Consider the following 113,828-nt stretch of genomic DNA (forward strand, 5'->3'; position numbering starts at 1 on the left):
GCGCGGCGGAAATGCACGGGGGATCGGGATGGGCGGCCTGGCTGGAGCTGAAACGACGAATGCGCTGATCGAAGCGCCTGCCGTTCTCGAGCAATCCGCAGCGCGGCGCCACTGAAATCTTTAGATGCGTACCGCTGCGTTCCACATATCTGGTTCGCTAATTGGCCCGTATCATTCGTGTTCCGTTGGTCTATTGATCGTATCTCCGATCAACGCTGCAATCTCTCCCCCCGGTGCATCGGTTACCGCCGTCGTGCTCGATCCGCTTTCCATCGTCGACAATGAATGTCGGGTTGACCATGCAAGTCCCTTGCAGACGATGCATCGGACCACCGCCCCCCCGATTCCTCCCATCGCCTTTCAGCCAAATACCTCAGAATCCGTACGAAATGAACGCTTTATTCGGCATGTCCACGTAAAATTTGTAAATCCTCATCTCGGCACTTAAAACGATGAACGCCGCCATTCAGGTAGCCCGGGCCGTTTGCCCGCACGATTGTCCGGACACGTGTGCGATGCGTGTGACTGTCGAAAGCGGCAAGGCGATCAAGGTCACGGGCGATCCCGACCATCCGCCGACACAAGGCGTGTTGTGCACGAAAGTCAGCCGATACGCCGATCGCGTTCATCACCCCGACCGCCTCACCGTCCCGCTCAAGCGCATCGGCGCGAAAGGGGAAGGGCATTTCGCACCGATCAGCTGGAACGAGGCATTCGATGAGATCGGCCTTCGTCTCGGCGAAATCGCGGCGCGCGCACCGGAAGCGATCGTGCCGTACAGCTATGCGGGGACGATGGGGCTTGTGCAGGGGGAGGGCATCGCCCAGCGGTTCTTCCACAAGCTCGGCGCCTCGCGGCTCGAGCGCACGATTTGTGCAGCGGCCGGCGCAGCGGGGTTGCGTTACACCTATGGCGGTAGTCTCGGCATGCACCTCGAGCATTTCGAGGAAAGCGAACTGATTCTGATTTGGGGAGCAAACCCGATCGTGTCGAGCCTGCATTTCTGGACGCGCGCGCAGGAAGCGAAGCGCCGAGGCGCGCGTCTTGTCGCCATCGATCCGTACCGTTCGCTGACAGCGGAGAAGTGTCACCAGCACATCGCGTTGAAACCAGGCACCGACGGCGCATTCGCACTCGGCATGATGCATGTGCTGATTACCGAAGACCTGCTCGATCACGACTACATCGCCAGCCATACGCTCGGCTTCGACGCGCTCAAGGAACGGGCGATGTCCTATCCGCCGGCACGCGTTGCGCAGATCTGCGGTATCGACGTGTCGGAACTGATCGACCTTGCGCGTCGCTACGGTGCTACCCGCAAGGCATCGATCCGCCTCAACTACGGCATGCAGCGCGTCCGCGGCGGCGGCAACGCCGTCCGCGCGATCGCAAGCCTGCCGGCGTTGACGGGCGCATGGCGGGATCGGGCCGGCGGGCTGCTGCTCTCGTCGTCGGAATTCGCGCCGGTCAACCAGGCCGCGCTGCTGCGTCCGGATTTGATGCCGGGTTGGCCCCACACGCTGCCGCGCATCATCAACATGAACGCGATCGGCGACGCGCTTTTGCATCCGGGCGACGCAACCTTCGGGCCGAAGGTCGAAGCGGTGATCGTGTACAACTCGAACCCGGTGGCGGTCGCGCCGGACGCCTCGAAGGTCGCGGCGGGGTTCGCGCGTGACGATCTGTTCACGGTCGTTCTTGAGCATTTCAAGACAGATACCGTCGACTTCGCCGACATTGTGCTGCCGGCAACCACGCAGTTCGAGCATCTGGACATCCACAAGTCGTACGGCCACACCTACGTGATGGCGAATTTGCCGTCGATTCCCCCAGTGGGAGAGGCACGGCCGAATACGGAGATCTTCCGCGGCATCGCGCGCAGCATGGGGCTCGACGAACCCGCGCTTTATCACAGCGACGAAGAGGTCGCGCGCGCGGCGCTCCGCTGGGACGATCCGGTGCTCGACAGCGACTGGGACACGCTGAAGCGCGCGGGCTGGCTGAAGCTCAAGCTGCCGGAGGCGCCGTTCGCGAACGGCGGTTTCCGTACGCCGTCCGGCAAGTGTGAGTTCCACAGCCCGCGACTCGAGCAGATGGGCATGGATCCCGTGCCTGACTACCTGCCGCCGTTCGAATCGGCCGAGGCCGCACCCGAGCTCGCCGCACGCTATCCGCTCGCCATGATTTCTCCGCCGGCGCGCCACTTCCTGAACAGTACGTTCGTGAACGTCGACAGCCTGCGTCATACCGAAGGTGAGCCGCATCTCGACATCCACCCGGCTGACGCCGATGCGCGCGGCATCGCCGAAGGTGACGTCGTTCGCATCTTCAACGACCGCGGATCGATGCAGGCGCGCGCGAGAATTACCGATCGCGCACGCGCAGGGCTCGTCGTCGGGCTATCGATCTGGTGGAAGAAGCTGTCACCGGACGGCAGAAACGCGAACGAAGTGACGAGCCAGAAGCTCACCGATCTTGGCAATTCGGCGACGTTCTACGATTGCCTTGTGGAAGTTGAACGCATTTGATCGGATATCACCGTATGATCAGACGATTTTCCACGGAAGTTCGAAGTGGACATCTAACCCTGTTGTCTCGGGACGAGCGAGCCGTTACGATGCGTTTTAGCACGACCATTCGAAAATCTGTGAGGAGACGGGCAGTATGGATAAAATTTGGCTGAAATCGTACCCGCCCGGCGTTCCAGCCGAAATTGACGCGTCTCCTTATCCCTCTGTCCCCGACCTGCTCGACGAAAGCTTCCGGCAGTACCGCGACCGCACGGCGTTCGTCTGCATGGGCAAGGGCATCACGTACGGCGAACTCGACAAGCTGTCGCGCCAGTTCGGTGCGTGGCTGCAATCGCGCGGGCTCGCGCGCGGGGCGCGCGTCGCGATCATGATGCCGAACGTGCTGCAATACCCCGTGGCGATCGCCGCGGTACTGCGCGCGGGCTACACCGTCGTCAACGTCAACCCGCTCTATACGCCGCGCGAGCTCGAGCATCAGTTGAAGGACAGCGGTGCGGAGGCGATCGTCATCCTCGAGAATTTCGCGTCGACGCTGCAGGCCGTCATCGCGAATACGAGCGTCAAGCACGTCGTCGTCGCATCGATGGGCGATCTGCTGGGCATCAAGGGATGGCTCGTCAACTACGTCGTGCGCAACGTCAAGAAGATGGTGCCTGCCTGGCAGCTGCCGTCGTTCACGCGCTTCAAGGCCGCGCTGTCGGAAGGTGCACGCCAGGCATTCAAGGCGCAGAAGATCGGCCCCGATGACGTCGCGTTCCTGCAGTACACGGGCGGTACGACCGGCGTGGCCAAGGGGGCGACGCTGCTGCACCGGAACATCGTGTCGAACGTGTTGCAGGCGGGTGTCTGGCATCATCCGGCTCATGAGAAGTTTCCGGAGGTGAAACAGTTCGTGACCGTTGTCGCGCTGCCGCTGTATCACGTGTTCGCGCTGACCGTCTGCGGATTCCTGACGCTGCGTACGGGCGGCATGGGCATCCTGATCCCGAATCCGCGCGACATCACCGGCATGATCAAGGAACTGAAGGGCTACCAGATCTCGACGATCCCGGCAGTCAACACGCTGTACAACGCACTGCTGAACCACCCCGAATTCAATCAGCTCGACCTGTCGAAGCTCGTGATCGCCAACGGCGGCGGCATGGCGATCCAGGAAGGTGTCGCAAAACGCTGGTACGAAAAGACCCATACGGCGATCATCGAAGGCTACGGGCTGTCCGAAACGTCGCCGGTGGCGACTTGCAACCCGGTGACGGCGACCGAGTACAGCGGGACGATCGGCTTGCCGCTGCCGTCGACCGAAGTGGCGATTCGCGACGATGCGGGCAACGACGTCGCGCTCGGCGAACCCGGCGAAATCTGCATCCGCGGGCCGCAGGTGATGGCCGGCTACTGGAACCGGCCGGACGAAACCGAGAAGGTCATGTTCGCGGACGGCTTCTTCAAGACGGGCGACGTCGGCGTGATGGATGCGCGAGGTTACGTGAAGATCGTCGACCGAAAGAAGGACATGATCCTCGTATCGGGCTTCAACGTGTATCCGAACGAAGTCGAGGATGTGGTCGCGTCGCATCCGGGCGTGTTCGAGGTGGCGGCGGTCGGCGTGCCCGACGAGCATTCCGGCGAAGCCGTGAAGCTGTTCGTCGTGAAGAAGGACCCGGCGCTCACCGACAAGGACATCCTCGCCTACTGCAAGGAGCGGCTCACCGGCTACAAGCGGCCGAAGCTGGTCGAGTTCCGGACGGAACTGCCGAAAACGAACGTCGGCAAGATCCTGCGGCGCGAACTGCGCGACGGACGCGCATAACGGCGGTCGATCTGAACGAAGAGCCCGGCTTGTGCCGGGCTTTTCGTTTGCGGTGCGGCCCGGAAGAGGCTGTTTCCGAACGAGTTCGCTCCCGGAATGGCTTTGCGGCGGTGGCAGTGCGTTTCGACGCAGCAGAGACGGCACGGCGCCCCCGAACAGCGTGTCGCAGCCGGTACGATTCGCCGCGCTCCCGCTTTCAACGGCATCGACCGGAAAAGAAAAAGGCGCCCGAAGGCGCCTTCAATATGCTGCGGCTTGTCAGGCAAGCTGATTAGAACTTGTGACGGATGCCGATGCGTGCGGCGACCTGGTTGCTGGTGCTCGAACCTGCGAGACCGTTGATCGCTGCCGTTGCCTTCAGGACGTCGCCGTCCGAGTCGAGCACGTTGCCCGATGCGTGCTGGTACACGCCGATCGCGTAGACGTCGGTGCGCTTCGACAGGAAGTAGTCGACGCCCAGCGAGCCCTGGTGATACTTGGCTGCCGAGTTGCCGTCGATCTTGCTGCCTTGCGTGTAGTCGTATGCTGCGCCGAGAATCAACGCCGGGGTCAACTGATACTTGAAGTTGATTTCGCCGTTGTTGAACGTCGCCGTCTGGTTCACGAACGGGCCTGCCGAGAAGCCCTTGAACTTGACGTTCGAGTACGTCGCGCCGATCGTCGCCGCGCCGAACGTGTAGGCGCCGCCAGCACCGATGACCTGGTACGTGTTCGCGTTGTTCGCATACGCACCGTAGACCGGCGACGAGACCGACGAAGACGTGGAACCGTTGTTGAACATGCCGCCGAACTGGTTCGGCGTACGTGCGTTCAAGTAACCGACGCCCAAGACCAGCGGGCCGTTGTTGTAGCCTGCGCCGAGCGACCAGACCTGGTTCTTCGAGAACTGGCCTGCCTGACCGCCGAAGCTGTACAAGCCGCCGAACGAGAAGCCGCCGTAGCTCTGGCTCGTGAACTTGACCGCGTTGTTCACGCGATAGGCGTTGTTGAAGTTGTCGAGGTCACCCGGGTGAGCGGCGATGTAGCCACCCCACTGGTCACCTGCCTCGAGCGGGCCGACGAAGTCGACGACGGAGTCGTACTGACGACCCAGCGTGACGGTACCGTACTGGCTCGACAGGCCGACGTAAGCCTGCCGACCGAACATCAGGCTGCCCTGACCGAGCTTGCCGCTGTTCACGTCGAAACCGTTTTCGAGGGTGAAGATCGCCTTCAGGCCGCCACCGAGGTCTTCGGTGCCGCGCATGCCGAAGCGGCTGCCTTGCATCACGCCGCTGGCCATGCTGTAAAGGTGCTTGCCGTCTGCATTGTTGTTGAAGAGCAGGCCTTCATCGATGATGCCGTAAAGCGTCACGCTGCTTTGCGCATGGGCAGCGCCAGCGAACGCACTCAGCGCGACGAGCGCGAGAAGCGACTTTTTCATTAACGGATCTCCAAAATTCACTGAATTTTTCTGGCGGGGCGGATAGTTATGTTCTGCCGACGGGCCCCAACAACTTCGCAAGAAGTCGCACGTAATGTAGCAAAACCGTTTTTTGCCACAAAGCGAAATGCCGCAGCTCAAGGTCGCCATGTTTCCTTTATGCAACAATGGTTAAAATCACGGGTTAACCGCAATTTCCGCTGAATAATCAAGTCGGTTACGCAGCGGACTCGTGCCCTTGCCGCTCGCGGCAGCACCTGCAGCCAGGAGAACAGGATGGTGTTTGATGAACTGATCAGCGAATTCGATCGCGGCCTGCGATCGCTGACCGGCATTAGCCGGATGAGCCGGCCGGTGCCCGCGCCGGCAGAGGCGCCGACCGTCGAACTGACGCCAGCGGAGCGTACGCATGCCGCCGGGCTGATGCGCGTGAACCACGTCGGCGAGGTCTGCGCGCAGGCGCTCTACCAGGCGCAGAAGCTCACTGCGCGTACGGCGTCGGCGAAGGCAATGTTCGAAGAGGCTGCGCGCGAGGAGGAGGACCACCTCGCGTGGACCGCCCACCGCCTGAAGGAGCTCGACTCGCGCCCGAGCCTGCTGAATCCGCTCTGGTATGCAGGTTCGCTCGCGATCGGCGTGGCGGCCGGCGCGCTCGGCGACAAAGTCAGCCTCGGCTTCATGGCCGAGACCGAGCGGCAGGTCGAGAGCCATCTCGAAGGCCACATGTCCGAGTTGCCGGCGGCCGATACCGCGTCGCGTGCGATCGTCGACCAGATGCGTATCGACGAAGTGAAACACGGCAAGGCCGCGGCCGACGCGGGCGGGATCGAGCTGCCGCTGCCCGCGCGAATGCTGATGCGCGCCGCGTCGAAAGTCATGACGAGCACTGCGTACTATCTGTGAGATTCGCACCGGGGCGATGTGTGACGTCGCCCCGGTTCCCCGCCGCTGATACCGCCCGTTTATTCCTCGTTTTCCCGCCCCCGAAAGCCCCGTCCGCACACCCGTCTGGCCCGTCTTTCTCACGTATCACCTTCACAAGTTGCACTAGCTCATTCATTTATAACGGTTTTTGGAATGAAGGGGCGCATGAGCATGTGCGCGTAAGTCCTTGTTCTAACTAACAAAATTCGTCAAAAAAGCGGGCCGCTCCCTTGACCGTGCCACACCCTTCCTCTAAAGTGGGAGACAGTGTGAGAAAGTGTATTTTTGTGTGATTTGGCGGGCTGTTCCGGCTAAATTCTCAGCATTGAGCGGGTGCTTCGGTGCCCTGAACGGGAGAGCGGAAAGTGTTCCAAGGGGCGTCGGCGCTGACGCTCGATGCGAAAGGGCGGATGTCGGTGCCGGCTCGCTATCGCGAAGCGCTGCAAGGACAGGCAGAAGGACGGGTGACTGTGACCAAGCACCCGGACGGCTGCCTGTTGCTGTTTCCGCGCCCCGAATGGGAAGTATTTCGCGCCAAGATCGCCGCGCTGCCGATGGACGCGCACTGGTGGCGGCGCATTTTTCTCGGCAATGCGATGGATGTCGATCTCGACAGCGCGGGCCGGATTCTCGTATCGCCCGAGCTGCGCATGGCAGCCGGACTGGAAAAGGAAGTCATGTTGTTGGGAATGGGTAGTCACTTCGAGCTGTGGGATTCGCAAACCTACAACGCGAAGGAGCAGGCGGCGATGGCGCAGGGCATGCCCGATGCGCTGAAGAATTTCACGTTCTGATTGCGGTGACGGAGACGCCCGCGATGGGAAACGAATTGCAGCATCGGACCGTGTTGCTGGACGAAGCGGTCGAGTCGCTCGTGACGCGGCCGGACGGCATCTATGTCGACGGAACGTTCGGGCGCGGCGGCCATAGCCGTGCGGTGCTCGCGCGGCTGGCGTCGGCCGGGCGGCTGATCGCGTTCGACAAGGATCCGAGGGCGATCGAGACGGCGCAGGGCATCGAGGATGCGCGCTTCTCGATCGTGCATGACAGCTTTGCGTCGATGCGCGACGCGCTTGCGGCGCGCGGCGTCGAGAAGGTGTCGGGTGTGTTGCTTGACCTGGGCGTGTCCTCGCCGCAGGTGGACGATCCGGCGCGCGGCTTCAGCTTCCGCGTCGATGGTCCGCTGGACATGCGGATGGATCCGACGCGCGGCGAGTCGGCGGCGGAATGGCTCGCACGAGCTTCGGTGCAGGAATTGACGGAGGTGATACGGGATTATGGGGAAGAACGGTTTGCTTTTCAGATTGCAAAGGCGCTTGTTGCTCGCCGGGCAGAGTCCGACCGTCTTGGGCCTCTCGACACCACGGGCGAGCTTGCCCAAATCGTGGGTCACGTCGTCAAAACCCGTGAGAAGGGCAAGGATCCGGCAACCCGCACCTTTCAGGCTATACGGATTCACGTCAATCAAGAGCTTGCGGACCTGCAAGTCGTACTAGACGCGGCACTGTCGGTGCTGGAGCAAGGGGGGCGGCTGGTGGTCATCAGCTTTCATTCACTCGAGGATCGGATCGTCAAGCGATTCATGCAGGCGCACGCGAGTGCGCCTGCGGTCGATCGTCGCCTGCCGATCCGTGCCGTCGACCTCCCGAGCCCGCCGCTCAAGATCATCGGCCGCCAGTTTCCGAGTGAAGCGGAAGTTGCTGCGAATCCGCGCGCCCGCTCGGCCGTGATGCGCATCGCGGAGCGCGTCACGCCATGAGCCGCTTCAATATCTTCCTGCTGATCATCGTGATGGGTTGCGCGTTGTCGGTCGTCAATTCGACGAACCAGCAGCGCCAGATCTTCATCCAGCTGCAGCGTGCGCAGTCGCAGGAGCGTCAGCTCCAGCAGGACTACGCGCAGCTTCAATATCAGCAGAGCGCGCTGTCGAAGACGTCGCGCATCGAGCAGCTTGCGAACGATTCGCTGAAGATGCAGCCGATCACGACCGGCCGCACGCAATACCTGACGCTGCCGCCGGGCGCAGCGAAGGCGATCGATGCACCGATCCCGGCTTCGGCGGACACGGCCGGCAAGGGCAAGGGCAAGGGGGGCGCGCGATGAAGCCGTCCCAGAAGCGCCAGAACGTGAAGTTCTCGTCGAGCCCCGTGCTGGGCGTGCATCTGCCGATGTGGCGCTCGAAGCTCGTCGTGTTCCTGCTGTTCATGGCGTTCGTCGCGCTGGCCGCGCGCGCGTTCTGGATTCAGGGGCCCGGCAACGCGTTCTACCAGAAGCAGGGCGAAAGCCGCTACCAGCGCACGCTGGAGCTGCCGGCGACGCGCGGCAAGATCCTCGACCGTAACGGGCTCGTGCTCGCGACGAGCCTGCCCGTGCGCGCGATCTGGGCGATTCCCGACGCGGTGCCGGACGATCTCGACGCCGACAAGGTCAACCAGCTCGGCAAGCTCCTCGGCATGACGCCGAAGGAACTGCGCGTCAAGCTGTCGGAAGACAAGGGCTTCGTCTACGTCAAGCGCCAGGTGCCGATCGACGTCGCGGACAAGGTCGCCGCGCTCGACATTCCCGGCATCTATCAGCGCAACGAATACAAGCGCTTCTATCCGGAAGGCGAGATCACCGCTCACCTGATCGGCTTCACGAACGTCGAGGACGAAGGGCAGGAGGGCGTCGAGCTGGGCGACCAGAAGATGCTGTCCGGCACGTCGGGCGTGCGTCGCGTGATCAAGGACCGGATGGGGCACATCGTCGAGGACGTCGCCGAGCAGATTCCGCCGCACAACGGCACAGACGTCGACCTGTCGATCGATAGCAAGATCCAGTACATCGCGTACGCGAACCTGAAGGCCGCCGTCGAGAAGTTCAAGGCGAAGGCCGGCGCGGCGATGGTCGTCGACGTGCGCACCGGCGAGGTGCTCGCACTCGTCAACTATCCGACGTACAACCCGAACGACCGTTCGCACCTGACCGGCGAGCAGTTGCGCAACCGGATCATGACCGACGTGTTCGAGCCGGGCTCGATCATGAAGCCGTTCACGGTGTCGCTCGCGCTCGACCTGCACCGCGTGACGCCGAACACGCTCGTCGAGACGGGCAACGGGCATTTCGTGCTCGACGGCGCACCGATCACCGACGACGCGGGCTTCGGCACGCTGACGGTCGGCGGCGTGATCCAGAAGTCGAGCAACATCGGCGCGACGAAGATCGCGATGACGATGCGGCCCGAGGAAATGTGGAATATGTATACGAGCATCGGCCTCGGCCAGGCGCCGAAGGTCGGGTTCCCGGGCGCGGTGGCCGGCCGCCTGCGTCCGTGGAAGAGCTGGCGCCGCATCGAGCAGGCGACGATGTCGTACGGCTACGGCCTGTCGGTGTCGCTGTTCCAGCTCGCGCGCGCCTATACGGCGATCGCGCATGACGGCGAACTCATGCCGGTGACCATTTTCAAGACCGACCCCAACCAGCCGGTCGTGGGTACGCAGGTGTTCAACCCGACCACCGCGCGCGAAGTGCGCGCGATGCTCGAAACGGTGGTGGCGCCGGGCGGCACGTCGCCCGATGCGGCCGTGCCGGGCTATCGCGTCGGCGGCAAGAGCGGCACCGCTTACAAGCATGAAGGTCACGGCTACACGCGCAAGTACCGCGCGTCGTTCGTCGGGATGGCGCCGATGCCGAATCCGCGCATCGTTGTCGCGGTGTCGGTCGACGAGCCGACCGCCGGCAGCCACTTCGGCGGCCAGGTGTCAGGCCCCGTATTCTCGGCGATCGTCGGCGACACGATGCGTGCGCTGAACGTGCCGCCGAACATGCCGATCAAGCAGCTCGTCGTGTCTGACGATTCGCCGGCCGCACCTTCCGCGACGGGGCCGCAAAAGCTGGCCGCGGGTGGCGGTGCAAAGCATATGATCGTGTCCAGCACGACGCGTAATTCACCAGGAGTTGTTCGATGAGCGCCGCTCGCAGTTCCCATCCGGCGCATCAGCAGATCGCAGCCGCGCTTGCGTGGCTGCGTCAGCATGTGGCCCCCGCGGCGCAACTGCATGCCGACACGCGCAGCCTCAAGGCTGGCGACGTGTTTGTCGCGTATGCAGTCGACGGGGCAGACAATCGTGCCTTCATTGCCGACGCCGTCGCGCGCGGTGCGGCCGCCGTGCTGTATCAGCCGGAAGGGCTGGCCGCTGCGCCGGCCGTTCCTGTCGCGCTTGCGGTGCCCGCGCTTGACCAGCTCGCCGGCGAGATCGCCAGCGGCTGGTACGGTGATCCGAGCGACAGCCTGCTCACGGTGGGTGTGACCGGCACGAACGGCAAGACCTCGTGTACGCAATGGATCGCTGCCGCGCTGACGGTGCTGCACCAGCCGTGTGCAGTGATCGGCACGCTCGGCACCGGGATGCCCGGCCAGCTCGTGCCGACCGGCTTCACGACCCCCGATGCGTCGCAATTGCAGCGCAGCCTTGCGCAATTGCGCGACGCGGGCGCGAAGGCCGTGGCGATGGAGGTGTCGTCGCACGCGCTGCATCAGGGGCGCGTGAACGGTACGGCCTTCGACGTCGCAGTGTTTACGAACCTCACGCAGGATCACCTCGACTATCACGGCACGTTCGATGCGTACGAGGCCGCGAAGGCGAAGCTGTTCGCGTGGCGCGGCCTGCGTGCGGCGGTCGTCAACCGCGACGATGCAGCCGGGCAGCGCCTGCTCGAGAAACTGGCTGGCCGCGTGCGCACGATCGCGTACGGGATCGGCGACGCGCCGGCGCCGGACGCCGATCGCGAACTGGTCGCGCTCGACGTGCGCGCCACCGCGACCGGCACGGCGTTCCGCCTGCGTTCGTCGTGGGGCGACGCGGACGTCGAGGTCGGCACGCTCGGCACGTTCAACGTCAGCAACCTGCTCGCGGTGCTCGGCTCCTTGCTCGCGGCCGACGTGCCGTTCGACGCGGCGCTCGCCGAGATCGCACGGCTCGAGTCCGTCAACGGCCGGATGCAGCGGCTCGGCGGCCGGCTGCAGAACGACGAACCGCTCGTCGTGATCGACTACGCACACACGCCCGACGCGCTCGAAAAGACGCTCGACGCGCTGCGCCCGATCGCCACGGCACGCGGCGGCCGGCTCGTCTGCATGTTCGGCTGCGGCGGCGATCGCGATGCGACGAAGCGTCCGCTGATGGGCGCGATCGCGGAGCGGCTCGCCGATGAAACCGTCGTCACGAGCGACAACCCGCGCAGCGAGGATCCGCAGCGCATCATCGACCAGATCGTCGCGGGCATGACCGCGCCCGATCACGCACGCCGTATCGAGGATCGCGCGAGCGCGATCCTGCAGGCCGTGCGCGGCGCCGCACGCGAGGATGTCGTCGTGCTGGCCGGCAAGGGCCACGAGGCCACGCAGGAAATCATGGGCAAGAAGCGCACGTTCTCCGACCAGGATCACGCGCGGCTCGCGCTGGCAGCGCGCGCGACGCACGGCAAGGGAGGCGCCGAATGACGATGCTCAGTCTCGGCGAAGCCGCCCGCCTGATCCCCGGCGCAACCGTCCACGGCGACGCGGGCGTCACGTTCGACCGCGTGTCGACGGACAGCCGCATGGCCGGCCCCGGCGACCTGTTCGTCGCATTGAAAGGCGAGCGCTTCGACGCGCACGACTTCCTCGGCGACGTCGCTGCGCGCGGTGCCGCCGCGGCGCTGGTCGCGCACGTGCCGGCGGGCGTCGCGATGCCGGTGATCGAAGGCGGCGAAACGCGCGCCGCGCTTGGCGCGCTCGCACACGGCTGGCGCAAACGATTCGCGCTGCCGCTCGTCGCGGTGACGGGCAGCAACGGCAAGACGACCGTCAAGGAAATGATCGCGTCGATTTTCGCGGCGGCGGTCGGCGCCGACGCGCGGCTCGCGACGGCCGGCAACCTGAACAACGATGTCGGCCTGCCGCTGACGCTGCTGCGCCTGGCGGCCGCGCATCGTCTCGCGGTGATCGAGATCGGGATGAATCACCCGGGCGAAACCGAAGTCCTCGCGCGGCTCACCGCGCCGACGGTCGCGCTCGTCAACAACGCGCAACGCGAGCACCAGGAATTCATGGCGACGGTCGAAGCCGTCGCGCTCGAACACGCGGCCGTGATTCACGCGCTGCCGCCGGACGGCGTTGCGGTGTTCCCGGCCGACGATGCATACGCGGGCATCTGGCGCGTCGCGGCGACCGGCAACCGGATCCTCGATTTCGCGCTGCACGATGCCGAACGGCAGAACGGCGCGCAGGTCACGGGCCGCCTGCACGGCGGCGAACTCGCGATCGACACGCCCGCGGGCACCGTCACGGTGCGGCTGCGCGCGCTCGGCGAGCACAACGCGCGCAACGCGCTGGCCGCGACGGCCGCTGCGCTGGGCGCCGGCGTTGCGCTGTCGGCGATCAAGCAGGGCCTCGAATCGTTCGAGCCGGTCAAGGGCCGGCTGCAGGTGAAGCAGGCGATTGCAGGCAGCCTCGCGGGTGCAACGGTCGTCGACGATACGTACAACGCGAATCCCGATTCGATGCGTGCCGCGATCGACGTGCTCGCCGTGCAACCGGCACCGCGCGTGCTGGTGATCGGCGACATGGGCGAGGTCGGCGACGAAGGGCCGGCCTTTCATCGCGAGGTCGGCGCCTACGCGCGCGAGCGCGGGATCGACGCGCTGTTCGCGCTCGGCGACGCGTCGCGCGATGCCTGCACGGCATACGGTGGCACGGCCCGCCATTTCGGCGACGTCGGCACGCTGGTCGAAGCCCTGCTCGCGGCGGGCTACGGTGCGCAGGCGACGCTGCTCGTGAAGGGCTCGCGGTACATGAAGATGGAGCGCGTGGTCGACGCGCTGACGAACCAACCCGCGGCGGGCACGGCGCCCGCTGCACACTGAGTAGAAGGAAGGAAGCATGCTGCTGGCGCTGGCGCAATGGCTGCAAGGAGACGCAAGCTTTTTGCGCTTGTTCACGTACCTCACGTTCCGGGCGGTGATGGCCACCATCACCGCGCTGGGGATCGGGCTCGTGTGCGGACCGTGGGTGATCCGCAAGCTGACGCAAATGAAGGTCGGTCAGGCCGTGCGCAAGGACGGCCCGCAGACGCACCTGGTCAAGTCCGGCACGCCGACGATGGGCGGCGTGCTGATCCTGATCGGCATCGCGGTCGCGACGCTGCTGTGGGGCGACCTGACGAACCGTTTCATCTGGATCGTGATGCTCGTCACGTTCGGTTTCGGCGTGATCGGCTGGGTCGACGATTACCGCAAGGTCGTCCACAAGGACCCGCGCGGAATGTCGTCGCGCGAGAAGTATTTCTGGCAGTCGGTGATCGGGCTGTTCGCGGCCGTCTACCTTGCCTTCAGCGTGTCCGAGGCGAACAACGTGCGCGTGTTCGACCTGTTCATGGCGTGGGTGCGCAGCGGCCTGTCGATGGGACTGCCGGCACGCGCCGACCTGATGCTGCCGTTCCTGAAGTCGATCAGCTACCCGCTCGGCGTGTGGGGCTTCATCGTGCTGACGTACTTCGTGATCGTCGGCGCGAGCAACGCGGTGAACCTGACCGACGGCCTCGACGGCCTCGTGATCATGCCGGTCGTGCTGGTCGGTGCGTCGCTGGGTGTGTTCGCGTACGTGATGGGCAGCGCGGTCTATTCAAAATACCTGCTGTTCCCGCACATTCCCGGCGCGGGCGAACTGCTGATCTTCTGTTCCGCGATGGGTGGGGCAGGGCTCGCGTTCCTCTGGTACAACACGCACCCCGCGCAGGTGTTCATGGGCGACGTCGGCGCGCTGGCGCTCGGCGGCGCGCTCGGCACGGTCGCGGTGATCGTGCGCCAGGAAATCGTGCTGTTCATCATGGGCGGCATCTTCGTCGCGGAAACGCTGTCGGTGATGCTGCAGGTTTCGTGGTTCAAGTACACGAAGAAGCGCTACGGCGAAGGGCGGCGTCTGCTGAAGATGGCGCCGCTGCATCACCATTTCGAATTGTCCGGCTGGAAGGAAACGCAGGTGGTCGTGCGTTTCTGGATCATCACGCTGATGCTGTGCCTGTTCGGTCTGACCACCCTCAAGCTGCGGTAAAGGAAAGGTAACAAGGATGTCTGGCGAGATGTTTGGAGATCGGCAACGGCCGATGGTGCTCGTACTGGGGCTCGGGGAATCGGGTCTCGCGATCGCGCGATGGTGCGCGAGGCACGGGTGCCGGCTGCGTATTGCCGATACCCGCGAGGCGCCGCCGAACCTTGCCGCGTTGCAGGCCGAAGGCATCGATGCGGAATTCGTCGGCGGGGCGTTCACGCCTGCGCTGCTCGACGGCGGCGTCGAGCTCGTCGGGCTGAGCCCCGGACTGTCGCCGCTCGAACCGGCACTCGCGGCGCTGGTCGCGGCCGCGAACGAGCGCGGCGTCGCGGTGTGGGGCGAGCTGGAATTCTTCGCGCAGGCGCTGCGTGCGCTCGGCACGAGCGGTTACCAGCCGAAGGTGCTCGCGATCACGGGCACCAACGGCAAGACCACGACGACGAGCCTTACCGGCCTGCTGTGCCAGCGCTCAGGCAAGAAGGTCGCCGTCGCGGGCAACATCAGCCCCGCGATGCTCGATCGGCTCGCCGGCGCGATCGATGAAACCGCATTGCCCGACGTGTGGGTGCTCGAACTGTCGAGCTTCCAGCTCGAGACCGCGCGCACGTTCGCGCCCGATGCGGCCGCGATCCTCAACATCACGCAGGACCACCTCGACTGGCACGGCAGCTTCGATGCATACGCGCAGGCAAAGGGCCGGATCTTCGGCGCGACGACCACGCGCGTACTGAACCGTGACGATGCGGCCGTGATGAAGTTCGCGCCGGCAGCCGGCGCGGCCGATGCGCCGCGCACGGTCACGTTCGGCCTGAACGAACCGGTGCAGGACGGCGACTACGGGCTGTCGCGCGACAACGGCATCGCGTGGCTGGTCGAAGCCGTCGATCGCGATGCGCCGGATGAAGCTGCGACGACGAGCCGCCGGCGCAAGCGCGATGCCGCGCATACGCCCGACATCGTGCAAAAGCGCCTGATGCCGGCCGACGCGCTGCGCATTCGCGGCCTGCACAACGCGGCGAACGCGCTGGCCGCATTCGCGCTCGCACGCGCGATCGACCTGCCGGCCGCACCGCTGCTGCACGCGCTGCGCGAGTACCGCGGCGAAGCGCATCGCGTCGAAGTGATCGCGACGATCGACGACGTGGACTACGTCGACGACAGCAAGGGCACGAACGTCGGCGCGACGGTTGCCGCGCTCGACGGGCTTGCGCAGAAGATCGTGCTGATCGCGGGCGGCGATGGCAAGGGTCAGGATTTCGCACCGCTGGTTGCGCCGGTCGCGCGCTGGTGCCGCGCGGTGATGCTGATCGGTCGCGATGCGCCGGCCATCCGCAACACGCTCGCCGAAACGGGCGTGCCGCTCGCCGACCACGCGACGCTCGAAGGCGCGGTGCACGCGGCGGCCGACCTCGCGGAGCCGGGCGATGCGGTGCTGCTGTCGCCCGCCTGCGCGAGCCTCGACATGTTCAGGAACTACGCCCATCGCGCGGATGTGTTCCGCGCGGCGGTCGACGAAATCGCCATCGACAAAGGAGCGACGCCATGAGCTGGTCAGATCGCATCGTCTCCCGTTTCAACGATCGTCGCGACACCGGCGGCAATGCCGCGGGCGGCCGCGTCGCGTCGGCCACGCGCGCCGCGACCGGCGGCCTCGCGAGCGTCGTCAATGGCGTGCGCCCGAGTCGCTCGCGGATGCTCGACTTCGACTACTCGCTGCTGTGGGTCGCGATCGCGCTGCTCGGGCTCGGCGTCGTGATGGTGTATTCGGCGTCGATCGCGATGCCCGATTCGCCGAAATACGCGTCGTATCACGATTACGCGTTCCTGATGCGCCACTGCATCTCGCTCGTCGTCGCGTTCATCGCGGCGGTGATCGCGTTCCGCGTGCCGGTGTCGACGTGGGACAAATACGCGCCGCAGCTCTTCCTGATCGCGCTCGTCGGCCTCGTGATCGTGCTGATCCCGCACGTCGGCAAGGGCGTGAACGGTGCGCGCCGCTGGATTCCGCTTGGCATCACGAACATGCAGCCGTCGGAAATCATGAAGCTCGCGGTGACGATCTACGCGGCGAACTACACGGTGCGCAAGCAGGAGTACATGCAGAGCTTCGCCAAGGGCTTTCTGCCGATGGCGTTCGCGGTCGGCCTGGTCGGTGCGCTGCTGCTGCTCGAGCCGGACATGGGCGCGTTCATGGTGGTCGCGGCGATCGCGATGGGCGTGCTGTTCCTCGGCGGCGTGAACGGCAAGCTGTTCGGCGGCCTCGTTGCGACCGCGATCGGCACCTTCACGATGCTGGTGTGGCTGTCGCCGTGGCGTCGCGAGCGGATCTTCGCGTACCTCGATCCGTGGGACGAGCGCTACGCGCAGGGCAAGGCGTACCAGCTCACGCACTCGCTGATCGCGTTCGGACGTGGCGAGTGGTTCGGCGTCGGCCTTGGCGGTAGCGTCGAGAAGCTGAACTACCTGCCGGAAGCGCATACCGACTTCATCCTCGCGGTGATCGGCGAGGAGCTCGGTTTCGTCGGCGTGCTGGTCGTGATCCTGCTGTTCTACTGGATCGTGCGCCGCGCGTTCGAGATCGGCCGCCAGGCGCTCGCGCTCGATCGCACGTTCGCGGGCCTGATGGCGAAGGGTATCGGCATCTGGTTCGGTGCGCAGACCTTCATCAACATGGGCGTGAACCTCGGGCTGCTGCCGACCAAGGGCCTGACGCTGCCGCTCGTGAGCTACGGTGGCTCGGGCATTCTGCTGAACTGCGTCGCGCTCGCGGTGCTGCTGCGGGTCGACTACGAAAACCGGGTGCTGATGCGCGGAGGGAAGGTATGACCGCGTCGCAACGCACACTGATGGTGATGGCAGGCGGCACCGGGGGGCACGTGTTCCCCGGGCTCGCAGTCGCGCACCGGATGGAAGCGGCGGGCTGGCGCGTCGTGTGGCTCGGCAATCCGGCCGGGATGGAAGCGACGCTCGTGCCGAAGCACGGTATTCCGATGGAATATGTCCGGTTCGGCGGGCTGCGCGGCAAGGGCCTGAAGACCAAGCTGACGCTGCCGTTCAACCTGCTGCGCGCATGCGGGCAGAGCCTCGCCGCGCTGCGGCGCGTGCGGCCCGACGTCGTGCTCGGGATGGGCGGCTACATTACGTTCCCGGCGGGCGTGATGACCGCGCTGTCGGGGCGTCCGCTCGTGCTGCATGAACAGAATTCGATCGCGGGCCTGACGAACAAGGTACTCGCGAAATTCGCGAAACGCGTGCTCGTCGCGTTCCCCGGCGCGCTGCCGCACGCGGAATGGACGGGTAATCCGATTCGCGCGGAACTTGCCGGCACGGAAGCGCCCAAAGCACGCTATGCATCGCGCAGCGGCCCGCTGAACGTGCTGGTCGTCGGCGGCAGCCTCGGTGCGGCCGCGCTGAATGAAGTCGTGCCGCGCGCGCTGGCGATGCTGACGCCGGGCGAACGCCCGCGCGTCGTGCACCAGGCCGGCGCGAAGCACATCGACGCGCTGAAGGCGAATTACGAAGCGGCCGGTTTCGCGGCCGGCGAAGACGTGCGGCTCGTGCCGTTCATCGACGACATGGCGGCCGCGTATGCGGCGGCGGATCTCGTGATCTGCCGGTCGGGTGCGATGACGGTGTCGGAGATCGCGGCGGTGGGCGTGGCGGCGCTGTTCGTGCCGTTCCCGTACGCGGTCGACGATCACCAGACGAGCAACGCCGCGTTCCTCGCCGATGCGGGCGCGGCCGTGCTGGTGCAACAACGCGACCTGTCGGCGGAACTGCTTGCCGACTGGCTGCGCGGCCAGTCGCGGGCATCGCTCGCGGAGATGGCGGAACGTTCGCGCTCGCTGGCGAAGCCCGAGGCCACCGACGAAGTCGCGCGCGTGTGCGCGAAGGCGGCCGGCGCGAACCTGGAAGAACTGCAATGAAACACATCGTCAAACACATTCATTTCGTCGGGATCGGCGGCGCGGGCATGAGCGGCATCGCCGAAGTGCTCGTCAACCTCGGCTACGAGGTCAGCGGCTCGGACCTGTCGCGCAACGCGGTGACGGATCGTCTCCAGGCGCTCGGCGCACGGATCGCGATCGGCCACGACGCGGCGAACATCGAGGGCGCGAACGCGGTCGTCGTGTCGACGGCCGTGCGCTCGGACAACCCGGAAGTGCTGGCCGCGCGCGCGAAGCGCGTGCCGATCGTGCAGCGCGCGGTGATGCTGGCGGAGCTGATGCGCCTGAAGCAGGGCATCGCGATCGCCGGCACGCACGGCAAGACCACGACGACGAGCCTCGTCGCGAGCGTGCTCGCGGCGGGCGGGCTCGACCCGACCTTCGTGATCGGCGGGCGCCTGATCAGCGCCGGCGCGAACGCGCGGCTCGGCACGGGCGACTTCATCGTCGCCGAGGCCGACGAGTCGGACGCATCGTTCCTGAACCTGTATCCGGTGATCGAAGTCATCACGAACATCGACGCCGACCACATGGACACCTACGGCCACGATTTCGCGCGGCTCAAGCAGGCGTTCATCGAATTCACGCAGCGCCTGCCGTTCTACGGCAGCGCGGTCGTGTGCGTCGACGATCCGAACGTGCGGCAGATCATCCCGTTCATCTCGAAGCCGGTCGTGCGCTACGGACTGTCGCCGGACGCACAGGTACGCGCGGAAGACATCGATGCGCGCGACGGCCGCATGCATTTCACGGTGATCCGTGAAGGGCGCGCGCCGCTCGCGATCGTGCTGAACCTGCCGGGCCTGCACAACGTGCAGAACGCGCTCGCGGCGATCGCGATTGCGACGGATCTCGGCGTGGCGGACGACGCGATCCAGCAGGCGCTGGCGGAATTCAACGGCGTCGGCCGGCGCTTCCAGCGCTACGGCGAGGTGCCGACCGCGGACGGCGGCCAGTACACGCTGATCGACGACTACGGCCATCACCCGGTCGAGATGGCCGCGACGATCGCCGCCGCGCGCGGTGCGTTTCCGGGCCGCCGCCTCGTGCTGGCGTTCCAGCCGCACCGCTACACGCGCACGCGCGACTGCTTCGACGATTTCGTCAACGTGCTGTCGACGGTCGACGCGCTGGTGCTGACGGAAGTCTACGCGGCGGGCGAGGCAGCGATCTCGACCGCGAACGGCGACGCGCTGTCGCGCGCGCTGCGCGAGGTGGGGAAGGTCGACCCGGTGTTCGTCGCGACGGTCGACGACGTGCCGGACGCATTGGCGAAGGTCGCGCGGAACGGCGACGTGGTGATCACGATGGGCGCGGGCTCGATCGGCGGCGTGCCGGCGAAGGTTGCGCAGCACACTCAACAGAAGGCATGACATGAGCGGGATTGATCCGAAACGTTTCGGCAAGGTGGCGGTGTTGTTCGGCGGCGAGTCCTCGGAGCGCGAGGTGTCGCTCACGTCGGGCAAGCTCGTGCTGCAGGGCCTGCGCGACGCGGGCATCGACGCGCACCCGTTCGACCCGGCCGAGCGCCCGCTGGCGGCGCTGAAGGATGAAGGGTTCGTGCGCGCGTTCAACGCACTGCACGGCGGCTACGGCGAGAACGGCCAGATCCAGGGCGCGCTCGATTTCTACGGCATTCGCTACACGGGCAGCGGCGTGCTCGGATCGGCGCTCGGCCTCGACAAGTTCCGCACGAAGCTCGTGTGGCAGCAGACGGGCGTGCCGACGCCGCCGTTCGAGACGGTGCTGCGCGGCGACGACCTCGCGGCGCGCGCGACGGACATCGTCGCGAAGCTCGGCCTGCCGCTGTTCGTGAAGCCGGCGAGCGAAGGCTCGAGCGTCGCGGTGCTGAAGGTGAAGACGGCCGACGCGCTGCCGGCCGCGCTCGCGGAAGCCGCGACGCATGACCCGATCGTGATCGTCGAGAAGAGCATCGAAGGCGGCGGCGAGTACACCGCATGCATCGCCGGCGATCTCGACCTGCCGGTGATCAAGATCGTGCCGGCCGGCGAGTTCTACGACTATCACGCGAAGTACATCGCCGACGATACGCAATACCTGATTCCGTGCGGGCTGCCCGCCGACAAGGAAGCGGAGCTCAAGCGCGTCGCGCGCCGGGCGTTCGACGTGCTCGGCTGCACCGACTGGGGCCGCGCGGATTTCATGCTCGACGCCGACGGCAACGCGTACTTCCTGGAAGTGAACACCGCACCGGGCATGACCGACCACTCGCTGCCGCCGAAGGCCGCGCGCGCGGTCGGCATCAGCTATTCGGAGCTGGTCGTGAAGGTGCTGTCGCTCACGCTCAACGACTGACGCAGGAACGGAACGACGTATGTGGAACAACGTTCGCCAACTCAACCTTGCCGCCAGCGCGCTGTACGCGTTGTTGCTGCTCGTGTTGGCGGCGGCCGGTTGCTACTGGCTGATCCAGCGCCCGACGTTCGCGCTGCGGGAAATCCGGATCGACGGCGACACCGAGCACATCAATGCGCCGACGGTGCGCGCGGGCGTGGTCGGCCGGCTGAAGGGCAATTTCTTCACGGTCGATCTCGACGCCGCGCGCACCGCGTTCGAGCAGATGCCCTGGGTGCGCCATGCGAGCGTGCGCCGGGTGTGGCCGAATGCGCTGGCTGTCACGCTCGAGGAGTACAAACCGCTCGGGACCTGGGGCAGCGACCAGCTCGTGAGCGTCGACGGCGAGCTGTTTACCGCGAACCAGGGCGAACTGGACAAGGAACTGCCGGCGTTCGATGGCCCGGAGGGCAGTGCGAAGGAAGTCGTCACGCGGTATCGCGACTTCGGGAAATGGTTTGCGCCGCTGAAGGCGGCGCCGGAAGAAGTGACGCTGTCGGCGCGGTACGCGTGGACGGTGAAGCTGTCGAACGGCATGCAGGTCGAGCTGGGCAAGGAACGCAACAGCGAGTCGCTGCATGACCGGAGCCAGCGCCTGGTCGCCGCATGGCCGGCCGTCACGGAGCGTTGGGGCAACGACATCGAGTACGCGGACCTGCGCTATCCGAATGGATTCGCGATTCGCGCGGCAGGCATGCGGTTCCTGACCGATACCGACAAGCGCAAGAAGTAACGAGAGATCACACGCAAGAGCACTTTATGAGCAAAGACTACAAGGATCTGCTGGTTTCCCTCGACATCGGCACGTCGAAGGTGGTGGCCATCGTCGCCGAGCTGAAGGGCGAGGGCCACTACGAGGTGATCGGTCTCGGCCAGAGCGAGTCGAAGGGTCTGAAGAAAGGTGTGGTGGTCAACATCGAGGCCACCGTGCAGTCGATCCAGCGCGCGCTCGAGGAAGCCGAGCTGATGGCCGACTGCAAGATCACCAACGTGTTCACGGGGATCGCGGGCAGCCACATCCGCAGCTTCAACTCGAGCGGGATGGTTGCGATCAAGGACAAGGAAGTCACGCAGACCGACGTCGCGCGCGTGATCGAGACCGCGAAGGCGATCAACATCCCGACCGACCAGCAGGTGCTGCACATCCTCACGCAGGAATTCATCATCGACGGCCAGGAAGACGTGCGCGAGCCGATCGGCATGAGCGGGATCCGGCTGGAAGTGAAGGTGCACATCGTGACGGGCGCGGTGAGTGCCGCGCAGAACATCGTCAAGTGCGTGCGCCGTTGCGGGCTCGAAGTGAACGACCTGATCCTGCAGCCGCTCGCATCGTCGCTGGCTGTGCTGACGGAAGACGAGAAGGATCTCGGCGTGGTGCTGGTCGACATCGGCGGCGGCACGACGGACATCGCGATCTTCGCCGAAGGCGCGATCCGTCACACCGCGGTGATTCCGATCGCCGGCGACCAGATCACGAGCGACATCGCGATGGCGCTGCGCACGCCGACGCCGGACGCGGAAGACATCAAGGTCGGCTACGGGATCGCGAAGCAGGCGCTCGCCGATCCGGACGAAATGGTGGAAGTACCAGGCCTCGGCGAACGCGGCCCGCGCACGCTGTCGCGCCAGGCGCTCGCAGCCGTGATCGAGCCGCGCGTCGAGGAACTGTTCTCGCTCGTGCAGCAGGTCGTGCGCGAATCCGGTTACGAAGAACTGCTGAGCTCCGGCGTGGTCATTACCGGCGGCGCCTCGATGATGCCCGGCATGGTCGAGCTCGGCGAAGACATTTTCCTGAAGCCGGTGCGCATCGGCGCGCCGGAGTATGCAGGCGGCCTTTCCGACGTCGTGCGCAACCCGCGCTACTCGACGGCGATGGGGTTGCTCGTCGAAGGCAGTGCCCAGCGCATGCGCGGCCGCAAGGTCGCCGTGCAGTCCGGCAACGCGGGACAGGTGTTCTCGCGGATGAAGGAATGGTTCCTGAGCAATTTTTGAGTATTTCCACGGCTCGGCATGCCGAGCCTGCCCCCGAGGGGGCCAAGAAAACCTGGGGCGGCCCGGCGTTTTCTCGAGGACGAACCGAATCGAAATTCGCGCTGGTGCCGGCGGCTGGCGCGCGACAGGGGGTTGCCCGATCTCCTGCCGAATAACGGCCGAGTAGCAGTCATTCTCTTGACGGAGGCAACATGGAATTCGAAATGCTGGAAACCGAGACCAACGGCACCATCATCAAGGTGGTCGGCGTTGGCGGCGCTGGCGGCAATGCCGTCCAGCACATGATCAACCGCGGCGTGCAGGGCGTCGACTTCATCGTGATGAACACGGATGCGCAGGCGCTGTCGCGTTCGCGCGCATCGTCGGTGATCCAGCTCGGCAACACGGGTCTGGGCGCTGGCGCGAAGCCGGAAATGGGCCGTGCGGCAGCGGAAGAAGCGCGTGAGCGCATCGCCGACGCACTGCGCGGCGCGCACATGGTGTTCATCACGGCCGGCATGGGCGGCGGTACGGGCACGGGCGCGGCACCGGTGGTCGCGCAGATCGCGAAGGAGATGGGCATCCTGACGGTGGGTGTCGTCAGCAAGCCGTTCGAATTCGAAGGCGGCAAGCGCATGCGCGTCGCTGAAGCCGGTTCGCAGCAACTGGAGGATCACGTCGACTCGCTGATCGTCGTCCTGAACGACAAGCTGTTCGACGTGATGGGCGACGACGCCGAGATGGACAAGTGCTTCCAGTGCGCGGACGACGTGTTGAACAACGCGGTCGCGGGCATCGCTGAAATCATCAATGTCGATGGCCTCGTGAACGTCGACTTCGAAGACGTGAAGACGGTGATGGGCGAGCAGGGCAAGGCGATGATGGGCACGGCGACGGTCGCCGGCGTCGATCGCGCGCGCCTCGCGGCGGAACAGGCCGTGGCGAGCCCGCTGCTCGAAGGCGTCGATCTGTCGGGCGCGCGCGGCGTGCTGGTCAACATCACGTCGAGCCGTTCGCTGCGCCTGTCGGAAACGCGCGAAGTGATGAACACGATCAAGAGCTACGCGGCGGAAGATGCGACGGTGATCTTCGGTGCGGTGTACGACGATGCGATGGGCGATGCACTGCGCGTGACGGTCGTGGCGACGGGTCTGGGCCGTGCGGCGAAGAAGCAGCAGTCGGCACCGATGACGCTGCTGCGTACGGGTACGGACAACCAGCCGGTCAGCGCGGTTTCGCACGGCTATGCACCGACGCATCACGTGAGCACGGCAGACTACGGCGCGCTCGATACGCCGGCGGTGTGGCGCAATTCGCGCGAAACCGCGGCATCGCACGTGCAGGCGCTGCAGGAGAAGGGGGTCGACACGTACGACATCCCGGCTTTCCTGCGCAAGCAGGCTGACTGACGCAAACACAGGCGAAGCCGCGGCGAATCTGCCGCGGTATCGCCGGCGTGACGGATGCTACGGACCACGACAGGCCGCGTCGGCTGCGACGCCGGGCCGGGAAACGTGCCCTCTCCGCACAAGCGGGGCGGGATGGGCCATGTTGTCCGCAACACGCTGAAAAACCGTATCGCTATGAGGGACCAGCCATGATTCAAGTGGGCGACGCGCTGCCCGACGCGCAACTGTTCGAGTACATCGACGACGCGCGCGAAGGGTGCACGCTGGGGCCGAACGCCTGCAGCGTGCGCGACCAGGTTGCGGGAAAGCGGGTGGTGATCTTCGGATTGCCGGGCGCTTTCACGCCGACCTGCTCGGCGCAGCATGTGCCGGGCTACGTCGAACACGCCGAGCAATTGCGCGCGGCGGGTATCGACGAGATCTGGTGCGTGTCCGTCAACGACGCATTCGTGATGGGCGCATGGGGACGTGATCTGCACACCGCGGGCAAGGTGCGCATGATGGCGGACGGTAGCGCGGCTTTCACTCATGCGCTGGGGCTGACGCAGGATTTGTCCGCGCGTGGCATGGGAATTCGTTCCCTGCGCTACGCGATGGTGATTGACGGCGGTGTGGTCAAGACGCTGGCCGTCGAGGCGCCGGGCAAATTCGAAGTGAGCGATGCGGCGAGTGTTCTCGCGACGTTGACGCCCTGATCGTGCGGTGCGCCGTTGCCTTCCGGCAACGCTGCTCACCGGCCTCAGGGCAGTTGTAACACGGGCTGATGACCGGAAACGCCTCCGTTCCGGGCATCGGCCCGTCCCGTATCGGCGCGGGTAAACAGGCGAAACAGATTGATACGCAGTTTCAAACGACGCTGAATAGGGAATTACGCTATAATCTGCCCTATCGAATATAACTCCTGATTGATATCTTCAATCACGACGAAGAACATCATGTTGAAGCAGCGCACCATCAAATCCATCGTGAAGACCGTGGGTATCGGTGTCCACTCGGGCCGCAAGATCGAGCTGACGCTCCGTCCTGCCGCGCCGGGCACGGGCATCGTCTTCTCGCGTGTCGACCTTCCCACGCCCGTCGACATTCCCGCGGCGGCGACGTCGATCGGCGATACGCGGCTCGCGTCGGTGCTGCAGAAGGATGGCGTGCGCGTGTCGACCGTCGAGCACCTGATGTCGGCGTGTGCCGGCCTCGGCATCGACAACCTCTATGTCGACGTGACAGCCGAGGAAATCCCGATCATGGACGGCAGCGCGGCGACCTTCGTGTTCCTGATCCAGTCCGCCGGGATCGAGGAGCAGAACGCGCCGAAACGCTTCGTCAAGGTGAAGAAGACGGTCGAAATCCGCGACGGCGACAAGTTCGCGCGTCTCGACCCGTACTTCGGCTTCAAGCTGAAATTCTCGATCGACTTCCGTCACCCGGCCGTCGACAAGACCGGCCAGGAACTCGAGGTCGATTTCGCGAATACGTCGTATGTGCGTGAGATCGCGCGTGCACGTACGTTCGGCTTCGCTCACGAGGCCGAGATGCTGCGCGAGATGGGTCTCGCCCGGGGCGGCAGCATGGAAAACGCAATCGTGCTCGACGAGTACCGCATCCTGAACAACGACGGGCTGCGCTACGACGACGAGTTCGTGAAGCACAAGATGCTCGACGCGATCGGCGACCTCTACGTGATCGGCCATCCGCTGCTGGCGTCGTACACGGCGTACAAGTCGGGCCACGGGCTGAACAATGCGCTGCTGCGCGAACTGCTCGCGAACGAAGATGCGTACGAGATCGTCACGTTCGATGATCCGCAAGCCGCGCCGAAGGGTTTCGCGTTCGACATGCAGACGGCCTTCGCCTGACCTGCGTTCCACGCAAATAATAAAAAAGCAGCCCTCGGGCTGCTTTTTTATTGGCCGGGCACCTGCGCGGCCGGTGGCACATGCCGTTAGCGCGGCTTCGCACCGTGCCGGGCCGCCATCCGCGCGAGCGCGGCCTGAAGCGGTGACGGTTCGAGATGGTCGGCCAGGTCGCGCAACGCCGACGCGCCGACCGACGTCATCCGCGCCTGCTTCACGTGCGGCGGCTCCGGCGCATCCTTCGGGCGCACGCGCACGCGCAGCGTCGAGACCGGCCAGCCGCGCTTTTGCAGATCGCCGAGCAGCCGCGGCTCGACCTGCCGCAGCCGCGCGGCCAGTGCGTTGTGCGCAGCAAAGAGGGTCAGGGTCCCGTCCTTCACGAAGCCGGGCTCGACGTGGTTCGCCAGGTAGTCGGGCAGGAGCGCGGCCAGATCGCGCTGCAGCGACGCGATTTGCTCGACGCCGGCGCGCAGCGCCGCGAATGCGTCGGTGCGGCCGAGTACTTCGGATACGGGTTGCGGGCGATATGCGGCGGACGGGCCGAAACGCTTGGAAAATCGGTTCATCGAGGCATTCTTCGGGCGCGCACGCGCGCGGACGTTGACGCCGATTGTACCCGCGCGGGCCCGGGCACGGGCGGCTTTCGCCCAGTGGGCCCGGCCGTCGGCGCGCAGTGTCCGTCCGGCCGAGACACGGGCGCGCGCGTCCCCGCGTGCTAAAATTCGTCGTTTGAGTCCACTAATTCGCTAAGCCGCCGAGGCTCGGGCGTCGGGGCGCGCAATACGCGCCGGGCGCCGGTGCTGCGACGCAGGATCCGATCCGATGACAACCGGTTTTCTCCAGAAAATTTTTGGCAGCCGCAACCAGCGGCTCGTCAAGCAATACCAAAAGACCGTCACGACGATCAATGCGCTCGAAACGCAGATCGAGAAGCTGACGGACGACCAGTTGCGCGGCAAGACGGACGAATTCCGCCAGCGGATCGCGGCCGGCGAGTCGCTCGACAAGCTGCTGCCCGAGGCATTCGCGGTCTGTCGCGAGGCCAGCCGTCGCGTGCTGAAGATGCGGCACTTCGACGTGCAGATGATCGGCGGCATGGTGCTGCACTACGGCAAGATCGCGGAAATGCGCACTGGCGAGGGCAAGACGCTCGTCGCGACGCTGCCCGTGTACCTGAATGCGCTGGCCGGCCGCGGCGTGCACGTGGTGACCGTCAACGATTACCTCGCGCAGCGCGACGCCGAATGGATGGCGCGCCTCTACAACTTCCTCGGTCTGTCGGTCGGCATCAACCTGTCCGGCATGGAGCACGACCAGAAGCAGCAGGCCTACGCGGCGGACATCACGTACGGCACGAACAACGAGTTCGGCTTCGACTACCTGCGCGACAACATGGTCTACGAGACCGACGCGCGCGTGCAGCGGGCACTGAACTTCGCGGTCGTCGACGAAGTGGACTCGATCCTGATCGACGAGGCACGCACGCCGCTGATCATTTCGGGTCAGGCCGAGGATCACACCGAACTGTACGTGCGGATGAACGCACTGCCGCCGCTGCTCGAGCGCCAGATCGGAGAAGAGAAGGCCGACGGCACGGGCGTCGAGAAGCCGGGCGACTACACGCTCGACGAGAAGGCGCGTCAGGTGTTCCTGACTGAATCGGGCCACGAGAAGGCGGAGCGCTTGCTCGCCGAATGGGGCCTGATCGGCGAGGGCGAGAGCCTGTACGCGCCGCAGAACATCACGCTGATGCACCACGTGTACGCGGCGCTGCGCGCCCACACGCTGTTCCACAAGGATCAGCACTACGTCGTACAGAACGGCGAGGTGGTGATCGTCGACGAATTCACGGGCCGCCTGATGGCCGGCCGCCGCTGGTCCGACGGCCTGCACCAGGCCGTCGAGGCGAAGGAACACGTGAAGATCCAGAGCGAGAACCAGACGCTCGCCTCGATCACGTTCCAGAATTACTTCCGGATGTACGCGAAGCTGGCCGGCATGACCGGCACCGCCGACACCGAAGCGTACGAATTCAACGAGATCTACGGCCTCGAGACGGTCGTGATCCCGACCAACCGTCCGCCGAAGCGGATCGACAAGCAGGACCAGATCTACAAGACGGCCAAGGAGCGCTACGACGCGGTGATCCGCGACATCCGCGATTGCTACGAACGCGGCCAGCCGGTGCTGGTCGGCACGACGTCGATCGAGAATTCCGAACTGCTGTCGCACCTGCTGAAGCAGGCCGGGTTGCCTCACGAGGTACTGAACGCGAAGCAGCACGAACGTGAAGCCGCGATTGTCGCGGAAGCCGGCCGTCCGCGCGCGATCACGATCGCGACCAACATGGCCGGCCGCGGCACCGACATCGTGCTCGGCGGCAACGTCGAGAAGCAGGCCGGCTTCATCGAAGCCGACGAAGCGATCCCGGCCGACGAAAAGGCGCGCCGTATCCAGAAGCTGCACGACGAGTGGGAAACGCTGCACGAGCAGGTGAAGGCCGCGGGCGGCCTGCACATCATCGGCACCGAGCGCCACGAGTCGCGCCGGATCGACAACCAGCTGCGCGGCCGTGCAGGCCGCCAGGGCGATCCGGGCTCGTCGCGCTTCTACCTGTCGCTCGACGACCCGCTGCTGCGCATCTTCGCGGGCGACCGCGTGCGTTCGATCATGGATCGCCTGAAGATGCCGGAAGGCGAGGCGATCGAGGCAGGCATCGTCACGCGCTCGATCGAGTCCGCGCAGCGCAAGGTCGAAGCGCGCAACTTCGACATCCGCAAGCAGCTGCTCGAATACGACGACGTGTCGAACGACCAGCGCAAGGTGATCTACCAGCAGCGTAACGAGCTGCTCGAAGCGCACGACATCACCGAGACGATCACCGCGATGCGTCATGGCGTGATTACCGAAGTCGTCCGCCAGTTCGTGCCGGAAGGCAGCATCGAGGAGCAGTGGGACGTGCCCGAGCTCGAGGAAGCGCTGCGCAACGACTGGCAGCTCGACCTCGCGATCCAGGAAATGGTGAACGAGTCGTCGTCGATCACGGCCGAGGAGATCCTCGACGCGGTGACGACGGCCGCCGACGAGCAGTACGAGGCGAAGGTCGCGATGGTCGGCCGCGAATCGTTCAGCGCGTTCGAGCGCTCGGTGATGCTGCAGACGGTCGACCGCCTGTGGCGCGAGCACCTCGCGGCGCTCGACCACCTGCGCCAAGGCATCCACCTGCGCGGCTATGCGCAGAAGAACCCGAAGCAGGAATACAAGCGCGAAGCGTTCGAGCTGTTCGCCGCGATGCTCGAGGCGATCAAGCAGGAAGTCACGCGCATCGTGATGAACGTGCAGATCCAGTCGCCGGAACAGCTCGAGCAAGCCGCCGAGCAGATCGAGGAGCGTGGCGGTCATCTCGAGAACGTCGAGTTCCAGCACGCCGATTACGCGGAAGCCGGTGCGCCGGTGGCGAACGTCGCGGCTGCCGCCGCGGCCACCGCGACGGCCGACATGATCGGCAGCGCGATGACGCACAGCGGCCCCGGCGGCGAGATGCCGAAGGTCGGCCGCAACGACCCGTGCCCGTGCGGCAGCGGCAAGAAGTACAAGCAATGTCACGGCAAGCTGTCATGATCGACGGCGGCGCGCGTCACGCGTGCCGCTTCGTTCGCAGCTTCGAGTGAGTGATGTGAGTTGCGGCGGCCCGCGCGTGCGGCCGCCGGTTCTTCCAATCGATGCCGGCGTATGCCGGCATTTTCCATCCGGCAGGTGTGCCCCATGGCTGTCAATTTTCCGTCGATCGATCCCGCCCAACTGCATCCCGTCGCCGGCGTCACGCTCGGCTGGGCGGAAGCGAACATCCGCAAGCCGAATCGCAAGGACGTGCTGGTCATCTCCGTCGACGAAGGCGCGACGGTCGCGGGCGTATTCACCGAAAACCGTTTCTGCGCAGCGCCGGTCACCGTCTGCCGCGAGCACCTGGCGAAGGTGCGGGCAGGCGGCGCGGGCATTCGCGCGCTCGTCGTGAATACGGGCAATGCGAACGCGGGCACCGGCGAGCCAGGCCTCGTGAACGCGCGCGCAACCTGCACGGAACTCGCGCGCCTCGCGGGCATCGAGCCGGCGCAGGTGCTGCCGTTCTCGACCGGCGTGATCCTCGAGCCGCTGCCGATCGATCGCCTGAAGGCCGGGTTGCCGGCTGCGCTCGCGAACCGCAAGGCCGCGAACTGGTTTGACGCCGCGCAGGCGATCATGACGACGGACACGCTGCCGAAGGCCACGTCGCGCCAGGTGACGATCGACGGCCACACGGTCACGCTGACGGGCATCAGCAAGGGCGCGGGCATGATCAAGCCGAACATGGCGACGATGCTCGGTTTCCTCGCATTCGACGCGAACGTCGCGCAGCCGGTGCTCGACACGCTCGTGAAGGAAGTGGCCGACCGCTCGTTCAACTGCATCACGATCGACGGCGATACGTCGACGAACGACTCGTTCATCCTGATCGCGTCGGGCAAGAGCACGCTGCCGGCGATCACGTCGACCGATTCGCCGGCCTATGCGGCGCTGCGCGATGCGGTGACGGAAGTCGCGCAGGTGCTGTCGCAACTGATCGTGCGCGATGGCGAAGGCGCGACGAAATTCATGACGGTGCAGGTCGAAGGCGGCAAGAGTGTCGCGGAATGCCGCCAGATTGCTTACGCAATCGGCCATTCGCCGCTGGTGAAGACGGCCTTCTACGCATCCGACCCCAACCTCGGCCGGATTCTCGCGGCGATCGGCTATGCGGGCGTCGCGGATCTCGACGTCGACAAGATCGACCTCTATCTCGACGACGTGCTCGTCGCGAAGGCGGGCGGCCGCAATCCGGCCTACCAGGAAGAGGACGGCCAGCGCGTGATGAAGCAGAGCGAAATCACGATCCGCGTGCTGCTCGGCCGCGGCGACGCGCAGGCCACCATCTGGACGTGCGACCTGTCGCACGACTACGTGAGCATCAACGCGGATTACCGCTCCTGATCGGGAGTGCCCGGACGACATGGACAAGCTTGAACAGTTTCTGACGCGCGCCGAAGCGCTGCTCGGCCGTCTCGAGGGGATGCTGCCGCCCGCGCCGGCAGCGGTCGACTGGAATGCCGCCCACGCGTTCCGCTGGCGCACGCGCCAGGGGCGCGGCTATCTGCAGCCGGTGCCGGCCGTTTCGTCGATCACGCTCGACGATCTGCACAACATCGATCGCCAGAAAGGGCTGATCGAACAGAACACGCGGCAGTTCGTGCAGCAGAAGCCGGCCAACAACGTGCTGCTGACCGGCGCGCGCGGTACCGGCAAATCGTCGCTGATCAAGGCGTGCCTGAACGCGTATGCGAAGGACGGCCTGCGCCTGATCGAAGTCGACAAGGACGACCTGCACGATCTCGGCGACATCGTCGACCTGATCTCGCAACGTCCCGAGCGCTTCATCGTGTTCTGCGACGACCTGTCGTTCGAGGAGGGCGAGTCGGGCTACAAGGCGCTGAAGGTCGCGCTCGACGGCTCGATCGCCGCGCAGTCGGACAACGTGCTGATCTACGCGACGTCGAATCGCCGCCATCTGCTGCCCGAGTACATGAGCGACAACGAGACGTACAAGCATCTCCCGGATGGCGAGATTCACCCCGGCGAGGTCGTCGAGGAAAAGATCTCGCTGTCGGAGCGCTTCGGCTTGTGGGTCAGCTTCTATCCGTTCAAGCAGGATGACTACCTCGACATCGTCGGGCACTGGCTGCGTCATTTCGGCTGCCCGGACGCGGAGATCGAATCCGCACGCGGCGACGCGCTCGTGTGGGCGCTCGAGCGCGGCTCACGGTCGGGGCGCGTCGCGTGGCAGTTTGCGCGCGACTGGTCGGGCCGCAAGGAGCAGGCATGAGCGCGGATCTCGCACAAGGCGCGGCGCGCGCGCCCGATGGCCGCAAGGTGACGGAAGTCGCGGTCGGCGTGATGGTGCAGCCGGACGGCCCGGTCGGCCGCTGCCGCTACCTGCTCGCGCAGCGGCTGCAAGGCAAGCCGTATGAAGGCTACTGGGAGTTTCCGGGCGGCAAGCTGGAAGCCGGCGAAAGCGTCGAGGATGCGCTTGCGCGCGAACTGCACGAGGAACTCGGCATCGAAGTCACGGCCAGCCATCGCTGGCACACGCTCGAGCACGATTATCCGCATGCGTACGTGCGGCTGTATTTCTGCAAGGTGACGGGCTGGACGGGCGAGCCGCACAGCAAGGAGGGGCAGGCGTTCGTGTGGCAGCAACTGCCGGTCGACGTCGCGCCGCTGCTGCCGGCCGCGCTGCCGGTGCTCGAGCTGCTCGAGAAGGAAGCCGCGTCGAACTGACGCCACGATGGCCTGCCGGAAAGGCGGGCCATATCACCAGCGGGCAGTGCCGTGCACCGCTCAGCTGTCTCGACGGTTGTCCGTGCCGTCCTCCTCCGACGAGGGGCCCTCGTCGGAGGATCCACCGATCCGGTACTTTTCCGCGGCCCATGCGCCGAGGTCGAGCTGCTTGCAGCGGGCCGAGCAGAACGGGCGGAACTGATTTTCGGGCGTCCAGCGCACTTCGGCGCCGCACGACGGGCATTTCACAACGGTAGTCATACGAAAGCGATCCGGCCCGCGGCCGTTACAGATTGCACAGTGTCAGATGGAACGGCACGTCGATGTCCACCGCGCGCGGCCGCACATCGCCGTCCTGCATGGTGAACCGTACCCACAGCATGTATTTGTTGGCGCTCGCTTCGGGAATGACGCGCAGCTCCGGCGGCACGCGCACCTGCATCAATTGGTACGTGCGGCCGGACAGCATCTGCTGGTAGCTGCCCTGCATCGCCATGACCTTCGACGCCTGGCCCGATTCGCGCGCGAGCCGCAGCACGATCGTCACGGCATCGCGCAGCGGCAGCATCGGCAGGATCCACTTCGCGATGTCCTGGCGCCGCTGCTCGGCCGGCCACTGCTGCCATGCGTAGTACGACGGCAGGTCGAACTTGCACGTGCCGCCGGGAATCACCGCACGGCTGCGGATGCTGGCGAGCCACTCGTTGTCGACGAGGTGCTGCCCGGTCTTGCCCTGCATCTGCGCGAGATTCGCGAGCGTCTGCTCGATTTCGCCGAGCACGGCTTCGAGCGCGTTCTGCTCGATGCCCGGATTGCCGCGAAAGGGGGCGAGCGTCTGGCGCTGACGTTCGAGCTCCTTCATCAGATCCGATTTCAGGTCCGCGCGGCCCGTTACCTCGGCGATTTCGAACAGCGTCGTCAGCGCGACGTGGTGTTCACGCGGGTCCTCCTGAGCCAAAAAGAACGCGAAGCGCTCGAAGAGATCTTCGAGGCGCAACAGCGTGCGAATTCGCTCGTTGAACGGATACTCGTAAAGAATCAAGCGCGCTCGCCTCTTGGGTAGGAATTGAAACAATGCAGGACATTCTAATGCTCACTCTCTACCCTAGCAACGCGCCAATTTCGTACACCATCACGATCGCGTGATGCTCAGTGCGCAGCGGCCGCGAACCCGAGATAGCGTTGGTGCAGTGCATCGACCTGCGCGGCGAGCGCATCGGGTGTCGTCGCGTCGTTGACGATCACGTCGTCGGCCGCCGCGAGACGGGCTTCGCGCGTCGCCTGTTTCGCGATGATCGCTTCGACCTGCTCGCGCGTGAAGCCGTTGCGCCGCATCACGCGTGCAATCTGCGTTTCGACCGGGCAATCGACGACGAGCACGCGATCGCCGCGCGCTTTCCAGTTGCCCGACTCGACGAGCAGCGGCACGACGAACATCACGTACGGGCCTTGCGCTTCGCGCGCTTCGCGATCGGTCTCGGCGCGGATCAGCGGGTGCGTGATCGCTTCGAGGCGCCGGCGCGCGGCGTCGTCGCTGAAAATCAGTGCGCGCATCTTCGCGCGATCGAGCGAGCCGTCGGCGGCAACGAAGCCGCGGCCGAATGCCTGTGCGATCGCGGGCATCGCGAGACCGCCCGGCGCGGTGATGCGATGGGCGATCAGATCGGTATCGACCAGCGACGCGCCGCGGGCGCCGAACAGATCGGCGACGGTCGTCTTGCCGCTGCCGATGCCGCCGGTCAGTCCGATTGCGAACATGTCAGCCTCCGAGCGCCGAATAGAAAGGGGTGCCGAAAAACAGCGTCGCGACGCCGCCTGCCGCGAGGAACGGGCCGAACGGAATCGGCTCCTCGAAGCGCATGCGGCCGCGCCAGGTCGCAATGAGCCCGACGATCGCACCCGTCACCGCAGCGAACAGCACGACCTGCGGCAATGCGGCCCAGCCCATCCATGCGCCGAGCGCGGCGAGCAGCTTCAGGTCGCCGAAACCGATGCCCTCGATGCCCCGCAGCCATTTGAACAGCCAGTAGATCGACCACAGGAACAGGTAGCCGGCCATGGCCCCGATCACGGCCGAGCGCAGCGACGTGAATGTTCCGCCGAGGTTCAGCGCGAGCCCGGCCCAGAGGAGCGGCAGCGTCATCGAGTCGGGCAGGTAGCCCGTCCGGATATCGATTGCGCTCATCGCGAGCAGCGCGGCGCACAGTGCAAACGCGGCAAGCGCGGCGACGGTCGGGCCGAATGCCGCGAGCGAGCCGGCGGCGAGCAGCGCGCACGCGAGCTCGACGAGCGGATAGCGGATGCCGATCGCGTGGCCGCAGCGCCGGCAGCGCCCGCGCAGTATCAGATAGCTGGCGAGCGGGATGTTTTCCCATGCGCGCAGCACGTGGCCGCAATGCGGGCAGGCGCTGCGCGGGCGCCACAGATCGTAACGCGGCGGGTAGCCGTCGTCGGGCGGGGCGCTCGCGTTGCCGGTCGCCTCATCGATCTCGGCCTGCCACGCGCGCTGCATCATCACGGGCAGCCGGTGCACGAGCACGTTCAGGAAGCTGCCGACGCAAAGGCCGATGGCGACCGCGAACGCATACTGCAGCGCGGGCGGCAGCATCGCCAGCGCGAGCAGCGTGCTCTCGGGCGAATCGGTAACGGCGTACAGGGGCACTGGCATCATGAGGCTCAAGGTTCGGACTAAAAGGCGACAGATTCGGTTGCGATGCTACACCACGTTGCCGAGCTGAAGGATGGGCAGGTACATCGCGATCACGAGGCCACCGACGAGTGCGCCCAGTACGATCACGATCAGCGGTTCGCCGAGCGCGGCGAGTGCATCGAAACGTGCGTCGAGCTGGCGTTCGCACAACGCGGCGATGTCGGCGAGCATCGTGTCGAGCGCACCGGTCTCCTCGGCGACGGCGATCGGCTGCACGACGTCGTCCGGAAAGCAGCCGGCGGACTGCATCGCGTCCGCGAGGCGTGCGCCGCGCAGCACGCGGGCTGCGATATGCGCAGTGGCGTGCTCGAACACCGGATGGCCGGCGGTGCGCTCGAGCGTGGCAAAGGCGTCGGCGAGCGGCACGCCGGCGCCGAGCAGCGTCGCAAGCGAGCGGCACCAGCGTGCGGCCGCGTACCGACTGAGCGCACCACCCGCGAGCGGCGCGTGCAGCAGGTGCCGCGCGACAGCGTGGCGCAGCGGTGCAGACCGCCGCAGCGCGTGATGTGCTGCCAGCCCGGCTGCGGCCGCACCGGCAGCGAGCACGCCGCCCCACGCCGACAGCGCGGAGGACAGCGCGAGCAGCGCGCGGGTCGGTGCCGGCAGTGCGGCGCCAAAACCGTCGAAGATCTGGCGGAACGTCGGTACCACCCACACCATCAACGCGGCCGAGATCGCGAGCCCGAACAGGATGACGGCCGCCGGGTAGGCGAGCGCGGCCCGCGCCTTGCGCCACTGCGCGTCGGTACGCTCGCGGTGCTCCGCGACCCGGGTCAGCACGATGCCGAGCGAGCCGGACGCTTCGCCGACTTCGATCAGCTGGCGATACAGCGTGCCGAACTGGGAGGGATAGCGTGCGAGTGCATCGGCGAAGCGCCGGCCGCCGACGATCTCGCGGGCGAGACCCGCGGCGATGCGCGGCAGGCCGTCGTGTGGCCGCGTACGCGCGAGCATCTCGAGCGACGGCGCGAGCGGCAACCCGGCCTGCAGCAGGCTTGCGAGCTGGCGCGTGAAGCGCGTGACATCCCGCGCGCCGGCCGTTGGCGGCCGGGCCGGCCCGCGGAGGTCGAGCGACAGCACGGCGATGCCGTCGCGTGCGAGCGCGGCGCGTGCGCTCGCCGCGTCGAATGCGACGACGGTGCCGCGGCGCGACGTGCCGTCGCGACGGCGGCCGCGCCATGCGAAGCGGGTTTCACGCGGCGGCGTGCGCATGCTCATGATGCAGGTGTCGCGGCGAGGGCTTCCGCGATGCTCGTCGTGCCGTCGTGGACGCGCGCGAGCGCCGCGTCGCGCAGACTGCGCACGCCTTCGGCCGCCACGCATTGCGCGAGTTCGCCGACACTCGCCCGTGCGACGATGCGTTCCGCCAGCCCGGGCGATACCGGCATGGTCTGATGCAGGCCGACACGGCCGCGATAGCCGATGCCGTGACAGGCCGGACAGCCGCGTGCGACGAACGGCCGCCATCCGGCTGCGAGGGCAGCCGGGTCGCAGCCGGTTTCGCGCAGGACGGGCACCGGTGCGTCCGAGTGCACGCGGCAGGCGGTGCACAGCCGCCGGACGAGGCGTTGCGCGGTGACCAGGTGCAGCGCGGCCGCGAGGTTGTACGGTGCGACGCCGATGTCGAGCAGTCGCGCGACGGCGGTCGGCGCATCGTTCGTGTGCAGTGTCGACAGCACGAGATGGCCTGTCTGCGCGGCCTTGATCGCGACGTCGGCCGTCTCCGCATCGCGAATCTCGCCGACCATGATGATGTCCGGATCCTGCCGCAGCAACGCGCGCAGTGCTGTCGCGAACGTGAGCCCCGCCTTTTCGGCGACACCGACCTGGCTGATGCCGTCGAGCTGGATCTCGGCAGGATCCTCGACCGTGCAGACGTTGTGCGCGTCGCGATCGAGCATCTGCAGCGCGCAGTAGAGCGACAGCGTCTTGCCGCTGCCGGTCGGGCCCGTGACGAGTACGAGACCATGCGGCGCGCGTATCGCGGCCTCCATTGCGGCCGCCTGCTGCGCGTCGAAGCCGAGGCGGGCGAGCGTGAGGTCGGGTGGCAGCGTCTCCAGGCGCCGCAGCACGAGCTTTTCACCGAACAACGTGGGCAGGGAGCTGACCCGGTAGTCGCCGCGCGTACCGCCGTCGATCACGATGCGCAGCCTGCCGTCCTGCGGGAGCCGCCGCTCGGCGATGTCCATGCGCGCGAGCACCTTGATCCGTGTGACGAGCGCGTCGCGCAGATGAAGGGGCGGCCGCGCATGTTCGTGCAGCACGCCGTCGATGCGAAGGCGGATGCGCCAGCCGGCTTCGAATGGTTCGACGTGGATGTCGGATGCGTCGCGCACGCGAGCCGCGTGAAGGGTATCCGTCAGCAACCGCACGGCCGGCGCATCGTCGAGCTGGGCCGCGTCGAGCGTGCGCGGTGCGGCGGCGGACGACACATCGGAGTGAGCGGGCGGCGGCTGCGCGCGCAGCGGCGCCCCGGGAGGAGGGAAATGCATGTGAGCCGGCGCGCTGGCCGCCTGTTGACCGTGACCAGCAGATGGTCGCGCGTCGCGGGCGGCGCCGGCAGTCGGCCGTTCGGCTAGCGGGCGGCGACGCGTGCGGTGCGCGAGGCGCGCGGCTTGAAGAGCTTGACGGTGCGCACGGCCTGATCGTCGCTGCGCATCACTTCAAGCATCACGTCGCCGATTTTCAGGCACACGTCGTCTTCCGGAATTTCCTCGAGGATTTCGAGCACCAGGCCGTTCAGCGTCTTCGGCCCGTCGGTCGGCAGCTTCAGGTGCAGCCAGCGATTCAGTTCGCGCAGCGGCATGCTTGCCGAGACGATGCATTCACCGTTCTCGTCCCAGCCGCCCGCGCGTTCGCTGCGCGGCATCGACGTCGTGAATTCGCCGATCAGCTCCTCGATGATGTCTTCGGGCGTGACGAGCCCTTCGAGCTCGCCGTACTCGTTGACGACGAGCGCGGTCCGCTGCCGCGTTTCCTGGAAAAACTGGAGCTGCTGGACCACCGGCGTGCCGGACGGCACGTAGTACGGCTCGGCGAGCAGCGTGCGTAGCGTCTCGCGGTCGAACTCCTGGTTGTGCAGCGCGGTCAGCGTCTTGCGGACGTGCAGCACGCCGAGCACCTTGTCGATGTCGCCTTCATAGACGACGAGCCGGTTGTGATAGCAGGTTTCGAGCTGGTGCAGGACGTCGTCGAGCGGCGCGTAGAAGTTGAGCGACTCGATCTGGCGGCGCGGCACCATCACGTCGTCGACCGTGATGTTCTCGAGGTCGAACAGGTTGAGCAGGATGCTGCGGTGCTTGGTCGGCATGAAACTGCTCGACTCGAGCACGATGGCCCGCAGCTCGTCGGCCGACATTCGCTGGTCGCGACCCTTCTTCGTGTTGATGCGCAGCACCCACAGCACGCCGTTCGCGAGTGCGTTGACGAACCAGACGACCGGCTTGAACACGCGCATCAGCGGCGCGATCACGAGGCTCGCGGGCAGCGCGATGCGTTCGGGGAACGTCGCGCCGACGATCTTCGGCGCGATTTCGGCGAACACGATGATCAGGAACGCGACGATGCCGGTCGCGATCGACAGCGCGAGGTTGTTGCGGCCGAACGTATGCAGCGCGAGCGACGTCGTCAGGACCGGGATGATCGTGTTGAACAGGTTGTTGCCGATCAGGATCACGCTGAGCAGCAGGTCAGTGCGCGTCAGCAGCCCTTGCGTGGTTTTCGCGCCGAGTGCGCCCTGGCCGGCGAGATGCTTCAGCCGATGGCGGTTGAGCGCCATCATCGCGGTCTCGGAAATCGAAAAGAAGCTGGAACAGAGGAGAAGCAGGAAGACGGCGCCGATTTGCGCCCATAAGGGAATTTGGTCCACGCGTTGGAAGGGCAGTGAAGGACAGGGATGGAAGGAATATAGCAGAGGCCGGCGGCTGCGATGTGTCGTGCGCGACACGAGGGCCTGCGGCGGCCGGGCAAAAAAAAACCGTGCACGAAGTGCACGGTTTTTTACAAATCTGGTCGGGGTGAGAGGATTCGAACCTCCGGCCTCTACGTCCCGAACGTAGCGCTCTACCAGGCTAAGCTACACCCCGATTTGTACTCTTCTGATTTCGCAGTTTTCTTCAAAACCGCTGCGTCGTCGAGCAAGAACATAACTATAACGACGTTTCTTTAAAAAGGGAAGGCCTTTGGGAAGAAATTTTTCGAGACAGGTGATTTTCCCGTGTCGAACATGCGTTGCGGCCGGGGCGGCGGCGCATGGCATGGACTTACGACTGCCGCGACGTCGAGTACGAGCACAACGCGAGCAGGCTTTCCTTGTAGATCGAATCGGGGAACGCGACGATTGCCGCTGCCGCCGCCTGTGCTTCCTGGCGTGCGCATTCGAGCGTGTGGTCGAGTGCGCCGGAGCGCGTGATCGCTTCGAAAATCGTGTCGAAGCGATCGGTGCCACCTTGTTCGATCGCCTCGCGTGCCAGCGCCGACTGTTCGGGCGTGCCGCGTTCGATCAGATAGATAAGCGGCAGCGTCGGCTTGCCTTCGCGCAGGTCGTCGCCGGCATTCTTGCCCATTGCCTCGACGGTGCCCGCGTAGTCGAGCCAGTCGTCCATGATCTGGAACGCGGTACCGATCCGGCGGCCGTATTCGGCGGCGGCGGCTTCGGTCGGCGCATCGGCACCTGCGAGTACCGCGCCCAGACGAGCCGACGCCTCGAACAGCTTGGCCGTCTTGTAGCGGATCACCTGCATGTAGCGCGTTTCGTCGACGTCCGCGTCGTGCATGTTGAGGAGCTGTAGTACCTCGCCTTCGGAAATGATCGTCGTCGCTTCGGACAGGATCTCCATCACGCGCATCTTGCCGACCCCGACCATCATCTCGAACGAGCGCGAGTAGAGGTAGTCGCCTACCAGCACGCTCGCTGCGTTGCCGAACAGCGCATTGGCGGTCTGGCGGCCGCGGCGCAGCTCGGATTCGTCGACGACGTCGTCATGCAGCAGCGTGGCCGTGTGGATGAACTCGACGACGGCCGCCAGCACGTGCCGCTGGTGCGACGTCTCGCCGAGCGCGCCGGCGACGAGCAGCAGCAATGCCGGGCGCAGCCGCTTGCCGCCCGCGCCGATGATGTATTCGGCGATCTGGTTGATCAGCAGCACATCGGACGCGAGGCTTTGCCGGATAACGCGATTCACCTGCTCCATGTCACTGGTGATCGGAGCGAGCAGATGGGCGGCGCTGAGGGTGGGGGAGGCGGTGGACGACGACATGATGATGGAATTGGGTGATGCGGCGGATTATAAGTCGAATCCGAGATATCCCGGTCTGTCACACGTGCCGCAGCCTCGAATTTGGCCGTTCGGCCGAGGCCCGCGCGCGGCAATCGTCAATCGGTTTTGACTCAGGTGCTAACCCCATGTATAATCACGTGTTTTCCGCGCGTGGTGTGCGGAAAAATTGGATCCAGAGTGAGGTTCTCAATGTACGCGGTCATAAAAACCGGCGGCAAGCAGTACAAGGTTGCCGTTGGCGAAAAACTCAAAGTAGAACAGATACCGGCTGACATTGACGCTGAAATCACGCTCGACCAGGTTCTCGCAGTGGGCGAAGGCGAATCGATTAAGTTCGGTACGCCGCTGGTCAGTGGGGCTTCCGTCAAGGCCACCGTTGTGTCGCACGGTCGTCATGCCAAGGTCACCATCTTCAAGATGCGTCGCCGGAAGCACTACCAAAAGCACGGCGGCCACCGCCAGAACTACACTGAGCTGCGCATCGACGCGATCAACGCGTAAGCGCCTCGGTAAAGGAGCAATCAGATGGCACACAAAAAGGCAGGCGGCTCTTCCCGGAACGGCCGCGACTCCGAGTCGAAACGTCTCGGCGTGAAAGTGTACGGCGGCCAGGCAATCAATGCCGGCGGCATCATCGTGCGTCAGCGCGGTACGCGCATGCACGCAGGCGAGAACGTCGGCATGGGCAAGGATCACACCCTGTTCGCGCTGGTCGACGGTCACGTCAAGTTCGCGACGAAGGGCGCGGACAAGAAGCATCTGGTCATCGTTGTCCCGGCGGCTGCCTAAATTCAGGCACCCAAGGGCTTCGTAGCCGAAAGGCCCCGCAGTCTTCGCGGGGCCTTTTTTATTTGGTCGACGGGCGCGTGTGCGTTCGGGCGACCATCGCGCAACCGGCGTACGATCGGCCGAACGGCAGATTGTTCAAGCGCGCCGGCGCGCGGCACAATAGCGGAAATACTGGGCGGAGTGACGAATGAAGTTCATTGACGAAGCACGAATCGAAGTCATCGCCGGCGACGGAGGCGATGGCAGTGCGTCGATGCGCCGCGAGAAATTCGTCCCGTTCGGCGGGCCGGACGGCGGCGACGGCGGCCGGGGCGGTAGCGTGTACGCGATCGCCGACCGCAACATCAACACGCTGATCGACTACCGTTACGCGAAGAAGCATCTGGCGCGCAACGGCGAAAACGGGCGCGGCTCGGATTGCTACGGCAAGGGCGGCGACGACGTCACGCTGCGCATGCCGGTCGGCACGATCATCAGCGACATGGATACCGGCGAGCTGATCGCCGACCTGACCGAGCACGACCAGCAGGTGATGCTTGCGCAGGGCGGCGCCGGCGGGCTCGGCAACCTGCATTTCAAGTCGAGCACGAACCGCGCGCCGCGCCAGAAGACGGACGGCAAGCCCGGCGAGCGTCGCATGCTGAAGCTCGAACTGAAGGTGCTCGCCGATGTCGGCCTGCTCGGCATGCCGAACGCGGGCAAGTCGACGTTCATTTCGTCGGTGTCGAACGCGAGGCCGAAGATCGCCGATTACCCGTTCACGACGCTTGCGCCGAATCTCGGCGTGGTGCGTGTCGGTCCGAGCAAGAGCTTCGTGATCGCCGACATCCCGGGGCTGATCGAGGGCGCCGCCGAAGGCGCGGGCCTTGGCCATCAGTTCCTGCGCCACCTGCAGCGCACGGGCGTGCTGCTGCATCTCGTCGATCTCGCGCCGTTCGACGAAAGCGTCGATCCGGTTGCGGAAGCGAAGGCGATCGTCGGCGAACTGCGCAAGTACGACGAGGCGCTGTACGAGAAGCCGCGCTGGCTCGTGCTCAACAAGCTCGACATGGTGCCGGAAGACGAGCGCAAGGCGCGCGTCGCGGATTTCCTCGAGCGCTTCGAGTGGGATGGCCCCGTGTTCGAGATCTCGGCACTGACGGGTCAGGGTTGTGAAGCGTTGTGCTACGCGATCTACGACTATCTCTCCGAACATTCGGACGCGCATCGCGCGGCGGAGGCGGAAGATCTCGCGGCAGACGTGCGTTTCCGCGACGCGCCGCCTGCCAAGGGCGATGCAGCGCCGGGCGACGACGCCTGAACGGTTCCGAGCGCGCCGGGCGTGCGGTCCGGCGTCGGCGTTCAATCGCGCCCGGCCGGGCAGGCATCAGATACAGGAGACAGTGCAGGATGCGTTCGATCATCGCGGATTCGAAGCGATTGGTGGTGAAGGTGGGCTCCAGCCTCGTGACCAACGACGGCAAGGGGCTCGATCATGCGGCAATCGGCCGTTGGGCGGCCCAGATCGCCGCACTGCGCGCCCAGGGCAAGGAAGTCGTGCTCGTCAGTTCGGGGGCGATTGCCGAAGGGATGCAGCGGCTCGGCTGGAGCAAGCGGCCGCGGGAAATCGACGAGTTGCAGGCTGCCGCCGCAGTCGGCCAGATGGGGCTCGCGCAGGTCTATGAGAGCCGCTTCACCGAGCACGACATCCGCACCGCGCAGATCCTGCTGACGCATGCCGACCTGGCGGACCGCGAACGTTACCTGAATGCGCGTTCGACGATGCTGACGCTGCTGCGGCTTGGCGTCGTGCCGATCATCAACGAGAACGACACGGTCGTCACCGACGAAATCAAGTTCGGCGACAACGACACGCTCGGCGCGCTCGTTGCAAACCTGATCGAAGGCGATGCACTGATCATCCTGACCGATCAGTCGGGGCTGTTCACCGCCGATCCGCGCAAGGACCCGGGCGCGACGCTCGTTGCGGAAGCCAATGCCGGCGCGCCGGAACTCGAGGCGATGGCCGGCGGCGCGGGCTCGAGCCTCGGCCGCGGCGGGATGCTGACGAAGATCCTCGCGGCGAAGCGCGCGGCACACAGCGGCGCGAACACCGTGATCGCGAGCGGCCGGGAGGCCGACGTGCTCGTGCGTCTGGCGGCCGGCGAGGCGATCGGCACGCAACTGATCGCACGTACCGCGCGGATGGCGGCGCGCAAGCAGTGGATGGCCGACCATCTTCAGGTGCGCGGTCATGTCGTGATCGACGCGGGCGCGGTCGAGAAGCTGACGGCTGGCGGCAAGAGCCTGCTGCCGATCGGCGTGATCGACGTGCAGGGCGCGTTCGCGCGCGGCGAAGTCATCGCGTGTGTCGGCCCCGACGGGCGCGAGGTGGCGCGTGGACTCACGAACTACAGCAGTGCGGAGACGAAACTGATTCACCGCAAGCCGAGCGGCGAGATCGAATCCGTGCTCGGCTACATGCTGGAGCCCGAGTTGATCCATCGCGACAACCTGGTGCTGGTGTGACCATTCGTGCCGGTTCCGGCCGTCAAATGAAAAAGCCCGCGTGATGCGGGCTTTTTTTATGCGGCGGACAGGGGCGCGGCGGGCGCCGCGCGCCGTCAGTGCAACTGGCTCATCGCGGTGCGGTGAAACCGGATGTTCTCCAGGATCTGCTGGGTCGAGCCCTGCGGCATCTTGTTCGCGCAGAAGTAGTCCTGATAGAGCGCCGAGTGGTAGGCATTCAGCTCGCCGTTCTCGATGCGCCGCCAGTCGTTCTCGACGGTGCGATCCCAGCCGTCGTGTTCCGCATTCAGGCCGGCATACTGGCGCCATTCGTAGGTGTCGCAGCGGATACCCTCGTAGTTCACGTTGCGCGCGCCGGCCGGGCTCGTGATGACGACCGCGTAGCGCACGACGCCATCGGTGCCGACCGCGAGCGACTTCGCATCGACGAAGAACTTGAGCGGCGTGTTCTGCGATACGTTGAACGGAAGCAGGTCGCCCGTTTGCGGCAGCGGCGGCAGCGAGTCGACCGCGTTTTCCTTCCAGGTGCCTTGGCGGTCCAGCAGATACACGAACGCGCTGTCATCCTTGTTGGTGGGCGTCTTCGAATTCGCGCAACCGGCCAGCGTGGCCGCCGCGACAATCGATGCGAGCGCGAGAGCAATCGCTTTCAATATGCATTCCTTGTAAAAAAAGGGCGCGACACCAAGGTCGCGCCCGGTCATGCAGTTCGATTCGTCATTTGCCGACGATCACGTGGGGCGGCATCTCGTCGAGCGTGCTCGCTTCCACTTCGATCTCCGAACAGACTACCGATGTATCGACAATCGTCAGCGTCTGCTGGGCCTGCGCGCCAATGACGCGCGGATAGCGCGACAGACGCGGCCCACGCGGCTTCTCGGCTCGCTGCGCCGGGCGGCGCAGGAAGCGCGACAGTTCCGTCAGCGCCAACTGATAGACATCCCGCTTGAACTCGATCACCGCATCGAGCGGCACCCAGTACTCGTTCCAGCGCCACGCATCGAACTCCGGGTGGTCGGTCGCGCGCAAGCAAATGTCGCAATCGCGTCCAACCATCCGCAGCAGGAACCAGATCTGCTTCTGGCCGCGGTAATGACCGCGTACTTCGCGTTTAATGAACTTGTCAGGCACCTCATAACGCAACCAGTCGCGGGTGCGGCCGATTATCTTGACGTGTTCCGGATGCAGGCCCGTTTCCTCGTGCAGTTCCCGGTACATCGCCTGCATGGGGGTCTCGCCGTACTTGATCCCACCTTGAGGAAACTGCCAGGAATGCTCGCGGAGCCGCTTGCCCCAAAACACCTCGTTGCGCGCGTTCAAGAGGATGATGCCGACGTTCGGGCGAAAGCCTTCACGATCCAGCATACAACCACCTTCGAATCCTTTAAAATTGCTTTGATTATAAACAGATAACGGGCGCTGCGCACCGTGACGGAGCGAATCCGAGCGGTGTGCACCGGCTGATTCGTCCCTGATTAGTCTGCTACGTCATCTGCGCCATCGTCGTTCGTCGCGCGCAGCTTTTTCACCTTGAAACTTTTTCGGGCGCCCCGCCTGGGGGCGCCGTTTTTGGAACCGTCCGCATGAAAGCTTCCCGTTTCTTTATCGGCACCCTGAAAGAAGCACCCGCCGACGCAGAGATCGTCAGCCACAAGCTGATGGTGCGCGCCGGCATGATCCGTCGCGTCGCCGGCGGCATCTATAACTACCTGCCGGTCGGCCTGCGTTCGATTCGCAAGGTCGAGGCGATCGTGCGCGAGGAAATGAACCGGGCGGGCGCCATCGAGCTGCTGATGCCGGCCGTGCAACCGGCCGAGCTGTGGCAGGAATCGGGCCGCTGGGAGCAGTACGGCCCCGAGCTGCTGCGCTTCAAGGACCGCAAGGACAATGACTTCGTGATCGGGCCGACGCACGAGGAAGTCATCACTGACATCGCGCGCAACCAGATCAAGAGCTACCGGCAAATGCCGGTGAACTTCTACCAGATCCAGACGAAGTTCCGCGACGAGATCCGCCCGCGTTTCGGCGTGATGCGCGGCCGCGAATTCATCATGAAGGACGCGTATTCGTTCGACAAGGATGCGGCTGGCCTGAACGAGTCGTATCGCAAGATGTACGACGCGTACGTGCGCATCTTCACGCGCCTCGGCCTCGAGTTCCGTGCGGTCGCGGCCGACAGCGGCTCGATCGGCGGCAACTTCTCGCACGAATTCCACGTGATCGCCGATACCGGTGAAGACGCGATCGCGTACTGCCCGACGTCCGAATTCGCGGCGAATGTCGAGGCTGCCGAAGCGCTGCCGCTGATCGCCGAGCGTGCGGCGCCGGCCGAAGCGATGGAGAAGGTCGCGACGCCTGGCAAGGCGAAGTGCGAAGCCGTCGCCGAACTGCTGGCCATCCCGCTCGAGCGCACGATCAAGTCGATCGTGCTCGCGACCGACAACGAAGGCGCCGTGCCGACCATCTGGCTCGTGATGCTGCGTGGCGATCACGACCTGAACGAGATCAAGGTGTCGAAGCTGCCGGGCCTGAAGAACCACCGCTTCGCGACCGAGCAGGAAATCGTCGAGTGGTTCGGCACGCCGCCGGGCTATCTCGGCCCGGTCGGCACGCAGAAGCCCGTGAAGGTGATTGCGGATCGCACGGTCGCGAACATGAGCGACTTCGTCGTCGGCGCGAACGAGGTCGACTATCACATCGCCGGCGTGAACTGGGGCCGCGACCTGCCGGAGCCGGACGTCGCCGACGTGCGCAACGTGCAGAAGGGCGATCCGTCGCCGGACGGCAAGGGTGTGATCGACATCTGCCGCGGCATCGAGGTCGGCCACGTGTTCCAGCTCGGCACCAAGTATTCGGAAGCGATGGGCGCGACGTTCCTCGACGAATCGGGCAAGCCGCAGCCGATGCTGATGGGCTGCTACGGCGTCGGCGTCACGCGCATTCTCGGCGCGGCGATCGAGCAGAACTTCGACGACCGCGGCATCATCTGGCCCGAGTCGATCGCGCCGTTCGAAGTCGTGCTGTGCCCGATGGGCTACGACCGCAGCGAAATGGTGCGCGAGACCGCCGACAAGCTGTACGCGGAACTCGTCGCAGCCGGCATCGACGTGATCCTCGACGATCGCGGCGAGCGCCCGGGCGTGATGTTCGCCGACTGGGAACTGATCGGCGTGCCGCATCGCCTCGTGATCGGCGAGCGCGGCCTGAAGGAAGGCAAGATCGAGTATCAGGGCCGCCGCGACGCCGAAGCGACGCTGCTGCCCGCCGACGCGGCTGCGGCGACGGTCGCGGAGAAGATCCGCGCCGCGCTCGCGCGCTAAGCGCGCCGACCGGGGAACGCGGTGGAATACACCTTCCTGTCGGCCACCGTGCTCCTGGTGCTGATCACCGATCCGCTCGGCAACATCCCGTTGTTCATTTCGGCGATGCGGGACGTGCCGCGCGAGCGGCGCGTGAAGCTGATCCTGCGTGAAGTGGGGATCGCGTTCGTGATCCTGCTGTTCTTCATGCTGGTCGGCGACCGCTTCCTGCGGATGATGAGCCTCACCGACCTGTCGCTGCGGCTCGGCGGCGGGATCGTGCTGTTCCTGATCGCGCTGCGGATGATCTTCCCGCACCCGGACGGCGCGCTCGGCAACGATCCGCGCGCGGGCGGCGAGCCGTTCATCGTGCCGCTCGCGATTCCGGCGCTCGCCGGGCCGTCCGCGCTCGCGACGGTGATGCTGCTGACGTCGCAGGGGCCCGGCAAAATGCTCGAGTGGGTCGGCGCGCTGACGGTCACGATGATCGTCTGCGCGGTGACGCTGGTGCTCGCCGAGCGCATCCAGCAATGGATCGGCGAGCGGACCGTCGCGGCGTTCGAGCGGCTGATGGGCCTCGTGCTCGTCGCGATTTCGGTCGAGATGATGCTGGGCGGCATCCGTGCGTTCGTGCACCAGCTGTAGGGCGGGGCGGCGCACACCCAAGACGCCCAAAAGAAAGCGGCGCTCCGGGAAACCGGAGCGCCGCTTTCTATTTATATAGTGCGGAGCGGGGCGCTCAGACGTTCGTGGTCAGCGCGCGGATCGTCGGCAGGTTGCGCCAGTAACCTTTCGCATCCATCCCGCAGCCGAACACGTAGCGGTCGGGCACCGAGAAGCCGCAGAAGTCGGGGTGCAGCGGCTTCGCCTTCGCGAGCGTCTTCTCGCACAGCACGGCCGACATGAAGCGCTGCGCGCCCATGTCGAGGATGCGGTCGCGGATCGCGGCCATCGTCTCGCCTTCGTCGAGGATGTCGTCGAGCACGAGCACGATCCGGTCCTTCACCGATTCGCGCGGCGCGACGCGCCAGTGCATTTCCGGGCTGCCCTGCGTCGTATTGCGATAGCGGGTCAGGTGGATATAGTCGAATTCCAGCGGGAAATCGAGATGCGGCAGCAGCATCCCGGTAAACACCGCGGCGCCGCCCATCACCGAGAGAACGAGCGGGAACGCATCGCCGATCTCGGCGCGGATCGCGTCGGCCATCCGGGAGATCGACGCATTGACGGCGTCGGCCGAGACGATCTCTTCGGAGTGGTTGAAAATGTGGAGGGCTTCTTCGCGGTTCATGTGTTCTGGCGGGCAGTCGGTATACAAATAAGAATGAAGCAGAACGGACGGCGCGCGCTACAGCAAAAACCCGCGCGCCGGCTGATGGGCGGAATCAGCGCATGCCGGGCATCATGCCCTTCAGGCCGCGCATCATCTTCTGCATGTTGCCGCCCTTCAGCTTCTTCATCATCGTACGCATCTGGTCGTACTGGTTCAGCATCCGGTTGACTTCCTGCACCGGCACGCCCGCGCCGGCCGCAATGCGGCGCTTGCGCGTCGCCTTGATGATCTCGGGTTTCGCGCGCTCGGCGGGCGTCATCGAGCTGATGATGCCTTCCATCCGGCGGATCGACTTCTCGGCCTGGCCCATGTCGGCGCCGGCCGCCGCCTGCTGGAATTGCGCGGGCAGCTTGTCCATCAGCGATGACAGGCCGCCCATGTTCTTCATCTGCGAGATCTGCGCGCGGAAATCGTTCAGGTCGAAGTCGCCGCCTTTCTTGACCTTGTCGGCGAGCTTCTGCGCGGCCTGCACGTCGACGCCGCGCTGCGCTTCCTCGACGAGCGCGAGGATGTCGCCCATGCCGAGGATCCGGTTCGCCATCCGGTCGGGGTGGAATACCTCGAGGCCGTCGAGTTTCTCGGCGACGCCGACGAACTTGATCGGCTTGCCCGTGACGTGACGCACCGACAGCGCGGCGCCGCCGCGCGAATCGCCGTCGAGCTTGGTCAGCACGACGCCGGTGAGCGGCAGCGTGTCGTTGAACGCCTTCGCGGTGTTGACCGCGTCCTGGCCGAGCATCGCGTCGACGACGAACAGCGTTTCGGCCGGCTTCAGCGTGCCGTGCAGCGCGGCGATTTCCTGCATCATCGCCTCGTCGATGCCGAGGCGGCCGGCCGTGTCGACGATCAGCACGTCATGGTAGTGGCGCTTCGCCCAGTCGACGGCCGCGACCGCGATGTCGACGGGCTTCTGGTCCGGCGTGGACGGGAAGAAGTCGGCGCCGACCTGTTCGCTCACCGTTTTCAGCTGCATGATGGCGGCCGGGCGATACACGTCGCACGACACGGTCAGCACCTTCTTCTTGTACTTCTCGCGCAGCAGCTTCGCGAGCTTGCCGGCGGTCGTGGTCTTGCCTGCGCCCTGCAGGCCGGCCATCAGGATCACGGCGGGCGGCGTGACCGCGAGGTTCAGCTCGGCGGCCTTGCCTTCGTAGTCGCCGCCGATCACGGCGGTCAGTTCCTTCTGGACCACGCCGACCAGCGCCTGACCCGGCGACAGGCTGCTGATCACTTCTTCGCCGAGCGCCTTTTCCTTGACCTTGGCGATGAATTCGCGGACGACCGGCAGCGAAACGTCGGCCTCCAGCAGTGCGAGACGCACCTCGCGGAGCATCTCCTGCGTGTTCGCCTCGGTAAGCCGGGCCTCGCCGCGCAGCGTCTTGACGACGCGCGCCATCCGTTGAGTGAGATTGTCGAGCATGGGGAGCGGTGGACAGTGGGGCCCGAAGGCGCGGCGGAACCGAACAAAGGGAGCCGTCGCGGGAAGGGGGCCTAGTGTAAACTTCGAACATGGATATTGTACTGTATGCCCTCACCGCATTCCTGTACGGCGGCCTCGCCGTCGCAGGCTGGCGCACGCACCGTCAGGGCGCGACGCCGCTCGTCGCGAGCGTGCCGGCCGTGCCGGTTCCCGCGTCCGCCGCGTCCGGAATGAGCGGGGCCGGCCGCGCGCTGTTGTTTGCCGCGCTCGTCGCGCACGGCGTGCTGCTCCACATGACGATCTTTCCGAACGACGCGATGGTGTTCGGCTTCGCGTTCGCGCTGTCCGCGATGTTCTGGCTCGGCGCCGGCATCTACTGGATCGAGAGCTTCTTCTTCCCGCTCGACAGCCTGCGCCTGCTGGTATTGCCGCTCGCGTGCGGCGCGTCGCTGCTGCCGCTCGTGTTCGGCGGCGTACGGGTGCTTCCTTATGCCGCAGCACCGCTGTTCAAGCTGCATTTCCTGATCGCGAACATCGCATACGGCTTGTTCGCGATCGCGGCGCTGCACGCGATCCTGATGCTGATGGTCGAGCGGCGCCTGCAGTCGCTGAGGAGCGGCGGGCGCGACGGCTCGACGGGTTGGATCGCGAGCTGGCTCGAAACGCTGCCGCCGCTGCTCACGCTCGAGAAGCTGCTGTTCCGCCTGATCGGCGCCGGCTTCGTGCTGCTCACGCTGACGCTCGCGTCGGGCATCCTGTTCAGCGAGCAGGTCGACGCGCGTGCGTTGCGGCTCGGCCACAAGACGGTATTCGCGATCCTGTCGTGGCTGATGTTCGGCGGCCTGCTGGTCGCCCGCAAGACGTCGGGCTGGCGTGGCCGTGGCGCCGCGCGCTGGGTGCTCGTGTCGTTCGCCGCGCTGCTGCTCGCGTATGTCGGCAGCCGGTTCGTTTTCGAGGTGCTGCTACACCGTTCCGTGGTTTGAACGCAGGTTTCCGATGCGACAGATTCTTCTCCTGATTCTTCTCTTCTTCGCGGGTTCGTGGATTGCGCGCAAGCTGCGCCAAGCCCAGGAGCACGCGCAGGCGCGCACCGGCCGCGGCGCCGGCCACGACGGTACCCCCGGCGGCGCGGGTGCGGCGCGCCCGAACGGCGACGCGCGGTCGCTGCCCGAGCCGATGGTGCGCTGCGCCGAATGCGGCGTGCACGTGCCGAAGGGCGATGCGGTCGCCGCGGGCGGTGAATACTTCTGCAGCGCCGAGCACGCGCAGCGCCACGCCGCGCGGGCAAGCGGTCGCGACGCATGATGAGCGACGCGCCGCTGCTGTCGGTCGACGCGAACGGCTGGGTGCGCGAAGCGCGCCACGCGCCGTCGCCGAACTTCGAGGTGCGGCCCGCTGGCGCGGTGCCGACGCTCGTGGTCGTCCACAACATCAGCCTGCCGCCCGGCGAATTCGGCGGCGATGCGATCGAGGCGCTGTTCCTGAATCGTCTCGACTGCGATGCGCACCCTTATTACCAGAGCCACCTGCGCGGCGTACGCGTGTCCGCGCACTTCCTGATCCGCCGTAACGGCGAACTCGTGCAGTTCGTGTCGTGCGACGAGCGCGCATGGCACGCGGGCTCGTCCGAGTTCTTCGGCCGGCCGCGCTGCAACGACTTCTCGATCGGCATCGAGCTCGAAGGCGCGGACGACGTGCCGTTCGACGATGCGCAGTATGCGATGCTCGCCGTGCTCGGCCGCACGCTCGCGGCACGCTACCCGGTCGACGCATTCGCGGGGCACTCGGACGTCGCGCCGGGCCGCAAGACCGACCCGGGCCCGCATTTCGATTGGCAACGCTTCGCGAGCGATGCCGGTTTTTCCGCCGGATACTTTCCTTTCCGTCAGCACTGATCGCCGGGTTTTTTGACCGGAGAAAGTTTTTTCTCCGACCAATGCCTTGTCGTGTCTGCGCGTGGGCGATGTCAAGACCTCCGTCGCAAATTATCCGTTTGGACGTCCTCCGAATGTCCACTATACTTGGTGCCAGTTGAGCAGTTCTGCACTAGATATAGTGTGTGTCGCAGGGGAAACCCGAGCGGCACCGGCCGGCGGGCAACGCCGGCGGACAGGGTTCTCAGGGCGGCGCGTCAGGCCGGGCGGTCCGGGCGTCGCGATCAGCGCAGCGAACTTCGACGGGGCAGGGTACACATGACGAAGCACACGACCGGATCGGTTGTCGCGCATCGACCGAACCGGCTTCCCCGGCGCATCGCTCGCCTCTTACCGCTCGCGCACCGCGTTGCGCAGCGTTCGTTTTAATCCGCGGTTCTCTCCGCACTATCCAACACCAGGAGCTTTGCACATGCAAACCACCGACAACGCGACGTCCCAGTACGAGAGCGCCTCGAGCCGTCCGCTCGGCGGGACCGAACAGGGCGCGAAGGCGCTCGCGCCGCAGGCCACGTTCGCCGACTACAAGGTGATCCGCCGCAACGGCAGCGTCGTCTCGTTCGAACCTTCGAAGATCGCGATCGCGGTGACCAAGGCTTTCCTGGCCGTCAATGGCGGGCAGGGCGCGGCATCGGCGCGCGTGCGCGAGCAGGTCGAGCAACTGACGCAGAACGTCGTGCGCGCGCTCGTGCGCAGCCGCCCGAACGGCGGTACGTTCCATATCGAAGACATCCAGGACCAGGTCGAGCTCGCGCTGATGCGCGGCGGCGAGCACAACGTTGCGCGTGCGTACGTGCTGTATCGCGAGAAGCGTCACCTCGAGCGCCAGCATGCGGGCGAGGAAGCAGCGGCAGCCGGCGGCGATGCGAGCACCGGCATCAACGTCGTCGACAACGGCGTCACGCGCCCGCTCGACCTGAACGCGCTGCGTGCACTGATCGTGTCGGCGTGCGACGGCCTCGGCGCTGCGGTTAACCCTGACCCGATCGTCGCGGAAACGGTGAAGAACCTGTACGACGGCGTGCCGATGAGCCAGGTCTACGACTCGGCGATCCTGGCTGCGCGCACGATGATCGAAAAGGATCCGGCATATAGCCAGGTCACCGCCCGCATCCTGCTGCACACGATCCGTCGCGAGATCCTCGGCGAGGAAGTGGTGCAGGCCGAGATGTCGGCTCGTTACGCCGAATATTTCCCGCAGTTCCTGAAGCGCGGCGTCGACGCCGGCCTGCTCGACGACAAGCTGCTGCAGTTCGACCTGAAGCGCCTCGGCGACGCGCTCGACGCGAGCCGCGACATGCAGTTCGGCTACCTCGGCCTGCAGACGCTGTACGACCGCTACTTCCTGCACGTCGAAGGCACCCGCATCGAAATGCCGCAGGCATTCTTCATGCGCGTCGCGATGGGCCTGTCGCTGAACGAGATCGACCGCGAAACGCGCGCGATCGAGTTCTACAACGTGCTGTCCAGCTTCGACTTCATGAGCTCGACGCCGACGCTGTTCAACTCGGGCACGCACCGCTCGCAGCTGTCGTCGTGCTACCTGACGACGGTCGCGGACGATCTCGACGGCATCTATGAAGCACTGAAGGAAAACGCGCTGCTGTCGAAGTTCGCTGGCGGTCTCGGCAACGACTGGACGCGCGTGCGCGCACTCGGCTCGCATATCAAGGGCACGAACGGCAAGTCGCAAGGCGTGGTCCCGTTCCTGAAGGTCGTCAACGACACGGCCGTCGCGGTCAACCAGGGCGGCAAGCGCAAGGGCGCGGTCTGCGCGTACCTCGAATCGTGGCACCTCGACATCGAGGAGTTCCTCGAGCTGCGCAAGAACACGGGTGACGATCGCCGCCGTACGCACGACATGAACACGGCGAACTGGATTCCCGACCTGTTCATGAAGCGCGTGATGGAAGGCGCCGACTGGACGCTGTTCTCGCCGTCGACCTGCCCGGACCTGCACGACAAGTTCGGCGCGGAGTTCGAGACGGCTTACACGGCTTACGAAGACAAGGTCGCGCGCGGCGAGATCAAGCTGTTCAAGAAGATCCCGGCGGCGCAGCTCTGGCGCAAGATGCTCGGCATGCTGTTCGAGACGGGCCACCCGTGGATCACGTTCAAGGATCCGTGCAACATCCGCTCGCCGCAGCAGCACGTCGGCGTCGTTCACTCGTCGAACCTGTGCACGGAAATCACGCTGAACACGAGCGACACCGAAATCGCGGTGTGCAACCTCGGCTCGGTGAACCTCGTCGCCCACCTGGTGAAGCAGGCCGACGGCAGCTACGCGCTCGACCACGACAAGCTGAAGCGCACGATCAGCGTCGCGATGCGCATGCTCGACAACGTGATCGACATCAACTACTACGCGGTGGCGAAGGCGCGTAACTCGAACCTGAAGCACCGCCCGGTCGGCATGGGCATCATGGGCTTCCAGGACTGCCTGCACCTGCTGCGCACGCCGTACGCGTCGGAAGCGGCGGTCGAGTTCGCCGATCGTTCGATGGAAGCGGTCTGCTACTACGCGTACTACGCGTCGACCGAGCTGGCCGAAGAGCGCGGCCGCTACTCGAGCTACCGCGGCTCGCTGTGGGATCGCGGCATCCTCCCGCAGGACACGCTGAAGCTGCTGACGGAAGCACGCGGCGGCTACGTCGAGGTCGACACGTCCGAGTCGCTCGACTGGACGGCGCTGCGTTCGCGGATCGCCGCGCATGGCATGCGCAACTCGAACTGCGTCGCGATCGCGCCGACGGCGACGATCTCGAACATCATCGGCGTGTCGGCCTGTATCGAGCCGACCTTCCAGAACCTGTACGTGAAGTCGAACCTGTCGGGCGAATTCACGGTGGTGAACGAGTACCTGGTGCGCGACCTGAAGGAGCGCGGCCTGTGGGATGAAGTGATGGTCGCCGACCTGAAGTACTTCGACGGCATGCTGTCGCGCATCGACCGCATCCCGGCCGACCTGCGCGCGATCTACGCGACCGCGTTCGAAGTCGACCCGACGTGGCTGGTCGAAGCGGCATCGCGTCGCCAGAAGTGGATCGACCAGGCGCAGTCGCTGAACATCTACATGGGCGGCGCATCGGGCAAGAAGCTCGACGAGGTCTACAAGCTCGCATGGCTGCGCGGCCTGAAGACGACCTACTACCTGCGCACGATGGCGGCGACGCACGTCGAGAAGTCGACGGTCGCACACGGCGCGCTGAACGCAGTGCCGACGGGCGGCGGTTCGAGCAGCGGCGGCGCGCAAGGCGCGGCCGGCGGCTTCGGTGCGGCAGGCGGCGCTGCGTCGTCGGGTGCGGTCAACGCGGCACCGGCACTCGCACCGGTCGAGGCAGATGGTCCGGTGTGCACGATGCGTCCGGGCGATCCTGGCTTCGACGAGTGCGAAGCGTGCCAGTAACGCAGTGCGCCTGACCTGAGCAGAAGGTCAGCGCGGCGCACACGACGACCGATCGAGGTTGAAGTGTGCGCCGCTCTCAACTAAAAAAATGATAAGGAATCTGTAACGCGGCACTTGCGTTGCAGGCAGCGACAAGCGATCGAAACATCCCCGACGACGTCGCGTTTCGATCAGCGTTCGATGCGTCGAGCGCACCTCGCGATACACGCGCGGCACACGTCGCGCGCTGCATGAACGACGATGCGTTGCTCAAAGTGTTGTATCGAGGTCGCAACGCGAATCGAAAAAAGGATTTTTCGTGAGCGAACCCTTTTATCGCTCAGGAAAAGATGGTACAAACCGTTCTAAATTGATGGTGAGAATTTATGCTCAACTGGGATGAAGAGAAGACTGCCGTAACTCCCGCGAGCGGAGCGCAGCAAAACGCGATGCGCACCTCCGCAGGAACGGCTGTCGGACTGCAGGCTGCAACGCCTGCCGCCCATCAGGTCCGCGACATTTTCGAAGGCGATCTTGCGGTGCCGCCGCAGGCATCGGCTGCTCCCGCCGGCGGTTCGGAAGCGCGGGTCAATGTCGCCGACAAGCGCATCATCAACGGCCAGACTGACGTCAATCAGCTGGTGCCGTTCAAGTACAAGTGGGCGTGGGAAAAGTATCTGGCCGGTTGCGCGAACCACTGGATGCCGCAGGAAATCAACATGTCCCGCGACATCGCTCTGTGGAAGGACCCGAATGGTCTGACAGACGACGAGCGCCGCATCGTGAAGCGCAACCTCGGCTTCTTCGTGACGGCCGATTCGCTCGCGGCGAACAACATCGTGCTCGGCACGTACCGCCACATCACGGCGCCCGAGTGCCGGCAGTTCCTGCTGCGCCAGGCGTTCGAAGAGGCGATCCACACGCATGCGTACCAATACATTGTCGAATCGCTCGGTCTCGACGAAGGCGAGATCTTCAACGCGTACCACGAGGTCGCGTCGATCCGTGCGAAGGACGAATTCCTGATCCCGTTCATCCACACGCTGACGGACCCGGCCTTCAAGACCGGCACGCTCGAAGCGGATCAGAAGCTGCTGAAGTCGCTGATCGTGTTCGCCTGCATCATGGAAGGCCTGTTCTTCTATGTCGGGTTCACGCAGATCCTCGCGCTCGGCCGCCAGAACAAGATGACGGGTGCTGCAGAGCAATATCAGTACATCCTGCGCGACGAGTCGATGCACTGCAACTTCGGCATCGACCTGATCAACCAGATCAAGCTCGAGAACCCGCATCTCTGGACCGCCGAATTCCGAGCCGAGATCCGCGAGTTGTTCAAGCAGGCTGTCGAACTCGAATACCGCTACGCCGAGGACACGATGCCGCGCGGCGTGCTGGGTTTGAACGCGTCGATGTTCAAGAGCTATCTGCGCTTCATCAGCAACCGTCGTTGCCAGCAGATCGGCCTCGACCCGCTGTACCCGAACGAGGAAAACCCGTTCCCGTGGATGAGCGAGATGATCGACCTGAAGAAGGAACGCAACTTCTTCGAGACGCGTGTGATCGAGTATCAGACGGGCGGCGCGCTGTCCTGGGAATAACCCGCAGCAGCGAACCCGTCACATGATGGAGCAGCCGGCGGCCTCTTGGCCCCGGCCCAAGGTTTAGGAGCAAGAACGCCTGATGCAAAGCATGCCCGGTGCCTTAACGGCACGACGACACGACAGGCACTTTGCGAACCCTTCAGTGGGATGGGCAAACTTCCCTCCGGAAAAAGCGGACGGCTGTGTGGCGGTCCGCTTGATCAAGCGATTAGGGGTAGCGGCGCGAGGTGCGCCGGCTACCGACTTGATTTGGCGCGCGAGGCCGGGTGGTCACGCGCGCCATACCGTATTCATTAGCGTAAGCACGTGGTATCCGCGTACGCCGATGAATAGCCCGCTTCGAAGCGCACGTCCTGAACAGCGTCCGCGGGAAGCGGGTTTTGACGAAGGGTGTAGTTTGAACTGACTCTCATCTGAACCTGAAGGAGAACAACATGGCTACCGCCAAGAAGAAACCGGCTGCTAAGAAGGTTGCTGCAAAGAAAACCGTTGCGAAGAAGGCTGCTGCGCCGGCGAAGAAGGCTGCTGCAGTGAAGAAGGTTGCTGCGAAGAAGGTCGCGGTGAAGAAGGTTGCCGCGAAGAAGGCAGCACCGGCCAAGAAGGCCGCAGCGAAGAAGGTTGCTGCCAAGAAGGTCGCAACGAAGAAGGTTGCAGCCAAGAAGGTCGCAGTGAAGAAGGTTGCTGCGAAGAAGGCCGCACCGGCCAAGAAGGCCGCAGCGAAGAAGGTTGCAGCCAAGAAAGTCGCAGTGAAGAAGGTTGCTGCGAAGAAGGCCGCACCGGCCAAGAAGGCTGCTGCGAAGAAGGCCGCGCCGGCGAAGAAGGCTGCTGCGAAGAAGGCTGCGCCTGCCAAGAAGGCTGCCGCTAAGAAGGCTGCGCCTGCGGCGAAGAAGGCTGCCGCTCCTGCGACGAAGGCCGCTGCTCCTGCGAAGAAGGCTGCCGCTCCGGCCAAGAAGGCTGCGGCTCCGAAGAAGGCCGTCGTGAAGAAGGCAGCGCCGGCAACGACCGCGTCGACCGCATCGGTTGCGCCGGCATCGGGCGTGAAGACCGCGCTCAACCCGGCAGCGGCATGGCCGTTCCCGACCGGCAGCCGTCCGTAATCGAGGCTGACCCGCACTACCCGGACACTCATGCGGTGTCCGTGGGTTGAGTAGCGCTACTCAATCAGTCCCGCCATCTGGTTCAGGTGGCGGGATTTTTTTCGCCCGCCCCTGCAGATGTGCCGGACGTCGGGTGCCTGTATGCCGGCACCAGTGAGTACGGACGAAAAAAAACGCATGTGCAGCTTCGCACATGCGTTCGACCGCGGCTTGCGCCGCGTGCTGAGGTACCCGTTAGTGCGTGACGCGCGTGATGCCGCCGCTCGACAGCAGTCGCACGCGCTCGCCGGCGCGGAACGCTTCGCCGCTTGCTGCCTGCGTGATCGAGCGCAGATCGCCGTTGTCGAGGCGCACGGTGATTTCGACACCGTTCGCCGTGCTGAGGTTTTCGCCGACCGCGTTGCCCGCGACCGCGCCGACGAGACCGCCGGCGATCGCGGTCAGGATCGACCCCTTGCCGCCGCCGATCGCGCTGCCTGCCACTGCGCCGAGCGCGCCGCCGCCGAGCGTGCCGATCGCGCTGCCGCCGCCGTCGGACTGGATGCGCACGGCGCGGACGCTTTCGACCGTCCCCATGCGAACCGTCTGTTCCCGCTGCGCCTGGCCGACGCTATAGACATCCGCCGAACCGGGTGCGGTGAAGCAACCGGTGAGCGTCAGCGAGGCCGCCAGCATGGCCGCGAGCGTGAGGGTCTTTTTCGTCAACATCTTTGCTCTCCCACAAAATTCATTTGAGACTGTAACCGAATGCAGTCTCGAAGCGCGCGTCGATCTCGGCGCGCGTCAGTACGTAAGTCTGGGGCCCCTGGTGGGCGATCTTGATCGAGCCCATCAGGCTCGCGAGGCGGCCCGTGGTTGCCCAGTCGAGGCCGTGCTCGATGCCGTACAGCAGGCCGCCCCGGAAGGCGTCGCCGCAGCCGGTCGGATCGGAGATGCGCTCGGCCGGTACGACAGGAATCTGCTCCGCGCCCTGCTTGTGGCGGATGGTCGCGCCGTGCTCGCCACGCGTAATGACGAGCGCGTCGACCCGGCTGGCGATTTCATCTTCGGACCATCCCGTCTTGTCGCTCACCAGCTTGGCCTCGTAGTCGTTGACCGCCAGATAGGTCGCAAGTTCAATGCAGCGCCGCAGCGTCGCACCGTCGAACAGCGGCAGGCCCTGGCCCGGATCGAACACGAACGGCACACCGGCCTTGGCGAGTTCCTCGACGTGCTGCACCATCCCGTCGAAGCCGTCGGGGCCGACGATCGCGAGCTTGACGTCCGGCGCGTCGCCCGCGTGGTTCAGGTGCGACTGCATCATCGCACCCGGGTGGAACGCCGCGATCTGATTGTTGTCGAGATCGGTCGTGATCATCGCCTGCGCCGTATACGTGTCGGGCAGCACGCGCACGTGGTCGCGGCGCAGGCCGAGCTGGTCGAGCCGGTCGAGATACGGCTGCGCGTCGAGCGCGCCCATCGTCCCCATCATGCGCGCATCGCCGCCGAGCAGGTGCAGTGCGTACGCGATGTTGCCCGCGCAGCCGCCGAATTCGCGGCGCATCGTCGGCACGAGGAAGCTCAGGTTGATGAGGTGCACCTGGTCGGGCAGGATGTGCTCGCGAAACCGCCCTTCGAAGGTCATGATGGAATCGTAGGCGATCGAGCCGCAAATCAACGTAGCCAAGGTGTGCGTTCCTGTAGAAATGAGGGACCCTGCGCGACAACGCCGCGCGAAAGGCGCGGCGCGGCAGGGGAAAGCGAAAGAAAGCTTACTTCAGTGCGGCGAGCGCTGCATCGTAGTTCGGCTCGTCCTTGATTTCGCCGACGAGTTCCGCGTGGATCACCTTGTCCTGCGCGTCGAGCACGACGACTGCACGTGCGGTCAGGCCGTTCAGCGGGCCACTCGTCACGTCGACGCCGTACGCGTTCGCGAACGCGCGGCCGGTGCGGAACGTCGAAGCCGTCACGACATTCTCGAGGCCTTCGGTCGTGCAGAAGCGCGTAGCGGCGAACGGCAGATCGGCGGACACGACGATGACCACCGTGTTGTCGAGCGACGATGCGGCTTCGTTGAACTTGCGGGTCGACGTCGCGCAGGTCGGCGTGTCGAGGCTCGGGACGATGTTCAGCACCTTGCGCTTGCCGGCGAAGCTGGCGAGCGACAGGTCGGCGAGATCCTTGCCGACCAGCTTGAAATCGGCGCCTTGTGCGCCGACGACCGGGAACGTGCCGGCGAGATCGATCGGGTTGCCACCCAGCGTAACTTTGCTCATGTTCGTGCTCCGAAATAGCGCGCCGCTTCGGCGCGCGGGTTGAGACGGGCGCGCAGGCGCGCGCCGCGGTGCGTCACGGATAGAAAATCTGGACGCGGAAATTCGAGGCGGGCGTGCCGTTCGTTTCGACGCGGACGACCATCGTCTGCGTCGTGCCAGGCGGCAGCCCGGCGTCGATCGGCGTGCCCGGGCGCACGTAGTCGCGCGGCGCAAGTACGCGGCGTACGGTCACGTGGTTGGTGTCGTCGAGCAGCGTCAGCTCGAGCGAAGGATAGGCGAGCGCGACACGGTAGCGGTTCGTCAGCGGCACCTTCAGCTCGAGCTCGCGCGGGCCGTCGAGCTGGCGCAGGTCGGTCGCGTCGAGCCGCAGGCCGTCGATCGCGCGCGGCGGCGCAACCGTGCAGCCGAGCGGTGCGCAGGCCTGCCGGAACCAGCCCTGTGTGACGGGCCAGTCGATCATCAGCGTTTCGCGCTGCCACCATGCGAGTTGCGCGACGAGCAGCACGGCGAGCACGGCAGCGACGAGACCACCGAAAAAGCCGCCGACCATGCCGCGTCGCTGCGGCGCGCGCGTCTCGCGCGTGACGGCGAAATGCGGACGATCGTCGTCGGTCAGCGCAGCGGGGAACGGTGTGGCCGGTGCGCTGGCCGTGGCGGCGGGCGTCTCGTCATGCCGTGGGGTGCCGGTGTCAGGCTCGGTTCCGGCTTCGGTGACGGCTTCGGTGACGGCTTCGGCTTCGGCTGGCGCAGGAGCGAACGCAAAACGCGGTTCGCGCGGCGCGCGTTCGTCGTCCGGCACGGCGAAGCGCGCGGTGCCGACGGGTTCGGCGGCATCGTGAGCGGTCTCTGCGTCCGACGGAAGGTGGGCGACGAAGCGGGGCTCACGCGGGTCGCGTTCGACGGGTGCGGCCGATGGTCCGGTGTCTTGCTGCGTCTGCAACGATTCGGCGGGTTGCGCGACGGCAGTGGAGGTGTCCAGCTCGGCCGGGGAGGGCGCGAACGGTGCGGGCGTACCCGACAGGTGAACGACGCCGGCTTCGGTGGAAGGAAGCGCGAGCGGGATCAGCGGCTCGGTGCGCAGGGTCTGCACGCTGTGCTGCAGCGACGGGTCGATGCCGGCATCGAGCCACGGCGCCCACATGTCCCAGCCTTCCGGCTTGTAATCGGTGTCGGAGGGTAGCCCGGCCGGCGCTTCGCCAGCGAACAGCCGAGGCGGGGCCGGATGATGCGCGTCGCCGTCGTCCGGCGCGGCAGCCGGTTCGGTCAGGGCCGGTTCGGGCTGCTGCGCGTGCTCGGGAACGAGCGACTCGGATGCGTTGAAGACTTCGTGGCAATGCCCGCAGCGCACAAGCCCTTGATGCAGCGAGAGCTGTTCCTGCTGCAGCCGGAAGACGGTTTCGCAATGAGGGCAGCGCGTCGCAAGAAGCATGTCGAGCCGGGCGGCCTGCTGGCCAGAGTGAAGGACAGCGCTATTCTAATGGCTTTCGCGGCGGGTTCCGGCGAGGCATACCCAACCTTCGTGCTCACGCCAGACCGAAATGTCGACGTAGCGTGCGTAGACGGCCGCAACTTCGTCCGCCTGGCGCGCGAGCACGCCCGACAGCGCGATGCGCCCGCCCGGCTTGACCTTCGATGCGAGCATCGACGCCATCAGCTTCAGCGGGTTCGACAGGATGTTCGCGACGACGATGTCGAAGTCACCGTCCGGGCATGCATCGGGCAGCCCGTACGTGACATCCGCGTGGTTGCGTTCGCTGTTCTGCCGCGCCGATTCGACTGCCTGCGGATCGATGTCGATGCCGATGACGGAGTTCGCCCCGCATTTCTTCGCGAGGATCGCGAGAATGCCCGAGCCGCAACCGTAGTCGAGCACCGACTGGCCGGGCTTCACCGACTGCTCGAGCCATTCCATGCACAGGCGCGTGGTCGGGTGGCTGCCGGTACCGAATGCGAGGCCAGGATCGAGTTCGAGGACGAGCGCATCGGGATCGGGTGCGTCATGCCACGACGGCACGACCCAGATCCGCTCGCCGATCGGGATCGGCTCGAACTGCGATTGCGTGAGCCGCACCCAGTCCTGTTCCTCGACTTCGCGGACGGTGAACGCCGGGGTCTCGGCGACGCCGATCTCGTTCGCGGCCGCCGCGAGCAGCACGGCCGGCTCGTGGTCGGCCGCGAGCAGCGCGACCACGCGCGAGTGCTGCCACGCGGTGCGATCGGGCACGAGGCCCGGCTCGCCGAAGAGCGGCTGTTCGTCGGGCGTGTCGGCGTCGGCGTCTTCGACCGACACCGACAGTGCGCCGAGGTCGAGCAGCGCGTCGGACAGCGCCTCCGCATGCTCGCGGGCCAGTTCGACGACGAGTTCGCGATAGCTCATGCTTACGCTTCTTCCGGTGCGACTTGCTGCTTCTGGGCGAGCCGGTTTTCGAGGTAGTGGATGCTGGTGCCGCCTTCGACGAACTTCGAATCGATCATCAGCTCGCGGTGCAGCGGGATGTTGGTCTGGATGCCTTCGACGACCATTTCCGACAGCGCGATGCGCATCCGGCTGATCGCCTGCTCGCGCGTCGCGCCGTAGGTGATCAGCTTGCCGATCATCGAATCATAGTTCGGCGGCACGAAATAGCCATTGTAGGCGTGCGAATCGACGCGCACGCCAGGGCCGCCCGGCGTATGCCACGACGTGATCCGGCCCGGCGACGGCGTGAACTTGAACGGATCTTCGGCGTTGATCCGGCATTCGATCGCATGTCCGCGGAACTGGATGTCGCGCTGGCGCAGCGCGAGCTTCTCGCCGGCCGCGATGCGGATCTGTTCCTGCACGATGTCGACGCCCGTGATCAGCTCCGACACCGGGTGCTCGACCTGCACGCGCGTGTTCATCTCGATGAAGTAGAACTCGCCGTTTTCATACAGGAATTCGAACGTGCCTGCGCCGAGGTAGCCCATCTTCTTGCAGGCGTCCGCGCAGCGGTCGCCGATGCGGTCGATCAGGCGGCGCGGAATGCCGGGTGCCGGCGCTTCCTCGATCACCTTCTGGTGGCGGCGCTGCATCGAGCAATCGCGCTCGCCGAGCCAGATCGCGTTCTTGTACGCGTCGGACAGCACCTGGATTTCGATGTGGCGCGGGTTCTCGAGGAACTTCTCCATGTACACCTGCGGGTTGCCGAACGCACGGCCGGCTTCCTCGCGGGTCATGTTGACCGCGTTGACGAGCGCAGCCTCGGTGTGCACGACGCGCATCCCGCGCCCGCCGCCGCCGCCTGCCGCCTTGATGATGACCGGATAGCCGATCGCGCGCGCAATCTTGACGATCTCCTTCGGATCGTCCGGCAACGCGCCTTCCGAGCCCGGCACGCACGGCACGCCGGTCTTGATCATCGTCTGCTTCGCGGTGACCTTGTCACCCATCATGCGGATCGTTTCCGGGCGCGGGCCGATGAACGTGAAGCCCGACTGCTCGACACGTTCCGCGAAATCGGCGTTCTCCGACAGGAAGCCGTAGCCGGGGTGGATCGCCTCGGCATCGGTGACTTCCGCGGCGCTGATCAGCGCCGGCATGTTCAGGTAGCTCAGGTTCGACGGGGCCGGGCCGATACAGACGGCTTCGTCCGCGAGGCGCACGTACTTGGCTTCCTTGTCGGCTTCCGAGTAGACGACCACCGTCTTGACGCCGAGCTCGCGGCACGCACGCTGGATGCGCAGCGCGATTTCACCGCGGTTGGCAATGAGGATTTTTTCAAACATAGCGAGTATTCGTCTCTTCGAGGGGCGCGCGAACGGCGCCTGGCGGGCATCGGCGGCGCGCGGCCCGCAGGCCGCGCGGCGGACTTAGCCGATCACGAAAAGCGGCTGGCCGTATTCGACGGCCTGGCCGTTCTCGACGAGGATTTCCTTGATCACGCCGGCCTTGTCCGACTCGATCTCGTTGAGCAGCTTCATTGCTTCGATGATGCAAATCGTCTGGCCTTCCTTGACCGTGTCGCCCACCTGGACGAACGGGTCGGCGCCCGGCGACGGCGCGCGATAGAACGTGCCGACCATCGGCGACGTCACGACGTGGCCCTGCGGGACAGCCGGAGCGGCAGCGCCGCCTGCGGCCGGCGCGGCGGCGCCTTCGATCGGCAGCGCGGCCGACGGCGCGGGCGCGCTGACTTGCGGGGCATACCCAGCCGTCGGCTGCACGTAGACCGGCGGCGCGTTCTTGACGATGCGCACCTTGCCTTCGCCTTCCGTCACTTCCAGCTCGGAGATGCCGGATTCGGAAACGAGGTCGATCAGAGTTTTCAGCTTACGAAGATCCATCGGGAATTCCCCTTTCAATACGTGAAAGCGCCGGTTAGGGGCCGGCGCTGAATCTAGATCGCGAAATCAGCCGCGCGACGCGCCTTGCAGCTTGTCCAGCGCGTACTCGAGCGCGTACAGATAACCTTTCCAGCCGAGCCCGCAGATCACGCCTTCGGCCTGGTCGGAAAAGTAGGAGTGGTGCCTGAACGCTTCGCGGCGATGCACGTTCGACAAGTGAACCTCGACGAACGGGATGCCAACGCCGGCGATCGCGTCCCGGATCGCGACGCTCGTGTGCGTATACGCGGCCGGATTGATCAGGATGAAATCGGTCTGTTCTTCCCGCGCGGCCTGGATGCGGTCGACCAGCGCGCCTTCATGGTTGCTCTGGAACGACGACAGTTCGGCGCCGGCTTCCCGGGCACGCGCGGCAAGCGCCTGATCGATCTGGGCGAGCGTGACGCGGCCGTACACCTCCGGTTCCCGGGTGCCGAGAAGGTTCAGGTTGGGGCCGTGCAGCACCAGCAATCGTGTCATGGTCGCTTCTATTTCTGCGGAATTGCGCGAACTTTAGCGCTATTTAGAGAAATTTGTCTAGTTTCGCCGAACGGTCGAGCGCGCCCGACCTGCAAGAATTACCGGCGCGCAAGCAAAGTATCGGCGAATTCACGCGAAATTGCGGCGATCCACGGGCAAATCGCTGCCAACGTGCGGGCCGCCGTCCAGGCAGGTTACAGTGCGTCGAGCGTCTTTTTCAGCTCGGCCGGTTGGATTTGTCCCAATTTTGTCTCGCGAATCTTGCCGGTTTCGTCGATGACGACCGTAAACGGCAACGCGCCGGCGGTATTTCCGAAATTACGGGCCAGATCGGCGCCCGCATATCCGCTGATGAATACCGGATAGTCGACCTTCACCTTCTGCAGAAAGTTCTTCACGTTCTGTTCCGAATCGACGCCGATCCCGATGAAACGGATGCCCTTCTGCTTGTATTGATGCGACAGCGCGACGAGCTCCGGCATCTCCTCGACGCACGGGCCGCACCACGACGCCCAGAAATTGACGACGACCTTCTGGCCCTTGAAGGCGGACAGCGTGGCCGGCTTGCCGTCGGTGCCCGTCAGCGACGCCGCCCACAGCTGTTCGACCGGGCTGCCGTGTGCGGCGGGCGCGGCGACGGCGACACCGTCATCGGCGGTGCCGCGGAACCAGTGGCCGGCGGCGAGCCCGCCGGCAACGGCGGCGGCCGCGACCACCGCGAGCGCCAACATGCGTTTCATCATCATCGTTGAATCATTCCGGTTCGGAAGGGGTCTTGCCTGCTTCGACGAGCGCACGCAGCGCAGCGGCATCCGCACGGGCGACCCGGCCGCGCGCGTCGGCCTTGACCGCGCCGCGCAGGTCGTCGCTCGCATAGAGCGCGAGGTGGATGCCGATCGCGTCCACGTCGCGCCGCGGGCGCCACAGGAAACTGAGCGTCTCGACGTCGGCGCGGCCCGCGAAGTGCCGCGTCTCGGATACGTCGTACTGGACGTTCTGGTTCAGCAGGTAGATTGCGACGTCCTTCGGGTTGTCGGTGAATGCCTGCAAATGGATATCCGAATGCGCGTTCGCGGTGCCGTTCAGCACGGCGCCCGTCACATAGGGATGGAACTCGGCGAGCCGGCGCATCCAGTCGAGCGCGACTTCGCGCAGGCGGCGCAGCTCGTCCGGCTGCGTGTCGCTCTGGAACAGAGCGAGGTACTCGCGCAGTTCTTCCTCGATCTGGTCGTTATCCGGCAGCCATTCGCCGGCAACGCGCGTATCGCCCAGCAACTGGCGCGCGGCCTTGCGTTTCGCGCCGGCATAGTCCAGGCCGTCCTCCGCGATCAGGCGGGCGGCGGACTGGGCGATTTCCTCGCGGACGCGCCGCGGGTCGAGAAGGGTTTTGCGAGACATGATCCGGCAATCATACTCGATCGCCGCAGGGCCCGAGCGCGGGTGCGGCGGCCTGCCGCCCGGCGTGCCGGCGCCGTTCGCGCGCAGCGTTCGGGCCGCCGGGCACGGCAGGCCGTCAGTTACAATAGTGTCCTTTGTGTCGCGGCAAAAGCCGTTGGCCGGGCGCCGGCCGCACGGCTCGTCCGGCGCGCCGCACACGCATCCTTTCCGAATCGACGGCGCCCGGCGGCGCGAAAGCATTCATCTATGCACATCCACATTCTTGGCATCTGCGGCACCTTCATGGGCGGTCTCGCCGTACTCGCGCGCGAGGCGGGCCACACGGTGACGGGTTGCGACGCGGGCGTCTATCCGCCGATGAGCACGCAGCTCGAGGCGCAGGGCATTACGTTGATCGAGGGCTACGGCGCCGAGCAGATCGACCTGAAACCGGACCTGTTCGTGATCGGCAACGTCGTCACGCGCGGCAATCCGCTGATGGAGGCGATCCTGGATCGCGGCCTGCCGTACGTGTCGGGTCCGCAGTGGCTCGGCGAGCACGTGCTGGCCGGCAAATGGGTGCTCGCGGTCGCGGGCACGCACGGCAAGACGACCACGTCGTCGATGCTCGCGTGGCTGCTGGAGGATTCGGGCCTGAATCCGGGCTTCCTGATCGGCGGCGTGCCGCTGAACTTCGGCGTGTCGGCGCGGCTCACCGATTCGAGCTTCTTCGTGATCGAGGCCGACGAATACGATACGGCGTTCTTCGACAAGCGCTCGAAGTTCGTCCACTACCGGCCGCGCACCGCGGTGCTGAACAATCTCGAATTCGATCATGCCGATATCTTCCCGGATCTCACGGCGATCGAGACGCAATTCCACCATCTCGTGCGTACCGTGCCCGGTGTCGGCCGGATCGTCACGAACGGCCGCTCGGATGCGCTCGAGCGCGTGCTGGCGCGCGGCTGCTGGAGCGAGGTCGAGCGGTTCGGCGTCGACGGCGGCTGGCAGGCGCTGCCGGCCGAGGACGGCGTGCCGGTCGACGAGCGCTTCGCGGTGTATTCGCACGCGGAACGCGTCGGCGAAGTCGCGTGGCAGGTGCAGGGCGATCACAACCGGATGAACGCGCTGGCGGCGATTGCGGCTGCGCGCCATGTGGGCGTGCCGCCCGCGCAGGCGGCCGAATCCCTCGCGTCGTTCCGCAACGTGAAGCGCCGTATGGAAGTGCGCGGCAGCGTGGACGGCGTGACCGTCTACGACGATTTCGCGCACCATCCGACCGCGATAGAAACCACGATCGCCGGCCTTCGTGCCCGCATCGGCCGCCAGAATGCCCGCATCCTCGCGGTGCTCGAGCCGCGTTCGAACACGATGAAGCTCGGCGTGATGAAGTCGCAATTGCCGGCGAGCCTGGCCGACGCCGATCTCGTGTTCGGCTACGGCGCGCCGACCGGGCGCGATGCGCTCGGCTGGGATCTGGCCGAGGCGCTGGCGCCGCTGGGCGAGAACGCGCACGCGTTCGACGACCTGCACCTGCTGGTGAAGTCCGTCGTCGCAGCCGCGCGCCCGGGCGACCACGTGCTCGTGATGAGCAACGGCGGCTTCGGCGGCGTGCACCAGAAGCTGCTCGATGCGCTCGGGAGCCGCACGTGATCCTGTATCTGCACGGCTTCCGGTCGTCGCCGGAATCGCAGAAGTCGCGCCAGCTCGCGGCGCGCATGGCCGAACTCGGCCGCACCGGAGAGTGGCGGTGCCCGTCGCTGTCGGTGTCGCCGCTCGAGGCGATCGCGGTCGCGGAAGCGGAGGTGGCCGGCGCGCGCGACGTGACCGTCATCGGCAGCTCGCTCGGCGGCTATTACGCCACGTGGCTGGCCGAAAAGCACGGCTGGAAGGCCGTACTGCTGAATCCGGCCATCGTGCCGCAGCGCGATCTCGAGCAGCATCTCGGCGAACAGCCGCTGTACCACGGCGGCGGCACGATCGTCGTCGAGCGCCGTCACCTGCATGAACTCGATGCGCTGCGCGTGCCGGCGATCACGCGTGCCGAACGCTACTATCTGTTCGCGGCGACCGGTGACGAAGTGCTCGATTACCGCGAGATGCTCGCGCATTACCCGGGCGCGAAAACGCACGTGATCGAGGGCAGCGATCACGGGATCAGCGAGTTTGCCGACTATGTCGACGACGTTCTCGCCTTTTGCGACGGAAAGACGTCTTAATCCGGCCATGTGCCGATCGAATTCCCATCATCATGCGGCGCCGCCGACGCGGCGCCCGGCAGTCTGAACGAGAGTACTGAGTGAACGTTTTCTTCGAGGAATCGGGCAGTTTCAAGGCGGGCAGCGTGCTGTCGCGCCAGGGCGACGCGTTTCAGGTCGAGTTGCCCGGCGGGCGGCGTGCGAAGGTGCGCGCGAAAGACGTGCTGATCGAATTCGACAAGCCGGCCGCAAGCGAACTGATGCAGGAGGCCGACTCGGCCGCGCAGCAGATCGATCTGGATTTCCTGTGGGAATGCGCGCCGGCCGACGAGTTCGCGTACACGGCGCTGGCCGCGGAATACTTCGGCGCGACGTACGGCCCGGTCGAGCGTGCGGCGCTGGTGTTGCGACTGCACGGCTCGCCCGTCTACTTCCGCCGCAAGGGGCGCGGCCAGTACCAGCGCGCGCCGGAAGACCAGCTCAAGATGGCGCTCGCGTCGCTCGAGCGCAAGCGCCAGCAGGCGCTCGTCCAGGTGCAGTATGAAGAGGAACTGAAGGCCGGCAAGCTGCCGGACGCGTTCGCGGGCAAGGTGCTCGGGCTGCTGACGCGGCCGGACAAGAACGCGATCGAATACAAGGCGATGGAGGCGGCGGCCGGTGCGCGCGGCGTGTCGCCGGCGCGGCTGATGCTCGACTGCGGCGGCATCGCGTCGCCGCGTGCGCTGCATGAGGCGCGCTTCCTCGCGGAGTTCTTCCCGCACGGCACGGGCTTTCCGCCCGTCACGGTCGGCGCGCTGCCCGACGACCTGCCGCGCGCGGACGTCCAGGCGTTCTCGATCGACGACGTCACGACGACCGAAATCGACGACGCGTTCTCGGTCGAGCACCTGGCCGACGGCCGTGTGCGGATCGGCGTGCACATCGCGGCGCCGGCGCTCGGCATCGTGCGCGGCGACGCGGTCGACGCGATCGCGCGCACGCGCCTGTCGACCGTCTACATGCCGGGCGACAAGATCACGATGCTGCCGGATGACGTCGTCGACGTGTTCACGCTGAAGGAAGGCGACTACCGCCCGGCGCTGTCGCTGTACATCATCGTCAACCGCGAAACCCAGGAGATCGTCGCGAACGAGACGCGCGCCGAGCTCGTGTTCGTGAAGAGCAACCTGCGCCACAACCACCTCGACGAGCTCGTCAACGAAGAGACGCTCGCGGCCGGCACCGGCGACTATCCGCACAAGGACGACATCGCCGTGCTGTGGCCGCTTGCGCAGGCGCTGTTCGAGAAGCGCCAGGTCGCGCGCGCGGGCTACGGCCTGAAGCGCGAGGTGCAGCGCAACACCGACTACAACTTCTACGTCGACGGCGAGCACGTGTCGATCACGCCGCGCCGCCGCGGCTCGCCGCTCGACCTGATCGTGTCGGAGCTCGCGATCCTCGCGAACTCGACCTGGGGGGCATTCCTGCACGACCACACGGTGCCGGGCATCTACCGCTCGCAGCGGGGCTTCGGCGCGCCGGGCCCGAAGCGCACGCGGATGCAGACGACGGCCGCGCCGCACGAAGGCCTCGGCGTGGCGCAGTACGCGTGGAGCACGTCGCCGCTGCGCCGCTACGTCGACCTCGTGAACCAGTGGCAACTGCTCGCGTGCGTGCAGCATGGTGTCACTGCGAAGCTCGCCGCACCGTTCAAGCCGAAGGACGCCGATCTTTATGCGGTCGTGCAGGGCTTCGACGACACCTACACGGCCTATGCCGACTACCAGCGCCGGATGGAGTATTTCTGGTGCCTGCGCTGGCTTGCGCAGGAGCAGAAGAAGCAGGTCGTCGCGAGCGTCGTGAAGGGCGATCTCGTGCGCCTCGAGGAAATTCCGCTGCTGCTGCACGTGCCGGGGCTCGGCGTGCATGCGCGCGGCACGCGCGTGCTGCTCGACGTGATGTCGCTCGACGAGCTGACGATCGAGGCATCGGTGCGGTTGGTGAAGGTGCTCGACGCGCCGGCCGTGACGAGCGGCGACGCGGCCGAGGAAGAGGATGACGCCGAAGGTGGCGACGACACGCTGATCGACGCCGAAGACGCGACGGCCGAAGCCGAGGCCGAAGCGATGGCGGAAGCGGAAGGCGCGGCGGCCGGTGAAGGCGGCGAAGCCGCGAACGGCAACGCCGGCGAAGAGGGGCGCGCATCATGAGCGCGGCTGCGTCGACGAGCGGCGCCGACCGCTATGTCGTGTTCGGCAACCCGGTGGCGCACAGCAAGTCGCCGTTCATCCATGCGCAATTCGCCGCGCAGACGGGCGAGCCGGTCGAGTATACGCACCGGCTCGCGCCGGTCGACGGTTTCGACGCTGCCGTGCGCGCGTTCGTCGCCGAAGGCGGGCGCGGCGCGAACGTGACGGTGCCGTTCAAGCTCGAAGCGCATGCGCTCGCCGACACGCTGTCGCCGCGCGCGGCAGCGGCGGGTGCGGTGAATACGCTGCGCTTCGACGCCGACGGCCGCATCCACGGGGACAACACCGACGGTGTCGGCCTCGTGCGCGACATCGAAGCGAATCTCGGCGTGTCGCTGGCGGGCGCGCGCATTCTGCTGCTCGGTGCGGGTGGCGCGGCGCGCGGCGTCGTGCTGCCGCTGCTCGACCGCGCGCCGCTGTCGATCACGATCGTGAACCGTACCGCGAGCAAGGCCGAGGCACTCGTCGGGCAGTTCATGCAGGCCGCGCACGATGCGGGCTGCACGCTCGCCGGTGGCGGCCCCGATGTCGTGCGCGCGGAGCCGTACGACGTGGTGATCAACGCGACGGCCGGCAGCCTCGATGCCGCGCTGCCGGAGTGCGACGCGGCCGCATTCGGCGCGGGCACGCTTGCGTACGACATGATGTACGGCGCGCAGCCGACGGTGTTCATGCAGCATGCGGCGTCGCTCGGCGCGCGCACGGCCGACGGCCTCGGGATGCTCGTCGAGCAGGCGGCCGAATCGTTCTTCATCTGGCGCGGCGTGCGGCCGGACGGCGCACCGGTGCTGGCGGCGCTGCGCCAGGCGCTCGCGGCGAGCTGAACGGAGCGCGGCACGTGGTGGCGGTGAGCGGCACGCAGCCCACGCGGACGGTGAGCCCGGCCCGCTGGATCGTCTATGCAGGCTCGGTGTTCGCGGGCGCGTGGTTCGCGACGCAACTGTTCTATCTCGTGCAGATCGCGCTGTGGTCGTTCGTGAACCCGGGCTCGACCGCGTTCATGCGTACCGACGCGTGGTGGCTGTCGCACGACAAGCCGCCCGCGCAGATTCAGCATCAATGGGTGCCGTACGACCAGATCTCGCGCAACCTGAAGCGCGCGCTGATCGCGTCGGAAGATTCGACCTTCGCGACCAACAACGGCTACGACGTCGACGCGATCCTGCAGGCGTGGGAAAAGAACAAGGCGCGCGGCCGGATCGTCGCGGGCGGCTCGACGATCACGCAGCAGCTCGCGCGCAACCTGTTCCTGTCGCGCGAGAAGAGCTACATCCGCAAGGGGCAGGAGCTCATCATCACGTGGATGCTCGAAACGGTGCTCGACAAGGAGCGGATCTTCGAGATCTACCTGAATTCCGTCGAGTGGGGACGCGGCGTGTACGGCGCCGAGGCAGCCGCACGCTACTACTACAGGATTCCCGCCAGCCGGCTCGGCGCGTGGCAATCGGCGCGTCTCGCGGTGATGCTGCCGAAGCCGCGCTGGTTCGACGCGCACCGCGGCTCCGCCTACCAGGCGCAGCGTGCGGCAGTCATTGCCCGCCGGATGGGTGCGGCCGAACTGCCGCAATCGGAGTGAACGGCGCGCTCGCGCCGTCGCATTGACCGTTTCGCCACCCGTGCGCCGCTCGTGAGCCGCTCGTGCGTCGTTTGTGCACTGCAGCGCATTCGTGTCGCGCGCATTTCGGGCCACATCCTTTAGACGAATTCGTCTATTTCGTTTTGCCGAGCAATGCCGCGCGCCGCGCGACTTTGTTAGTCGATATAGCACGAAATTCTGGAATTTTTAGTATTTCAGACTAAACGGGAAAGTGTGTGAAAGGTATGTGAAATGTAATGTTTCACGAACCGAAGCATTCCTGAAAGGTGTGCGCTGCACCGGCCGCGAGCCAAATATTTCAAAATTTTTCAAAGCTGACGGGCTCGCGTATATTGGCCAGCGCCTCGGCTTATCGGCCGCAATCGAGGCGGGGGGCGGCTTATCCGGCTGCTCGATACAAAAAACATCCGAGAGAAGGAAAGCAACGATGCCAGCGAGCAAAGCGAAGCTGTTGTTAGGAGTGGTGTTTTCTTCGCTGATTCTGACGGCCTGCAACGACGACGTGACATCGTCCGCTGCTGCCAGCGCCGACAGCTCAGCCGATCCCGCCAGTCAGGTGGACAGGGCGTACAACGATCCGAACAGTTATTCGTCGAGCGCGAACGCGTCGCTCGACGCCTCCGCCGCGGTTGAAAAAGCCGCCGTCACGCATCACCAGATCACACTGAACGGCAAGACGATCCACTACACGGCCACGGCCGGCCACCTCGTCGCGCGCAATCCGCAGACCGGCGCGCCCGAAGCATCGTTCTTCTATGTCGCCTATACGGCCGACAACCAGCCCGCGGCGAAGCGGCCCGTCACGTTCCTGTACAACGGCGGCCCCGGCTCCGCATCGGTGTGGCTGCACCTCGGCTCGTTCGGCCCGCGCCGGATCCAGACGGGCGACCCGAATGCGAACACGTCGACGTTCCCGTTCGTCGACAACCAGGAAAGCCTGCTCGACACGACCGACCTCGTGTTCGTCGATGCGATCGGCACCGGCTTCTCCGAAGCGGTCGCGCCGAACACGAACCAGACGTTCTGGGGTGTCGACCAGGACGGCGGCGCGTTTCGCGATTTCGTGATGCGCTACCTGAGCGTGAACCAGCGCAACGATTCGCCGAAATACCTGTTCGGCGAATCGTACGGCACGCCGCGCACCGACGTGCTCGCGAACCTGCTCGAGACGGCCGGCGTGAAGCTCGACGGCATCGTGCTGCAGTCGTCGATCCTGAACTACAACACGAACTGCGACATGGCGAGCGACTACATCGGCAACTCGAACAACGGTTCGAGCCCGGTGAGCTGCGCGGGCTTCGTGCCGTCGTATGGCACCGTCGGCGCGTACTACCAGCTCGACAATCCGAACCCGTCGAGCCTGCCGCAGTATGCGGACCAGATGCGCCTGTTGACGGCCGGCAGCTACGCGCCCGCCGTGAACGCGTATCTGGCGAGCCATACGCCGCCGCCGCCGACCCTCGTCACGACGATGGCGAATTCGACCGGCGTGAAGCAGTCGCTGTGGAATGCGAACTTCAACGTGATCCCGACCTTCTTCGACAACAGCTTCCAGCTGTCGCTGATCCCGGGCACGCTGATCGGCCGCTACGACGCGCGCGTGAACGTGCCGGTGTCGAGCCCGCTGGCATCGGGCGGCGACCCGTCGAGCACGTACATCACGCAGCCGTTCACCGACACGATCGGCAAATACCTGCCGAACGAGCTGAAGTACACCGCGCAGTCGGCCTACTCGTTGAGCAGCAATGCGATCAACACGTGGGACTGGACGCACGACGGCCTCGCGATGCCCGACACGATCCCCGATCTGGCCGCGGCGCTGTCGCTGAATCCGCAACTGAAGGTGCTGTCGCTGAACGGGTATCACGACATCGCGACGCCGTTCTACCAGACCGAGCTCGACCTCGCGCGGCTCGGGACGCAACCGAACCTGACGATCAAGGACTATCAGGGCGGACACATGGTCTATCTCGACGATACGTCGCGTCCGCAGGAGAAAGCCGACCTCGTGACCTTCTATAACGCGGCCGCGCACTGATGCGATGCGCAAGGCAGGCGACGCGCGCCCGCGGTGGCGCCGCGCCTGCCGTCGATGACCTCATTCCAGACTGGAGCCTGATATGAAGAACCGTTTCATCGTCGTTGCCGCGGCGCTCGCATGCGTCGGCGCCGCAGCATCCGTATCCGCGTTCGCACAGGCGAGCGACGCCGCCGCGCCGGTGCGTGCACGCCAGGCGCAACTCGGCGACCCGTACGTGCCGCCGGCCGCGCGCAAGCCGACCGCCGGCACGCAGACGACGGGCGCCGCGCTGCATGCGCAGGTGGTGCGCAAGCTCGCGCGGCAGTTCAGCGCAGCCGACGTGCAGAACACGGGTTCGATCACCGAATCGCAGGCGCGCGCGGCCGGCCTCGGCTATGTCGCGAACCACTTCCGGCAGATCGACTCGGGCGGCAGCGGCCGTGTGTCGTTCGCGGACGTCCAGCGCTACATGCAGGCACGCAGCACGAGCCAGCAGTAAGCGCGGCGCGCGGTGAGCAAACGGGGGCGGAACCTGCTGCGCAGCGGGTTCCGCCCCCGTTCACATGAAGCGGCCGTTACGTCGCGTACACGGCGGATTCGCGCCGAATTCTCATTATTTGGGCAACGCATTCAAATATTGGAGGCGAGTGCGTGCGCTCCTACAATCCGAAGCACATCGACAGCTTCGGACCCATGCATCGCGCGGCGCCCGACGCACACGGAGACACCTTCCATGACGTTCGCCGGGCGCTTTATTCGGTGCATCGACCGCCGCCTCGTCGCGACGCCGGACGCAGTTCCGGCATCGTGCGAACGGCTTCACCGGTTCCGTTGAAGAAGCCCGCCCCATGACCAAGATGCCCGACACACTTGCCCTCGACGCCCGGCGTGCGACGCCGGGCGATGCGTCGCTGACCGACAGCATCGGCGCGACCAGCACGCCGCTCGATCTTGCTGCGCAGCAGGCCGGCACGCAGACGCTGCTGCGCGGTCTTGCGATCCTCGAGGCGATCGCGAACGGCGCGCGCGACATGCGCGCGATCGGCGCCGCGCTTGGCACGACGCGCAGCACCACGCACCGCCTCGTGAGCAGCCTCGTGCAGGCGCGCTACCTGCGCCAGGTGCAGGGCGGCTACCTGCTCGGCCCGAAGCTGATCGAGCTCGGCACGATCGCGCTCGAGCAGATGCCGCTCACCGCGGTCGCGCGCCCGCACCTCGAGGCGCTCGCGGAAGCGACGCTCGACACGATCCATCTCGGCGTGCGCGACGGCGACGACGTGCTGTACATCGACAAGATTCCCGGCACGCGCGGCCTCGAGATGCGCTCGCGCGTCGGCCACCGGATGCCGCTCGCGTCGACCGGCATCGGCAAGGCGATGATGCTCGACACCGACCCCGACACGTGGCGCGCGCTGTTCGAGGCGGCCCGGCGTGCGCTTGCCGGCGTCAATTTCAAGCCGGACAACCGGCCCGAGACGAGCGCGTTCCTGCAGCGCATGGCGCATTACGCGGCCGGCGGCTATACGTTCGATCTCGAGGAGAACGAGGCGTCGATCCGCTGCGTGGCCGCGCCGATCCGCGATGCATCGGGCGCGATCGTCGCGGCCGTGTCGGTTGCGAGCACGATTCCGTACATGCCGCACGACCGGATGGACGAACTGATTCCGCTCGTGCAGCGCGAGGCGCGAGCCATTTCCGCGGAACTGGGCTGGAGCCCGCCGCAGGGTACCCGCAGGATCAAACGATGACGACTTCGACCCGGCCCGTTCCGGATGCCAGCACCGCCACGCCGTCGCTGATCGCGCTCGACTGGGGCACGACGTCGCTGCGCGCTTACCTGTACGACGCGCACGGCGCGCTCATCGACACGCGCAGCCGCCCGGCGGGCGTGATGCACGTGCCGGGCGGCGGCGCGCGCGCGTTCGACGCGGTGTTCGAGGACGCGTGCGGCGACTGGCTCGACCGCACGCCGGGCCTGCCGGTGCTCGCCGCCGGAATGGTCGGCAGCGCGCAGGGCTGGCGCGAGGCGCCGTACGTCGCGGTGCCGGCCGGCGCCGATGCGCTCGCCGCTGGCCTCATCACGGTGACGACGTCGCGCGGCACGACGATCTCGATCGTGCCGGGCGTGATCGCGACGGGCGAACTGCCCGACGTGATGCGCGGTGAAGAAACGCAGATATTCGGTGCACTCGCGAGCGATCCCATGCTTGGCGCCGATCGTTCAGGGCTACTGATCGGCTTGCCGGGCACCCATGCGAAATGGGCGTGGGTGAAGGACGGATTGATCGAGCGCTTCCAGACCTTCATGACGGGCGAGTTGTTCGCGGCGCTGCGCGACCACACGATCCTCGGCCGCACGATGCGCGCCGGCGTGTCGCCCGATCGCGCGGCGTTCGTGCGCGGCGTCTCGGTCGCGCGCGGCGCGCAGCGCACGGGGCTGCTCGCGACGATCTTCAGCACACGCACGCTCGGCCTGACCGACCGGCTCGCGCCCGATGCGCAGGGCGACTACCTGTCCGGGCTGCTGATCGGCCATGAGCTCAACGCGCTCGACGCGATGCTTGCGGAGCGCGGCATCGCGCTTGCGGACCAGCCGCTGCTGCTGATCGGCGATGACGGTTTGTGCGCGCGCTATATCGATGCGCTTCGCGTATTCGGCCACATGCACGCGCGGGTCGTCGCGCATGCGACCGAGCGCGGTCTGTGGCGGATCGCGTCGCGCGCCGGGCTCGTGCGCGCGGACGGCGAACCCGTCCTGGCCGACCAATGAACCGATTGCAGAGGAACCCCGACATGCCGTCCGACCTTACGTTGCCCGCGCCATACACGCCCCACGCCGCACTGATGCGCGCGTTCGACGCGTGCCCGCTGATCGCGATCCTGCGCGGGATCACGCCTGCCGAAGCGGCCGACCACGGCCATGCGCTGTACGAAGCCGGTTTCCGGATCGTCGAGGTGCCGCTCAATTCGCCGGATCCGTTCGACAGCATCGCGGCGCTGCGGCGCGCGCTGCCCGACGACGCGATCGTCGGCGCGGGTACCGTGCTGCGCGCCGAGTATGTCGACCGCGTGCAGGATGCGGGCGGCGCGCTGATCGTGATGCCGCACAGCGACGCGGCCGTGATTCGCCGCGCACGCGAGCGCGGCCTCGCGAGCGCACCGGGCGTCGCGACGCCGACCGAAGCGTTTTCCGCGCTCGCGAACGGCGCCGACGTGCTGAAGATGTTCCCGGCCGAGCAGCTCGGCGTGACGGTCGTGAAGGCGTGGCGCGCGGTGATCGACCGCGCGGTGCCGCTGATCCCGGTCGGCGGCATCTCGCCCGACAACATGGCGCCGTTCCTCAACGCCGGCGCGAACGGTTTCGGGCTCGGCTCGGCGCTGTACCGCCCCGGCCAGTCGGTCGACGCGACCGCGGCGAACGCGCGCGCGTTCCAGGCCGGCTTGCGCATCGCGCGCGGCGGAGCCGCATGATGAGCCGCCTCGCGGGCAAGGTCGCGATGGTGACGGGCGCGGGCCGCGGAATCGGCGCCGCGATCGCCCGTGCGTTTGTGTGCGAAGGCGCGGCCGTCGCGCTCGTCGATCTCGATTTCCCGCAGGCGCAGCGCACGGCCGCCGAAATTGTGCGCGAGATCGCCGGCGCACGCGTGCTGCCGCTGCAGGCGGACGTCGCGCGGCAGGATGCGGTACGCGATGCGCTCGCGCAGACCGAGGCGGCATTCGGTCCGCTCGACGTGCTCGTGAACAACGCCGGCATCAACGTGTTCGCCGATCCGCTGACGATGACCGACGACGACTGGCGCCGCTGCTTCGCGGTCGACCTCGACGGCGTGTGGCACGGCTGCCGCGCGGCGCTGGAGGGGATGGTCGCGCGTGGCAGCGGCAGCATCGTGAACATCGCGTCGACGCACGCGTTCAGGATCATCCCGGGCTGCTTTCCGTACCCGGTTGCGAAGCATGGCGTGCTGGGGCTCACACGTGCGCTCGGCATCGAATACGCGCCGCGCAACGTGCGCGTGAACGCGATCGCGCCGGGTTACATCGAGACGCAGCTCACGCGCGACTGGTGGGACGCGCAGCCTGATCCGGCTGCCGCGCGCGCCGCGACGCTCGCGCTGCAGCCGATGAAGCGGATCGGCCGGCCGGAGGAGGTCGCGATGACGGCCGTGTTCCTGGCGTCCGACGAGGCGCCGTTCATCAATGCTGCGTGCATCACCGTCGATGGCGGGCGCGCGGCGCTGTACCACGACTGACGCAACGCTTCGAAAGACCGCACGTGCGACGGCCGCGCGCACGCTGCGTCGAAACCAACAAGCGGCCGCATCCTGTTCGATGAAGACAAGGAGACACTGGAGATGAAACGCAGAACGTTCGTAACGCTGGCCGCCGCGGCCGCGGTGGTGATCGGAAGCCCGGTCGTGCACGCGGCCGATCCGGTCAAGATCGGCTTCCTCGTCAAGCAGCCGGAAGAGCCGTGGTTCCAGGACGAGTGGAAGTTCGCCGAGATGGCGGCGAAGGACAAGGGCTTCACGCTCGTGAAGATCGGCGCGCCGTCCGGTGAAAAGGTGATGAGCGCGATCGACAACCTGTCCGCGCAGAAGGCGCAGGGCTTCATCATCTGCACGCCCGACGTGAAGCTCGGGCCGGGCATCGTCGCGAAGGCGAAGTCGCACAACCTGAAGATAATGACGGTCGACGACCGCCTCGTCGACGGCGCGGGCAAGCCGATCGAGTCGGTCCCGCACATGGGGATCTCCGCGTACAACATCGGCAAGCAAGTCGGCGACGGCATCGCGGCCGAAATCAAGAAGCGCGGCTGGGACATGAAGGACGTCGGCGCGATCGACATCACCTACGAGCAACTGCCGACCGCGCATGACCGCACGAGCGGCGCGACCGACGCGCTGGTGGCTGCCGGCTTTCCGAAGGCGAACGTGATCGCGGCGCCGCAGGCGAAGACCGACACCGAGAACGCATTCAACGCGGCGAACATCGCGCTCACGAAGAATCCGCAGTTCAAGCACTGGGTGGCGTACGGCCTGAACGACGAAGCCGTGCTCGGCGCGGTGCGCGCGGCCGAAGGGCGCGGCTTCAAGGCGGACAACATGATCGGCATCGGCATCGGCGGTTCCGATTCGGCGCTGAACGAGTTCAAGAAGCCGCAGCCGACGGGCTTCTACGGCACCGTGATCATCAGCCCGAAGCGCCACGGCGAGGAAACCTCGGACCTGATGTACGCGTGGATCACGCAGGGCAAGGCGCCGCCGCCGCTGACGCTGACGACGGGCATGCTCGCGACGCGCGACAACGTGTCGAAGGTGCGCGAGGAGATGGGGCTCGCGTCGAAGTAAGCGGCCCGCCGGCTGCCGCGGCGATGCGGCGGCCGGCGGTCGATCGATCCGGAAGTGGGGAGACGACGTGTCAGCGGCACTGCGTTTTGGCAATATCGGCAAGGTCTTTCCTGGCGTGCGCGCACTCGACGGCATTTCGTTCGACGTGCACGCGGGCGAGGTGCATGGCCTGATGGGCGAGAACGGCGCGGGCAAGTCGACGCTGCTGAAGATTCTCGGCGGCGAATACCAGCCCGATGCGGGCAGCGTGCTGGTCGATGGCCAGCCCGTGCAGTTCGCGAGTGCGGCCGCGTCGATCGCGGCCGGCATCGCGGTGATTCACCAGGAGCTGCAGTACGTGCCCGACCTGACGGTCGCGGAAAACCTGCTGCTCGGCCGCCTGCCGAATGCGTTCGGCTGGGTGAAGAAGCGCGAGGCGAAGCGCCACGTGCGCGAGCGGCTCGCCGCGATGGGCGTCGATCTCGATCCCGACGCGAAGCTCGGGCGGCTGTCGATCGCGCAGCGGCAGATGGTCGAGATCTGCAAGGCGCTGATGCGCAATGCGCGCGTGATCGCGCTCGACGAACCGACCAGCTCGCTGTCGCATCGCGAGACCGAGGTGCTGTTCAAGCTCGTCGACGACCTGCGTGCGCAGGGCCGCGCGCTGATCTACATCTCGCACCGGATGGACGAGATCTACCGGCTGTGCGATGCGTGCACGATCTTCCGTGACGGGCGCAAGATCGCGTCGCACGAATCGCTGGCCGACGTGCCGCGCGAACGGCTCGTCGCCGAGATGGTCGGGCGCGAGATCTCGGACATCTACCATTACGCGCCGCGCGCGCTCGGCGATGTGCGCTTCGCGGCCGAAGGCATCGACGGCCCGGCATTGCGCGAACCCGCGAGCTTCTCGGTGCGCGCGGGCGAGATCGTCGGCTTCTTCGGGCTCGTCGGCGCGGGCCGCAGCGAGCTGATGCGGCTCGTGTACGGCGCGGACCGCCGGCGCGCGGGCGTGCTGATGCTCGACGGCGCGCGCATCGACGTGAAGCGCACCGGCGACGCGATTCGCCACGGCATCGTGCTGTGCCCCGAGGACCGCAAGGAAGAGGGGATCATCGCGATCGCGTCGGTCGCGGAGAACATCAACATCAGCTGCCGCCGCCATTCGCTGCGCGCGGGGCTCTTCATCAACCGCAAGGCCGAAAGCGAAACGGCCGACCGCTTCATCCAGCGGCTCAAGATCAAGACGCCGAACCGGCGGCAGAAGATCCGCTTCCTGTCGGGCGGCAACCAGCAGAAGGCGATCCTGTCGCGCTGGCTCGCGGAGCCCGACCTGAAGGTCGTGATCCTCGACGAACCGACGCGCGGGATCGACGTCGGCGCGAAGCACGAGATCTACGACGTGATCTACCGGCTCGCGGAACGCGGCTGCGCGATCGTGATGGTGTCGTCGGAGCTGCCGGAAGTGCTCGGCGTGTCCGACCGCATCGTCGTGATGCGCGAAGGCCGGATCGCGGGCGAGCTGCCGCGCGAACAGGCGAACGAACACGCGGTGCTGAGCCTGGCGCTACCGCAGGCGAACGCCGTCGAGGCGGCTTGACGCCGGACACGACAATCGAATCGGACACGCGCGGCGCGGGCCGTGCAATGCAGGAGCAGGAGACACAATCATGCAAGTCAACGAAAACCTTGGCGGCGCCGCCGTGAAGCGGTCGGCCGACGCGCTGGTGCCGCAGCAGAGCGACCGCCAGAAGTGGTGGCAGCATCTGACCGAATACAGCCTGATCGCGATCTTCGCGGTGATGTTCATCACGATGTCGCTCACCGTCGATCACTTCTTCTCGATCGACAACATGCTCGGCCTCGCGCTGTCGATCTCGCAGATCGGCATGGTCGCGTGCACGATGATGTTCTGTCTCGCGTCGCGCGACTTCGACCTGTCGATCGGCTCGACCGTCGCGTTCTCGGGCGTGCTGTGCGCGATGGTGCTGAACGCGACCGACAACACGTTCGTCGCGATCGTCGCGGCGGTCGCGGCTGGTGCCGCGATCGGCTTCGTGAACGGCGCGGTGATCGCGTACCTGCGCATCAACGCGCTGATCACGACGCTCGCGACGATGGAGATCGTGCGCGGGCTCGGCTTCATCGTGTCGAAGGGGCAGGCGGTCGGCGTGTCGTCGGATACGTTCATCGCGCTCGGCGGGCTGTCCCTGTTCGGCGTGTCGCTGCCGATCTGGGTCACGCTGCTGTGCTTCATCTCGTTCGGCGTGCTGCTGAACCAGACGGTGTATGGCCGCAACACGCTCGCGATCGGCGGGAATCCGGAAGCCTCGCGGCTCGCGGGGATCAACGTCGAACGCACGCGCGTGTACATCTTCCTGATCCAGGGCGCGGTGACGGCGCTCGCAGGCGTGATCCTCGCATCGCGCATCACGTCGGGCCAGCCGAACGCCGCGCAGGGCTTCGAGCTGAACGTGATCTCCGCGTGCGTGCTCGGCGGCGTGTCGCTGATGGGCGGCCGCGCGACGATCTCGGGCGTCGTGATCGGCGTGCTGATCATGGGCACCGTCGAGAACGTGATGAACCTGCTGAACATCGACGCGTTCTACCAGTACCTCGTGCGCGGCGCGATCCTGCTCGCCGCCGTGCTGCTCGACCAGCTGAAGAACCGCGGCGTTCGCGACTGACCCGATCTACTCTTACGGAGACGAACCGCATGACCATCGACACTTCCGTGCACGGCCCGCACACCGCGAGTCACGCACGCTATGCACGGTATCCGAGCCTCGAGGATCGCGCGGTGCTGATCACGGGCGGCGCGACCGGCATCGGCGCGGCGTTCGTCGAGCACTTCGCCGAACAGGGCGCGCGCGTCGCGTTCGTCGACCTCGACGCGGCGGCCGGTACCGCACTGGCGGAAAGCCTCGCGCACGTCCGTCATGCGCCGCTGTTCCTGCCGTGCGACCTGACCGACATCGGCGCGCTGCGCCATGCGATCGACGCGATCCGCGCGCGCATCGGTGCGATCGCGGTGCTCGTGAACAATGCGGCGAACGATGCGCGCCACGCGATCGGCGACGTGACGCCCGAATCGTTCGACGCGGGCATCGCGGTGAACGTGCGGCACCAGTTCTTCGCCGCGCAGGCGGTGATCGACGACATGAAGCAGCAAGGCGGCGGCGCGATCATCAACCTTGGCTCGATCAGCTGGATGCTGAAGAACGGCGGCTATCCCGTCTACGTGATGGCGAAGGCGGCCGTGCAGGGGCTGACGCGCGGTCTCGCGCGCGACCTCGGCCCGTTCGGCATTCGCGTGAATTCGCTGGTGCCCGGCTGGGTGATGACCGACAAGCAGCGCCGGTTGTGGCTCGACGACGCGGGCCGCGCGGCGATCAAGGCCGGCCAGTGCCTCGATGCCGAACTGCTGCCGGCCGATCTCGCGCGGATGGCGCTGTTCCTGGCAGCCGACGACAGCCGGATGATCACCGCGCAGGACGTGATCGTCGACGGCGGCTGGGCCTGACCGTTCGCACGACCTGCATCGTTTCTTCGACGAAGGAAAGGAGTTCACCATGACCGCCACGTCCTCGCACGCATCGTCGTCCACCAGCCAGTCGCGCCGCGCGCGCCTGGCCGCCGCCGCGCAGCCGGTCAGCCCCGGCCCGCAGACGGCTGCCTTCGCGCAGGGCGTCGGCGCCGCGCATGCGGCAGCCGTCACGCTGTCGAACGCATTGCTGCGGCTCGACGTGCTGCCGCATCTCGGCGGCGGCATCGCGCGCTTCGACTGGCGCGGCGACAACGGCGCGCTGATGCCGGTGTTCCGCCGCTGCGAGCATCCGGAGATGGCGACGGACCCGAACGAGCTCGCGTGCTATCCGCTGCTGCCTTACTCGAACCGGATCGGCGACGGGCGCTTCGAATGCGACGGGCGCAGCGTTGCGGTGCCGCGCAACCGCCGTGACGAGCCGATGCCGATCCACGGCGACGGCTGGCTCGCACCGTGGCAGGTGGACGATGCGACCGGCACGTCGCTGCAACTGTCGCTCGATCGCACCGCCGGCGCGCCGTATGCGTTCCGCGCGATCCAGTCGTTCGAGCTCGACGACGCAACGCTGTCGATCGCGCTGACGATCGAGAACGCGGGGCGCGCGCGGCTGCCGTTCGGGCTCGGCGTGCATCCGTTCCTCGTGCGCGATGCCGCGACCGAGCTGGCCGCGGCCGCCGGCGGGCTGTGGCTGTCGGGCGCCGATTTCCTGCCGGTGCGGCATGTGAGCGTGCCGCCGGCCTGGCAGTTCGGCGTCGCGTATCCGCTGCCGGCCGCGCTCGTCAATCATGCGTTCACCGGCTGGGGCGGCCACGCGACGGTGAGCTGGCCGCGCCGCGGGCTGTCGCTGACGGTGGCGGCCGACGCCGATGCGTACGTGCTCTATACGCCGCCCGGCGAGGATTTCTTCTGCTTCGAGCCGGTCGATCATCCGATCAATGCGGTGAACCTGCCGGGCGGCGCGACCGCGCACGGGATGACGCTGCTCGCGCCCGGCGAGCGGCTCACGCGGCGTTTCGCGTTCACCGTCGAGCGCACCGATGCGCGCGGCAATGCCGCGACACGCGAGGCGCGCCGGCGACGCGGGTAAAATACGCGGTCTACCAACGGTTTGCCGCGAGTACCCGCCATGTCTTCCCCGCTTACTTTCATCGAATCGCTGCGCGCCGCGTGGCAGCGCACGAACTCGCTGCTGTGCGTCGGCCTCGATCCCGAGCCGACGCGTTTTCCCGTGCAGTTCGACGGCCAGCCCGACGCGATCTTCGAATTCTGCCGGCAGATCGTCGACGCGACCGCGCAATACGCGAGCGCGTTCAAGCCGCAGATCGCCTACTTCGCCGCGCATCGCGCGGAAGACCAGCTCGAGCGGCTGATCGCGCACATCCACCTCCAGCATCCGGGCCTGCCCGTGATCCTCGACGCGAAGCGCGGCGACATCGGCAGCACGGCCGAGCAGTACGCGCGCGAAGCGTTCGAGCGCTACCGCGCGGACGCCGTCACGGTGAACCCGTACATGGGCTACGACTCGGTCGAGCCGTACTTCGAGCACGAAGGCAAGGGCGTGATCGTGCTGTGCCGCACGTCGAACCCGGGCGGCTCCGACCTGCAGTTCCTCGACACGAACGGCCGGCCGCTGTACCAGGTCGTCGCCGACCTCGCGGCGAACAAGTGGAACGCGAGGAACGGCCAGCTCGGCCTCGTGGTCGGCGCGACGTTCCCGAAGGAAATCGAGATCGTGCGCGGGATCGTCGGCGACATGCCGCTGCTGATTCCGGGCATCGGCGCGCAGGGCGGCGACGTGCAGGCGACCGTCAACGCGGGCCGCACGGCCGACGGCACCGGCATGATGATCAACTCGTCGCGCGCGATCCTGTACGCGAGCAAGGGCGAGGATTTCGCCGAAGCCGCGGCGCTCGCCGCGCAGAAGACCCGCGACACGATCAACGCGCATCGTTGATTGGCCGCATCGGCTGCCTGCCCGGGCAGCCGGTTCCGGCGGGCTCCCCCAGGCGCGAGCCCGTCGCTTCCCTGCCGTTTTCCCGCTCCTCCCGCCGCCCGGCCCGCACTGGCGCACGCGGACAACTTCCCGTCGCTTGCGCACCGCATCCCCGCGCGCGAATCGCGCGATGCTGCCGCTTGTCATCGATCCGTAACGAAAATGTCAAGAAAGGAGCGACGCCATGCCCAAGTTGTCCCGACGTCTTCTGAGCGCGCTTGCCGCGTCGCTGTGCGTGAGCTTCGCCCATGCGGCGGATCTCTCGCACTGGCCGGCCGACAGCGCGAAGGCGCTGAGCGCGATGATCGCCGCGCACGCGAACCGTGGCGACTACGCGGTGTTCGACGCCGACAACACGACCTACCGCTACGACCTCGAGGAGTCGCTGCTGCCGTACCTCGAGAACCGCGGCGTGCTGACGCGCGACACGCTCGACCCGTCGCTGAAGCTGATCCCGTTCAAGGATTCCGCCGACTACAAGGAATCGCTGATGAGTTATTACTACCGGCTGTGCGAGATCGACGACCTGGTCTGCTACCCGTGGATCGCGCAGGCATTCGCCGGCCAGTCGCTGGCCGACCTGAAGCGCCACGTCGACGCGATGCTCGCCGACGGCAAGCCGATCCCGATCCGCTACTGGCAGGGCGACAAGGTGGTCGACGGCACGGTGAACCCGCCGCGTTTCTTCCGCGGGATGCAGGAGTTGTACAACGCGCTGCGCGAGAACGGAATCGAGGTCTACGTGATGACGGCCGCGCACGAGGAACTCGCGCGGCTCGTGTTGTCCGACCCGAAGTACGGCTACAACGTGAAGCCGCAGAACGTGATCGGCGTGACGACGCTGCTGCGCGACCCGGCGACAGGCTCGCTGACCACCTCGCGGCTGCAGATCAAGGCCGGCAAGTACGACGAGGCCGCGAACCGCGGTCTGGTGATCACGCCGTTCCTGATGAACCCGATGACGTGGTACGAAGGCAAGCTCGGCTCGATCGTCGGCTGGATCGACCAGTGGAAGAAGCCGGTGCTCGTCGCGGGCGACACGCCGACGTCTGACGGCTACATGCTGCTGAATGCGACCGACGTCGCGCGCGGCGGCGTGCGCGTGTGGGTGAACAAGAAGGACAAGCAGATGGCGCAGATCCGCGCGTGGTCGGACGAATCGGCCGCGCAGCAGAAATCGCTCGGCCTGCCGGTGACGGCGGACAAGAACTGGATCGTCGTGAAGCCCGACGCGATCCAGTAAGCGGGCAAGCGGGGGCGCGCTGCGCGCCCCCGGCTCGATCAGCCCTCGCGCTCGTCGAGCAGCTTCAGCAGCCCGCGCAGCGCATGCGCGGCCGCCTGCGTGCGGATCTGCTCGCGGTCGCCCTTGAACACGAGCGTCTCGACGTCGGTATGCAGCCGGTTGCTCCAGCCGAACGACACGGTGCCGACCGGCTTCTTCTCGCTGCCGCCGGCCGGGCCGGCGATGCCGGTGACGGACAGCGCGACCTGCGCTCGGCTGTTGCGCAGCGCGCCTTCGGCCATCGCGCGCGCGACGGGCTCGCTGACGGCGCCGTGTTTGTCGATCAGGTCGTGCGGTACGCCGATCATCTCGATCTTGGCCTGGTTCGAGTACGTGACGAAGCCGCGCTCGAACCACTGGCTGCTGCCGGAGATGTCGGTGATCGCCGCGGCGATCATGCCGCCGGTGCAGGATTCGGCGGTGGCGAGCGTCAGGTGCTCGTCACGCAACTTGTTGCCTGCGCGGATCGCAAGCTGGTGGACGACGGAATCGGTTGGCATGCGCGTCGGGAAACGGGAGTCGGGAAATCGGTCAGCCGACGACGGAGCGCCACAGGGCGATCACGAGCAGCGTCATGAACGCGGCGACCAGGTCGTCGACCATGATGCCGAGCCCGCCTTTCAGGCGGCGCTCGAAATAGCGGATCGGCGGCGGCTTGAGTATGTCGAAGCAGCGGAACGCGACGAACGCCCACAGCTGGCCGACGAAGGTCGCGGGCGTGACGAACAGCATCACGAGCCAGATCGCGACGATCTCGTCCCAGACGACGGCGCCCGGATCGGCCGAGCCCATCTTCCTCGCGGTGAAACCGGTGAGCCACGTGCCCGCCACGAAGCCGATCGCGATCAGCGCCCACCATTCGGGCACCGTCAGGTAGCGGTTGAGCACGACGAACGTGAGCCAGCCGAACAGCGAGCCGAACGTGCCGGGCATGATCGGCGCGAGCCCGCTGCCGAAGCCGAGCGACACGATGTGCGCCGGGTGCGACAGCATGAAGCGCGCGGTCGCGCGCCGCGGCGCGTTGCCGCCGGATGCGGCGCCGGGCTCGGCCGCGGCGTGCGCGGGCGTCGGGTCAGTCTGCATGGAAGTGGTCGAAGCCGTGCAACGTGAGAGCGAGGGTTGCACCGGCGGCATCGCGCCACGCGATCGCGGGCTGCTCCGACGGCGCGGACAACGCGCGTATTGTACCGATTCGGGTGACCGTCACGCCGGCCGTCGCGCCGGCCGCTTCGACCGCCGCGCGGGCCGCCGCCGGCGCGGTGAAGCACAGTTCGTAGTCGTCGCCGCCGGCCAGGGTGCAGCGGCGCTGCACGTCGGGCGGCAGCGTGGCGAGCGCGGCCGAGCGCGGCACCGCGTCGGCATCGATTTCGGCGCGCACGTTCGAGCGGGCCAGGATGTGCTGCAGGTCGCCGGCGAGGCCGTCCGAGATGTCGAGCGCCGCGTGCGCGACGCCCGCGAGCGCCAGGCCGAGCGCAATGCGCGGTTCGGGGCGCTCGAGCGCGCGCCGGAACGCGGCTGCCTCGTTTGCGCCGGCCGCCCATTCGCCGCGCGCGACGCCGAGGCCGGCGCGCGCATCGCCGAGCGTGCCGGACACCCAGACGTCGTCGCCGTCGCGCGCGGCATCGCGGCGCAGCGCCGCGTCGGGCGCGACTTCGCCGAATACGGTCACGCACAGGTTCAGCGGGCCGCTCGTCGTGTCGCCGCCGATCAGCTCGCAACCGTAGCGCTCGGCGAGCGCGAACAGCCCGTTGCTGAACGCTTCCAGCCACGCCGCGTCGGCACGCGGCAGCGCGCACGCGAGCGTGAACGCGCGCGGCTCGGCGCCCATCGCCGCGAGGTCGGACAGGTTGACCGCGAGCGTCTTGTGGCCGAGCGCGTCGGGCGCGACGTCGGGGAAGAAGTGGCGGCCTTCCACCAGCATGTCGGTCGAAATGGCCAGCAATTTCCCGGATCGGGGCGTGATCAACGCGCAATCGTCGCCGATGCCGAGCGTCGACGCGCGTGCGCCCTGCGCGGCGCGGCGCGTGAAGAAGCGTTCGATCAGCGAAAACTCGGAGAGGGCGGCTGGCACGGCGGATGGATCCGAAACGATTGAAGGAACGGCATTGTACGAGGCGAACGGCGGCGTTCCCGCACCGTTCCGACCATTTTTGTCGCGGCTGTTGTACCCGAATCGCCGGTCTTGCGGCCGATGATTGGCGCTACAATGCCGTCGAAGAGTTATTCTAATCCGCCCGTCAAGAGACACATGTCCACCCAAGCCTCCTCCAAAGCCAAGCTCCGCGAAGCCGCGCTCGACTATCACGAATTCCCGACCCCCGGGAAAATCGCGATCGCCCCGACCAAGCAGATGATCAACCAGCGCGACCTCGCGCTCGCGTACTCGCCGGGTGTGGCGTACGCGTGCGAGGAGATCGTCGAGAATCCGCTCAATGCGGCGCGCTTCACCGCGCGCAGCAACCTGGTCGGCGTCGTCACGAACGGTACGGCGGTGCTCGGTCTAGGCAACATCGGCCCGCTCGCGTCGAAGCCGGTGATGGAAGGCAAGGCCGTGCTGTTCAAGAAGTTCGCGGGCATCGACGTGTTCGACATCGAGCTGAACGAGTCGGACCCGCACAAGCTCGTCGACGTGATCGCCGCGCTGGAGCCGACCTTCGGCGGGATCAACCTGGAAGACATCAAGGCGCCGGACTGCTTCATCGTCGAACGCGAAGCGCGCAAGCGGATGAAGATTCCGGTGTTCCACGACGACCAGCACGGCACTGCGATCGTGGTGGCCGCGGCCGTCACGAACGGGCTGAAGGTCGTCAACAAGGACATCAAGAAGGTCAAGCTCGTCGCGTCCGGCGCAGGTGCGGCCGCGCTCGCGTGTCTCGACCTGCTGGTCGACATCGGCCTGCCGCTCGAGAACATCACGGTGACCGACCTGGCCGGCGTGGTCTATAAGGGCCGCACCGAACTGATGGACCCGGACAAGGAGCGTTTCGCCCGCGAAACCGACGCCCGCACGCTGGCCGAGGTGATCGACGGCGCGGACATCTTCCTCGGCCTGTCGGCCGCCGGCGTGCTGAAGCAGGAGATGGTGAAGGGCATGGCCGAGCGCCCGCTGATTCTCGCGCTCGCGAACCCGACGCCGGAAATCCTGCCGGAACTCGCGCTCGAAGTGCGTCCGGACGCGGTGCTGGCCACCGGCCGCACCGACTACCCGAACCAGGTCAACAACGTCCTGTGCTTCCCGTTCATCTTCCGCGGCGCGCTCGACGTCGGCGCGACGACGATCACGCGTGAAATGGAGATCGCGGCCGTCAATGCGATCGCCGAGCTCGCGCAGCACGAGCAGAGCGACATCGTCGCGACCGCGTACGGCATCCAGGACCTGTCGTTCGGGCCTGAATACCTGATTCCGAAGCCGTTCGATCCGCGCCTGATCGTGAAGATCGCACCGGCCGTCGCGCAGGCCGCGATGGACGGCGGCGTCGCGACGCGCCCGATCGAGGACATGGAGGCGTACCGCGTCCACCTGCAGCAGTTCGTGTACCACAGTGGCACGACGATGAAGCCGATCTTCCAGATCGCGCGCGCCGCGCCGGAAGAGAGGAAGCGCGTGGTATTCGCGGAAGGCGAGGAAGAGCGCGTGTTGCGCGCCGTTCAGATCATTGTCGACGAAAAACTCGCGACGCCGATCCTGATCGGCCGCCCGGGCGTGATCGAGCACCGTATCCAGCGCTACGGCCTGCGGCTGAATCCGGGCGTCGACTTCACGGTCGTCAACACCGAGCACGACGCGCGCTACCGCGACTTCTGGCAGACGTACTACAAGATGATGGCGCGCAAGGGCATCAGCGAGCAGCTCGCGCGCGTCGAGATGCGCCGCCGCACGACGCTGATCGGCTCGATGCTGGTGAAGAAGGGCGAAGCGGACGGGATGATCTGCGGCACGATCAGCACCACGCACCGCCACCTGCACTTCATCGACCAGGTGATCGGCAAGCGCCCGGGTTGCAGCGTGTACGCGGCGATGAACGGCCTCGTTCTGCCGGGCCGCCAGATTTTCCTCGTCGACACGCACGTGAACGTCGATCCGACCCCGGAAGAACTGGCCGAGATCACGATCATGGCGGCGGAAGAAGTACGCCGCTTCGGCATCGAGCCGAAGGTCGCGCTGCTGTCGCACTCGAATTTCGGCACGAGCAATGCCCCTTCGGCGAAGAAGATGCGCGATACGCTCGCGATCCTGCAGGAACGTGCGCCGGAGCTGAAGGTTGACGGCGAGATGCACGGCGATGTCGCGCTCGACGCGGCGCTGCGCAAGGAAATCCTGCCGGAGTCGACGCTGGAAGGCGAAGCGAATCTGCTGATCCTGCCGAACATCGACGCCGCGAACATCGCGTACAACCTGCTGAAGACGGCCGCGGGCAACAACATCGCGATTGGGCCGATCCTGCTGGGCGCCGCGCAGCCGGTGCACGTGCTGACCGAATCGGCGACCGTTCGCCGCATCGTCAATATGGCGGCGCTGCTGGTCGCCGACGTGAACGCCACGCGCTGAGCCAAAACGAACGCGCCAGCCGGGTCGAACCGGCCTGGCGCGTCGGGCGAAATTGTAAACAAAAGCAAAAAGAGGCGTGCCCGCCATGGGCACGCCGTCGGGCAGGGCGCAAACGCGCTTCCCTCAAAGCAACAGCAGCATCTCTCCACTCCGGGTAGCGAGCGCGGCAAGGAGGCAGGGTCTTGCCGTACGAGAGATGCCGCTCGTATTTTATCTCATGCAAGATAAATGTAGTGTTATTTGGGTAAAAAATGCGCCATTCCGGGTATCGCGACACTTTCGATTCCCAAACGGACATTGATTCGCGCGGCCAATAACGCTACGCTAACGCCTTTGTTGGTCGTCAACTACTTGATTTAACAGCGGGAACCCTGGTTCATGGCACGCAAGTGGCTCCGCAACGGCGCGCTCGCGTCCGTCTTCGCGATGTTCGCGATGGGTATCGTCGGCACGCCGACGGGCAGTCTGGTTTCCGCCGCTTACGCACGGGAGGCCGTTTCGGCCGACGTGGCCGCCAGCGGGCTCGATACGATCCCGACCGCCCGTCTTCCGCGCGAGGCCGTGACCACGCTGGGCCTGATCGGCGCGGGCGGCCCCTATCCGTACGAGAAAGACGGCGTCGTGTTTGGCAACCGCGAGCGGATCCTGCCAAAAGCGAAGCGCGGCTACTACCATGAGTACACGGTGCCGACGCCGCGTGCCCGCAATCGCGGTGCGCGCCGGATCGTCTGTGGCGGGCCATTGCGCCGGATCGACAACTGTTATTACACGGGCGACCACTACAACAGTTTTAAACGTATTGTTGAATGACTTCGGGACGAATGGCATGAGCGACTCCATCTACGCGCACGATACGGCGGCGGCGGAACTGTTCGCGGCCGGCGACGGCAATCTGTTTCAGCGCGTGATCCAGCTGCACGCGGCGGCGCAGGCTGGCAGCACGCCGGAGCAACAGGAAGCCGAGCCCGGGCTTTCATCGAACGAGGAGCCTATGAGCCTTTTCACGACCGTGCGACCCAATCTCGTGCAGTCGATCCGCGCGTTCCGCGTGCAGGATCTCGCCGACGAAGCCGGTCGGCTCGGCCAGCATTTCCTGTATGCGTATTGCGGCGCCGCGCAGTCGAAGCAGGAAGTGATGGAAACGATCGCGACGTCGTTCCTGTTCCCGAAGCATTTCGGGAAGAACTACGACGCGCTGTACGATTCCCTGACCGACCTCGTCGCGAAGGCCGGCGCGCAGCCCGGTTTCGTGATCGTCCTCGAAGGGCTGCCGATCGCGCAGAAGTTCGACAAGGAAGGGCGCGAGACGCTGCTCGACGTGTTCCGCGAGGCGGCCGAATTCTGGGCCGAGCGCAAGGTCGCGTTCCGCGTGTTCTACTCGTTCGCGTAAGCACGCGTCGGCCAGCGGCCGATCCGGCGAACCCCCGTCAAAAGCCCGCTTCGAGCGGGCTTTTTTGCGTCCGCGCGAGGCGCGCAGGCCGGCGCGGCGCTTCGCTCCCTGACGTCCGCCTTTTATCTGGCACCGTTTTCGAGCGCGACCGGGTGGCGTGCGTTCAGGGCGTGTCGCGCCGTCTTGCGGCGGCGCGACTGCCCGTCACCATCCGCCCCAACGCGCCGCGAGCGCCGCGAGCACGGCCGCGCCGGCCGTCTCGGTGCGCAGCACGCGGGGCCCGAGCGACAGCGCGGTGAACCCGCGCGCGCGGGCCGCGTTTTCCTCGTCGGGCGACAGTCCGCCTTCCGGTCCGATCAGCAGCGTGACGGTCGCGGCCGGCGGCGCGTCGGGCAGCGACGCGAACGGGATGCTCGCGCGCGGCGACAGCAGCAGCCGCAGCGCGCCGTCGGCCGGTGCGGCCGGCAGCGTATCGAGCCATGCGTTGAAGCCGGCGATGGGCGCGACGTCGGGTATGCGGTTGCGCCCGCATTGCTCGCACGACGCGCGCACGACGCCGCGCCAGTGCGCGACGCGCTTGTCCGCGCGCTCGCCGGAAAGCTTCACGACGCCGCGCGCGGTCGACAGCGGCACGACCGCCGCCACGCCGAGCTCGACGGCCTTCTCGATCACCCAGTCCATCTTGTCGCCGCCGGCGATGCCTTGCGCGAGCGTCACGCGATAGGGCGGCTCGGCTTCGGCCGGTTCGAACGTGTCGATCTGCGCGAGCGCGCTGCGCTTGTCGATCTCGACGAGCCGTGCGCGGTACTGGCCGCCGGTGCCGTCGAACAGCGCGAGCACGTCGCCGGGCTGCAGGCGCAGCACCTGCGCGTGGCGCGCGACGTCGGCCGGCAACGCAAGCGTGGCGTCGGCGCGCAGTGCCGCGTCGACGAAAAAGCGCGGCACGGCCGCGGTGGTGGTGGCTTCGTTCATGCGTGTAACGGTTTGGGTCATGTGTCGAGACGGCGGCCGAGCGCCCATCGGTAGCCGTCGAGATCCTCGATCTGTGCGAACCGGTCGCCCCAGAACTGATCCTGCGGCGCGCTCAGCGATTTCGCGCCCGCGTCGAGCGCGCGCTGCCAGGTGGCGTCGACGTCGTCGACATACAGGTAGAACGATTGCGGCGCGGTGGCGTTCGCACTCTTCGGCGTGAGCGCGGTCGAGCCGAATGCACCTTCGGGCGCGAACATCACGATCAACTGGCCGCGATAGGCCATCTCGACGTGCATGATCGCGCCGTCTTCGTCGTGCACGTCGCGCAGCTCGAAGCCGAATGCGGCCTTGAAGAAATCGATGGCCGCGCGCGCATTGCGTACGGCCAGGTAGGGCGTCAACCAAGGCACGTTGGCCGGACGTGGATCGGTCATGAAAATCTCCTGTGGGGGCGCCTGGGCACGTGCTCTGAGTCCGTGCCCGGGCGTTCGTTCAGGGGGCGGCGCGCGTTTTGCCGCGGTGCCGTGCATCGCGAATCCTGCGAAGACGTGAAGGAAAACGGAAGCCGGGCGACCGCGCGGACGCTCAGCGGCGGACGCCCAGTGTATCGCGCAGCGCGCACGGCAGGGCAAAGAGGGACGCATGCAGCCGCGCGTCGTAGTAGCGCAAACCCTGGACGCGGCGGGCCGCGAGCCGTTCGTCGATGTCGTGTGCGAACAGCGCGGCCGCGTCGAGCGTATCGCTCGCGATGGCCATCAGCCACTGCGAGCCGTACAGCGGCACGTGCGCGGACAACGGATCGACGACCGCGAAGCTCGCGCGCAGGTCGTCGAGCAGCGCGGCGATGCGCGTCGCGTGGAACACCGGCGAGCCGAGGTGCATCGAGATCGCGCCGCACGGCGTCAGGATCCGCTTGAGCCGCGCATAGAACGCGCGCGTATAGAGGCCGGCCGCCGGCGAATCGGGCGGCGTGAGGTCGAACACGACGAGATCGAAATGCTCGACGGTCGACTCGACGAAATGCGCGGCGTCGCCGATCACGACCTCGACGCGCGGGTCGTCGAGCGCACCCTGATGCACGTCGTCGAGATAACGGCGCGCCATTCCGACGACTTCGTCGTCGAGTTCTGCGATCACGATCCGCTCGATGCACGCATGCTTGAGCAACTGGCGCGCCGCGCCGCCGTCGCCGCCGCCGAGCACGAGCGCACGGCGCGGCGACGGATGCGCGAGCGCGGCCGGGTGCGTCATGCACTCGTGATAGACGTACTCGTCGCCGACCGACGTCATCGGCCTGCCGTCCAGCGTAAACAGGCGGCCGAGCTGCGGGGTTTCCCAGACCTCGATCTGCTGGTGCGGGGACGCGACGCGCGCGAGCCGCCGCGCGTTCGGGAAGCCGTAGGCGGCATCGGGCGTAGGGTGAAAGAGAAGCGTCGTGCTCACGGGTGGGCCGCTCAGGGCTGGCAGTTCCGACGTCTGAATTATAGGAGGCGGGCGGTTTGACGGAAAACCGTGCCGGAACACCGTGCATGGACAAGGGAAATGTCAGCCCATCTGTTAAAATGACGAGCTTTGCAGCCCCGTCCGTAGGCTCCGTCCGCTTCGCGTCCGTCAGGCGCCGCACCGCGCGCCGGGAACGATTGACGCTCGAGCTTCCGGATGCCGCCGTGCCCCCGTTTCCTCGACTCGTTCTCCGGACTCGACATGACGACTTCGTCTCCCGCCTCCACCACCCTGATGGCCAACGCGATCCGTGCGCTCGCGATGGACGCCGTCCAGCAAGCGAACTCCGGCCACCCCGGCATGCCGATGGGCATGGCCGAAATCGGCGTCGCGCTCTGGTCGCGCCATCTGAAGCACAACCCGACGAACCCGCACTGGGCGGACCGCGACCGCTTCGTGCTGTCGAACGGCCATGGCTCGATGCTGCTGTACTCGCTGCTGCACCTGACCGGCTACGACCTGCCGATGGAAGAGCTGAAGAACTTCCGCCAGCTGCACTCGAAGACGCCGGGCCACCCGGAGTACGGCATCACGCCGGGCGTCGAGACGACCACCGGCCCGCTCGGCCAGGGTCTCGCGAACGCGGTCGGCATGGCGCTCGGCGAAGCGCTGATGGCCGACGAGTTCAACCGTGACGGCGCGAAGATCGTCGATCACCACACGTACGTGTTCCTCGGCGACGGCTGCCTGATGGAAGGCATCTCGCACGAAGCCTGCTCGCTCGCCGGCACGCTGAAGCTGAACAAGCTGATCGCGCTGTACGACGACAACGGCATCTCGATCGACGGCGACGTCGTGAACTGGTTCCACGACGACACCCCGAAGCGTTTCGAGGCCTACGGCTGGAACGTGATCCCGAACGTGAACGGCCATGACGTCGACGCGGTCGACGCAGCGATCGCGAAGGCGAAGCTGTCGGACAAGCCGACGCTGATCTGCTGCAAGACGGTGATCGGCCAGGGCGCGGCGACCAAGGCAGGCGGCCACGACGTGCATGGCGCGGCGCTCGGCGCGGAAGAAATCGCGAAGACGCGCGAAGCGCTCGGCTGGACGTGGGCGCCGTTCGTGATTCCGCAGGAAGTCTATGCGGCGTGGGACGCGAAGGAAGCCGGCAAGCGCGCGGAAACCGAATGGAACGCGACGTTCGCTGCCTATCGCGCGAAGTTCCCGGCGGAAGCCGCCGAATTCGAGCGCCGGATGGCCAACCAGTTGCCGGCCGACTGGGCCGAGAAGGCCGCGGCGATCATCGCCGGTGCGAACGAGCGCGGCGAGACGGTGGCGACCCGCAAGGCGTCGCAGCAGGCGATCGAAGGCCTGGCCGCCGCGCTGCCCGAACTGCTCGGCGGCTCAGCCGACCTGACCGGCTCGAACCTGACCAACTGGAAGGCATCGAAGGCGGTCCGTGCGAATCCGGAAGGCCCGGGCGTCCAGCTGGGCAACCACATCAACTACGGCGTGCGCGAATTCGGCATGAGCGCCGCGATCAACGGCCTCGCGCTGCACGGCGGCCACAAGCCGTTCGGCGGCACGTTCCTGACGTTCTCCGACTACAGCCGCAACGCGCTGCGCGTGGCCGCGCTGATGAAGGTGCCGTCGATCTTCGTGTTCACGCACGATTCGATCGGCCTCGGCGAAGACGGCCCGACGCACCAGTCGATCGAGCACGTGTCGAGCCTGCGCCTGATCCCGAACCACGACGTCTGGCGTCCGGCCGACACGGTCGAGACGGCCGTTGCGTGGACCCACGCGATCGCAGCCGACCGTCCGTCGAGCCTGATCTTCAGCCGCCAGAACCTGGCGTTCAACCCGCGTACCGATGCGCAGATCGCGAACATCGAGAAGGGCGGCTACGTGCTGAAGGACTGGGACGAAGAGATCGTCGCGCGCAAGATCATCCTGATCGCGACGGGCTCGGAAGTCGAACTCGCGATGAAGGCCGTCGAGCCGCTCGCGCAGCAGGGCATCGCGGCACGCGTCGTGTCGATGCCGTCGACCAACGTGTTCGATCGCCAGGACGCCGAGTACCGTGAGCGCGTGCTGCCGCACGGCGTGCGCCGCGTCGCGATCGAAGCGGGCGTGACGGCCTTCTGGCACAAGTACGTCGGCCTCGAAGGCGGCGTCGTCGGGATCGACACGTTCGGCGAATCGGCGCCGGCCGGCGTGCTGTTCAAGCACTTCGGCTTCACTGTCGAACACGTCGTCGAGACCGCCAAGGCCGTGCTGGCCTAAAGACATACGCGACGCGCGCCACCCCTCGCGCGCGTCGCACCGTGAAGCTGCACGAAACGAATTTTTTCAGCCATCAGGAGATAGACCATGACGATTCGCGTCGCAATCAACGGCTACGGCCGTATCGGCCGCAACACGCTGCGCGCGTTTTATGAAAACGGCAAGAAGCACGATCTCGAGATCGTCGCGATCAACGATCTGGGCGATGCGAAGACCAATGCGCACCTGACCCAGTACGACACCGCGCACGGCAAGTTCCCGGGCGAAGTGTCGGTCGACGGCGACTACCTCGTCGTGAACGGCGACAAGATCCGCGTGCTGGCGAACCGCAACCCGGCCGAGCTGCCGTGGGGCGAGCTCGGCGTCGACGTCGTGATGGAATGCACGGGCTTCTTCACGACCAAGGAAAAGGCGAGCGCGCACCTGAAGGGCGGCGCGAAGAAGGTGATCATCTCGGCGCCGGGCGGCAAGGACGTCGACGCGACGATCGTCTACGGCGTGAACCACGACGTGCTGAAGGCCGAGCACACCGTGATCTCGAACGCATCGTGCACGACGAACTGCCTCGCGCCGCTCGTCAAGCCGCTGAACGACAAGATCGGCCTCGAAACCGGCCTGATGACGACGATCCACGCGTACACGAACGACCAGGTGCTGACGGACGTCTATCACGAAGACCTGCGCCGCGCGCGTTCGGCCACGCACAGCCAGATCCCGACGAAGACGGGCGCCGCTTCGGCCGTCGGCCTCGTGCTGCCGGAACTGAACGGCAAGCTCGACGGCTACGCGATCCGCGTCCCGACGATCAACGTGTCGATCGTCGACCTGTCGTTCATCGCGAAGCGCGACACGACGGTCGAGGAAGTCAACGCGATCATGAAGGAAGCATCGGAAGGCGCGCTGAAGGGCATCCTCGGCTACAACGATGCACCGCTGGTGTCGATCGACTTCAACCACAACCCGGCTTCGTCGACGTTCGACGCGACGCTGACCAAGGTGTCGGGCCGCCTCGTCAAGGTGTCGAGCTGGTACGACAACGAGTGGGGTTTCTCGAACCGCATGCTGGATACGGCTGTCGCATTCGCGAACGCGAAGTAATCCCGCACGTTGCGCGGCCGCCGCAACGCGGCCGGCGTAGCGAACGAGCCCGGCCCGGTTTTCCGGCCGGGTTTTTTTATTGCCCGCCGTCGTTGGCTGATGCCGCCGTCGCCTCTTCGAGCGCGGCGACGAACGCGCGCTTGAGCGGGCTGTCGAGGTCGGTCCACGCGAGGCCGATGCCCGTTCTGTGCCCGGCCAGGTCGAGCGGCCGCGCGAGTACGTTCGGCGGCAGCGCGCTGGCGGCTTGCGCCGGAATCAGCCCGATTCCCATCCCCGCCGCGACGAGCGCCAGCATCGTCGTGAATTCCCCGAACTCCTGCGCGATCTCGAGCGTCGTGCCCGCGCGGCTCAGCGCGAGCAGCATGTCGTCGTGAAAGCCCGGCGCGTAGCGGCGCGCGAGCACGAACGCGGGCTGGCCGCGCAGCGCGGCGGGCGTGATCGCATCGTGCGCGGCGAGCGGATGGTCGAGCGGCAGGGCGACGACGAAGCCTTCCTCGAGCACCACGCGCGTGTCGATACCCGCATACGCGGCCGGCAGCCGGATCATCCCGAAATCGATCCGCCGGTCGCGCAGCGCGGCGATCTGGTCGGGCGTCGGCAGGTCCTTCAGTTCGAGCGTGATCAGCGGATAGCGCTCGCGCATCGTGCGCAGCACGGCCGGCAGCAGCACGGGCAGCACCGACGACACGAACGCGATCCGCAGCGTGCCGATCTCGCCGCGGCTCGACAGCCGCGCCATCTGCTCCGCGCGCGCGGCCTGCTGCAGCGTGGCGCGCGCCTCGGGCAGGAACACGCGCCCCGTATCGCTCAGTTCGACCTTGTGCCGGTCGCGCTCGAACAGGCGCGCGCCGAGTGCTTCCTCGAGCGCCTTGATCTGCATGCTCAGTGCGGGCTGCACGATGAACAGGCGCTGCGCGGCGCGCCCGAAATGCAGCTCTTCGGCGAGCGTGACGAAGGCGCGCAATTGCTTGAGTTCCATGGGCGGCGGGCCGGATCGGGCGGTAATCAAATTTCATGATAACCGGATCAAAAAAGACCATTGGCGCAGCAAGCGGCCGGTAGCCGAAGATACCGTCGACGCGAGACCGGCCGCGATGGGCCGCCGGCTCGACTGGCACGAGGAGACACGCATGACCCACGCGCTTGAACGGTTCCGCCTTGACGGCCGCCGCGCACTGATCACGGGTTCCGGACGCGGGATCGGGCTGACGCTCGCCCGCGGGCTGGCGGAAGCCGGCGCGGCGATCGTCATCAACGATCGCAATGAAGAGAAGGCCGCGACGCTCGCGCGCCATTTCCGCGACGAAGGCTTCGCGGCCGACCATGCGGTATTCGACGTCGCCGAGCACGCACAGGTGCGCGCGGCGATCGACGAATTCGAGGCGCGCGTCGGCGCGATCGACATCCTCGTGAACAACGCGGGCATCCAGCGCCGCGCGCCGCTCGACGCCTTCGAGCCCGACGACTGGCATGCGCTGATGCGCGTGAACCTCGACGGCGTGTTCAACGTCGCGCAGGCCGTCGCGCGGCACATGATCGCGCGCGGCCATGGGAAGATCATCAACATCTGCTCGGTGCAGAGCGAGCTCGCGCGGCCGACGATCGCGCCGTACGCGGCGACCAAGGGCGCGGTGCGGATGCTGACGAAAGGGATGTGTGCCGACTGGGCCCGCCACGGCATCCAGGCGAACGGCCTCGCGCCCGGCTATTTCGAAACCGAACTCAACCGCGCACTGGTCGACGACGCAGCGTTCTCGGACTGGCTGTGCAAGCGCACGCCGGCCGGGCGCTGGGGGCGCGTCGACGAGCTGTGCGGTGCGGCGATCTTCCTCGCATCGGCCGCGTCCGATTTCGTGAACGGCCAGACGCTGTTCGTCGACGGCGGCCTGACCGCCGCCGTTTAGGAAAGGGAGGAATGTCATGCGTATGCGATGCATGTGTGTCGTGATCCACGGGCCGAACGACTTGCGGGTGGAAGAGCAGGACGCGGGCGAGATCGGCCCGGGCCAGGTGCGCGTCGATGTCGCGATGGGCGGCATCTGCGGCTCCGATCTCCATTACTTCCGGCACGGTGGCTTCGGTGCGATCCGGCTGCAGCAGCCGATGGTGCTGGGCCACGAGGTGGCCGGCACGGTCGCGGAAGTGGCGCCGGACGTGACGTCGGTGAAGGTCGGCGATCGCGTCGCGGTCAATCCGAGCCGGCCGTGCGGCGCGTGCCGCTACTGTCTCGAAGGGCTGCCGAACCAGTGTCTCGACATGCGCTTCTACGGCAGCGCGATGCGGATGCCGCACGTGCAGGGCGCGTTCCGCAACGCACTCGTGTGCGACGCGGTGCAGTGCGTGAAGGTCGCCGATCACGTGCCGCTGTCGCTCGCGGCGCTCGCCGAACCGTTCGCCGTCGGGTTGCATGCGGTGTTGCGCGCGGGCCCGCTGATCGGCAAGCGCGTGCTCGTGTCGGGCTGCGGGCCGATCGGCGTGCTGGCGGTCGCGGCGGCGCGCGTGCACGGCGCGGCGGAGATCGTCGCGACCGACGTCGTCGAGGCGCCGCTGGCAGTGGCGAGCGCGCTCGGCGCCGACCGCACGATCAACGTAATGGCCGATGCCGGCTGGGTCGAGCGTTACGGTGCCGACAAGGGCACGTTCGACATGATGATCGAGTGTTCGGGCAATGCGCGCGCGCTGCGCGACGGGCTGGACGTGATGCGTCCGCGCGGGGTCGTCGTGCAGCTCGGGCTTGGCGGTGATGTCAGCCTGCCGCAGAACGTCGTGGTCGCGAAGGAGTTGTCGATCTGCGGGTCGTTTCGTTTTCACGCCGAATTCGCGCTCGCGGTGCAACTCATCAATGCGGGGCGCGTCGACCTGCGCCCGGCCGTCACGCGCGTGTTCCCGATGCGCGATGCGAACCTCGCGTTCGAACTGGCCGGCGACCGGCAGCGCGCGATGAAGGTGCTGATCGACTTCGCGGACGAGGCTGCGTGACGATCGCGGTCACGCGCTAGCGCGCGACGGTCTCGACCCCATCGGAGAAAAGGCACGCCCGCGATTCGCGAGGCGTGCCTTTTCTCATGGTGGCAAGGAAACGACTGACCGCATTACTGCGTGACCTGCCGCACGCCGATGCGCTGCGACACGAGCCACAGCGCGATCAACACACCGGCAAGCGCCGCGCCCGCGACGCACACGCCGCGCCAGCCGTCGACGCCGTACGCGACGCTCGCCGCGAACGAACCGAATGCGCCGCCGATGAAGTAGCTCGTCAGGTAGATCGTCGTCACGCGGCTGCGCGCGTTGCCGGCCAGCGCATAGATCACGCTCTGGTTCGAGATGTGCATGCCCTGCACGCCGACGTCGAGCAGCAGGATGCCCGCGATCAGCGCTGCAAGGGCGTGTGCGCCGGTCGCGATCAGCGCGAACGACGCGAGCACGGCCGCCGCGAACAACCCCGTCGCCGCATTGCCGTGCCCGCGATCGACGAGCCGGCCGGCCGACGTCGCCGCGAGCGCGCCCACCGCGCCGACGACGCCGAACAGGCCGATCTGCCCTTCGGAATAGCTGTATGGCGGCTGGCTCAGCAGGAACGTGAGGCCCGTCCACAGCAGGCTGAAGCACGCGAACACGAGCGCGCCGTAGGTGGAGCGCAGTGCGATCAGCGGTTGCGCGTGCACCAGCGCGACGAGCGACCTCATCAGCGCCGCATAGTCGAGGCGCGCCTCGCGGCGGTCCTTCGGCAGCTTCATGGCGAGCACGACGGTCAGCGCCGCCACCATCACCGCCGCGACGCCGTACACCGCACGCCAGCCGAACCCGTCGGCGATCGCGCCGGCCGCCACGCGCGCGAGCAGGATGCCGAGCAGCAGCCCGCTCATCACGGTGCCGACCGCGCGGCCGCGCGAGCGCGCATCGGCGAGCGATGCGGCGAACGGCACGAGCAGCTGCGTCGAACAGGTGACGAAGCCGACCGCGACGTTCGCGACGACGAACATCGTGAAGTTCGTGCTGAACGTGACCGCGATCAGTGCGACAACATTGAGCATCAGCAGCCGCACGATCAGCGTATGGCGGTTGACCGCGTCACCGAGCGGGACGATCAGCAGCAGGCTCGCCGCATAGCCGAGCTGCGTCAGCGTGACGAGATAGCCGAGCTCGGCCGGCGCGCGCCCGAAGCTGCGCGCGATCGCGGCGAGCAGCGGCTGCGCGTAGTAGATGTTGCCGATGACGATGCCGCATGCGCAGGCGAACAGCAGCGTCATGCCGCGGGTGAGGGGAGGATGGGTGTCGTGATGCGGTTCCATGGTCGCGAAAAACAGCGGCGCCGTCCGGCGGCACGGGGCCGCCGGCTGCGCGGGGTGGCGGAAATCGGGGCCGGCGTCGACGGATCGGCGGTGAGCCGATGCGCGCCGGGCGGATCGCGGCCGGGCCCGGATCGGGCGGGCGGCGGATCGTCGTGCGGAGGCAGGGCGGGCCCGGGCGAGCCGTTCCAGTGCGGTGACAGCCGCGATGCACGGGAACGGATGTGCGTATGATGCGGGAGTCGAACCATAGCGTCCAAGACTGGATCGTTATGGTCTCCATTGGTCAAACCAATACGTCGGCCGCCATGCTACTGCGCCACATCCGCTATTTCCTGGCCGTCGCCGAGCAGCGCAGTTTCACGCGCGCGGCCGACGCGCTGCACGTCTCGCAGCCGACGCTGTCGCAGCAGGTGCGCCAGCTCGAGGAAACGCTCGGCGTGCAGTTGTTCGACCGCTCGGGCCGCACGGTGCAGCTCACCGAATTCGGCGAGGTCTATGCGCGCCATGCGCGCGCCGCGCTGCACGAGCTCGATACGGGGCAGCGCGCGCTGCACGACGTCGCCGATCTCGGCAGCGGATCGCTGCGGCTCGCGATGATGCCGACCTTCGCGGCCTACCTGAGCGGCTCGCTGATCGATGGGTTCCATGCCGACTATCCGAACGTCACGCTGACGATCGATGCGATGCCGCAGGAACGCATCGAGGCGCTGCTCGCCGACGATCGGCTCGACGCGGGCTTCGCGTTCATGCCGCCGCGCGCGCCGGACATCGACGCGTTGCCGCTGTGGGACGAGCCGCTCGCGCTCGTGACGGGCCGCACGCATCGTCTCGCGCGGCGCCGCCGCGCACTGACGCCGGCCGAGCTCGGCGGCGAGCCGCTGGTGCTGCTGAGCCGCGCGTTCGCGACGCGCGAGCGCATCGACCGGTATTTCATCGAGCACGGCGCGCGGCCGAAGATCGCGATCGAGACGAATACGATCAGCGCGGTGCTGGCGCTCGTGCGGGGCGGCCGGCTCGCGACGGTGCTGCCCGACGCGGTCGCGCGCGAGAGCGCCGACCTGTGCGCGCTGGAGATCGATCCGCCGCTGCCCGCGCGCACGGCCGCGCTGCTGACACGCAAGGGCGCGTACCGCAGCGTCGCGGCGCGCGCGTTCATCGAGCGTGCGCTTGCGTATCGCGATCCGTCGGGAGCTTGACTGCTACGACCGGCCGGCGTGCGCGGCGGGCAGCCGCTCGATCGCCCGACCGCCCGGCCGCATTACGTGCGCGGCGTCGGGAAGAAGATGCCCGCGCGCTGCGCGGCGTTCGCGATGTGCGTTTCGATCGCCGTGCCGGCGGCGGCCGCATCGCGCGCGATCAGTGCGTCGACGATCGCGCGGTGCTCCTGCCACGTCGACAGCAGCAACTCGCGCCGGTAGAACGGCATGCGCTGGCTTTCCTTCATGATGTCCGCGCTGCTGCGCAGCACCGATTCGATCGCCGCGTTGCCGGCGAGATGGATGATCCGCATGTGGAAGTCGAAGTCGAGCTGCGACGCCTCGTCGAGCGCGCTTTCGGTGAGCGCGACGTGCAGGTCGGCGAGGTTGTCCTCGAACCACGCGATGTCGTCGTCGCTGACGACGTGCGCGGCCATCCGCGCGGCGAACCCTTCGAGCGCATAGCGCATCTGGTACGTGTCGGGCGGCGACGACTCCTCGGCGAACTGCCATGCGTGCGCGGCCGTGGCCTGCGCGCTTTCGACATACACGCCCTTGCCGGCGCGGATGCGCAGCATCCCGAGCGCCTCGAGCGTCGAGAGCGCCTCGCGCAGCGATGCACGGCTGATCTCCAGCTCCTCGGAGAGCTGGCGCTGGGCCGGCAGCAGGCTGCCGACCGGATAAACGCCTGCCTCGATCCGGTCGCGGATCGTCGCGATGGCGGCGTCGGTCACGGTATGCGGAACGTTTTTCATGATGTGAACTTTGGCCGGTCTGACCGGCATTGTAATCCGCACGCAGGCGGTGCATGGCCGGCCTACGGGAAAGCCACGATCTGCCCCTGTCCGGTGCATCGAAACCCGGCGCGGTAGGGGCGGGAAATCCCTATTTTGTCCGTCCTTGACGCCACTATATCGGCTTCCTACTATCCCCCATAACATCACTGGTCTTACCAGTATGAACAGACGAAACTGCAACCGTTGGATCGGGAGAGCGCCGTGTCGAAATTCCTCAACTCGCTGTTTGGCCGGGTAGTCGTCGCACTTGTTCTAGGGATCGCGCTGGGCGCGTTCTTCCCGCATTTCGCCGAGTCGCTGCGACCGCTCGGCGACGGCTTCCTGAAGCTCATCAAGATGGTGATCGGGCCGATCGTGTTCTGCGTCGTGGTCAGCGGGATGGCCAACGCGGGCGACCTGAAGAAGGTCGGCCGGGTCGGCCTGAAGGCCGTCATCTACTTCGAGGTCATGACGACGCTCGCGCTCGGCATCGGGCTCGTGCTTGCGTGGCTCACGCGTCCGGGCGTCGGGATGAACATCGACCTGCGTTCGCTCGATGCGTCGTCGCTCGCGTCCTATGCGAAGAACGCCGAAAGCCTGAAGGACACGGCCGGCTACCTGATGAAGATCATCCCCGAGACCGCGATCGACGCGTTCGCGAAGGGCGACATCCTGCAGATCCTCGTGTTCGCGGTGCTGTTCGGCTCCGCGCTGTCGCTGCTCGGCGACAAGGCGCAGCGCGTCAACTCGCTGATCGAGGAACTGTCGCACGTGTTCTTCCGGATCATCGGCTTCATCATCAAGCTCGCACCGCTCGGCGTGCTCGGTGCGATCGCGTTCACGACCGGCAAGTACGGCGTCGCGTCGCTCAAGCAGCTCGGCTATCTGGTCGCGGTGTTCTACCTGAGCTGCTTCGTGTTCGTCACGGTCGTGCTCGGCATCGTGATGCGGCTCGCGGGCTTCTCGGTGTTCAAGCTGATCCGCTACCTGCGCGAGGAACTGTCGATCGTGCTCGGTACGGCGTCGTCGGATGCGGTGCTGCCGCAGGTGATGCGCAAGCTCGAATACATGGGCGTGAAGGATTCGACGGTCGGCCTCGTGATCCCGACCGGCTATTCGTTCAACCTCGACGGCTTCTCGATCTACCTGACGCTCGCCGTGCTGTTCATCGCGCAGGCCACCAACACGCCGCTGTCGACGCATGACCTGATCGTCGTGCTGCTCGTGTCGCTCGTCACGTCGAAGGGTGCGCACGGGATCCCGGGCTCGGCGATCGTGATCCTCGCGGCGACCCTGTCGGCGATTCCCGCGATTCCGGTGCTCGGCCTCGTGCTGATCCTGCCGGTCGACTGGTTCGTCGGCATCGCCCGCGCGCTGACCAACCTGATCGGCAACTGCGTCGCGACGGTGGTCGTCGCGGTGTGGGAGAACGACATCGATCGTGCCCGCGCGAAACGCGTGCTGAACCGCGAGCTGCGCTACGTGCCGGCCGAAGAGGAAGATCGCGCGGCGCCGGTCGCCGGCGACCAGGCTCACGCGCTCTGAGCGCCACCGCGCGGGGCGGCTTCCCCAGGTCGCTCCGCGCAACCGGAATTCATGCGGCCGGCGCCTCGATGCGCCGGCACGCCATCAAATATCAGGAGACGACATGGCAGCCCCCATCCTTGATCCGAATGCGCCGGCCTTCACGCGGCGTTACATGAATCTCGCCGACCCGCGCCTCGGGGCGCAGGCGCTCTTTGCCAGCGATGAATTCTTCGCGCCGAAGGAGCGCATGCTGAATCCCGAGCCGGCCGTGTTCATTCCCGGCAAGTACGACGACCACGGCAAGTGGATGGACGGCTGGGAAACGCGCCGCAAGCGCACGACCGGCCATGACTTCTGCGTGGTGCGGCTTGCGCGGCCGGGTGTGATCTACGGCGTCGACCTCGATACGAGCCACTTCACCGGTAACTTCCCGCCGGCCGCGTCGATCGACGCGTGCGTCGCCGAAGGCGACACGCCGCCCGACGACGCCGAATGGCGCCCGATCGTCCCGGCGACGACGCTGCAGGGCAATTCGCATCACTACGTGAGCGTCGACGATGCACGGCCCTATACGCACCTGCGCGTGAACCTGTACCCGGACGGTGGCCTCGCGCGGCTGCGCGTGTACGGCTTGCCGCAGCGCGACTGGCGCCAGGTGCCGGCTGGCGAGCTCGTCGATCTCGCGGCAATCGAGAACGGCGGCTACCTGGTGGCCGCGAACAACCAGCACTTCGGCCCGGCGTCGCAGATGCTGATGCCGGGGCGCGGCGTGAACATGGGCGACGGCTGGGAAACGCGGCGGCGCCGCGAGCCCGGCAACGACTGGGCGATCGTCGCGCTCGCGCGGCCGGGCATCATCCGGCGCGTCGAGGTCGATACCGCGTTCTTCAAGGGCAATTTCCCCGACCGCTGCTCGCTGCAGGCCGCGCGGGTCATGGGCGGCACCGACGATTCGCTCGTCACGCAGGCGATGTTCTGGGCCGAACTGCTCGGCGAGCAGAAGCTGCAGATGGACCACGTCCACACGTTCGACCGGCTTGCCGCGCTCGGCCCCGTCACGCACGTGCGTTTCAACATCTTCCCGGACGGCGGCGTGTCGCGCCTGCGTCTGTGGGGCGAGCCGGCTTGAGGGAGGGCAACGGCATGAGCGAATCCCCCATCCTGCGCGTCGAGCGCCTGACGCGCGAAGCGTTCGCGCCGTTCGGCGACGTGATCGCGCTCGAAGGCGCACGTCATTTCCCGATCAACGGCGGCACGACCGAGCGCTTCCACGATCTCGCGACGATCGATGTGTGCGCGGACGGCGGTCGTCCGCTCGTCAGCGTGTTCCGTGCGCAGCCGCGCGCGCTGCCGGTCGCGCTCACGCTGATGGAGCGCCATCCGCACGGCAGCCAGGCGTTCATTCCGCTCGCGGCCGTGTCGCGCTACGCGATCGTCGTCGCGCCGGCCGGCGAGTTCCGGCCCGACGCGATGCGCGCGTTCCTCGCGCAAGGCTGGCAGGGCGTGAATTATGCGAAGGGCGTCTGGCACCATCCGCTGCTTGCGCTCGATGCGGTCAGCGATTTCGTGATCATCGATCGCGGCGGCACGCAACCGAACTGCGACGAGATCCCGCTCGAGCGCGCCTGGGCGCTCGAGTTCGAGCCGGCCTGCGCGGCCTGACGCAAGTGCAATGCCGGGCTCCGGCTGCCTGGCGGCAGCCCGGGCGGACTTGTCGAAGGGTTTTCGAAAGCCTGGGGCGCACGACTGCACACGACTCACGCGGCGGCGCGTTGCCGCTATCCCGAAAAGAACACGGCCCGGGCGGCGAGATGCCGGCCGGGCCGTGCTGCGTGCGCGGAGCGCGCGAATCAGTGCTTGCGGTGCGGGCAGTTCTCGGTCGTGCAGGAACCATACATCGCGAGCGAGTGCTCCTGAAGCCGGAAGCCGCGCTCCTTCGCGATCGCCTGCTGGCGGCCTTCGATCTCGGCGTCGAAGAATTCCTCGACGCGGCCGCAATCGAGGCACACGAGGTGGTCGTGGTGCGAGCCTTCGTTCAGTTCGAACACGGCCTTGCCGGATTCGAAGTTGCTGCGCGAGAGCAGGCCTGCCTGCTCGAACTGCGTCAGCACGCGGTAGACGGTGGCCAGCCCGATGTCGAGCTGCTCGTTGAGCAGGTTCCGGTAGACGTCTTCTGCCGTCAGGTGGCGCACCGGGCTTTGCTGGAAGATCTCGAGAATCTTGAGGCGCGGTAGGGTGGCCTTTAGCCCGATATTCTTGAGATCCGTCGGATTGGTCATGGCTAGGCATCCCTAGAGTACAATGCAGGGCTTCAATGTTACCGGCTTTTCGCCGTTCCAGAAACACGCGCGGCCTGCGACGCGGGCCTGCACGGTGAGGGAAATGATTCCAGAATCTCTTTCGCACTTTCAGAGGAGCCGCATGCGGAGTGTCATCATCGCTGCCGCCGCCGTTGCCGCGCTGGCTGGTTGTTCGTCGTACGACAGCGTGACGCAGCGCATCGCGCAGAGCATCACCCCCTACCGGATCACCGTCGTGCAAGGCAACTTCGTGTCGCAGGAGAAAGCCGCGCAGCTGCAGGTCGGCATGTCGCGCGAGCAGGTGCGCGCGCTGCTCGGCACCCCGCTGCTGGCCGACATGTTCCACGCCGACCGCTGGGATTACCTCTTCTACTTCAAGCGTGGCTCGACGGCAGTCGTCCAGCAGCGCGATCTCGTCGTGACGTTCTCGGGCGATCGCCTGGCGGGCTGGACGGGGGCGGACAACCTGCCTTCGGAGCTCGACCTGCTGGCCGATATCGACGGCGACCGCGGCGGCAAGAAGGCGAAGGCGGCCGCAGCGGCGAAGCAGGCCGCCGAGGCTGCCGCAGCCGCGAGCGCCGCGCAAGCGGCGGCGAGCGCGCCGGCGCCGGAGGCTGTCGCCAGCCCGTCCGCCGCGCCGGTGTCCGGTGCGGTGGACGACCAGGAGGCGAACGCGCAGGCCGCCCGTGCGGCGAACCGCGCGACCAACCAGGTGTCGGGCCAGGGCACGGCCGCACGGCGGTTCGCGCCGTCCACGCAGGCTGCCGGCGGTGCGCCGGTGCCGGGCGGCCAGCCGCCGGGCGCGGTTCCGGCGATCCAGCCGCAGTTCCAGTTCCATCGTCCGCCGCCGCCGAACGCGTCGAACGAGGCGTCGCCGCCGGTCGGCCCGCAAGGCTCGGATACGCTGCAGAACCAGCCGATCACCGCGCCGGCGCAGTAAGTCCGCGTGCGGAAACAGGGCGGCATGCGCCGCCCGCCTTTAGACTTGTCGTGTAGAAAGCCATGAAGATTGCGATTGCCGGGGCATCGGGCCGAATGGGCCGGATGCTGATCGAAGCCGTTCTCAACGATTCCGACGCGCAGCTCGTCGGCGCGCTCGACCGCGCCGATTCGCCGTTCCTCGGCCAGGACGCCGGCGCGTTCCTCGGCAAGGACACCGGCGTCAAGCTGAGTGCCGACCTCGACGCCGTATTCGCGCAGGCCGACTACCTGATCGATTTCACGCGTCCGGAAGGCACGATGGCCCATATCGAGGCCGCGCTGCGCCACGACGTGAAGCTCGTGATCGGCACGACCGGCTTCACCGCCGAGCAGAAGGCCGGGTTGCAGGCCGCGGCGGGCAAGATCGGCATCGTGTTCGCGGCGAACATGAGCGTCGGCGTGAACGTCACGCTGAAGCTGCTCGAATTCGCGGCGAAGCATTTCTCGCACGGCTACGACATCGAGATCATCGAGGCGCATCATCGCCACAAGGTCGACGCACCGTCGGGCACCGCGCTGATGATGGGTGAAGCCGTCGCCGGCGCGCTCGGGCGCTCGCTCGACGACTGCGCGGTGTACGGCCGCCACGGCGTGACGGGCGAGCGCGATCCGTCGTCGATCGGCTTCGCTGCGGTGCGCGGCGGCGACATCGTCGGCGATCACACCGTGCTGTTCGCCGGGATCGGCGAGCGCATCGAGATCACGCACAAGTCGTCGAGCCGCGTGTCGTACGCGCAGGGCGCGCTGCGCGCGGTCCGCTTCCTGTCGGCGCGCGGCGCCGGCCTGTTCGACATGCAGGACGTGCTCGGCCTGCGCTGACACCACGGGGAAACTCCGATGGCGATACCCACCGGCGTTGTCCACTACCTCGAAAGCGGCGATGCGATCACGCATGCCGTCGCCTATGTGCTGCTGGCGATGTCCATCGCCAGCTGGTGCTTCCTCCTCATGAAAGCCTGGCTCCTGATCCGCGCGAAGCGGCAGGGGCCGCGCGCGCTCGCCGCGTTCTGGCGCGCGCCGTCGCTCGACGCGGGCATTGCCGCGCTCGCCGGCGCCGATCGCGAGCGTGTGTTCGTGCCGCTCGCCGAAGCCGCGCGCGATGCGGCCGACGATCACGACCCGGCCGCGCTGGCCGCGCGCGTCGAACGCAGCGAACGCGTGCTGCGCGCGTTGCGGCATGCGATGCTGCGCTCGCAGCGGCGCCTCGAATTCGGCCAGGTGCTGCTCGCGTCGATCGGCAGCACTGCGCCGTTCGTCGGGCTGCTCGGCACCGTGTGGGGCATCTACCACGCGCTCGGCAGCATCGCCGCGAGCGGGCAGGCGCAGATCGAGAACGTCGCGGGGCCGGTCGGCGAGGCGCTGATCATGACCGCGTTCGGGCTCGTCGTCGCGATTCCCGCGGTGCTGGCCTACAACATCCTCGGGCGGCTCGTGCGGCAGCTCGCCGAGGAACTCGACGGCTTCGCGCGCGACCTGCACGTGTTCGTGTGCGCGCAGGGAGCCTGACGCGCGCATTCCGGAGGAGCGACCATGGCATTCGGCGGACTCGAGCACCACAAGACGTCCGCGCCGATGGCGGAGATCAACATGACTCCGCTGATCGACGTGATGCTGGTGCTGCTCGTCATCTTCATCATCACCGCGCCGCTGATGACGCACGCGATCCGGCTCGACCTGCCGAAGGTCGCGGCCAGCGTCGCGCGCGACACGCCGCAATCCGTCACCTTGTCGATCGACGACGCGGGCAAGCTGTACTGGGACGACGCGCCCGTGGCGCTCGATGCGCTGCCGGCGCGCTTCCGGGCCGCCGCCGCGGGCGGCGCGCCGCCCGAGCTGCGGCTGCGCGCGTCGCGCGCGACCCGCTACGACGTGATCGCGCAGGTGATGGGCGCCGCGCAGGCCGCCGGCCTCACACGGATCGGCTTCGTGACCGACGTGCCGCCGCAGGCGGGCGGTTCCGCGGCGGCGCCCGCCGTGCCGGCCAACCGCTGAGCGGATCCGGCGGGCCCGTCCCTGCCGCGGGATCGGGCCACACGCCGCAAGACCGGTCGAATGGGCGGGCGCGGGCGGTATAATCAACGTTTTTCCCGGTTGGCAGGCTTTTTTCAGGTAACCCGGAATTTTCCAGGCTACCCGGGCATGCTGCGGGTTACCCCGAAAATGCCCGGAAACCGCGAACAGGTCCGGCAACAGCGAACCTGCAGGTCCGCCGGGCAAGCACGATTTTCGATCCACTCCTGCGCGCGCGCCGTCGCGCCGCTTAAAGCCTAGTCCGAACCACACCATGCACGAGAGATACGTACCCGCCGACGTCGAAGCCGCCGCCCAGGGCGACTGGCGCGCAGCCGATGCCTACAAGACGAAGGAAGATTCGCAGAAGCCCAAGTTCTACTGCGTATCGATGCTGCCGTACCCGTCCGGCAAGCTGCACATGGGTCACGTGCGCAACTACACGATCAACGACGTGATGTACCGCTATCTGCGGATGAACGGCTACAACACGTTGATGCCGATGGGCTGGGACGCGTTCGGGATGCCGGCCGAGAACGCCGCGATGGCGAACGGCGTGCCGCCCGCGAAGTGGACCTACGACAACATCGACTACATGAAGGGCCAGATGCAGTCGATGGGCCTCGCGATCGACTGGTCGCGCGAGATCGCGACGTGCAAGCCCGACTACTACAAGTGGAACCAGTGGCTGTTCCTGAAGATGCTCGAGAAGGGCATCGCGTACAAGAAGACGGGCACCGTGAACTGGGACCCGGTCGACCAGACCGTGCTCGCGAACGAGCAGGTGATCGACGGTCGCGGCTGGCGTTCGGGCGCGCTCGTCGAGAAGCGCGAGATCCCGATGTACTACCTGCGCATCACGCAGTACGCGGATGAGCTGCTGAACGACCTCGACGGCCTCGGCTGGCCCGAGCGCGTGAAGATCATGCAGCAGAACTGGATCGGCAAGAGCTTCGGCGTGAACTTCGGCTTCCCGTACGAACTCGACGGCGAGAAGAAGCTGCTGCGCGTGTTCACGACACGCGCCGACACGATCATGGGCGTCACCTTCTGCGCGATCGCGGCCGAGCATCCGCTGGCCACGCGTCTCGCGCAGGACAAGCCGGAACTGCTGGCGTTCATCGACGAATGCAAGCGCGGCGGCGTCGCCGAGGCCGACGTTGCGACGATGGAGAAGAAGGGCGTCGCGACGGGCTTCTCGGTCACGCATCCGATGACCGGCGAGCCGGTCGAGGTGTGGATCGGCAACTACGTGCTGATGAGCTATGGCGAAGGCGCGGTGATGGGCGTGCCGGGCCACGACGAGCGCGATTTCGCGTTCGCGAAGAAATACGACCTGCCGATCAAGCAGGTGATCGCGGCCGAAGGCCAGCAGTACTCGCTCGACGCATGGCAGGAGTGGTACGGCGACAAGGAAGTCGCAGCCTGCGTGAACAGCGGCAAGTACGACGGCCTGCGCTACACGGAAGCCGTCGACGCGGTCGCGGCCGACCTGAAGGCCGGCGGCTTCGGCGACAAGCAGGTCACGTGGCGCCTGCGCGACTGGGGCGTGTCGCGCCAGCGCTACTGGGGCACGCCGATCCCGATCATCCACTGCCCGTCGTGCGGCGACGTGCCGGTGCCCGAGCAGGATCTGCCCGTCATGCTGCCGGAAGACCTCGTGCCGGACGGCTCGGGCAACCCGCTCGCGAAGTCGGAAGCGTTCCTGAACTGCACGTGCCCGAAATGCGGTGCGGCGTCCAAGCGCGAAACCGACACGATGGACACCTTCGTCGATTCGTCGTGGTACTTCTCGCGCTACACGGCGCCGGATGCCGAGACGATGGTCGATGCGCGCACCGATTACTGGATGCCGATGGATCAGTACATCGGCGGCATCGAGCACGCGATCCTGCACCTGCTGTATTCGCGCTTCTGGACCAAGGTGATGCGCGACCTCGGCCTCGTGAAGTTCGGTGAGCCGGCGAAGAACCTGCTCACGCAGGGCATGGTGCTGAACGAGACGTTCTACCGTGAAGACGCTTCCGGCAAGAAGACCTGGTACAACCCGGCCGACGTGACGGTCACGCATGACGACAAGGGCCGCCCGGTCGGCGCGACGCTGAACACGGACGGCCAGCCGGTCGTGCTCGGCGGCATCGAGAAGATGTCGAAGTCGAAGAACAACGGCGTCGATCCGCAGGTGCTGATCGACCAGTACGGTGCCGATACCGCGCGCCTGTTCACGATGTTCGCCGCGCCGCCCGAGCAGCAACTCGAGTGGTCGGGTGCGGGCGTCGAGGGCGCGAGCCGCTTCCTGCGCCGCGTGTGGAGCTTCGGCGCGGCGAACCGCGAAGCGCTCGCCGCGCGCGCGGGCTTCGACGCGG

At 66.6% G+C, this 113,828-nt stretch carries 105 protein-coding genes and 1 tRNA gene (1 of these 106 running past the window's edge); 71 read left to right on the forward strand and 35 right to left on the reverse strand.

Annotated features, from left to right (window positions below; genetic code table 11):
* Positions 1–452: 452 nt before the first annotated feature.
* Complete coding sequence (locus HWX36_RS24375) at positions 453–2,528, forward strand: molybdopterin oxidoreductase family protein (RefSeq protein WP_175955511.1); 2,076 nt, start codon at positions 453–455, stop codon at positions 2,526–2,528.
* Between the two features lie 136 nt (positions 2,529–2,664).
* Positions 2,665–4,338: a long-chain fatty acid--CoA ligase gene (locus HWX36_RS24380; RefSeq protein WP_175955512.1), complete on the forward strand. Its 1,674-nt coding sequence runs from the start codon at positions 2,665–2,667 to the stop codon at positions 4,336–4,338.
* A 271-nt stretch (positions 4,339–4,609) separates the two neighbouring features.
* Here the strand turns inward: HWX36_RS24380 and HWX36_RS24385 are convergent, their stop codons facing one another.
* Positions 4,610–5,761 (reverse strand): porin, encoded by a 1,152-nt coding sequence (locus HWX36_RS24385; RefSeq protein ID WP_175955513.1) that lies wholly within the window; start codon positions 5,759–5,761, stop codon positions 4,610–4,612.
* A gap of 276 nt (positions 5,762–6,037) precedes the next feature.
* Here HWX36_RS24385 and coq7 point away from each other — a divergent pair, with 276 nt between their 5' ends.
* From coq7 to lpxC, 18 genes are all read left to right on the forward strand, one after another.
* Entirely contained in the window at positions 6,038–6,664 is a 627-nt protein-coding gene (coq7, locus tag HWX36_RS24390) for a 2-polyprenyl-3-methyl-6-methoxy-1,4-benzoquinone monooxygenase (RefSeq protein ID WP_175955514.1), read from the forward strand.
* Between the two features lie 386 nt (positions 6,665–7,050).
* A complete protein-coding gene (mraZ, locus tag HWX36_RS24395; RefSeq protein WP_006487094.1) occupies positions 7,051–7,479 on the forward strand; it encodes a division/cell wall cluster transcriptional repressor MraZ in 429 nt (142 codons plus the stop codon).
* A 23-nt stretch (positions 7,480–7,502) separates the two neighbouring features.
* Positions 7,503–8,444 carry a 16S rRNA (cytosine(1402)-N(4))-methyltransferase RsmH gene (gene rsmH / locus HWX36_RS24400; RefSeq protein WP_175955515.1) on the forward strand — a complete coding sequence of 314 codons (942 nt, stop codon included), beginning with the start codon at positions 7,503–7,505 and terminating at the stop codon, positions 8,442–8,444.
* Positions 8,441–8,788 carry a cell division protein FtsL gene (ftsL, locus tag HWX36_RS24405; protein ID WP_175955517.1) on the forward strand — a complete coding sequence of 116 codons (348 nt, stop codon included), beginning with the start codon at positions 8,441–8,443 and terminating at the stop codon, positions 8,786–8,788. Before rsmH ends, ftsL begins: the two co-directional genes overlap by 4 nt.
* Entirely contained in the window at positions 8,785–10,632 is a 1,848-nt protein-coding gene (locus tag HWX36_RS24410) for a penicillin-binding protein 2 (protein WP_175955519.1), read from the forward strand. The genes ftsL and HWX36_RS24410 overlap by 4 nt, the downstream gene beginning before the upstream one ends.
* Positions 10,629–12,167 carry a UDP-N-acetylmuramoyl-L-alanyl-D-glutamate--2,6-diaminopimelate ligase gene (locus HWX36_RS24415; RefSeq protein WP_175955521.1) on the forward strand — a complete coding sequence of 513 codons (1,539 nt, stop codon included), beginning with the start codon at positions 10,629–10,631 and terminating at the stop codon, positions 12,165–12,167. The genes HWX36_RS24410 and HWX36_RS24415 overlap by 4 nt, the downstream gene beginning before the upstream one ends.
* The gene (gene murF / locus HWX36_RS24420) at positions 12,164–13,570 is read left to right on the forward strand and encodes a UDP-N-acetylmuramoyl-tripeptide--D-alanyl-D-alanine ligase (protein ID WP_175955523.1); all 1,407 of its coding nucleotides are present in this window, start codon (positions 12,164–12,166) and stop codon (positions 13,568–13,570) included. Before HWX36_RS24415 ends, murF begins: the two co-directional genes overlap by 4 nt.
* A gap of 16 nt (positions 13,571–13,586) precedes the next feature.
* Positions 13,587–14,756 (forward strand): phospho-N-acetylmuramoyl-pentapeptide-transferase, encoded by a 1,170-nt coding sequence (gene mraY, locus HWX36_RS24425; protein WP_006477019.1) that lies wholly within the window; start codon positions 13,587–13,589, stop codon positions 14,754–14,756.
* 28 nt (positions 14,757–14,784) lie between these two features.
* Positions 14,785–16,299 carry a UDP-N-acetylmuramoyl-L-alanine--D-glutamate ligase gene (gene murD / locus HWX36_RS24430; protein ID WP_175955525.1) on the forward strand — a complete coding sequence of 505 codons (1,515 nt, stop codon included), beginning with the start codon at positions 14,785–14,787 and terminating at the stop codon, positions 16,297–16,299.
* Positions 16,296–17,579, forward strand: coding sequence for a putative lipid II flippase FtsW (ftsW, locus tag HWX36_RS24435; protein ID WP_175955527.1), 1,284 nt, complete (start codon positions 16,296–16,298; stop codon positions 17,577–17,579). The genes murD and ftsW overlap by 4 nt, the downstream gene beginning before the upstream one ends.
* Positions 17,576–18,679 (forward strand): undecaprenyldiphospho-muramoylpentapeptide beta-N-acetylglucosaminyltransferase, encoded by a 1,104-nt coding sequence (gene murG / locus HWX36_RS24440; protein ID WP_175955529.1) that lies wholly within the window; start codon positions 17,576–17,578, stop codon positions 18,677–18,679. The genes ftsW and murG overlap by 4 nt, the downstream gene beginning before the upstream one ends.
* A complete protein-coding gene (gene murC, locus HWX36_RS24445) occupies positions 18,676–20,073 on the forward strand; it encodes a UDP-N-acetylmuramate--L-alanine ligase (RefSeq protein ID WP_175955531.1) in 1,398 nt (465 codons plus the stop codon). The genes murG and murC overlap by 4 nt, the downstream gene beginning before the upstream one ends.
* A gap of 1 nt (position 20,074) precedes the next feature.
* Complete coding sequence (locus tag HWX36_RS24450; RefSeq protein ID WP_011350841.1) at positions 20,075–21,016, forward strand: D-alanine--D-alanine ligase; 942 nt, start codon at positions 20,075–20,077, stop codon at positions 21,014–21,016.
* Between the two features lie 19 nt (positions 21,017–21,035).
* Positions 21,036–21,788 carry a cell division protein FtsQ/DivIB gene (locus HWX36_RS24455; RefSeq protein WP_175955533.1) on the forward strand — a complete coding sequence of 251 codons (753 nt, stop codon included), beginning with the start codon at positions 21,036–21,038 and terminating at the stop codon, positions 21,786–21,788.
* 26 nt (positions 21,789–21,814) lie between these two features.
* Positions 21,815–23,047: a cell division protein FtsA gene (gene ftsA, locus HWX36_RS24460; protein WP_006487138.1), complete on the forward strand. Its 1,233-nt coding sequence runs from the start codon at positions 21,815–21,817 to the stop codon at positions 23,045–23,047.
* Between the two features lie 191 nt (positions 23,048–23,238).
* Positions 23,239–24,435, forward strand: a complete 1,197-nt coding sequence (ftsZ, locus tag HWX36_RS24465; protein WP_011350843.1) for a cell division protein FtsZ — start codon at positions 23,239–23,241, stop codon at positions 24,433–24,435.
* A gap of 188 nt (positions 24,436–24,623) precedes the next feature.
* The gene (locus tag HWX36_RS24470; protein WP_175955803.1) at positions 24,624–25,130 is read left to right on the forward strand and encodes a peroxiredoxin; all 507 of its coding nucleotides are present in this window, start codon (positions 24,624–24,626) and stop codon (positions 25,128–25,130) included.
* A gap of 240 nt (positions 25,131–25,370) precedes the next feature.
* Complete coding sequence (lpxC, locus tag HWX36_RS24475) at positions 25,371–26,288, forward strand: UDP-3-O-acyl-N-acetylglucosamine deacetylase (RefSeq protein WP_011350845.1); 918 nt, start codon at positions 25,371–25,373, stop codon at positions 26,286–26,288.
* Positions 26,289–26,374: 86 nt separating this feature from the next.
* On the opposite strand, the gene HWX36_RS24480 is transcribed toward lpxC, so the two are convergent.
* Positions 26,375–26,851, reverse strand: a complete 477-nt coding sequence (locus HWX36_RS24480) for a DUF721 domain-containing protein (protein ID WP_175955535.1) — start codon at positions 26,849–26,851, stop codon at positions 26,375–26,377.
* Positions 26,852–27,107: 256 nt separating this feature from the next.
* Here HWX36_RS24480 and secA point away from each other — a divergent pair, with 256 nt between their 5' ends.
* From secA to HWX36_RS24500, 4 genes are all read left to right on the forward strand, one after another.
* On the forward strand, positions 27,108–29,906 hold the full coding sequence (secA, locus tag HWX36_RS24485) for a preprotein translocase subunit SecA (protein ID WP_175955545.1): 2,799 nt from the start codon (positions 27,108–27,110) through the stop codon (positions 29,904–29,906).
* A gap of 144 nt (positions 29,907–30,050) precedes the next feature.
* The gene (gene argJ, locus HWX36_RS24490; protein WP_175955547.1) at positions 30,051–31,292 is read left to right on the forward strand and encodes a bifunctional glutamate N-acetyltransferase/amino-acid acetyltransferase ArgJ; all 1,242 of its coding nucleotides are present in this window, start codon (positions 30,051–30,053) and stop codon (positions 31,290–31,292) included.
* Between the two features lie 19 nt (positions 31,293–31,311).
* Positions 31,312–32,181 (forward strand): ATP-binding protein, encoded by an 870-nt coding sequence (locus HWX36_RS24495; RefSeq protein WP_175955549.1) that lies wholly within the window; start codon positions 31,312–31,314, stop codon positions 32,179–32,181.
* Complete coding sequence (locus HWX36_RS24500) at positions 32,178–32,636, forward strand: NUDIX domain-containing protein (protein WP_175955551.1); 459 nt, start codon at positions 32,178–32,180, stop codon at positions 32,634–32,636. Before HWX36_RS24495 ends, HWX36_RS24500 begins: the two co-directional genes overlap by 4 nt.
* Positions 32,637–32,696: 60 nt before the next feature.
* Here the strand turns inward: HWX36_RS24500 and HWX36_RS24505 are convergent, their stop codons facing one another.
* The 9 genes from HWX36_RS24505 to HWX36_RS24545 form a co-directional block, all read right to left on the reverse strand.
* A complete protein-coding gene (locus HWX36_RS24505) occupies positions 32,697–32,897 on the reverse strand; it encodes a DNA gyrase inhibitor YacG (RefSeq protein ID WP_059493383.1) in 201 nt (66 codons plus the stop codon).
* 25 nt (positions 32,898–32,922) lie between these two features.
* A complete protein-coding gene (gene zapD, locus HWX36_RS24510) occupies positions 32,923–33,678 on the reverse strand; it encodes a cell division protein ZapD (protein WP_039353119.1) in 756 nt (251 codons plus the stop codon).
* Between the two features lie 107 nt (positions 33,679–33,785).
* Positions 33,786–34,394 (reverse strand): dephospho-CoA kinase, encoded by a 609-nt coding sequence (gene coaE / locus HWX36_RS24515; protein WP_175955553.1) that lies wholly within the window; start codon positions 34,392–34,394, stop codon positions 33,786–33,788.
* 1 nt (position 34,395) lies between these two features.
* Positions 34,396–35,307 carry an A24 family peptidase gene (locus HWX36_RS24520; protein WP_175955555.1) on the reverse strand — a complete coding sequence of 304 codons (912 nt, stop codon included), beginning with the start codon at positions 35,305–35,307 and terminating at the stop codon, positions 34,396–34,398.
* 45 nt (positions 35,308–35,352) lie between these two features.
* On the reverse strand, positions 35,353–36,564 hold the full coding sequence (locus HWX36_RS24525; RefSeq protein WP_175955557.1) for a type II secretion system F family protein: 1,212 nt from the start codon (positions 36,562–36,564) through the stop codon (positions 35,353–35,355).
* Positions 36,561–37,838: an ATPase, T2SS/T4P/T4SS family gene (locus HWX36_RS24530; protein ID WP_175955559.1), complete on the reverse strand. Its 1,278-nt coding sequence runs from the start codon at positions 37,836–37,838 to the stop codon at positions 36,561–36,563. Before HWX36_RS24530 ends, HWX36_RS24525 begins: the two co-directional genes overlap by 4 nt.
* Positions 37,839–37,921: 83 nt before the next feature.
* Positions 37,922–39,214, reverse strand: coding sequence for an HlyC/CorC family transporter (locus HWX36_RS24535; RefSeq protein ID WP_175955561.1), 1,293 nt, complete (start codon positions 39,212–39,214; stop codon positions 37,922–37,924).
* A 140-nt stretch (positions 39,215–39,354) separates the two neighbouring features.
* Positions 39,355–39,431, reverse strand: a tRNA-Pro gene (locus HWX36_RS24540).
* Between the two features lie 177 nt (positions 39,432–39,608).
* Positions 39,609–40,604 (reverse strand): polyprenyl synthetase family protein, encoded by a 996-nt coding sequence (locus HWX36_RS24545; RefSeq protein WP_175955563.1) that lies wholly within the window; start codon positions 40,602–40,604, stop codon positions 39,609–39,611.
* 210 nt (positions 40,605–40,814) lie between these two features.
* On the opposite strand from HWX36_RS24545, the gene rplU reads away from it, so the two are divergent.
* The 4 genes from rplU to proB all read left to right on the forward strand — a co-directional run bounded on the left by rplU (position 40,815) and on the right by proB (position 43,922).
* Positions 40,815–41,126 (forward strand): 50S ribosomal protein L21, encoded by a 312-nt coding sequence (rplU, locus tag HWX36_RS24550; RefSeq protein WP_006025184.1) that lies wholly within the window; start codon positions 40,815–40,817, stop codon positions 41,124–41,126.
* Positions 41,127–41,150: 24 nt separating this feature from the next.
* Entirely contained in the window at positions 41,151–41,414 is a 264-nt protein-coding gene (rpmA, locus tag HWX36_RS24555; RefSeq protein WP_006476999.1) for a 50S ribosomal protein L27, read from the forward strand.
* 187 nt (positions 41,415–41,601) lie between these two features.
* Entirely contained in the window at positions 41,602–42,714 is a 1,113-nt protein-coding gene (gene obgE, locus HWX36_RS24560; protein WP_175955565.1) for a GTPase ObgE, read from the forward strand.
* A gap of 89 nt (positions 42,715–42,803) precedes the next feature.
* Positions 42,804–43,922, forward strand: a complete 1,119-nt coding sequence (gene proB / locus HWX36_RS24565; protein WP_175955567.1) for a glutamate 5-kinase — start codon at positions 42,804–42,806, stop codon at positions 43,920–43,922.
* Between the two features lie 95 nt (positions 43,923–44,017).
* Here proB and HWX36_RS24570 read toward each other — a convergent pair whose 3' ends face one another.
* Both HWX36_RS24570 and HWX36_RS24575 read right to left on the reverse strand, forming a co-directional pair.
* Positions 44,018–44,626 (reverse strand): CNP1-like family protein, encoded by a 609-nt coding sequence (locus HWX36_RS24570; protein ID WP_175955569.1) that lies wholly within the window; start codon positions 44,624–44,626, stop codon positions 44,018–44,020.
* Between the two features lie 13 nt (positions 44,627–44,639).
* Entirely contained in the window at positions 44,640–45,287 is a 648-nt protein-coding gene (locus HWX36_RS24575) for an RNA pyrophosphohydrolase (RefSeq protein ID WP_096472390.1), read from the reverse strand.
* 218 nt (positions 45,288–45,505) lie between these two features.
* Between HWX36_RS24575 and HWX36_RS24580 the strand changes: the two genes are divergently transcribed.
* Both HWX36_RS24580 and HWX36_RS24585 read left to right on the forward strand, forming a co-directional pair.
* On the forward strand, positions 45,506–47,242 hold the full coding sequence (locus HWX36_RS24580; protein WP_175955571.1) for a proline--tRNA ligase: 1,737 nt from the start codon (positions 45,506–45,508) through the stop codon (positions 47,240–47,242).
* Between the two features lie 21 nt (positions 47,243–47,263).
* Positions 47,264–47,866 (forward strand): MarC family protein, encoded by a 603-nt coding sequence (locus tag HWX36_RS24585; protein ID WP_009688453.1) that lies wholly within the window; start codon positions 47,264–47,266, stop codon positions 47,864–47,866.
* A 94-nt stretch (positions 47,867–47,960) separates the two neighbouring features.
* Here HWX36_RS24585 and HWX36_RS24590 read toward each other — a convergent pair whose 3' ends face one another.
* Both HWX36_RS24590 and ffh read right to left on the reverse strand, forming a co-directional pair.
* Positions 47,961–48,512, reverse strand: coding sequence for a hypoxanthine-guanine phosphoribosyltransferase (locus HWX36_RS24590; RefSeq protein ID WP_175955572.1), 552 nt, complete (start codon positions 48,510–48,512; stop codon positions 47,961–47,963).
* 94 nt (positions 48,513–48,606) lie between these two features.
* Positions 48,607–49,974, reverse strand: a complete 1,368-nt coding sequence (ffh, locus tag HWX36_RS24595) for a signal recognition particle protein (protein ID WP_021159890.1) — start codon at positions 49,972–49,974, stop codon at positions 48,607–48,609.
* An 89-nt stretch (positions 49,975–50,063) separates the two neighbouring features.
* Between ffh and ccsA the strand changes: the two genes are divergently transcribed.
* The 7 genes from ccsA to HWX36_RS24630 all read left to right on the forward strand — a co-directional run bounded on the left by ccsA (position 50,064) and on the right by HWX36_RS24630 (position 57,991).
* Entirely contained in the window at positions 50,064–50,957 is an 894-nt protein-coding gene (gene ccsA, locus HWX36_RS24600; RefSeq protein WP_175955582.1) for a cytochrome c biogenesis protein CcsA, read from the forward strand.
* A gap of 13 nt (positions 50,958–50,970) precedes the next feature.
* Positions 50,971–51,279 carry a PP0621 family protein gene (locus tag HWX36_RS24605; RefSeq protein ID WP_175955584.1) on the forward strand — a complete coding sequence of 103 codons (309 nt, stop codon included), beginning with the start codon at positions 50,971–50,973 and terminating at the stop codon, positions 51,277–51,279.
* Positions 51,279–51,869 carry a 1,6-anhydro-N-acetylmuramyl-L-alanine amidase AmpD gene (gene ampD, locus HWX36_RS24610; RefSeq protein ID WP_175955586.1) on the forward strand — a complete coding sequence of 197 codons (591 nt, stop codon included), beginning with the start codon at positions 51,279–51,281 and terminating at the stop codon, positions 51,867–51,869. The genes HWX36_RS24605 and ampD overlap by 1 nt, the downstream gene beginning before the upstream one ends.
* Before the next feature lie 451 nt (positions 51,870–52,320).
* On the forward strand, positions 52,321–55,314 hold the full coding sequence (locus tag HWX36_RS24615; protein ID WP_175955588.1) for a ribonucleoside-diphosphate reductase subunit alpha: 2,994 nt from the start codon (positions 52,321–52,323) through the stop codon (positions 55,312–55,314).
* Between the two features lie 365 nt (positions 55,315–55,679).
* Positions 55,680–56,891 carry a ribonucleotide-diphosphate reductase subunit beta gene (locus HWX36_RS24620; protein WP_175955590.1) on the forward strand — a complete coding sequence of 404 codons (1,212 nt, stop codon included), beginning with the start codon at positions 55,680–55,682 and terminating at the stop codon, positions 56,889–56,891.
* Positions 56,892–56,973: 82 nt separating this feature from the next.
* Entirely contained in the window at positions 56,974–57,300 is a 327-nt protein-coding gene (locus HWX36_RS24625; protein WP_175955592.1) for a hypothetical protein, read from the forward strand.
* A 28-nt stretch (positions 57,301–57,328) separates the two neighbouring features.
* Positions 57,329–57,991 (forward strand): histone H1-like DNA-binding protein, encoded by a 663-nt coding sequence (locus tag HWX36_RS24630; protein ID WP_175955594.1) that lies wholly within the window; start codon positions 57,329–57,331, stop codon positions 57,989–57,991.
* A 234-nt stretch (positions 57,992–58,225) separates the two neighbouring features.
* On the opposite strand, the gene HWX36_RS24635 is transcribed toward HWX36_RS24630, so the two are convergent.
* From HWX36_RS24635 to HWX36_RS24680, 10 genes are all read right to left on the reverse strand, one after another.
* Positions 58,226–58,699, reverse strand: a complete 474-nt coding sequence (locus tag HWX36_RS24635; RefSeq protein WP_175955596.1) for a glycine zipper 2TM domain-containing protein — start codon at positions 58,697–58,699, stop codon at positions 58,226–58,228.
* A 19-nt stretch (positions 58,700–58,718) separates the two neighbouring features.
* Positions 58,719–59,657: a carbohydrate kinase family protein gene (locus HWX36_RS24640; protein ID WP_175955598.1), complete on the reverse strand. Its 939-nt coding sequence runs from the start codon at positions 59,655–59,657 to the stop codon at positions 58,719–58,721.
* Positions 59,658–59,742: 85 nt separating this feature from the next.
* Positions 59,743–60,246 carry a thiol peroxidase gene (tpx, locus tag HWX36_RS24645; RefSeq protein ID WP_175955600.1) on the reverse strand — a complete coding sequence of 168 codons (504 nt, stop codon included), beginning with the start codon at positions 60,244–60,246 and terminating at the stop codon, positions 59,743–59,745.
* A 73-nt stretch (positions 60,247–60,319) separates the two neighbouring features.
* The gene (locus HWX36_RS24650) at positions 60,320–61,675 is read right to left on the reverse strand and encodes a zinc-ribbon and DUF3426 domain-containing protein (protein WP_175955602.1); all 1,356 of its coding nucleotides are present in this window, start codon (positions 61,673–61,675) and stop codon (positions 60,320–60,322) included.
* Between the two features lie 45 nt (positions 61,676–61,720).
* Positions 61,721–62,623 carry a 50S ribosomal protein L11 methyltransferase gene (prmA, locus tag HWX36_RS24655; RefSeq protein ID WP_175955604.1) on the reverse strand — a complete coding sequence of 301 codons (903 nt, stop codon included), beginning with the start codon at positions 62,621–62,623 and terminating at the stop codon, positions 61,721–61,723.
* Positions 62,624–62,625: 2 nt separating this feature from the next.
* The gene (gene accC / locus HWX36_RS24660) at positions 62,626–63,993 is read right to left on the reverse strand and encodes an acetyl-CoA carboxylase biotin carboxylase subunit (protein ID WP_047899754.1); all 1,368 of its coding nucleotides are present in this window, start codon (positions 63,991–63,993) and stop codon (positions 62,626–62,628) included.
* 84 nt (positions 63,994–64,077) lie between these two features.
* Positions 64,078–64,551 carry an acetyl-CoA carboxylase biotin carboxyl carrier protein gene (gene accB / locus HWX36_RS24665; RefSeq protein ID WP_175955606.1) on the reverse strand — a complete coding sequence of 158 codons (474 nt, stop codon included), beginning with the start codon at positions 64,549–64,551 and terminating at the stop codon, positions 64,078–64,080.
* A 66-nt stretch (positions 64,552–64,617) separates the two neighbouring features.
* Positions 64,618–65,070, reverse strand: coding sequence for a type II 3-dehydroquinate dehydratase (gene aroQ, locus HWX36_RS24670; RefSeq protein ID WP_027783493.1), 453 nt, complete (start codon positions 65,068–65,070; stop codon positions 64,618–64,620).
* A 194-nt stretch (positions 65,071–65,264) separates the two neighbouring features.
* The gene (locus tag HWX36_RS24675; RefSeq protein ID WP_175955805.1) at positions 65,265–65,816 is read right to left on the reverse strand and encodes a TlpA disulfide reductase family protein; all 552 of its coding nucleotides are present in this window, start codon (positions 65,814–65,816) and stop codon (positions 65,265–65,267) included.
* Positions 65,817–65,823: 7 nt separating this feature from the next.
* Positions 65,824–66,468: a UDP-N-acetylmuramate--alanine ligase gene (locus HWX36_RS24680; protein ID WP_175955807.1), complete on the reverse strand. Its 645-nt coding sequence runs from the start codon at positions 66,466–66,468 to the stop codon at positions 65,824–65,826.
* A gap of 246 nt (positions 66,469–66,714) precedes the next feature.
* Between HWX36_RS24680 and mpl the strand changes: the two genes are divergently transcribed.
* The 18 genes from mpl (at position 66,715) to HWX36_RS24770 (ending at position 86,600) form a co-directional block, all read left to right on the forward strand.
* Positions 66,715–68,100 (forward strand): UDP-N-acetylmuramate:L-alanyl-gamma-D-glutamyl-meso-diaminopimelate ligase, encoded by a 1,386-nt coding sequence (gene mpl, locus HWX36_RS24685; protein ID WP_175955607.1) that lies wholly within the window; start codon positions 66,715–66,717, stop codon positions 68,098–68,100.
* Positions 68,097–68,666, forward strand: coding sequence for a YqiA/YcfP family alpha/beta fold hydrolase (locus HWX36_RS24690; protein ID WP_175955610.1), 570 nt, complete (start codon positions 68,097–68,099; stop codon positions 68,664–68,666). The genes mpl and HWX36_RS24690 overlap by 4 nt, the downstream gene beginning before the upstream one ends.
* An 80-nt stretch (positions 68,667–68,746) precedes the next feature.
* The gene (locus tag HWX36_RS24695) at positions 68,747–70,834 is read left to right on the forward strand and encodes an RNB domain-containing ribonuclease (RefSeq protein ID WP_175955612.1); all 2,088 of its coding nucleotides are present in this window, start codon (positions 68,747–68,749) and stop codon (positions 70,832–70,834) included.
* The gene (aroE, locus tag HWX36_RS24700) at positions 70,831–71,697 is read left to right on the forward strand and encodes a shikimate dehydrogenase (protein WP_175955614.1); all 867 of its coding nucleotides are present in this window, start codon (positions 70,831–70,833) and stop codon (positions 71,695–71,697) included. Before HWX36_RS24695 ends, aroE begins: the two co-directional genes overlap by 4 nt.
* A 14-nt stretch (positions 71,698–71,711) precedes the next feature.
* Positions 71,712–72,449: a monofunctional biosynthetic peptidoglycan transglycosylase gene (gene mtgA / locus HWX36_RS24705; protein ID WP_175955616.1), complete on the forward strand. Its 738-nt coding sequence runs from the start codon at positions 71,712–71,714 to the stop codon at positions 72,447–72,449.
* A 448-nt stretch (positions 72,450–72,897) separates the two neighbouring features.
* Positions 72,898–74,508, forward strand: a complete 1,611-nt coding sequence (locus HWX36_RS24710; RefSeq protein ID WP_175955618.1) for a peptidase S10 — start codon at positions 72,898–72,900, stop codon at positions 74,506–74,508.
* 82 nt (positions 74,509–74,590) lie between these two features.
* Positions 74,591–74,989 (forward strand): EF-hand domain-containing protein, encoded by a 399-nt coding sequence (locus HWX36_RS24715; RefSeq protein WP_175955620.1) that lies wholly within the window; start codon positions 74,591–74,593, stop codon positions 74,987–74,989.
* Positions 74,990–75,338: 349 nt separating this feature from the next.
* Positions 75,339–76,238: an IclR family transcriptional regulator gene (locus tag HWX36_RS24720; protein ID WP_175955622.1), complete on the forward strand. Its 900-nt coding sequence runs from the start codon at positions 75,339–75,341 to the stop codon at positions 76,236–76,238.
* Positions 76,235–77,260: a 2-dehydro-3-deoxygalactonokinase gene (locus tag HWX36_RS24725; RefSeq protein WP_175955624.1), complete on the forward strand. Its 1,026-nt coding sequence runs from the start codon at positions 76,235–76,237 to the stop codon at positions 77,258–77,260. Before HWX36_RS24720 ends, HWX36_RS24725 begins: the two co-directional genes overlap by 4 nt.
* A 23-nt stretch (positions 77,261–77,283) precedes the next feature.
* The gene (locus HWX36_RS24730) at positions 77,284–77,961 is read left to right on the forward strand and encodes a 2-dehydro-3-deoxy-6-phosphogalactonate aldolase (protein WP_175955626.1); all 678 of its coding nucleotides are present in this window, start codon (positions 77,284–77,286) and stop codon (positions 77,959–77,961) included.
* A complete protein-coding gene (locus HWX36_RS24735; protein WP_175955628.1) occupies positions 77,961–78,740 on the forward strand; it encodes an SDR family oxidoreductase in 780 nt (259 codons plus the stop codon). The genes HWX36_RS24730 and HWX36_RS24735 overlap by 1 nt, the downstream gene beginning before the upstream one ends.
* A gap of 102 nt (positions 78,741–78,842) precedes the next feature.
* The gene (locus HWX36_RS24740; RefSeq protein WP_175955630.1) at positions 78,843–79,838 is read left to right on the forward strand and encodes an arabinose ABC transporter substrate-binding protein; all 996 of its coding nucleotides are present in this window, start codon (positions 78,843–78,845) and stop codon (positions 79,836–79,838) included.
* A gap of 67 nt (positions 79,839–79,905) precedes the next feature.
* On the forward strand, positions 79,906–81,417 hold the full coding sequence (araG, locus tag HWX36_RS24745; protein WP_175955632.1) for an L-arabinose ABC transporter ATP-binding protein AraG: 1,512 nt from the start codon (positions 79,906–79,908) through the stop codon (positions 81,415–81,417).
* Between the two features lie 70 nt (positions 81,418–81,487).
* Positions 81,488–82,504: an L-arabinose ABC transporter permease AraH gene (gene araH, locus HWX36_RS24750; protein ID WP_175955635.1), complete on the forward strand. Its 1,017-nt coding sequence runs from the start codon at positions 81,488–81,490 to the stop codon at positions 82,502–82,504.
* Between the two features lie 29 nt (positions 82,505–82,533).
* Complete coding sequence (locus HWX36_RS24755; RefSeq protein ID WP_175955637.1) at positions 82,534–83,340, forward strand: SDR family oxidoreductase; 807 nt, start codon at positions 82,534–82,536, stop codon at positions 83,338–83,340.
* A gap of 49 nt (positions 83,341–83,389) precedes the next feature.
* Positions 83,390–84,451, forward strand: a complete 1,062-nt coding sequence (locus tag HWX36_RS24760) for an aldose 1-epimerase (protein WP_175955639.1) — start codon at positions 83,390–83,392, stop codon at positions 84,449–84,451.
* 39 nt (positions 84,452–84,490) lie between these two features.
* Positions 84,491–85,318 (forward strand): orotidine-5'-phosphate decarboxylase, encoded by an 828-nt coding sequence (pyrF, locus tag HWX36_RS24765; RefSeq protein WP_175955641.1) that lies wholly within the window; start codon positions 84,491–84,493, stop codon positions 85,316–85,318.
* A 223-nt stretch (positions 85,319–85,541) separates the two neighbouring features.
* Positions 85,542–86,600, forward strand: coding sequence for a haloacid dehalogenase-like hydrolase (locus HWX36_RS24770; protein ID WP_175955643.1), 1,059 nt, complete (start codon positions 85,542–85,544; stop codon positions 86,598–86,600).
* Between the two features lie 38 nt (positions 86,601–86,638).
* Here HWX36_RS24770 and HWX36_RS24775 read toward each other — a convergent pair whose 3' ends face one another.
* The 3 genes from HWX36_RS24775 to thiL are packed head-to-tail and all read right to left on the reverse strand — an operon-like array spanning position 86,639 to position 88,710.
* Positions 86,639–87,139: a CinA family protein gene (locus HWX36_RS24775; RefSeq protein ID WP_175955645.1), complete on the reverse strand. Its 501-nt coding sequence runs from the start codon at positions 87,137–87,139 to the stop codon at positions 86,639–86,641.
* Positions 87,140–87,170: 31 nt separating this feature from the next.
* Positions 87,171–87,722 carry a phosphatidylglycerophosphatase A gene (locus HWX36_RS24780; RefSeq protein WP_175955647.1) on the reverse strand — a complete coding sequence of 184 codons (552 nt, stop codon included), beginning with the start codon at positions 87,720–87,722 and terminating at the stop codon, positions 87,171–87,173.
* Positions 87,712–88,710 carry a thiamine-phosphate kinase gene (gene thiL / locus HWX36_RS24785; RefSeq protein WP_175955649.1) on the reverse strand — a complete coding sequence of 333 codons (999 nt, stop codon included), beginning with the start codon at positions 88,708–88,710 and terminating at the stop codon, positions 87,712–87,714. The genes HWX36_RS24780 and thiL overlap by 11 nt, the downstream gene beginning before the upstream one ends.
* A gap of 135 nt (positions 88,711–88,845) precedes the next feature.
* Between thiL and HWX36_RS24790 the strand changes: the two genes are divergently transcribed.
* From HWX36_RS24790 to HWX36_RS24800, 3 genes are all read left to right on the forward strand, one after another.
* Positions 88,846–91,188: an NADP-dependent malic enzyme gene (locus HWX36_RS24790; protein ID WP_279613400.1), complete on the forward strand. Its 2,343-nt coding sequence runs from the start codon at positions 88,846–88,848 to the stop codon at positions 91,186–91,188.
* 378 nt (positions 91,189–91,566) lie between these two features.
* Entirely contained in the window at positions 91,567–91,998 is a 432-nt protein-coding gene (locus HWX36_RS24795; RefSeq protein ID WP_034182701.1) for a ribonuclease, read from the forward strand.
* A gap of 16 nt (positions 91,999–92,014) precedes the next feature.
* Positions 92,015–92,578, forward strand: a complete 564-nt coding sequence (locus HWX36_RS24800) for a barstar family protein (RefSeq protein WP_175955652.1) — start codon at positions 92,015–92,017, stop codon at positions 92,576–92,578.
* A gap of 204 nt (positions 92,579–92,782) precedes the next feature.
* Here HWX36_RS24800 and HWX36_RS24805 read toward each other — a convergent pair whose 3' ends face one another.
* From HWX36_RS24805 to speE, 3 genes are all read right to left on the reverse strand, one after another.
* Positions 92,783–93,550 (reverse strand): 16S rRNA (uracil(1498)-N(3))-methyltransferase, encoded by a 768-nt coding sequence (locus HWX36_RS24805; RefSeq protein ID WP_175955654.1) that lies wholly within the window; start codon positions 93,548–93,550, stop codon positions 92,783–92,785.
* 17 nt (positions 93,551–93,567) lie between these two features.
* Complete coding sequence (locus HWX36_RS24810) at positions 93,568–93,984, reverse strand: VOC family protein (protein WP_175955656.1); 417 nt, start codon at positions 93,982–93,984, stop codon at positions 93,568–93,570.
* Between the two features lie 151 nt (positions 93,985–94,135).
* Complete coding sequence (gene speE / locus HWX36_RS24815; RefSeq protein ID WP_175955658.1) at positions 94,136–94,993, reverse strand: polyamine aminopropyltransferase; 858 nt, start codon at positions 94,991–94,993, stop codon at positions 94,136–94,138.
* 216 nt (positions 94,994–95,209) lie between these two features.
* Here speE and tkt point away from each other — a divergent pair, with 216 nt between their 5' ends.
* Positions 95,210–97,282 (forward strand): transketolase, encoded by a 2,073-nt coding sequence (gene tkt, locus HWX36_RS24820; protein ID WP_175955660.1) that lies wholly within the window; start codon positions 95,210–95,212, stop codon positions 97,280–97,282.
* Positions 97,283–97,369: 87 nt separating this feature from the next.
* A complete protein-coding gene (gene gap, locus HWX36_RS24825; RefSeq protein WP_006485712.1) occupies positions 97,370–98,380 on the forward strand; it encodes a type I glyceraldehyde-3-phosphate dehydrogenase in 1,011 nt (336 codons plus the stop codon).
* A 76-nt stretch (positions 98,381–98,456) separates the two neighbouring features.
* On the opposite strand, the gene HWX36_RS24830 is transcribed toward gap, so the two are convergent.
* A complete protein-coding gene (locus HWX36_RS24830) occupies positions 98,457–99,359 on the reverse strand; it encodes a LysR substrate-binding domain-containing protein (RefSeq protein WP_175955662.1) in 903 nt (300 codons plus the stop codon).
* 151 nt (positions 99,360–99,510) lie between these two features.
* Here HWX36_RS24830 and HWX36_RS24835 point away from each other — a divergent pair, with 151 nt between their 5' ends.
* Both HWX36_RS24835 and HWX36_RS24840 read left to right on the forward strand, forming a co-directional pair.
* Entirely contained in the window at positions 99,511–100,284 is a 774-nt protein-coding gene (locus HWX36_RS24835; protein ID WP_175955664.1) for an SDR family NAD(P)-dependent oxidoreductase, read from the forward strand.
* Between the two features lie 16 nt (positions 100,285–100,300).
* A complete protein-coding gene (locus tag HWX36_RS24840) occupies positions 100,301–101,359 on the forward strand; it encodes an L-idonate 5-dehydrogenase (protein WP_175955666.1) in 1,059 nt (352 codons plus the stop codon).
* Positions 101,360–101,472: 113 nt separating this feature from the next.
* Here the strand turns inward: HWX36_RS24840 and HWX36_RS24845 are convergent, their stop codons facing one another.
* On the reverse strand, positions 101,473–102,672 hold the full coding sequence (locus HWX36_RS24845) for an MFS transporter (protein WP_175955668.1): 1,200 nt from the start codon (positions 102,670–102,672) through the stop codon (positions 101,473–101,475).
* A 305-nt stretch (positions 102,673–102,977) separates the two neighbouring features.
* On the opposite strand from HWX36_RS24845, the gene cynR reads away from it, so the two are divergent.
* Positions 102,978–103,868 carry a transcriptional regulator CynR gene (gene cynR / locus HWX36_RS24850; RefSeq protein ID WP_175955670.1) on the forward strand — a complete coding sequence of 297 codons (891 nt, stop codon included), beginning with the start codon at positions 102,978–102,980 and terminating at the stop codon, positions 103,866–103,868.
* Positions 103,869–103,930: 62 nt separating this feature from the next.
* On the opposite strand, the gene HWX36_RS24855 is transcribed toward cynR, so the two are convergent.
* The gene (locus tag HWX36_RS24855; protein ID WP_175955672.1) at positions 103,931–104,653 is read right to left on the reverse strand and encodes an FCD domain-containing protein; all 723 of its coding nucleotides are present in this window, start codon (positions 104,651–104,653) and stop codon (positions 103,931–103,933) included.
* A 213-nt stretch (positions 104,654–104,866) separates the two neighbouring features.
* Between HWX36_RS24855 and HWX36_RS24860 the strand changes: the two genes are divergently transcribed.
* From HWX36_RS24860 to HWX36_RS24870, 3 genes are all read left to right on the forward strand, one after another.
* Complete coding sequence (locus HWX36_RS24860) at positions 104,867–106,189, forward strand: C4-dicarboxylate transporter DctA (protein WP_175955674.1); 1,323 nt, start codon at positions 104,867–104,869, stop codon at positions 106,187–106,189.
* Between the two features lie 103 nt (positions 106,190–106,292).
* The gene (alc, locus tag HWX36_RS24865; RefSeq protein ID WP_175955676.1) at positions 106,293–107,300 is read left to right on the forward strand and encodes an allantoicase; all 1,008 of its coding nucleotides are present in this window, start codon (positions 106,293–106,295) and stop codon (positions 107,298–107,300) included.
* Positions 107,301–107,314: 14 nt separating this feature from the next.
* Positions 107,315–107,833: an ureidoglycolate lyase gene (locus HWX36_RS24870; RefSeq protein WP_175955678.1), complete on the forward strand. Its 519-nt coding sequence runs from the start codon at positions 107,315–107,317 to the stop codon at positions 107,831–107,833.
* A gap of 188 nt (positions 107,834–108,021) precedes the next feature.
* Here HWX36_RS24870 and fur read toward each other — a convergent pair whose 3' ends face one another.
* Entirely contained in the window at positions 108,022–108,450 is a 429-nt protein-coding gene (gene fur / locus HWX36_RS24875) for a ferric iron uptake transcriptional regulator (RefSeq protein WP_034182711.1), read from the reverse strand.
* Positions 108,451–108,592: 142 nt separating this feature from the next.
* Between fur and bamE the strand changes: the two genes are divergently transcribed.
* From bamE to leuS, 5 genes are all read left to right on the forward strand, one after another.
* Positions 108,593–109,411 (forward strand): outer membrane protein assembly factor BamE, encoded by an 819-nt coding sequence (bamE, locus tag HWX36_RS24880; protein WP_175955679.1) that lies wholly within the window; start codon positions 108,593–108,595, stop codon positions 109,409–109,411.
* A gap of 62 nt (positions 109,412–109,473) precedes the next feature.
* Positions 109,474–110,271: a 4-hydroxy-tetrahydrodipicolinate reductase gene (gene dapB / locus HWX36_RS24885; protein WP_175955680.1), complete on the forward strand. Its 798-nt coding sequence runs from the start codon at positions 109,474–109,476 to the stop codon at positions 110,269–110,271.
* Between the two features lie 18 nt (positions 110,272–110,289).
* Positions 110,290–110,958 (forward strand): MotA/TolQ/ExbB proton channel family protein, encoded by a 669-nt coding sequence (locus tag HWX36_RS24890; RefSeq protein ID WP_175955681.1) that lies wholly within the window; start codon positions 110,290–110,292, stop codon positions 110,956–110,958.
* A 24-nt stretch (positions 110,959–110,982) separates the two neighbouring features.
* Positions 110,983–111,444, forward strand: coding sequence for a biopolymer transporter ExbD (locus tag HWX36_RS24895; RefSeq protein WP_059706681.1), 462 nt, complete (start codon positions 110,983–110,985; stop codon positions 111,442–111,444).
* 292 nt (positions 111,445–111,736) lie between these two features.
* Positions 111,737–113,828: the 5' portion of a leucine--tRNA ligase gene (leuS, locus tag HWX36_RS24900; RefSeq protein WP_175955682.1), read on the forward strand. The gene runs 503 nt beyond the window's last position; 2,092 of the gene's 2,595 nt are visible here — the first part of the coding sequence; the start codon lies at positions 111,737–111,739; its stop codon lies beyond the right edge, outside the window.

It is taken from the genome of Burkholderia sp. BCC0405 (assembly GCF_902833075.1).
GTDB lineage: Bacteria > Pseudomonadota > Gammaproteobacteria > Burkholderiales > Burkholderiaceae > Burkholderia.

What these genes read in the sequence shown, in the direction of transcription:
- HWX36_RS24800 (WP_175955652.1), top strand. Translation starts at nt 92,015, where the DNA reads ATGAGCGACTCCATCTACGCGCACGATACGGCGGCGGCGGAACTGTTC.
- HWX36_RS24680 (WP_175955807.1), bottom strand. Translation starts at nt 66,468, where the DNA reads ATGTCTCGCAAAACCCTTCTCGACCCGCGGCGCGTCCGCGAGGAAATC.
- pyrF (WP_175955641.1), top strand. Translation starts at nt 84,491, where the DNA reads ATGTCTTCCCCGCTTACTTTCATCGAATCGCTGCGCGCCGCGTGGCAG.
- HWX36_RS24720 (WP_175955622.1), top strand. Translation starts at nt 75,339, where the DNA reads ATGACCAAGATGCCCGACACACTTGCCCTCGACGCCCGGCGTGCGACG.
- HWX36_RS24575 (WP_096472390.1), bottom strand. Translation starts at nt 45,287, where the DNA reads ATGCTGGATCGTGAAGGCTTTCGCCCGAACGTCGGCATCATCCTCTTG.
- coaE (WP_175955553.1), bottom strand. Translation starts at nt 34,394, where the DNA reads ATGTTCGCAATCGGACTGACCGGCGGCATCGGCAGCGGCAAGACGACC.
- ftsL (WP_175955517.1), top strand. Translation starts at nt 8,441, where the DNA reads ATGAGCCGCTTCAATATCTTCCTGCTGATCATCGTGATGGGTTGCGCG.
- HWX36_RS24380 (WP_175955512.1), top strand. Translation starts at nt 2,665, where the DNA reads ATGGATAAAATTTGGCTGAAATCGTACCCGCCCGGCGTTCCAGCCGAA.
- HWX36_RS24525 (WP_175955557.1), bottom strand. Translation starts at nt 36,564, where the DNA reads ATGAGCATGCGCACGCCGCCGCGTGAAACCCGCTTCGCATGGCGCGGC.
- HWX36_RS24805 (WP_175955654.1), bottom strand. Translation starts at nt 93,550, where the DNA reads ATGAACGAAGCCACCACCACCGCGGCCGTGCCGCGCTTTTTCGTCGAC.
- HWX36_RS24625 (WP_175955592.1), top strand. Translation starts at nt 56,974, where the DNA reads ATGCAAAGCATGCCCGGTGCCTTAACGGCACGACGACACGACAGGCAC.
- HWX36_RS24650 (WP_175955602.1), bottom strand. Translation starts at nt 61,675, where the DNA reads ATGCTTCTTGCGACGCGCTGCCCTCATTGCGAAACCGTCTTCCGGCTG.
- accC (WP_047899754.1), bottom strand. Translation starts at nt 63,993, where the DNA reads ATGTTTGAAAAAATCCTCATTGCCAACCGCGGTGAAATCGCGCTGCGC.
- murD (WP_175955525.1), top strand. Translation starts at nt 14,785, where the DNA reads ATGTTTGGAGATCGGCAACGGCCGATGGTGCTCGTACTGGGGCTCGGG.
- HWX36_RS24810 (WP_175955656.1), bottom strand. Translation starts at nt 93,984, where the DNA reads ATGACCGATCCACGTCCGGCCAACGTGCCTTGGTTGACGCCCTACCTG.
- HWX36_RS24505 (WP_059493383.1), bottom strand. Translation starts at nt 32,897, where the DNA reads ATGACTACCGTTGTGAAATGCCCGTCGTGCGGCGCCGAAGTGCGCTGG.
- HWX36_RS24855 (WP_175955672.1), bottom strand. Translation starts at nt 104,653, where the DNA reads ATGCCGGTCAGACCGGCCAAAGTTCACATCATGAAAAACGTTCCGCAT.
- HWX36_RS24795 (WP_034182701.1), top strand. Translation starts at nt 91,567, where the DNA reads ATGGCACGCAAGTGGCTCCGCAACGGCGCGCTCGCGTCCGTCTTCGCG.
- HWX36_RS24840 (WP_175955666.1), top strand. Translation starts at nt 100,301, where the DNA reads ATGCGTATGCGATGCATGTGTGTCGTGATCCACGGGCCGAACGACTTG.
- HWX36_RS24790 (WP_279613400.1), top strand. Translation starts at nt 88,846, where the DNA reads ATGCCGTCGAAGAGTTATTCTAATCCGCCCGTCAAGAGACACATGTCC.
- HWX36_RS24480 (WP_175955535.1), bottom strand. Translation starts at nt 26,851, where the DNA reads ATGAACCGATTTTCCAAGCGTTTCGGCCCGTCCGCCGCATATCGCCCG.
- mpl (WP_175955607.1), top strand. Translation starts at nt 66,715, where the DNA reads ATGCACATCCACATTCTTGGCATCTGCGGCACCTTCATGGGCGGTCTC.
- coq7 (WP_175955514.1), top strand. Translation starts at nt 6,038, where the DNA reads ATGGTGTTTGATGAACTGATCAGCGAATTCGATCGCGGCCTGCGATCG.
- rsmH (WP_175955515.1), top strand. Translation starts at nt 7,503, where the DNA reads ATGGGAAACGAATTGCAGCATCGGACCGTGTTGCTGGACGAAGCGGTC.
- ccsA (WP_175955582.1), top strand. Translation starts at nt 50,064, where the DNA reads ATGGATATTGTACTGTATGCCCTCACCGCATTCCTGTACGGCGGCCTC.
- ftsA (WP_006487138.1), top strand. Translation starts at nt 21,815, where the DNA reads ATGAGCAAAGACTACAAGGATCTGCTGGTTTCCCTCGACATCGGCACG.
- HWX36_RS24450 (WP_011350841.1), top strand. Translation starts at nt 20,075, where the DNA reads ATGAGCGGGATTGATCCGAAACGTTTCGGCAAGGTGGCGGTGTTGTTC.
- bamE (WP_175955679.1), top strand. Translation starts at nt 108,593, where the DNA reads ATGCGGAGTGTCATCATCGCTGCCGCCGCCGTTGCCGCGCTGGCTGGT.
- HWX36_RS24495 (WP_175955549.1), top strand. Translation starts at nt 31,312, where the DNA reads ATGGACAAGCTTGAACAGTTTCTGACGCGCGCCGAAGCGCTGCTCGGC.
- HWX36_RS24470 (WP_175955803.1), top strand. Translation starts at nt 24,624, where the DNA reads ATGATTCAAGTGGGCGACGCGCTGCCCGACGCGCAACTGTTCGAGTAC.
- araH (WP_175955635.1), top strand. Translation starts at nt 81,488, where the DNA reads ATGCAAGTCAACGAAAACCTTGGCGGCGCCGCCGTGAAGCGGTCGGCC.
- HWX36_RS24740 (WP_175955630.1), top strand. Translation starts at nt 78,843, where the DNA reads ATGAAACGCAGAACGTTCGTAACGCTGGCCGCCGCGGCCGCGGTGGTG.
- gap (WP_006485712.1), top strand. Translation starts at nt 97,370, where the DNA reads ATGACGATTCGCGTCGCAATCAACGGCTACGGCCGTATCGGCCGCAAC.
- HWX36_RS24870 (WP_175955678.1), top strand. Translation starts at nt 107,315, where the DNA reads ATGAGCGAATCCCCCATCCTGCGCGTCGAGCGCCTGACGCGCGAAGCG.
- HWX36_RS24545 (WP_175955563.1), bottom strand. Translation starts at nt 40,604, where the DNA reads ATGTCGTCGTCCACCGCCTCCCCCACCCTCAGCGCCGCCCATCTGCTC.
- ftsZ (WP_011350843.1), top strand. Translation starts at nt 23,239, where the DNA reads ATGGAATTCGAAATGCTGGAAACCGAGACCAACGGCACCATCATCAAG.
- HWX36_RS24715 (WP_175955620.1), top strand. Translation starts at nt 74,591, where the DNA reads ATGAAGAACCGTTTCATCGTCGTTGCCGCGGCGCTCGCATGCGTCGGC.
- HWX36_RS24605 (WP_175955584.1), top strand. Translation starts at nt 50,971, where the DNA reads ATGCGACAGATTCTTCTCCTGATTCTTCTCTTCTTCGCGGGTTCGTGG.
- HWX36_RS24385 (WP_175955513.1), bottom strand. Translation starts at nt 5,761, where the DNA reads ATGAAAAAGTCGCTTCTCGCGCTCGTCGCGCTGAGTGCGTTCGCTGGC.
- HWX36_RS24620 (WP_175955590.1), top strand. Translation starts at nt 55,680, where the DNA reads ATGCTCAACTGGGATGAAGAGAAGACTGCCGTAACTCCCGCGAGCGGA.
- HWX36_RS24375 (WP_175955511.1), top strand. Translation starts at nt 453, where the DNA reads ATGAACGCCGCCATTCAGGTAGCCCGGGCCGTTTGCCCGCACGATTGT.
- fur (WP_034182711.1), bottom strand. Translation starts at nt 108,450, where the DNA reads ATGACCAATCCGACGGATCTCAAGAATATCGGGCTAAAGGCCACCCTA.
- HWX36_RS24895 (WP_059706681.1), top strand. Translation starts at nt 110,983, where the DNA reads ATGGCATTCGGCGGACTCGAGCACCACAAGACGTCCGCGCCGATGGCG.
- HWX36_RS24455 (WP_175955533.1), top strand. Translation starts at nt 21,036, where the DNA reads ATGTGGAACAACGTTCGCCAACTCAACCTTGCCGCCAGCGCGCTGTAC.
- tkt (WP_175955660.1), top strand. Translation starts at nt 95,210, where the DNA reads ATGCCGCCGTGCCCCCGTTTCCTCGACTCGTTCTCCGGACTCGACATG.
- ffh (WP_021159890.1), bottom strand. Translation starts at nt 49,974, where the DNA reads ATGCTCGACAATCTCACTCAACGGATGGCGCGCGTCGTCAAGACGCTG.
- murG (WP_175955529.1), top strand. Translation starts at nt 17,576, where the DNA reads ATGACCGCGTCGCAACGCACACTGATGGTGATGGCAGGCGGCACCGGG.
- HWX36_RS24415 (WP_175955521.1), top strand. Translation starts at nt 10,629, where the DNA reads ATGAGCGCCGCTCGCAGTTCCCATCCGGCGCATCAGCAGATCGCAGCC.
- HWX36_RS24835 (WP_175955664.1), top strand. Translation starts at nt 99,511, where the DNA reads ATGACCCACGCGCTTGAACGGTTCCGCCTTGACGGCCGCCGCGCACTG.
- mraY (WP_006477019.1), top strand. Translation starts at nt 13,587, where the DNA reads ATGCTGCTGGCGCTGGCGCAATGGCTGCAAGGAGACGCAAGCTTTTTG.
- alc (WP_175955676.1), top strand. Translation starts at nt 106,293, where the DNA reads ATGGCAGCCCCCATCCTTGATCCGAATGCGCCGGCCTTCACGCGGCGT.
- cynR (WP_175955670.1), top strand. Translation starts at nt 102,978, where the DNA reads ATGCTACTGCGCCACATCCGCTATTTCCTGGCCGTCGCCGAGCAGCGC.
- HWX36_RS24735 (WP_175955628.1), top strand. Translation starts at nt 77,961, where the DNA reads ATGAGCCGCCTCGCGGGCAAGGTCGCGATGGTGACGGGCGCGGGCCGC.
- HWX36_RS24775 (WP_175955645.1), bottom strand. Translation starts at nt 87,139, where the DNA reads ATGCCAACCGATTCCGTCGTCCACCAGCTTGCGATCCGCGCAGGCAAC.
- HWX36_RS24410 (WP_175955519.1), top strand. Translation starts at nt 8,785, where the DNA reads ATGAAGCCGTCCCAGAAGCGCCAGAACGTGAAGTTCTCGTCGAGCCCC.
- murC (WP_175955531.1), top strand. Translation starts at nt 18,676, where the DNA reads ATGAAACACATCGTCAAACACATTCATTTCGTCGGGATCGGCGGCGCG.
- murF (WP_175955523.1), top strand. Translation starts at nt 12,164, where the DNA reads ATGACGATGCTCAGTCTCGGCGAAGCCGCCCGCCTGATCCCCGGCGCA.
- ampD (WP_175955586.1), top strand. Translation starts at nt 51,279, where the DNA reads ATGAGCGACGCGCCGCTGCTGTCGGTCGACGCGAACGGCTGGGTGCGC.
- HWX36_RS24520 (WP_175955555.1), bottom strand. Translation starts at nt 35,307, where the DNA reads ATGATGCCAGTGCCCCTGTACGCCGTTACCGATTCGCCCGAGAGCACG.
- rpmA (WP_006476999.1), top strand. Translation starts at nt 41,151, where the DNA reads ATGGCACACAAAAAGGCAGGCGGCTCTTCCCGGAACGGCCGCGACTCC.
- HWX36_RS24580 (WP_175955571.1), top strand. Translation starts at nt 45,506, where the DNA reads ATGAAAGCTTCCCGTTTCTTTATCGGCACCCTGAAAGAAGCACCCGCC.
- HWX36_RS24755 (WP_175955637.1), top strand. Translation starts at nt 82,534, where the DNA reads ATGACCATCGACACTTCCGTGCACGGCCCGCACACCGCGAGTCACGCA.
- HWX36_RS24630 (WP_175955594.1), top strand. Translation starts at nt 57,329, where the DNA reads ATGGCTACCGCCAAGAAGAAACCGGCTGCTAAGAAGGTTGCTGCAAAG.
- dapB (WP_175955680.1), top strand. Translation starts at nt 109,474, where the DNA reads ATGAAGATTGCGATTGCCGGGGCATCGGGCCGAATGGGCCGGATGCTG.
- HWX36_RS24730 (WP_175955626.1), top strand. Translation starts at nt 77,284, where the DNA reads ATGCCGTCCGACCTTACGTTGCCCGCGCCATACACGCCCCACGCCGCA.
- rplU (WP_006025184.1), top strand. Translation starts at nt 40,815, where the DNA reads ATGTACGCGGTCATAAAAACCGGCGGCAAGCAGTACAAGGTTGCCGTT.
- HWX36_RS24570 (WP_175955569.1), bottom strand. Translation starts at nt 44,626, where the DNA reads ATGACCGGGCGCGACCTTGGTGTCGCGCCCTTTTTTTACAAGGAATGC.
- lpxC (WP_011350845.1), top strand. Translation starts at nt 25,371, where the DNA reads ATGTTGAAGCAGCGCACCATCAAATCCATCGTGAAGACCGTGGGTATC.
- prmA (WP_175955604.1), bottom strand. Translation starts at nt 62,623, where the DNA reads ATGAGCTATCGCGAACTCGTCGTCGAACTGGCCCGCGAGCATGCGGAG.
- HWX36_RS24890 (WP_175955681.1), top strand. Translation starts at nt 110,290, where the DNA reads ATGGCGATACCCACCGGCGTTGTCCACTACCTCGAAAGCGGCGATGCG.
- obgE (WP_175955565.1), top strand. Translation starts at nt 41,602, where the DNA reads ATGAAGTTCATTGACGAAGCACGAATCGAAGTCATCGCCGGCGACGGA.
- HWX36_RS24615 (WP_175955588.1), top strand. Translation starts at nt 52,321, where the DNA reads ATGCAAACCACCGACAACGCGACGTCCCAGTACGAGAGCGCCTCGAGC.
- HWX36_RS24675 (WP_175955805.1), bottom strand. Translation starts at nt 65,816, where the DNA reads ATGATGATGAAACGCATGTTGGCGCTCGCGGTGGTCGCGGCCGCCGCC.
- HWX36_RS24590 (WP_175955572.1), bottom strand. Translation starts at nt 48,512, where the DNA reads ATGAACCGCGAAGAAGCCCTCCACATTTTCAACCACTCCGAAGAGATC.
- accB (WP_175955606.1), bottom strand. Translation starts at nt 64,551, where the DNA reads ATGGATCTTCGTAAGCTGAAAACTCTGATCGACCTCGTTTCCGAATCC.
- secA (WP_175955545.1), top strand. Translation starts at nt 27,108, where the DNA reads ATGACAACCGGTTTTCTCCAGAAAATTTTTGGCAGCCGCAACCAGCGG.
- HWX36_RS24500 (WP_175955551.1), top strand. Translation starts at nt 32,178, where the DNA reads ATGAGCGCGGATCTCGCACAAGGCGCGGCGCGCGCGCCCGATGGCCGC.
- HWX36_RS24760 (WP_175955639.1), top strand. Translation starts at nt 83,390, where the DNA reads ATGACCGCCACGTCCTCGCACGCATCGTCGTCCACCAGCCAGTCGCGC.
- HWX36_RS24845 (WP_175955668.1), bottom strand. Translation starts at nt 102,672, where the DNA reads ATGGAACCGCATCACGACACCCATCCTCCCCTCACCCGCGGCATGACG.
- HWX36_RS24780 (WP_175955647.1), bottom strand. Translation starts at nt 87,722, where the DNA reads ATGCAGACTGACCCGACGCCCGCGCACGCCGCGGCCGAGCCCGGCGCC.
- ftsW (WP_175955527.1), top strand. Translation starts at nt 16,296, where the DNA reads ATGAGCTGGTCAGATCGCATCGTCTCCCGTTTCAACGATCGTCGCGAC.
- HWX36_RS24635 (WP_175955596.1), bottom strand. Translation starts at nt 58,699, where the DNA reads ATGTTGACGAAAAAGACCCTCACGCTCGCGGCCATGCTGGCGGCCTCG.
- HWX36_RS24770 (WP_175955643.1), top strand. Translation starts at nt 85,542, where the DNA reads ATGCCCAAGTTGTCCCGACGTCTTCTGAGCGCGCTTGCCGCGTCGCTG.
- HWX36_RS24530 (WP_175955559.1), bottom strand. Translation starts at nt 37,838, where the DNA reads ATGCATTTCCCTCCTCCCGGGGCGCCGCTGCGCGCGCAGCCGCCGCCC.
- HWX36_RS24830 (WP_175955662.1), bottom strand. Translation starts at nt 99,359, where the DNA reads ATGGAACTCAAGCAATTGCGCGCCTTCGTCACGCTCGCCGAAGAGCTG.
- tpx (WP_175955600.1), bottom strand. Translation starts at nt 60,246, where the DNA reads ATGAGCAAAGTTACGCTGGGTGGCAACCCGATCGATCTCGCCGGCACG.
- aroE (WP_175955614.1), top strand. Translation starts at nt 70,831, where the DNA reads ATGAGCGCGGCTGCGTCGACGAGCGGCGCCGACCGCTATGTCGTGTTC.
- aroQ (WP_027783493.1), bottom strand. Translation starts at nt 65,070, where the DNA reads ATGACACGATTGCTGGTGCTGCACGGCCCCAACCTGAACCTTCTCGGC.
- argJ (WP_175955547.1), top strand. Translation starts at nt 30,051, where the DNA reads ATGGCTGTCAATTTTCCGTCGATCGATCCCGCCCAACTGCATCCCGTC.
- proB (WP_175955567.1), top strand. Translation starts at nt 42,804, where the DNA reads ATGCGTTCGATCATCGCGGATTCGAAGCGATTGGTGGTGAAGGTGGGC.
- HWX36_RS24710 (WP_175955618.1), top strand. Translation starts at nt 72,898, where the DNA reads ATGCCAGCGAGCAAAGCGAAGCTGTTGTTAGGAGTGGTGTTTTCTTCG.
- HWX36_RS24725 (WP_175955624.1), top strand. Translation starts at nt 76,235, where the DNA reads ATGACGACTTCGACCCGGCCCGTTCCGGATGCCAGCACCGCCACGCCG.